We start from the raw sequence: 115,343 nt of genomic DNA on the forward strand, positions 1-115,343 counted from the left end.
ACATTAAAACCATCCAGATAAATCGTGTTTCCTTTTAAATCTGAAATTCTCAGTTCCTTCGATTTTCTATTCTGAATCTGATTTTCCGAGGCAGAAGCCCCACGCAAAGCCTGAATTTGTCGGATTTTCAAACGATAATGATTTCCTACCAACTCTGAAGAAGCTTTTTCTGCATAATTTCTACTCAACAAATACTGCATATCCCGCACTGCTAATTTCAGTTTATCAATTTGCTTTTGTGAAGAAAATAATGTGTCGTCGCCTGTATTTTTCCCGCGATTTCTGTTGTTCATATTCAAAAATAATATTTTCAGCGTGAATCCTGGAATTTATTTATAAAATATCATTTTGAGCAATCGATTAACCTGATTTATAGATTTACTCATCTTTTTCGGGAAATTCCTTAGAGTAAAAATTACGAAAAGCAAACAACCTTATCATAAAAAATAAGATAACTAAGTTTTGGAAAACATCTATAAAACAGGGATTTAAAACAGGTAATTATCATAAAAATTTACGAATTCAAAATAAAAAATCAATTTATATTATAAAATTATTACATTTAGCCACTAACAAATATTAAATCAAAAAAATGTTTATAGGATACGATGTTGGAAGTTCTTCACTGAAAGCTTCAATTGTTGATGAGCAGGGAAAAGTAATTGCTCATGCCAAATATCCGGAAACAGAAATGTCTATCGATTCACCAAAAATTGGTTGGGCAGAACAAGATCCGGAAGCTTGGTGGCAAAATCTCAGGATTCTGACTCAAAAAATAATTGCAGAAAGCCACATCGATAAAAACGAAATCAAAGGAATCGGAATTTCTTATCAGATGCACGGTTTGGTTTTGGTGGGCAAGGATAAAGAAGTTTTGCGTCCTTCAATCATTTGGTGCGACAGCCGTGCAGTGGAAACTGGTGACAAAGCTTTTGACGATTTGGGTGAAGAAGTCTGTATGAATAAACTTTTAAATTCCCCGGGAAATTTCACCGCTTCAAAACTAAAATGGGTCAAAGAAAATGAGCCGGAAGTCTATGAGAAAATCTGGAAATTTATGCTTCCGGGAGATTTTATTGCTTTAAAATTAAGCGGAGAAGCAACGACAACCGTAACCGGACTTTCTGAAGGAGTACTTTGGGATTTTCAGAAACATCAGGCTTCAAAAACTTTATTGAATCACTGGGGAATTGATGAATCTTTGGTTTCAAAGGTAGTTGATAATTTCAGTGTGCAATGTGTTGTTTCAAAACAGGGCGCAGAAGAAAGCAGCTTACCAGAAGGTATTCCAATTCTCTACAGAGCAGGAGATCAGCCAAATAATGCATTATCATTAAACGTGATGAATCCCGGAGAAATTGCTGCTACAGGCGGAACTTCTGGCGTTGTTTACGGTGTTACAGATAATATTCATTCTAAAGAATCTGTGCGAGTAAACAATTTTGCACACATTAATCATACAAAAGAACAACCGCGAATCGGGAAAATGCTTTGTTTAAATGGTGCCGGAATTCAGTACAGCTGGTTACGTCATCAGGTAGACCAGAAAAGACATTCTTACCAGGAACTGAATGACTTAGCTTCACAAATCCAAATTGGTTCTGACGGAATTATCGTTTTGCCATTCGGAAACGGTGCGGAAAGAGTTTTAAGAAATAAAGACATCGGTTCATCAACATATAATGTGAATTTTAACCGTCACAAAAGCGTTCATCTATTCAGAGCGGGACTGGAAGGTATCGCCTACTCATTCGTGTACGGAACCGAAATATTGATGAATGACGGACTTCAAAAAGGCATCATCAAAGCCGGTGGTGACAACCTATTCCGTTCTTCTTTGTTTGCGCAATCGATTGCAACATTATTGGATACGGAAATCAGAATATTTGACACCACAGGTTCAACGGGCGCAGCAAGAGCAGCGGCAATCGGAGCGGGAGCATTTGATACCTTAACTGATATTTTAACCGAAAAAGATATTACTACGACCTACATTCCTGATTTTAAAAATATGGATCAGTATAAAGAAAGTTATGGGAAATGGAAAAATAAATTAGAACAAGTTTTAATTAATTCTTAAAAAAATATCTCGCAGATCCAGCAGATCCAGCAGATTAACAGCTAAAATAAATCTGCAAAATTTGCTCAATCTGCGAGAAATTAATTCAAACATATTATTAAATAAATCAAAAAATAAAATCAAAATAATGGCAATTACAACAGGAAACAAAGAGTATTTTAAAGGGATAGATAAAATTCAGTTTGAAGGAAGAGAATCAGACAATCCGCTGGCATTCAAATTTTACGATGAGAATTTGGTTGTTCGTGGAAAAACGATGAAAGAATATTTCAAGTTTGCGTCTGCTTACTGGCACACATTTTGCGCAACTGGTGGAGATCCGTTTGGTGCAGGAACTCAGCAATTTGACTGGTTAATTGCTTCTGATGCAAAGCAAAGAGCAACAGAAAAAATGGATGCGGCTTTTGAATTTTTCACCAAACTGGGCGTTCCTTATTACTGTTTCCACGATTATGATTTGATTGACGAAGCAGATAACTTTTTAGAATCTACCAAAAGATTAGAATTCATCACCGATTACGCTAAAGAAAAGCAGGCTGCTTCAGGCGTGAAATTGCTTTGGGGAACTTCGAACTGTTTCTCAAACCCTAGATTTATGAACGGTGCAGCAACCAATCCTTCTTTTGACGTTTTGGCTTACGCTGGCGGACAGGTGAAAAATGCTTTGGATGCAACGATCAAGTTAGGTGGAGAAAATTACGTATTCTGGGGCGGCCGTGAAGGTTATATGTCTCTTCTTAACACGAACATGAAGCGTGAGCAGGAGCACATGGCGAAATTTTTACATTTGGCTAAAGATTATGCAAGAGCTCAGGGATTCAAAGGAACTTTCTTCATCGAGCCAAAACCGATGGAGCCGACAAAACACCAATATGATTTCGATGCCGCGACTTGCTTAAACTTCCTTCGTCAGTATGATTTATTGAATGATTTTAAATTAAATCTTGAAGTCAACCATGCTACTTTGGCTCAACATACTTTCGAGCACGAACTTCAAGTGGCTGCTGACAACAATGTTTTGGGAAGCATCGATGCAAACAGAGGAGATTACCAAAACGGTTGGGATACAGACCAATTCCCGGTTGATTTGTACGAAATGACTCAGGCGATGTTGGTGATCATCCAAGCTGGAGGTTTCCAAGGCGGAGGTGTCAATTTTGATGCAAAAATCAGAAGAAACTCTACAGATTTGGAAGATATTTTCATTGCACACATCAGTGGAATGGACAATTTTGCAAGATCTTTCTTAGCCGCTGATAAAATTTTAGAAAAATCAAAATATTCTGAAATAAGAACCAACAGATATTCTTCTTTCGATAGCGGAAAAGGTAAAGATTTCGAAAACGGAAGCTTATCTTTAACTGATCTTGCAACTTACGCTCAAGGATTGGGTGAAGTTGGTAGAGAAAGCGGAAAGCAGGAATATCTTGAGAGTATTATCAATCAGTATTTATAATTTAATGTGAATACATGATAACAATTGACTATTTTCTTTTACCGCAAAAGGTTCAAAAGAAATAATCGAAAAAAACAGCTATTCAAAAGTCTGCAAAATATTAGAAACTTTTAAAAAAATTCGTTTTGTCATCTTTTGAATAGCTAAAATGCCACAAATTCTTTTGATTCTTTTGCGGTTAAAAAAAATATCATGTTTCAAAAACTTTTAACAATTAAAACTAAATCAAACTATGCAAATAATAGATTCCGGTCCTAAATATTCTTCAGGAACAAAGGCGCAGATCAATATGCTGTACGTTACTGTACTTACGTTGGTCGCCACTTTGGGAGGACTTTTGTTTGGATACGACACGGCAGTGATTTCCGGAGCCGAAAAATCGATTCAGGAATATTTAATTATTCCTTTAGGTTTAAGTTCATTAGCTCACGGAGCGACCATTTCGAGCGCATTGATCGGATGCATCATCGGTGGCGCGATTTCCGGAATGATTTCCACAAAGCTGGGAAGAAAAAAATCATTGATGCTTTCGGCATTTTTGTTCTTCATCAGTGCTTTGGGAGCGGCGTATCCTGAGTTTTTATTCTTCAAACATGGCGAACATTCAATGGGTGTTTTGCTGGCATTTAATTTTTATAGGATCATCGGTGGAATCGGTGTGGGCTTGGCTTCGGCGGTCTGCCCGATGTACATTGGTGAGATTGCACCTGCCGAAATACGTGGTAAACTGGTTTCTCTGAATCAGTTTGCCATTATTTTCGGGATGCTCGTGGTTTACTTCGTGAACTGGGGAATTGCAAGCGGACAAACCGTAGAATGGATCAACGAAATCGGATGGAGATATATGTTTTTGTCTTTGACGATTCCTTCTGCCTTGTTCGGTATTCTTTTATTTTTCGTTCCTGAAACACCGCGTTATCTGACATTCGTAAACAAAGACGCAGAAGCGCTGAAAATTTTAACTAAAATCAATGGTGAAGCCCGTGGAAAAGAAATTTTCTCTGAGATAAAAAGCACTGTCGTAGAACATAAAAGTGAAATTTTCGCTTTCGGGAAAACCGTGATTGTGATTGGAATTTTGCTTTCTGTTTTCCAGCAGTTTGTGGGAATTAATGTTGCTTTATATTATGCTCCAAGAATCTTCGAAAGCATGGGTGTTCATAAAGATTCATCGATGCTGCAGACCGTTGTGATGGGATTGGTGAATGTAATCTTTACCGTTATCGCTATTTTCACAGTGGATAAATGGGGAAGAAAACCTTTGTTAATAGTTGGTTCTGTTGGGATGGCAATTGGTATGTTTGCGATTGCAATTTTATCGTATTATCAAATCATCGGAATTGCCACTTTGGTATTCATCATCGTTTATACGGCTTCATTTATGATGTCTTGGGGACCGATTTGCTGGGTTTTGATCTCAGAAATTTTCCCTAATAAAATCAGAGGAAGTGCGATTGCGATTGCAGTTGCAGCTCAATGGGCAGCCAACTATTTAATTTCATCAACTTATCCTTTTATGATGGAATTCAGTGGAGCATTTACTTATGGATTTTACGGAGTGATGAGTGTTCTGTCCTTGTTCTTCGTATGGAAATGGGTACCTGAAACGAAAGGCAAATCTCTCGAGGAAATCGAAAAGGTTTGGGAAAAATAAATATACTTTAGTTTTATAATTAGTTTGTAGGGCATCGAATTTTTTCGGTGCTCTTTTTTATAACTTTGGCAGATTGAAATCAAGTTTATGAATATTTTTAAATCCATCATTAATAATTTAAAAGCTATTAAAGCAAGTTATAATTTAGAAAAAATTAAAGATGATTTTATTGCAAAACAGATTCAAATATATCAGCTTCCAAAGGAGTTAAAATTATTTTTAGAGAATAAAACTGATTTTGATTTTATCGGAATCTATTCTAAAGGGTATGACTGTATTTATTTTGCTAAAAATGGAAATAATTTAAATATTGAATATGAAGCTACAGAAGAATTTCAAATTCCTTATTATGAAAAAGTGAAACAATTTGCATCAGAAAATAATTTTAAAATTGAAGAAGAAGCAAACAAAAATGTTCCATATCTAAAGATAAATACTAACACCTCTTTAGATGAAACATTTCGTCTGGCGAGAGAAATTCAACACAATATTTTCGGAAATAGTGATGATACGAAATATGATATTGTTCCTTAAATATTTGAAATTTTAGTCTTCATTTTTTCATAAATTTCTTTAGTTAAACCATTGTTTCAAAAAGACTTTTATAATAATAAATTTTAATTAAATTTATCGCTGTAATTTGTCATTTAAAAAAGCTTAGAAAATATTCATATCTAAAATATATTTCTACGTTAAATGATTAAATTCACATCAATAATGATGAAGAAACATTCATTGTTTTAAACAATAGAAAACGAGGTATGACAAAGAAAAACGCCACTATTTATGATATTTCCAGAAAGCTGAACGTAAGTGTGGCAACTGTTTCCAGAGCACTAAATAATCATCCGAGAATCAGCCAGGCAACCAAAGAACTTGTAGTAAAAACCGCAAAGGAAATGAACTATAAGCAAAATAATCTTGCCAAAGCCCTTAAAAGTGGGGAAACAAAAAACATTGGAATCATTGTTCCTTACATCAACACCAATTTTTTCTCGTCTGTCATCCGTGGAATTGAAGAAGAACTTTCTGTGCAGGGTTACCACGTTATTATTTGTCAAAGTCATGAAGATGTTAATATTGAAAAAAAGCATTTAAATACCTTATTAAACGCTCAGGTTGACGGAATTTTCATGTCGGTTTCTAGAACTACAATTGACACAGAGCACATTCAGCATATTTTAGATACTTCAAACACTCCGATTATATTCTTTGATAGAAAAAAAGATATTCCGGGAATCAGTACGGTAACGGTTGATGATTATCGTGGGGGTTATATGGCTACAGAACATTTGATTTCGGAAGGCTATAAAAACATCTGTCATTTTGCCGGAGATCTCAATCTTGAGATTTACCAGAATCGTCTTAACGGTTACAAACAGGCTCTAATTGACCACAAATTTCAGGTAAAAGAAGAAAATATAATCTCTACAGGAAGTTCAATTGATGCCGGAATTGAAGCCATCAAAACTTTGTGGGAGAGTAAATCTATTCCCGATGCAATATTTTCTGCCAGTGATTTTGCAGCTCTTGGTGCTTGTCAGGAACTTAAAAAACGTAAGATAAAAATTCCTCAGGAAGTTGCTGTAATTGGTTTCTCAAACGAACCTTTCACTCAATTTATGGAACTTCCGATGAGTTCGATGGATCAAACTCCAGTAATTATGGGAAATATGGCTGGACAAGTTTTTCTAGACCGAATTAAAGATAATTCTACAGGTGTTTCTATCGAGAAGAAAGTGGTTTTGACACCGCAGATTTGTATTAGAAAGTCTTCAAAGAGGAAGTAGTTTTTTCGATTTAAACACTTTGCTTTAGCACTTTTTTAACCACCCCGTCTTTTTCCTTCCGAATTTTCGCCACTCCTCCGAGTGAGGGGGATTGTAGTAGCGAATAAGTGTTGACTTGTAATCCAAATTTAGAAAATACTTACAAATTTTCAACAAAAAACTATGTGTGAAAATTCCCCCTCCCTTGGAGGGGTGTCTCAATTTTCATGAAAATTGAGACAGGGTGGTTTAATACGCATAATTCTCAACAATAAAATCCTCCAAGCTTTTCATTACAACCCCTAAATTATTCTTCACATCAAAATCAGTTACTCTAAAAATCTTCAATCCTAAAGATTCCAAATATTTCTGCCTAATTTCATCATAATCTTCTTTTGTACAATGACTCCAACCATCAATTTCAATAACCAATCCTAAATTTTTAATATAAAAATCAACGATGTAATTTCCTATAATTCTCTGTCTGTCAAAATCTATATTGTGAAAACTTTTTGCCCGAACTTGCTTCCAGAAAATTACTTCACTTAAAATTCCAGCTTTTCGTTTTCCATTTATTAAAGGTTTTAATTTAGGATTGTATGGGAGATTTTCCACGAAGTTTTCACGGATGGGAATTCCGTTGATTTGGGTTAAAACCTCTTTCATTGTGTTTTTGTTTTGTGTTGTTTCTAACCACCCCGTCTTTTTTCTTCGAAAAAATCCACCCCTCCAAGGGAGGGGAATTTTGCTCCGTATAAGGAGGTGAGTCCTAATTCAAATTTAGAAAATTTATTGATAATATTCAATCAAGTCAAGACTTGAGAAATTCCCCTCCTTTGGATGTATGGCGAAAATTCGTAAGAATTTTTGACGGGGTGGTTTAAAAGTTATATTTCTCTTTTTCAAAAAATCTTACAATTATTTTTTTCTTTTCTGTATTAATTTTTTTTCTACCTTAGTTTTCCCAAGATAAAAACACACGATTTTACATAAATAGTACTAACCTTTAAAATCAAAAATGATGGGATTAACAAATTTGAACTCTACCCATTTGAGCAGTGCAAAAATCACTGCAGCACAGGATGCCATTGCGGCATTGGAAAGCGCAATCGCTGAAATCACAATTAACCTTTCACCAGAAGACCGTAAGCGTTACGGAAGCATCAATGAGCAAAACAAGCTTTTCGTCAACAAAGTCTACGATTACAACCAGAGTCAAGCAAATTTGAGCTCTCCTGAAGTGGACTGGGAAGAATTTAATAAAGATCACAGCTCCCGTAACAAAATGGAAACCATGATCAGCAGACTTGAAAGCGTGATCACAAGATTGAATAATGCTAAAACACTTCATGATTACGACAATTATCAATCGGCATTAGTAGATTATTCTTACAGTACTTACAAAGCGGGTACAGCGTCACCGGGATTTGAAGACAAATACAAGGATCTGAAACAGTTCTTTGTGAAAAATTCAACCTCTACTGCTCCACCCGAGGAGAAAAAGTAAAACAGTAAAAACCCAAAAACCCCTCCATTAATACGGAGGGGTATTTTTATGCAAATCATCTTTTAATAGCTTTGATACGTTATTGAATATTCGGAAGACGTTGTGTACTACTTCCGATACGTTTCAGATAGGTTCAGAAACGTCATTCAGCCATCTGGAGACGTTTTTTAATGAGCGGGAGCGGTTGCTGACTCCTCGGGATACGTTCAGTATAGATCGGGAGTGGTATTTTACCTATCCGGACCTATCTTTTACCTGTTTGGATAGGTGGTATAACGTGTCTGGATGTATATACGACCCCATCGGAGGCGTGAACAACTTCGCCAGACTTCTGATGAACGTATCGGAACCTTTACTGAACGTGTTGCGACATCTTCTCAACGTATTGAGATAGGTTTGGAACGTGTCGGTTGGGGTTCGGAATGTGGAGCGAAGGAGATTTTTTAAATTAAAATTTGCTAAAATTTTTTATTTCATTAGTTTTAGAGAAATTATAGTTTGGATTGACATAATACGTAAAGCCAAACATCAGCAGAAATTTTAAACAAACACTCGTCACAAATGAAATTTATAATATTTTTTCTTGTTTTTTCTACCTTTTGCTTCTCGCAAAAAATAAGTTTTATTTACGAAACAAAATACAAACTGAATTCAGAAAATCCAGATGATGTTAATTCTGAGAATATGATTTTGGATTTAAAAAATAATATTTCAATTTTTAGAGATTCAGTAGAAAAAAAAGCAGATTCATTAAAGTTGAATAATGGAAGAGAAATATTTAAAATGGGCGTTGAAAACAAATTCTATGTCAAAAAGAATCTTGCTCAAAAAAGAATTGAAAAAGTAATAACTTATTTGGAAAGAGATTATCTTCTTCCAATTGAGGAAATATTAAACTGGAAAATAACTTCCGAACAAAAAATGATTGGAAAATATAAATCTCAAAAAGCAGAAACCAATTATGGAGGAAGAAACTGGATTGCTTGGTTTACAACAGAATTACCTTTCAGTGATGGTCCATATATTTTCAATGGTTTACCCGGATTGATTGTTTCTATTCAAGATTCAAACAACGAATATTTATTTAATTTGATAGAAGTCAAAAAAGGTGGGAATATTTTTGACGCACGGACAAAAACAATAAAAATTGATTGGAAAAAATATGAAACACTTGCAAAATCATATTTTAATGACCCATTTAATATAAATTCAAAAGGGTGGAAAACAGCTACATTTACCGATCCGAATGGTAAAACAGTGGATATTTCTGTAAAAAATAAAGAAATACAGAATGATATTTTACAAGAAAATAATCCAATTGAATTAAATCACAAAATAAACTACAAATAAACGCCTGATGTCGTGCATTTGCAATCCATGACTTTTTACAAACAAAATATTCTAAATAAGATTATGAAATATGACAACAGATTTGGAAAAGAGATTCCTAAAAGTTATTTAAGTTTTCTAAATGAAAACCCTGATGGTTGTTATTTAGATTTTAGAATTGATCCAGAATATAATTCGGAAACAAAGTTGTTTGGCGAATCTGAACTAATGAACAATATTGATATGAATTTTATAGGCAATGCATTTCAGTTTGAAAGTCTGAAATTAAATATTAAGTTTCAACGAGATTTTGGGTTTGCAGACCTCGATCAACCAAATCTAAATGAGGAAGAGATGAAGCGTGTTGAGAATGGATTTGTTATTGGATTTGGAGAAAATTTCGGAGGATATGGTTATCTTTATTTTGATGCATCGGAAAATCATTCGGTTTGGCTTTACTATGATAATGATGGACGTATATCAAAGATTGCAAATTCATTTGAAGAGTTCATAAATAATACAAAGATGTTATAATCAAATATTTTCCCAATATTGCGGATTTGCAATCCTGACACTTGCTATTATTTTTTATTTAATTTTTTTAACAAAATTAATATTTGGCTTTACAGATCACGTAAAAGCCAAATCTAGTGGTTATTGAAGAATAGACTAAAAGACCAGAAAATTATGAACGAAACAGTAACAGTTGACGAAGCAATTTCAAAAGGACATAGAATGATGAGTTATCCTGCATTAGCAATTGCGTTAGGAACTTTTGGACTTACTACCTATTTTGTTATACAAAAAATTATTCCGTCGTGGAGCATTCTTCCTGTTGGTTTTGTATTTACATTCCTTTTTGTCTGGCTTTGGTGTAGTTATATGATTACCAGATGGAAACTTTGGACTTATGAAAATGTAAGAAATGTTCACGAACTTAAAAAACGAGCACTTCAGGAAAAAGTAATCTGGCCTGACAGTAGCTTCTTAGCAGAGACGGAATTTCGCACAAAAAAGGATAAAGAAAAATTAAATTTCTTAGAAAATAAATTCAAAAAAGATGATGCTTTTCAAAATGATTTAATGGTTCCTTTTGAAACTATCATTTACTATTCAAAAGGTAAAAGTTTTTTACAAATGTTTATTATGCTCTGCGTTTTAGGTATTGGTATTAATTTCGTTTTTAATATGGATGATTATTTTTTTTCGTATTCTGGTTGCCACTCTTTCAATTATCGGAGCCTTTTTCTTTTATAAAAAATATAAAGAAGCGACTAGTAAAGAACCCCAAATAATAATTAATGACAAAGGAATTAAAACAATCACAACAGACTTTTACCTTTGGAAAGAAATTGAAAACGAAGAAGTAATTAGTGAGGGTACAGGAAAACATACTCATTATTATTTAATATATAACTATCCAAACGGAGCAGAACGTTTGCAAATTGACGGCTATAATATTAATAAAGGAAAGCTAAATAAATTGTTAATATTATATCGTGGAAGAAGTAAAACGAAAACAATGAACCGTTAAAATTTCTACTGACAAATAATAAAGAAAATGCTCCCTACCGAAGCAAGAAGCATTTTCAACCCTAATATTTAATATAATTAACCATTACAGAGAGACACCGCGTCTCCATGGAATGAAATCATTCTGATTAAGAACGTCCGCTTTGGTTTTTACTTCGCCGCTGGCTACGTTGATGATGAGTTCCAGAAGTTCGTCTGCGGCTTCGGGAATTGTTTTTTCTCCGCTGATTACGGTACCTGCATTGAAATCAATAATGTCTGACATTTTTTCTGCCAAAATAGTATTGGAAGAAATCTTCACAACCGGTGTAATTGGATTTCCCATCGGAGTTCCTAAACCTGTTGTAAAAAGAACAACTGTTGCACCTGAACCGACTAAAGCGGTTGTACATTCTGCATCATTTCCGGGAGTGCACAAAAGATTCAGACCTGGTTTTGTGGCGTATTCTGTAAAATCGAGAACTTCCACGATGGGGGCAGCTCCACCTTTTTTGGATGCTCCTGCAGATTTCATGGCATCGGTAATTAAACCGTCTTTGATGTTTCCGGGAGACGGATTCATATCAAATCCTGAACCTGCCGCAACCACAGAGGCTTCAAAATCTTTCATCAGTTTCAGGAATTTTACGCCGTCTTCATCGTTGATGCAACGGTTGACCAACTCCTGCTCTACTCCACACAATTCAGGAAATTCGGCAAGCATGGTTGTTCCGCCCACTGCCGCCATAATATCGGAAACTTCGCCCAAAACTGGGTTTGCAGAAATTCCTGAGAAACCGTCTGAGCCGCCACATTCCAAACCAATGTTCAGTTTGGTGATGGAAGCTGGTTTTCTTTCTATTTCGTTGGCTTTTTTAATACCTTCGTATGAATCTTTGATAACACCGGTCAGCATTTCATCGATGGTACCCGATTTTTGCTGTTCATAAACAACAATCGGTTTTTTGTTATCTGGAGCCAATGCATGCAGTGAATCCATGAAAATCTGTACCTGAAGATTCTGACAGCCTAAGCTGAGAACTGTAGCTCCCGCCACATTCGGGTTGTTGACATATCCTGCAAACAGTCTTCCCAACGCCTCAGCATCCTGACGGATTCCGCCACAACCACCCTGGTGCGTGATGAATCTTGCATCGATATTTTTAAATACTCTTGTATCCGCTTGTTCTTCTTCCTCCTCAACAGCTGCACCGCCGTTCAATAAAGAACGCAGTAATAACTGATGTTTGCTGGCTTTATCGTGAAGCAATTCCTTTTCAAAAATATCCTTCAGTGTTTCGATATTCTTGTTTTCGCAGAATACCAACGGGAAAAACAGCCAGATGTTTTCAGTACCTACCTGTCCGTCTTCACGGTGGTAGCCCATAAAAGTACGGTCTTTCCACTTGTCTACATTGGGTGGCGTCCATCCTAAAGTTTCGGTTTTCCCGACTACTTTTGCACTTTGGTGCTTTACGTTTTCGGTGGTAATCACTTCGCCCTGTCTGATGGATTGGTTGGCTTTTCCAACAATTACGCCATACATGATGATATGGTCGCCATCCTCAAAATCTACGGCAGCGAATTTATGTTTTGCTTTAATATCTTTAAGAATCGTATAATCTGTACCGTCTAAGTGCACCGATTCTCCGGCAGGCAAATCCAACAGCGCTACAATAACGTTGTCTTTGGGATTTACTTTCAGTACTTTCTTTTGCATGATTTCTAAGAATAAAATTGAATAAAATTTTTGTAAGCAGTTTCCATGTCATTGTGGTCGATTTCGTACAATGCTTTTGCTACTGCGGCTTTCAGGCCTTCCACCTGTGTAAGGTCGGTATCCCAGAACAGTTTTTCGCTCAATGCCTGTTCTGAAACTACTTTGTAATCTTCGTTTTTCCAGATTTCCCTGAATCTGTTTACAATGGCTTCTTCATCATTCAGAGGAAGAGATTTTTCGCCAAAACTTCCCTGATAGAATCTGATTAAACTTGCCAGAGAGAACGTTAAGTTCAACGGAAGTTTGTTATTTCTTTCAACATAAGTCAGCAAACTCGGAACGACTCTTACTTTAAATTTAGATACAAAATATAAAGCGATGCTCGCCAAATGATGCTTGATGAAAGGATTTCTGAATCTGTCGAACACTTCTTCCGCAAATTCCTTCAGTTCAGTTTCATCTAAACCTAAAGTCTGATTGACTTCATTAAATATCGATTCGCTTAAAAAAGTTCCGATAAACTGGTCGTCAATCGCCTCTTTTACCAATTCTTTTCCTGATAAAATTGCCGGAGCTAACATCAAAATATGTCCGCCATTCAGGATTCTCACTTTTCTCAAACGGTATGGCTGAATATCATCCACCACCAAAATCTGTTCGTTGATTTTATCGAAAGGAATTCTCTGTTTTAAATCTTCACCTCCCTGAATCACCCACAAAAGGAATGTTTCAGAAACCACCATCATCGGATCTTCATAATCCAACTGGTCTTCATACATCGCCGCATCATCTTTCGGATAACCCGGAACAATTCTGTCGACCAACGTATTGTGGAAGTGATTGCTCTGTTCAACCCATTGCGCAAAACCTTCTTCTAAATTCCAAAGTTTAGCATATTTGATGATGATGTCTCTTAAAACAAAAGCGTTTTCTTCGATCAATTCACAAGGGATAATTCTTAAACCTTTATCCGCTGCACCATTGAAGTGCTTATATCTTTCGTGAAGCAAAACCGCTACTTTCGCTGGGAAATTTTTGTGCGGACCTTCGTAGGTATTTTCAGTTTCGTCGTAGGCAATTCCGGTTTCGGTTGTATTTGAAAACACAAATTCAAGTTCTTCTTCTTTAGCCAACTCCAAAAAGCTGTTGTAATCTGCATAAGGATTAACCGATTTCTGAATCGCCGAAATCACACATTTTTCATCGATGATTTCGCCTTTTTTGATTCCTCTTGAAAATAAAGTGTACAAATTCCCCTGTTCTTCAAGTTTGTGAACTGAACCGTTGGGTGTCGGCTGAATGTTGACAATTCCTGCGTTGAAATTTGCTTCTTTGTTTAATTTATCAATCACATAATCTGTAAATCCACGCATGAAGTTTCCTCCCCCGAACTGTACGATTTTGATTGGTAATTTTGTATCTATACCGCTGTTTTGACGGTTTAACTGTTGTTTTGTCTGATTTTCCATTTTTCTAATTTGAATTAAATTGTGTTTTTAATTCTGTTAAATCTTGGAGCTTTTTAAACGCAAAGTCCGCAAAGATTTTTTTATAGCTTGATGTATATTTTTAAGTTCGCAAAGGCGTTCTACTTAGCTAAGAGCGCTGTAAAATTGCTTTGCTTCTTATTTATTTTGTTCCCAAAATTTCATCAAAATTAATTTACCCCAACCCTAAAGGGAGTTAATTCTGATGAAATTTTCAAGGCATTTTTCTTCCCTTTAGGGTCGGGGTAAAGAAAAATGTCTTGAAAATTTCTACTTACTAATCACTTTATATTTAGGAACCAACATTTTCATTACCGTCCATGCGATCAAATAAGCGACTGCGCAGATCGAGAAAATAATCATGTATCCTTTGTCGATTCCGTCTGAAACTACGGCTCCTGATTTTTCTAACTGCTCAAAGAATCCATCCGGTAAACGGTCGTTTACGTATTGAGGATATTTTTCCAATAAAGGAACTCCGTCAACAGTCGACCAGGCTTTGTGTGCGTGATCAAATAAAACTCCTGAAGATTTATTGATGATGAAAGATCCGATTCCTCCTGCCATTCCGCCAATTCCTGTGATGGTTGCGATGGCTTTTTTAGGGAACATATCGCCTACGGTTGAAAAAATGTTTGCTGACCAAGCCTGATGCGCTGCTCCTGCTACACCGATGATTAAAACCGGAATCCAGTAAGTTGCAGTTCCTAAAGGTTGTGCTAAAAGTGCCAACAGTGGGAAAAATGCGAAGATCAACATCGCTTTCATTCTTCCTGAATAGGCGTTCATTCCTTTCTTTTCAACAAAATATTTTGGAAGCCATCCGCCGATGATTGATAATAAAGTAATCATATAAAGTACGAATAGCGGCAAGGCACTTTCTGTGGAATCCATTCCGTAAACCGAACTTAAATAAGCCGGAGTCCAGAATAAAAAGAACCACCAAACGCCGTCTGTCATAAACTTTCCGAAAGCAAAAGCCCAGGTCTGTCTGTAGCTGAAACATTCTTTGAACGTGAATACTTTTTCCGGAACGGAAGTATCTTCATTCGGAAGATCATCCTGATCCTGATTGATATACGTTAATTCGTGCTCGTTAACTCTTTTGTGTAAATGTGGTTTTTTGTAAACAAATACCCAAAGTCCCATCCATACAAATCCTAAAGCACCAATGATGATGAATGCCCATTCCCAACCCATTGATTTTGCAATAAACGGAATTGTAAGCGGTGCTGCCAAAGCTCCAACTGTTGCTCCGGCATTCCAGATGCTTGTAGAAAATGCTCTGTCTTTTTTAGGGAAATATTCTGCCGTAGTTTTGATTGCTGCAGGGAAATTTCCTGCCTCACCAATTGCCAATACGAAACGTGCAAAAATAAATAACGTTACACTCGTACTGATGATCGCTGATGTATTTGAAACTGTTCCAATCAATTCTTTCGAACCATGAAAACCTGCAAACCAGTTCCCAGTAAGAATTCCCGAAGTAGCAATTCCACAGAATGCATGTAAAACTGCACCCACAGACCAAACTCCGATTGCCCAGAGGAAACCTTTTTTGGTATCCATAAAATCCACGAACTTTCCTGCGAAAAGCATTCCCACTGCATAAAATATGGAGAATAATGCGGTGATGTTTCCGTAGTCGTTGTTATTCCAGTGAAATTCCGGTGCTATAAAATCTTTCCACGTCAAAGATAAAACCTGACGATCCAGATAATTGATCGTGGTGGCGAGAAATAACAGCAGACAAATCGTCCATCTGTATTGCGTCGGCTTAAGAGATTTAACTGAACTCATAGTCATTTATTTATTTTAAAGTCTGAATAATATCCAGCACTTTTTTGGTTTCATTTTCTATCGTTGCGTAGTCTTTCGTAAGCATCAATTCTTTGCTTACCAGCTTGCTTCCCATTCCAACTGCGGAAACTCCTGCCTTGAACCAGCTTTCGATGCTTTCTTTTGTAGTATCAACTCCTCCGGTTGGCATAAACTTCAGATTTGGAAAAACATCTTTGATGGCACTCATAAATCCTGGCCCCAAAGCATTTCCTGGGAATAATTTAATGAAAGTTACACCAGCAGCTTCAGCTGCAATGATTTCGGTCGGAGTCATACAACCCGGACTGTATAACAAATCTTTTGGAATTAGAAATGCTGCAACTTCCGCTACAAAACCCGGACTGATAAAGAAATCAGCACCTGCCTTGTAATATTCTTCTGCTTGTTTTACATTTTTGATGGTTCCGATTCCGAGAAGCATTTCAGACATTTCTGCATTACGGACTTCCACCATTTTTGTGAAATTGCTCAACGCAGCTTCTCCACGGCTGGTATATTCTACCGCACGGATTCCTGCTTTGTAAAGCGATTTTAATATTTCTAAAGTTACCGTTTCATCAGCATTGTAATACAGAGGCAAAGCTCCCTGATTGATGATGGTATTTGTAACCAATTGAATTTTTGTCATTTTGTTTTAATTATTTTGTTAAAATAATCTTTGATGGGGTTTTATCCATCCTTTGGTATGCTGTCCCCTTTGAAGAGGTTATCAGCTTGAATTTTTGAACACAGAGTTCACAAAGTTTTTTTTTACTACTAACTGTTTTTTAGTTTCACAAAGCCGCTTCGCTTATATAAGACCAAAACTTATTAGTTATATTTCATTTGAAATGATGAACATTTTAAAGCCAATTGCCAAAAGCTAACAGCCAAAAGCAAGAATTACCTTTTGATTCTTCCTCCTGAATTTCCGGCCATTACTTCGAGGATATCTTCTGCGCTGCAGTAATTGATATCACCTAAAATGGTGTGTTTGATGGCGCAGGCTGCGTTGGCAAAATTTAAAGCTTTTTCGTCATCGAAATTCAATAAACCATAAATTAAACCTGCGGCAAAGGCATCTCCCGTTCCGATTCTGTCGACTACGTTGTCTATTTCTAAAAATTTAGTTTCAAAATAATTTCCGTTGATCAAAGCTCTTCCCTGTGTTTGCTGAGAACTCGCCGTAACGCCTATTCTTATTTTGTCGAAAATTTTATGAATGGAAGGACATTGCTTTTTTAATTCTTCACAAGCTTCCATGAAACCTTGTTGGTCTGATGAAAACTGAGTTCCCAATATTTCATTAATCTCATTTACACCACCGATGAAAATAGTCGAGTAAGAAACCAATTCTTTTAAAACTTCGTTTCCGTTTTTACCGTACTTCCAAAGGTTAGAACGGTAAGCAGGATCGGTTGTCACTTCAATTCCCATTTCACGGGCGGTGATCAAACCTTCTTTCAAAGTTTCGTAAGCACCTTCAGAAATTCCAGGACTGATGCCTGTCCAGTGGAAATAGTCGCAACCTTCCAAAGCTTTTTTCCAGTCAACCTGTTCGGGTTTAATGTTGGCGAAAGATCCGTTCAGTCTGTTGTACGCAATTCTGCTCGCACGAACGGATGCACCCACTTCAAGGAAATATAAACCTAAAGGATGTTCGTTTTTATTGATGAAAGTCGTATCGATCCCAAAACTTTTGATGAAAGACAGTGCAGATTCTCCCACAAAATCATCAGAAACATTGCTGATGTGCGTCACGTCGCAACCCATTGTTGCCAGTGAGGAAGCTACGTTGAGCTCAGTTCCGCCGAAAAAGAATTCCATTTCGTGGCTCTGTTTCATTGTTTTGTTCCCTGGAGGTGAAAGCCTCATGATTACTTCACCGAAAGTAAGTATTTTACTAGCCATATTAATTAACGCTCTTTATTTAACCACAAAAGGCACAAAAGTTTTTGATGCTTTATTTTTTGAAGTTTAAAATATTGAAAATATGAAGATCACATAAGTTTAAAAATCAAAGATTTTTGTTGACGTTTGACCTTTTAAATATTAAAAATTTACTTTTTTTTAAACCATTAAGATTTATTAAGAAGTTTAGAATAGTTAAGATGAGCTTAGCTTTCAGCGTTGTGCTTCTTAATAAAATCTTGGATTTTAAGCTTAACTTCTTAATTCTCCTTAATGGTTCAAATTTTATTCATTTAATTCGAATTTAAAAATCGAAATAATTTTTAGCATTATGATAACAGATATCGGAGATGGTTTTTCCGATCAGTTCCATATCATCCGGCAGTTCGCCGTTTTTCATTTCTTCTCCGAAAAGATTACACAATACTCTTCTGAAGTATTCGTGTCTCGGGTAAGATAAGAAACTTCTGGAATCTGTCAACATTCCAACGAAACAGCTAATCAACCCCATGTTTGAAAGGGCATTCATCTGCTTGATCATTCCGTCTTTCTGATCCAAAAACCACCAGCCCGAACCGAACTGTACCTTTCCTTTGATACTGCCGTCATTAAAATTCCCGATCATAGTCGCGAAAATTTCGTTGTCGGCAGGATTCAAGTTATATAGAATTGTTTTGGTCAGTTTATCTTTTCCGTCTAAAGCGTTTAACAATTTAGACAAAGTTTCAGCCTGCACGAAGTCACCGATAGAATCCCATCCTGTATCAGGACCTAAGATTCTGTGCATTCTTTCGTTGTTGTTTCTCAATGCTCCCAAGTGGAACTGCTGAACCCATCCGAATTTATGATACGTTTCGCCTAAGAAAAGTAAAATGGCAGTTTTAAACTGATTTACCTGCTTTTCAGCGATTACTTTTCCTGAAATTTTATCATTGAAGATTGCGCTCACTTCTGCTTCTGAAGCTTCTTCGAAAGAAATATTGTTTAATCCATGGTCGCATAATCTGCATCCGTTTTCGTGGAAATATTCTACTCTTTTTAATAAAGCATCGCACAAAGTCTGGTAAGAGTTGATTTCAATTCCAGCTGACTCGCCCAATTTAGAAATATAGTCTGCGAAGTTGTGGTTTTCAATCAAAATCGCTTTATCCGGACGGAAAGCTGTACTTACTTTAATGCTGAAATCGCTTTTCGCCAAATCCTGATGATAATTTAAAACATCAATTGGATCTTCTGTTGTACACAAAGATTCTACGTTCATCATTTTCAGCAAACCTCTTGTCGACTTTTCAGGAGTCTGAAGCTTTGCTGTGATGTTGTCGTAAATATCTGATGCGTTTTTTTCATTCAATAATTCATCAATTCCGAAATAACGCTTTAATTCTAAATGCGTCCAGTGGTACAGAGGATTTCTCAAAGTATAAGGAACCGTTTTTGCCCAAGCCTCGAATTTTTCTTTGTCTGAAGCGTCGCCCGTGATGAATCTTTCACTCACACCCATCGTACGCATTGCACGCCATTTGTAATGATCGCCAGCAATCCAGACTTTAGAAATATTTTCGAAAACCGTATCCTCAGCGATATCTTTTGGAATCAAATGATTGTGATAATCGATGATCGGCTGTTTTTCTGCGAAATTGAAGTATAATTCTTCCGCGTATTTATTTTGTAATAAAAAGTTATCTGTAATAAAAGATTTCATTTCTGTAAAATTCTTGTGTTATTCATTAGCAGGTTTCCCAATGGTCGCCAAAATACCTCCATCCACATAAATAATGTGTCCGTTGACAAATTTACTCGCGTCTGAAGCTAAGAAAATAGCCGTTCCTGCAAGATCTTCCGGGTTCCCCCATCTACCTTCCGGAGTTCTGCTGATGATAAAATCGTTAAACGGATGCCCGTCTACTCTGATTGGTTCTGTTTGGGTCGTCGCAAAATATCCGGGACCGATACCGTTCACCTGAATATTGTGTTTTGCCCATTCTGTTGCTAAATTTTTGGTCAGCATTTTAAGTCCGCCTTTCGCAGAAGCATACGCCACTACATTGTCACGGCCAAGCTCACTCATCATTGAGCAAATATTGATGATTTTACCGGACTGTCTTTTGATCATGTGTTTCCCAACCAGTTGAGACATGATGAAAGGACCGGTAAGATCTACATCGATTACTTTTCTAAAGTCTGCAACATCCATCTCTAAAGCCGGAACACGTTTGATGATTCCTGCATTATTGACTAAGATGTCTATTTTCCCATGTGTAGCAAGCATTAATGCTACTTTCTGAGCGGCTTCCAGTTCGTCTGTCACATCAAAAAGATAACCTGTAGCGTTATATCCTTTACTGCGATAATATTCTAAGGCTTCATCTAATTTTGAGGGAGTTGTACTTGTGATTGCCAGTTCAGCACCTGCAGAGGCAAGACCTTCAGCCATTGCCATTCCTAATCCGTGAGTACCGCCGGTTACAACGGCTACTTTTCCGGATAAATCGAATAAATTCATGTAGAAAAAATTACTTTAGTTCGTTAGTTTTAACAGCGTCCATGTCGCCATAATCCATATTTTCTCCTGCCATTCCCCAGATAAAAGTGTAGTTGGAAGTACCAACCCCTGAGTGAATAGACCATTCCGGAGACAAGACTGCTTCATTGTTTTTCATAAAGATATGACGGGTCTCATTCGGCTGGCCGAGAAAATGACTTACCGCCTGCCCTTCTTCAAGATCAAAATAAAAATAAGCTTCCATTCTACGGGTATGTGTATGAGAAGGCATTGTGTTCCAAACACTTCCTTCGTGCAACTCGGTCATTCCCATTTGTAATTGGCATGTTTCCAATACGCTGTTAACAATAAGTTTGTTGATTGTTCTTCTATTCGCATATTTTGCTTCACCCAATTCTACAATTTCGGCTTCATTTTTTGTTATTTTCTTCGTAGGGAAAGTACGATGAGCTGGTGCAGAATTGAAATAGAATAAAGTCTGACCTTCATTTCCGTTTTCAAAAACAACATCTTTTGCTCCTTTTCCGATGTATAATGCTTCCTTATTACCAAGTTCGAAAACCTCTCCGTCTACGGTTACTTTTCCGGCAGCGCCAACGTTGATAATTCCCAATTCTCTTCTCTCAAGGAAGCTCTCTGCCTTCAGATCATCAGTAGGCTCCAGTTTCAATGCACTTTTTACAGGCATTGCACCACCCACGATCATTCTGTCGTACATAGAATACACTACATTGATTTGATCTTCATTAAATAAATCATTGATTAGAAACTCCCTTCTCAGGTCTTCAGTTGTATATTTTTTTACATCTTCAGGATGATGGGCGTAACGAAATTCTGATTTTGTCATACTCTAGATTTTAATCTTAAAATTGTGGTTTTAAAAAACCTGTTAAACATTGCGTAATCGATTGCATTAAATTACACTAAAATTGTACAGAAATACTTGTGGTTAAATATATAAATTATATGTATTCGGTTAACAAAAAATTAATTTTAATTTATAATCAATTGATAAACAATGAAATAAAATTTAAAAATAAATTGTAAGTTGCCGATTTAATATTGAAAACAGTTAGTTTTTTTAACGAAATGCAAGACTAACTAGTATAAAAAATAAAAATCGTGCCATTAATTTAACACAAATCTATTCAAATGTGTTATATATAAGAATAAAAGCTATTCTATATATATATGATGTTAAATTAACCCAATTTTTTACTATTTATAAAATACTTAAAATTCAACAGTAAAAAAACTGATAAAAATCACTTTATTTTTTTGAAATTGGTCTCTGACTACCAAAAATGGGAATTTATTTTAACTGAAAATGTAATGAATTTGCTATATTTTCCTGCATTTCAAAACTTAAACAGTATAAAATTCAATATTTTTTAATTAACATAACCAACAAAGTTAATACGTTTCAATAAATTGATTTACAGATAATTAAATTAAATTAAATCGTACAAATTTTTCTATTATTAACAAATTAAACACTGAAATTAATAAAAAAATAACATTTTTTTCTTTGCATAATGAAAAATAATATTAGTTTAGAAGCCAAGATATTTTACTATAAAAAATTACGCAATCGATTGCACTCTAAATATGCGTAAGAATAAATAAAGTATTACTAAAAAACAGAAAACTTAAAAATCCAAAAAAACTTGAGAGGTTTTAATGCTTCTCAAACCACAATTAAACTATATAAGGATACAATAAATGGATAAAAAGGTACAATCAGTAAAGTGGTTATATTTAACTGTCTTCCTTCTTCCTGTACTGGCTATGGCTCAGGAAAAAGATAAAGAAACCAAAATTGACGAGGTCGTTTTGGTAGGATATAATAAAGTTTCTAAAAAAGATGTTACCAACGCTGTATCATCTATTAAAGGAGAAGCCTTGAAAGATATGCCCGTGAACTCTGCAGCTGAAGCAATTCAGGGTAGACTTGCCGGAGTACAGGTTCAGGCTAGTGAAGGAAAACCGGGAGGTGATGTAGACATTACCATCAGAGGTGGAACTTCAATTACAGGAAGTAATGCTCCATTATATATCGTTGATGGTATACAAATGGATAATGCAATGACGATTCTTTCGCCAAAAGAAATTGAATCTATTGAAGTTTTGAAAGATGCTTCATCTACATCAATTTACGGTTCTCGAGGTGCAAACGGGGTTGTTTTGATTACCACTAAAAGTGGACGTAAAAAAGCAATCACAACAATCAATTACAACGGTTTTACAGGGGTAAGAAAGATCATGAATACGCTTGATGTATTAGATCCTTATGAGTTTGTTCTTTACCAGTATGAATTATACAAAAAGAATGGTGTAATAGGTGATGCTGATGATATTGCTTTTAACACTAGATATGGTAGCACTTATCAGGAATTGGAGAAGTATAAATCTGTTCAGAAAAGAGATTGGCAGGACGAACTTTTCGGTAAAGAAGCGTTCAACTTCACTCATAACCTTAGTGTAAACGGAGGATCTGAAAAGTCTGCTTTTTCATTTACTTTAAATCATGTGGATGAGGATGGAATTATGCTTAATTCCGGATTTAAAAGAAGCATGGCAAACTTTAAGTATGATTACGACATCAGTAAAAAACTTAAATTCGGGGTCAACGCAAGATACGGTAGATCTTTAACTACCGGAGTAGGAACTTCAAGCACCGGTTCTCAAAGTAATAACAGATTGAGAAACTCAGTAAGATATCAACCTTTTGAAGGAGGTTCATCTGTTCCTGTTGATGATTTTGATCCAAGCTATGCAACTAATACCAACTTGGTAAATCCGTTACTTTTAAATGATAGCGAAATAAGAGATAATAGAGTTAATGACTTGTTATTGAATGCTTATATTAACTATAATATTACGAAAGATTTCACATTCCGAAGTGTTGTAGGTTATGTACAAAGAGATATTTCAACTAATCAGTTTTGGGGTACGGTAACTTCTCAGGCAAGAGCAAACGCAGATATGCCAATTGTACAGCTTGACAGATCACAGACGAGAAGAATTACCAATACAAACACTTTAAACTATACCAAGAAATTTGGTCAACATAAAGTAGATGTTTTATTGGGTCAGGAAATTATTCAAACAGATGGAGAATCAAGCAATAACTATGTAAAATGGTTCCCAAAATCCATCCTTCCTAATGAGGCATTTGCCAATATTGCAGCGGCAACTCCACCTGCAGGATTAATACAGGATGCAGCAAGAACGGCTGTAGTAGCACCGGATCGTTTAGCTTCATTCTTCGGACGTGTAAATTATATTTTTGCTAATAAATATATCCTTACTGCATCAGTAAGAGCCGATGGATCCAACGTTTTCATGAAAGGAAATCAGTGGGGATATTTCCCTGCTGCTTCATTAGCATGGAAAGTGAAAGAAGAAAAATTCTTGAAAGATGTTGATTGGTTAAATGAATTAAAACTTCGTGTAGGTTACGGTCTATCGGGGAACAACAGAATTACATCTTACCTTTGGGCAAACTTCTACAACATCAATGCAAACAACGGATATGTATTCGGAACTTCCGTTACACCGGGAGCTGCAGTTTCTACAACACAGGCAAATCCTAATGTAAAATGGGAAGCTACAGTATCTAAAAACGCAGGTATTGATTATGAATTTTTCAAAGGAAGACTTTACGGTAGTGTAGACGGATATATTACAGATACGAAAGATCTATTGGTATTGGCAAAAGTACCATTCCCAGGATATGCAAACCAATTCCAAAATTCAGGAAAAACAAGAAACAAAGGTCTTGAATTTACCGTAGGAGGAGTTATCGTAAACAACGAAAACTTCAACTGGAAAATGGATGCCAACATTTCTACCAATAAAAATACAATTTTAAGCTTAGGAAGCGGTACAGCGAGAGGTCAAGATTATTACTTGGTTCAGTCTGGAGGAATCGGAGGTTTCGATTTTATTGCTAAAGTAGGAAGCTCAGTAGGAACTTATTACGGATATGTAACTGAAGGAAGATACGAGATTTCAGACTTCGATTACAATGCAGCAACTAAGGTTTATACATTGAAAGCGGGAGTTCCAAGCAGTAGTGCAATTGCTTTAGGAGCAAAAGCTGTACAACCTGGAGATCTTAAACTAAGAGATTTGAATGGTGACGGACAAATTACCGACGCTGACAGACAAGAATTAGGAAGTGCACTTCCAAAATTCTACGGAGGTTTCAACCAAACATTTAGATATAAAAATTTCGATATGAGTTTATTCTTTAATTTCTCTGTAGGAAATAAAGTTTATAATGCTAACAAAATCGAAAATACAACTCAATATTTGTACAGAGACAACAACATGGATGCTGCTGTTGCTGACAGATGGAGATGGTTTGACAATGCTGGTGTGAAAGTTACAGACCCTACTCAATTAGCTGCTTTGAATGCTAATACAACAATGTGGACTCCACCAACAGGACAATATATTCTTCACTCTTACGGAATTGAAGACGGATCTTTCTTAAGATTAAACAACGTAACTTTAGGGTACACATTACCAAAAGGTTCTTTAGAAATGATTGGAGTGAAAAACTTCAGATTATATGCAACAGTAAACAACTTATTTGTAATTACTGGGTACTCAGGTTACGATCCTGAAGCAAGTACAAGAAGAAATCCTTTAACTCCGGGGGTAGATTACGCAGCTTATCCTAGAAGCCGTTTCTTTGTAACAGGAGTAGATATCACTTTCTAAAAAATTTAAAAATGAAAAAAAGCAAATCAATACTTATTTTATCTTGTCTTGCGGGAGCGTTATTCTTTACAAATTCCTGCAGTGATTTCCTTAATCCTGAAAACCTTTCAAGTATTTCTGAGGCTCAGCAATTCGACAGTACTGCAGATACATTCGCAGCGTTGGTTGGAGTTTATTCTCAACTTGGAGGTGACGACGGATATGGACAAAGATTATCTTTGATTATTCCTCAGTCTGGTGACGATTTCAGAACTTCTGGAAGCTATAACTGTAATGACAGAAGAGGTGTAGCAACTTTTGGAGCTTGTGCAACAAATACAGAACTGAACAATCCATTTGGAAAACTATATACAGGCATCGAACGTGCCAATTTAGTGATTAAAAACATCCCATTATCGCCTGTCTATCAGAGCGGTACTACAGATGATAAAAAACTAATGGACAGATATTTAGGAGAAGCATTAACTCTTAGAGCTCAATATTATTATGAATTAATCAGAAACTGGGGTGACGTTCCTTTCTATCTTGTACCCGCTTCTGATGTTCCAGATCAAAATGTACCAAAAACAGATCGTGATATAATCTATGATCAGATGATTGATGATTTAGCAAAAGCTGCAACTTTGGTTCCATGGAGATCTGAAGGGGGAACTACCAGCAACAGAATTTCTAAAGGTTTTGTGAAAGGTCTTAGAGCAAGAATTGCATTGGCAAGAGCTGGATATTCTTTAAGAAGAAACCCTCAAGTGATGGCTCAAGGATCAAATCCTCAGAAATATTATCAAATTGCTTTCGACGAGTGTAAAGATATCATGAACCATGCCGGAGAGCATTCATTAAATCCAAGCTACGAAAACGTTTTCAGAGCTCTTCATACTAATGCTCAAGATGCAACTAATGAAGTTATTTTCTCAGTTGGAGCTTTCGGAGGTGGTACAAGAACCGACTCTAAAATTGGATATTACAACGGTCTTAAACATCACGATAACTCAAACTGGAAAGGTGGTGGCGGTATTAATGCATTACCAACTTACTTCTACGAGTTTACAAAATATGATTTGAGAAGAGATATGAATGTTGGAATTTTCACAGTTAATGCTGCAAATCAGGCAGAATTAGTTGCTGCGAACTCATTTACCGATTCAAAATACAGAAAGTCTTGGACAAGTATTACAGGACCTTCTCAAACATTAGCGGTTGATTGGCCATTATTGAGAGTTTCTGATGTAATGTTGATGTTTGCTGAAGCTGATAACGAACTTCACGGTGCCCCTTCTGCAGATGCTATTAATGCTGTGAAAGCTGTAAGAAACAGAGCTTATACAGGTAACCTTACTCAAGTGGGAACAATTCCTACAGACAAAGTTGGTTTCTTTAATTATATCGTTAAAGAAAGAATGTTAGAACTAGGTTCTGAAGGAATCAGAAAATATGACTTAATCAGATGGAATCTTTTAGCAACAAAAATTGCTGAAACAAAGCAGAAGTTAACAGACTTCATCAACGGAGTTGGTGCTTATGCAAACGTTCCTTTAGATATTTACTATAAAGTTTCTGCGTTTGATCCTACAAAAACAGCTCAGCAAAATATTACTACAATTGATGTCTTTACAAATACCGGAGTAGCCAAAGCAGACGTATTTTATTTACCAAGTCAATCAACTACAATTCCTACAGGATATAAGAAAATTGCTTGGAGATCTGGAGTTTTACCAACATATGTAAATGACCCTTCAGCCGGATATGCACAATATTTCCAGGTGAATAAAAGAGAGCTTTTACCAATCTATTTCGAATTTATTCAAAATAATCCTGCTCTTACCCAAGATTATGGTTATTAGTAAAAATATACATTCATATTAATTAATTTTCAGTACAGACTTCCTCCTTTACGGGAGAAGGTCTGTACTTTTCTTCAAGAAAAATTCGGCAATATGCAGATTTCAGGTTTAAAAAATAGTATCAAATTCTTATTAATTTTTTCAGCAGTCATTATCAGTCTTCTTTCTTTCAAAATTAATGATGATAAAACCATCATAGTTTCGAAAGACGGAAAAGGTAACTTTACGACTATTCAACAGGCAATTGATGCAGTTGAAGAAGGAAAAACAGTAAGAACAAAAATTATTGTAAAACCGGGAACTTACAGAGAAAAAATAACTGTTTCTGAAACAAAAAGCCCGATAATTTTAATAGGAGAAAATCCTGAAAACACCATTTTGGTTTATGGAGATCATGCTTCAAAGCAAAACGCAGAAGGTAAAAATATAGGAACAACAGGTTCATCTTCAATTTTTATTTTTTCTAATGATTTTTCAGCTAAAAACATCACTTTTCAAAATGATGCAGGACCAGTCGGACAAGCTGTTGCCGTTTTAACAACAGGCGACAGAATCGCTTTTGAAAATTGCAAATTCTTAGGATTTCAGGATACTTTATATACTAAAGGAGCACAGGACGCTTTAGATAAAACCAAAATTTCAAGAAACTATTTTAAAAACTGCTACATCGAAGGAACTACCGATTATATTTTCGGAGCCGGAACAGCTGTTTTTGAAGACTGTACGATTTACTCCAAAAAAAATGCTTCTTATGTGACAGCAGCTTCCACAATTGAAGGAAACGAATTCGGTTATGTATTTATTAACTGTAATTTAACAGGCGATGCAGATGCAAATTCTGTATATTTGGGTCGTCCGTGGAGACCATTTGCTAAAACTGTCTACATCAGTTGTGCAATCGATTCCACAATAAAAAAAGAAGGATGGCACAATTGGTCTAAACCTGATGCTGAAAAAACAACTTTCTACGCAGAATATAATTCTAAAGGTTCAGGAGCAGATATTTCAAAAAGAGTTTTCTGGTCGCATCAATTAACAAAAGAACAAAGCAAAAAATATACTGCCAAAAATGTACTTTCCGGAAAAGATCAATGGAATTACAAAAAAGCACTTAAATAATACATCGGATTATGAAAAATACTTTTTTTGCAGCTTCAATACTCGGAATTTTCACTTTACAAAACTGTACTTCTCAGTCTAAAGTTTTAAGTGAAAACGAAACCGTGATTTCAGGAAAAACAATCAGTTTTCCCGGAGCAGAAGGTTTCGGAAGATTCACAACGGGAGGAAGAGGCGGAAAAGTTTTATTTGTCACCAAATTGACGGACGACGGCTCAGAAGGAACTTTAAGATATGTTTTGGAACAAAAAGGAGCGAGATATATTGTTTTTAAAACAGCAGGAACCATTTATTTGGAATCTCCTTTAAGAATAAAAGAAGGCGATGTGACAATTGCCGGACAAACCGCTCCCGGAGATGGAATCACAGTGGCAAACTACGAAACTTTCGTAGCAGCAGATAATGTGATTATCCGTTACATGAGGTTCAGAATGGGAGATCAGAAAAAAGTGGAAGGTGACGCTTTAGGCGCAAGATTCATCAAAAATCTGATAGTCGATCACTGTTCGATGAGTTGGTCTACCGACGAAACGGTTTCTATCTATGTGAATGAAAATACAACGCTTCAATGGTGTGTGATTGCAGAAAGTTTAAGAAATTCTGCCCATCAAAAAGGAGCTCATGGTTATGGTGGAATTGCAGGTGGAAAATTCGCATCTTTCCATCATAATATTTACGCAAATCACGACAGCAGAAATCCTAGATTGGGAGAATATGCAGGAAGTAAATTTGCGTTGACCGATTTGACGGATATGCGAAACAATGTCGTGTACAATTGGGGACATAATAACGTTTACGGCGGCGAAGGAATGAATGTAAACATCGTTAATTCATACTACAAACCCGGTCCTGCAACATTGACAAAGAAAAGAATTGTGGCTATTGATAAAAACGAAAAACCAACAACTGAAGTTTACAATATTTGGGGAAAGTATTATATCAGCGGAAACGTGGTTGAAGGAAGTCCTGAAGTAACAGAAGATAACTGGAACTTCGGAGTTTTCAATCAAATGAAACCTGCTTATAATTTAACGGAAGCTGATAAAAATTCAATTAAAATTAATCAGCCTCACGATATTCAGAACAATGTAAGAAAACATACAGCCAAAGAAGCTTATGAAAAAATCTTACAAATTGGTGGGGCAAGTTTGGTGAGAGATGCTGTAGATTTACGAGTTTTGAAAGATGTAAAAAACGGAAATTTCACTTACGAAGGCTCTCTAGGAAGCAAAAACGGAATCATCGATTCTCAAAATGATGTAGGCGGTTTTCCAAATTTAAAAATGGGAAAAATCCCTTTGGATTCAGACAACGACGGAATGCCCGATGAATGGGAAATCAAACATCATCTCAATCCTAATAAATACGACGCAAACGGAAGAGATTTAGATAAAAACTACGACAACATAGAGGTTTATACTCACAGTATTGTGCAGGATATTACTAAAAAACAATAATAGTATTTTTACTAAAATTAAATTTAAAAACAGAAAAATCAACTTTAAAACTATATATAAAATGAATTTCATTAATCATAAAATTAAAGTTTGGGCATTCGCCGCTCTAGGTTCGGGAATGTTTCTGGCTTGTGCACAGACTAAAACTGCAGCAGTTTCAAAGCCTTCAAAAGTAGCATCTCAATCAGGAAAAGTAGTTCCTACAAATCTGAAATGGTCTGAAAGAATGATGCTTTCAGAAATGCAGCGTTTCCCTGAAGCATGGATGCTTGATTTCAGCAAAAGCCCAAAATGGACGTATCCTTCAGCAATTGTTTTAGATGGTGCAGAGCAGCTTTACATTAAAACAGGTAAAAAAGAATATTACGATTACATAAGCAATTTTGGTAAAGATTTGATTCAAGAAGATGGAACGATTCTTACTTATGACCTTTCAAAATACAATATCGACCTTTTGAATAGCGGAAACGTATTACTTTATCTTTACGAAAAAGAGAAAAATGAAAAATATCTAAAAGCTCTTCAAACTTTACGCTTGCAAATTGACGGGCAACCGAGAACAAATGAAGGTTCTTTCTGGCACAAAAAAATCTATCCTTACCAAGTCTGGTTAGATGGTTTGTATATGGGAATGCCTTTTTATACGCACTACACAAAAGATTTCGTGAAAGGAGCAGATGCTACAAAAGCGTATGACGATATTGTTTTCCAGTTCGATTCGGTTCAAAAAAATCTTTTAGATAAAAAAACTGGTTTATTGTATCATGCTTGGGATGAAAGTAAAAAAGAAGCTTGGGCAAATAAAGAAACCGGACTTTCTCCAAATTTCTGGGGAAGAGCCATGGGTTGGTACGGAATGGCGATGGTAGACGTTTTGGATTATTTACCGAAAGACCATCCGGGAAGAGCGAGAATTATTTCTTACATCAAATCCTATTCTGACGCAGTTATCAAATATCAGGATAAAAAATCAGGACTTTGGTATCAGGTTTTAGATAAGCCTTTGGCGAACAAAAATTATGAAGAAGCAACGGCTTCAGCGATGTTTGTTTACACGATGATTAAATCTGTGAACAAAGGTTACCTGCCAAAATCTTATAAAGCTGCAGCAAAAAAAGGCTATGACGGAATCATCAAAAATTTAATTACAGTTGATGAAAACGGTGTAGTGAATCTAAATAAATGTTGTGCTGTTGCCGGTTTGGGAGGAAAACCTTACAGAGACGGTTCTTACGAATATTACGTAAATGAAGAAATCCGTTCGAATGACGGAAAAGGAACAGGACCATTTATTTTGGCGAGTTTGGAATTTGAAAAATAATTTTTAAAACCATTAAACCATTAAGGAGATTTAAGAAATTAAGATTTATTAAGGCTAAAATCTGAGATTTTATTAAGCTACTTGCTTAAAGCGAAGCTCAGCTTAATTTTTCTAAACTTCTTAATAAAAACTTAATGGTTAAAATATTATTTTAAAACATAAAGCCTTTGCTAAGCAGAACGCTTTTGCGAACTAAAAATATGCAGAGCAACTTTAAAAAAATCTTTGTCCCAAAATTTCGGGATTAAAAATCTAAACAGATCAAAAATCTGATTTTATGACAAACAAAATTTTTAATATACTTTCGATCACCGCATTTTCCGTTGCATCTTCTTATCTGAATGCACAGGAAAAACCATACGTTTCAGAAGTCTGGACTGCCGATCAGGGTAAAAATTACAGAAACCCAATTTTGTACGCAGATTACTCAGATCCGGACGTTACTCGTGTTGGTGATGATTATTATATGACTGCTTCAAGTTTCAACGAAGCTCCTGGATTGCCGATCTTGCATTCAAAAGATATGGTCAACTGGAAATTGGTGAACTACGCTATTCAGGATGTTTTGCCTAAAGAACATTTCTCCGTTCCAAGAAGAGGTGACGCCGTTTGGGCTCCCGCAATCCGTTTCCACAAAGGTGAATTTTACATTTACTGGGGCGATCCTGATTTCGGAATTTATATGGTAAAAACCAAAGATCCGCTTGGAAAATGGGACGAACCAGTTATGGTAATGGAAGGAAAAGGCTTGATCGATTCTTGTCCATTCTGGGACGAGGACGGACAGGCCTATTTGGTTCACGGTTGGGCAGGAAGCCGAGCCGGAGTGAAAAGTATTTTGTCATTAAATAAGATGAATCCTGATGGAACAAAAGTTTTGGATAAAGGAGTTCATATTTTCGATGGTCACGATGCACATCCTACCGTTGAAGGTCCAAAAATGTACAAAAGAAACGGTTACTACTATATTTTTGCTCCGGCGGGAGGTGTGGCTACAGGTTGGCAATTGGTTTTAAGATCAAAAAATATTTACGGTCCTTACGAAGAAAAAATTGTTCTCGAGCAGGGAAAAACAAAAATCAACGGTCCGCATCAGGGAGCGTGGGTGGATACGCCTTCGGGAGAAGATTGGTTTTATCATTTCCAGGATGTGGATGCAGGAGGAAGAATCGTGCATTTGCAACCAATGAAATGGGAAAAAGACTGGCCTGTAATGGGGATCGACAACGATAAAAATGGTATTGGCGAGCCGGTACTTACTTATAAAAAACCAAACGTCGGGAAAACTTATCCTGTCGTAACTCCAGCTGAAACAGATGAATTTGATGGTGAAAAATTAGGTTTGCAGTGGCAATGGAGTGCCAACGAAAACATCGTTTGGTCTTCCAAACTTCCCGGACAAAAATTCCTGAGATTATTCTCCATGAAAATGGCTGAAAACGATAAAAACCTTTGGAACGTTCCTAATCTTTTGACTCAAAAATTTCCCGCTCCGAATTTTGTAGCTTCCACGAAAGTTAAATTAACTCCCGAAGATGCAAAAGAAGGAAAAACTGCCGGACTTTTGGTCATGGGAATGGATCACGCATCGATTGTCATCACCAATAAAACTGACGGATATTATGTTCAGTTGAGAAAAGCGGAAAAGTCTGAAAAAGGCGGCGAAGAAAAAGTTTTATTTGAAACAAAATTAAAAGGAAACGAAGCTTATTTTAAAGTCAACGTCAGCGAACCGAACGGAATTTGCACGTTCAGTTACAGCGAAAACGGTAAAAATTTCATCAAAGCAGGTGAACCGTTTCAGGCAAAACCCGGAAAATGGATTGGTGCCAAAGTGGGACTATATTCCGTAAGCACACAGAAGGCAAACCGCGGTGGCTACGCAGATTTTGAATATTTTAGAGTAACAAAAAATTAAATATTTCACACAGATTTCATAGATTTTCACAGATGATTGCACATCAATTGAAATTTAAATTTCAATAAAATTTTTGAAAGTCGCTGAAATCGTTGGGAAACAAAAAATAAAATACCAAATCAAACGGGTTTTCGAACACGTTAGGTTTAAACACAATCATCAACAGAAAAATAAATAAGAATATATATAATGAAGAAATCAATAAAAATAATAGGTCTTGTCGCGGCAATGATGTTTTCGGGACAATTCTACGCTCAAAATACAGATATTTACAAAGGCATTGAGTTTAAAATGCCAAAGGTTGTGGAAACTTCTTTCGCAGCAAATACCGTATCGATCAAGGATTTTGGAGGTGTTGCGGGCGGAAGTGTAAAAAACACAGAAGCTTTCAAAAAAGCAATCGACGCTTTGGTAAAAAAAGGTGGCGGTAAACTGGTTGTACCGAGAGGGCTTTGGTTGACCGGACCCATCGTTTTACAAAGCAACATCAACCTTCATGTGGAAGACGGTGCCATGATTATTTTCAGCACAGACAAAAGCGATTATCCTTTGGTAGACGTAAGTTTTGAAGGTTTAAATACCATCCGTTGCCAATCCCCAATTTCTGCAAGAAATGCTAAAAACGTTGCCATTACCGGAAAAGGAGTAATCGACGGAAGTGGCGACGCTTGGAGAGCCGTAAAAAAATCAAAATTATCTGAAGTGGAATGGAAAAAATTCGTTGCTTCAGGCGGAATTGTTTCCAAAGATGGAAAAACCTGGTACCCTTCAGAAAGCTATAAAAAAGGATTTGAAGGCAGTTCAAGCTTCAACGTTCCCGATAAAATCAACAAATCTGAACTGGAATCTGTGAAAGATTTCCTTCGTCCAGTAATGGTGAGCATCGTTGGTTGTGATCAGGTTCTTTTGGACGGACCGACTTTCCAGAATTCTCCGGCATGGAACCTTCATCCATTGATGACTTCCAATTTAATTTTAAGAAATCTAACCGTTAGAAACCCTTGGTATTCTCAAAACGGTGACGGTGTAGATTTGGAATCATGCAAAAATGTTCTGATCTACGATAATACTTTTGACGTTGGTGATGATGCGATCTGCATTAAATCAGGGAAAAATGAAGACGGAAGAAAAAGAGGAATGCCGACTGAAAACGTCATCATCAAAAATAATATGGTGTACCACGGTCACGGAGGATTCGTAATCGGAAGTGAAATGTCTGGTGGAGCAAGAAATATGCACGTTTCAGACTGTACTTTCATCGGGACGGATATTGGTCTCCGTTTCAAAACTACCCGTGGAAGAGGTGGTGTAGTTGAAAATATTTATATCAAAAACATCGACATGATCAACATTCCAACGCAGACAATTGGTTTCAATATGTTCTACGAAGGTGCTTCTCCGGTTTTGGAAGACGGACAAAAAGCGGAAGGAAACAAAGCTCCGGAAAAAACATATCCGGTGACTGAAGAAACGCCTGTTTTCAGAAATATCTACTTTAAAAATATCACTGCAACCAATTCTGATGAAGCGATTACTTTATTCGGTCTGGCAGAAATGAATCTTAAAAATATCGTGATTGAAGATTCTCAGTTTGAAACTAAAAAAGGTCTAACCATCGTTGACGCAGACGGAATTCAGCTGAAGAATGTAAAATTAAAATACTCTGAAGGAACCGGTACAACGATTTTAAACAGTAAAAATATTGACCTTTCCACTTTAAAACTGGAATCAGATCAAAAACCAACCATCAAAGTTCTGGGAGCAAAAACCACATCGGTAAAACTTCCGAAAGATGTAAAAGGTGAGCAACTGAGCATTTCGAAAGAGATTGCGAAGAATGCAGTGAAGTAATTTGAGATTTGACGTTTGAGATTTGAGATGCGGGATTCACCATTCAAGATTCAAAATTTAAGATCTAAGATTTAAGATTGATAATTTAGTGCACGGGAAAAATTTTAATTTTCAACTTATGTGTTCTAAAATATTCTCAAACTTGTAAACTTTAAGTTAACTAATGTGTCAAAAAACTTTTGTGGTTAGATCAAAACTTTTTTGAACTTGTATTTTCAAAGTTTTAAACTTAAAAACTGCAAGAATCTTTTGTGACTTTTGACTTCGTCGAATCTGGCGATTTGTGGTTAAAAATTAATTTAAAAATGAGTTTTTACAAACTATATTTTCTTTTTGTTTTTTTTGTAGGAGCAACAGCATTCGGTCAGACAAAGCCGAATGCTACTCCTTACACAAACGAAGCAACTTATGAAAAACTAAAGAAAAAACATCCGTTCATCACTCCGCTGAACAGACCTGTTCCGGATAATATTATTGTTGAAAAAGATGTAGAATATTCCAACGTCAAAGGAATTTCTCTGAAAGCCGATATTTATTATCCCAAAGATCAATCCAAAAAACATCCGGCAATCGCACTGGTTCACGGTGGCGGCTGGATTTCGGGGAGCAAGGAAAATGAGAAGTACATGGCTCAGGAATTGGCTTCCAAAGGTTATGTTGCTATAGCTGTCGGTTATCGTTTAAGTGAAGTCGCAAAATATCCTGCTGCAATAGATGATGTCAACAATGCGATTGAATATTTAAAGAAAAACAGAAAAAAATATGCTGTGGATACCAAAAAGATTGCTGTTTTAGGTGAATCTGCAGGAGCTCAAATCGCCACTTTGGTTGGAGTTCAGCAAAAAAATAAAATCAAAGCTATCGTAAATGTAGACGGAATTGTTTCCTTCATCCATCCCGAAGCTGAGGAAAGCACTTATGCAGCATTTTGGTTGGGTGGCGACAGAAATGTCAATCTAAAAAACTGGAAAGAAGCTTCCCCATTGGAATACGTTGACAAAAACACAGCTCCTACCCTGTTCATCAATTCTTCTCAACCCCGCTTCCATGCAGGACGGGATGACATGATGAAAAAATTAAAAAGCTACGGAACTTTCACAGAATATCACGAAATCAAAGACACACCGCACTCCTTCTGGTCTGCTGAACCTTGGTTCACAGAAACTTTGAATTTAACAGTGGATTTTTTAGATAAAACGTTGAAGTAAATTTAGGTTAAGGTTTAGGCTAAGTGCAACCTTAAATCGGCTTAGGAGTTTGGAACGTTAAGAAAATTTAAAATAAAGCCGTTAAGAAATTCCCACTGTTTGAGTGCGGCAAAAATCATCTTAACAAATGAAATTTTCAATCCGCACGAGTTTTGGGAATTTTAGGATTTATTTTAAATTTTTAGTGGAAAAATCCAGCCTTGAATTTTTGGTTCTTTTGTTTTAAGACAAAAGAACATTAAATCAAATAATTTTTATGAAAAAACTACTTTTAATTCTCATCATTTCAGCAACCAATTTTGTATTGGCTCAAAGCAATCCTTACATCACCGTAACCGTGGCGCAGGACGGCAGCGGCCAGTTCAAATCCATTCAACAGGCCATTACATCCATCAGAGATTTCGGGCCCGCTGAAGCTTTGGTTAAAATTAAAGCAGGAACGTATCACGAGAAGATCGTTATTCCATCCTCAAAACATAAAATCACTTTACAGGGTGAGAGTAAAGAAAACACAATCATCACCAACGATGATTATTCAGGCAAAATGGATCCTTTAAACCAGAAAATGACGACCTTCAACTCGTACACGCTTTTGGTAATGTCTGATGATGTGAAAATTTCAAACCTCACCATAAAAAATTCTTCATGCAATCAGGGACAGGCTGTTGCACTTCATGTGGAAGGTGACCGTTTTATCGTCAAAAATTCTAATATTCTGGGATGTCAGGACACAGTTTATACCTGCGGAAATCACAGCAGACAATACTATGAAAACTGCTTTATTGAAGGAACAACCGACTTTATTTTTGGTTCGGCAACGGTAGTTTTCAAAAACTGTACGATAAAAAGTTTGGCCAATTCTTACATTACAGCGGCATCAACAGACAAAAGCAAAGAATTTGGTTATGTCTTTTTTGACTGTAAATTAATTGCAAAAGAGGGTATCGACAAAGTATTTTTAGGCAGACCTTGGAGACCGTATGCAAGAACCGTTTTCATCAACACCGAAATGGGCAGCCACATCCTTCCCGAAGGCTGGAACCCGTGGAAAGGCGACAAAATGTTCCCCGATAAAGACAAAACCGCTTATTACGCAGAATACAACAGCAAAGGTGAAGGCGGAAAAATTGAAAACCGTGTAGCTTGGTCACATCAGCTGACAAAAAAAGAAGCAAAAAAATACAGCATCAAAAATATTTTCGGAGACTGGAAACCGAATATGGGTAATAAGTAATTGGTAATGTGTAATCTCAAAGCTATTTAAATATAACTGCTAGTATTAGCGCTGTCATGCTGAGCTTGTCGAAGCATTTTCAGAAAAAATAAAACCATACAATGAAAAGTTATTTACCGCAAAAGAAACAAAAGACGTTCGAGAATGATAGATAATCAAAAGTCTGCAAAATGGAACTTTTACATTTTGTAAACTTTTGAAATTCTTTTTTTTTAATTATTTCTTTTGATTCTTTTGCGGTTTAAAATTTTCCACATTAAATAAAAAATTAAAATGAAAAAAATACTTTTAATTCTAAGCATTGTAATTTCAACATTCACATTTGCTCAAAAGAAACCGACTTTATTCCTTATTGGCGATTCTACAATGTCTAACAAAGACAATCCCGAAAAAAATCCGGAACACGGTTGGGGACAGGTGTTGGGACAGTTTTTAACTCCAAATATCGAGCTTCAAAATCATGCGATGAACGGACGAAGTTCAAAAAGTTTCAGAACAGAAGGAAGATGGGACAAGGTTGAAAAACAATTGAAAAAAGGTGATTTTGTAATCATCCAGTTCGGCCACAATGATCAGAAACTGAAAGATTCAACGAAATTCACCAATCCACACACACAGTACAGAGCCAATCTGGAAAGATATGTAAATGAGACCAGAGCAAAAGGTGCAACACCCATTCTGATGACCTCGATTGCCAGAAGAAATTTTAACGAAAACGGAGTTCTCATCGACACCCATACCGATTATCCTTTGGTAGTAAGAATGGTGGCAAATGACATGAAAGTTGCTTTCGTCGATATGCAGTTATTGACCGAACAAATGGAAATTGCAGCAGGTCCGGAAAAATCGAAATTACTGCATCTGCATTTTAAGGCTGGAGAAAATCCGTATTACGATAAAGAGAAAGCAGATGACACACACTTATCAAGATTAGGTGCCGAAACTGTTGCTAAACTTGCAGTAAAATCTTTGAAAGATTTGAAAACAGGTTTGGAAAAATATATTAAGTAAATCTCCCACAGATTGCACAGATTTTCACAGATTTGATACAAAAATGATCTGTTCAATCTGGAAAATCTGCGAGGGAAAGTTTCCTCTTAGTTTGTCATCCTGAAACCTTTAGGCTCGAAGAAGTCAAAGGATATATGCTTGCTTTTCGAAGTTTAGATGCTTACAGCATGACAAAGCGAGAATAACATTGATTAAAAAAATAAAAAATGAATTTCAAAAAAGAACCTTTTTTCGACGGCAATTCCGAATGGGAAGATTTAGGAAACGGTGTTTCCAGACAATTTGTAGGATACAATTCTCAGGTCATGATGGTCATCGTTCAATTTGAGAAAGATGCGATTGGAACATTGCACCAACATTTTCATTCGCAAATCACCTACGTTGCCGAAGGAAAGTTTGAAGTAACCGTCGACGGCGAAACCAAAATTTTACAAAAAGGCGACGGTTTCTTTGCCCAGCCTAATATTTTCCACGGTGTAAAATGTTTGGAAGCAGGAAAACTGATTGATGCTTTCACACCGTTTAGAGAAGATTTTCTGAAAGATTAAATTTTATAAAATCAAATCTCATAGGTTTCGAAAACCTATGAAGTTTCTTATTTTAACACCAATGAAAAAAGTATTTTTTTTAACCATTATTTTGTTTTTCACTCAGTTTTCAGCTCAGGAAAAAATATCGTTTTGGCCAAAAGGCGAAATGCCCAATTCTAAAATTCTGGCTTCAAAAACCAAGAAAAAGAAAATCCTTGCAGAACTGAAAGAACCCGCACTTTTTGCTTTTCTTCCTCCCGAAAAAGAGAGAAACCAAAAGTCGGTCATCATCATTCCTGGCGGCGGTTATTCCAAGCTGACTTACGATGAAGGTGCCTTTCAGATTGCAAAATGGATGAACACTTTGGGAATTTCCTCATTTGTTTTAAACTACAGATTGCCTACCTCAACCGATTTAATTCGGAGAGAAATTGCTCCGTTGCAGGACATTCAGGCTTCCATAAAATACATCAGAAAAAATGCAGACCAATGGGGAATTTCTGCCGATCAGGTAGGCGTTGTGGGAACTTCAGCAGGTGGACATCTGGCGACAATGGCAAGCAATATTTCTAAAGATTATACCGAATTAAAAGGCGATTGGTCAACCATTTCCACCATCCCGAATTTTGCGGTTCTTTTTTGTCCGGTCATCGACTTTGGGGAATTTGCCCATAAAGGAAGTCGGGAAAGTCTGCTCGGAGAAAACGCTTCTTCAGATAAAATTGCAGAATTTTCGATGCAAAATAGAGTAACAGAAAAGACGCCACCCACAATTTTATTTCACAATCAGGATGATACTGCCGTTCCGCCGATGAACAGTATTTTGTATTTCAAGGCAATGACAAAAAATAAACTGAAAGGTGCTATGTTTATTTTTCCGAAAGGTGGGCACCGTTTTTTTGTGACTGATAAAGATCCGATGAACGAAAACTGGAAAAAACTGTGTGCAGACTGGCTTTTTAGTATGGGTAATAAGTGATGGGTAATGAGTAATTTAAAAATTGATTTGTGAAGAGTTTGTTTGGGCAGCTATTCCGCCTTCCACTCCCGCTTTTTTGCTCGTCGTTCCTCCTCGCAAAAAGAGCTCCGTTCAAGTCGGGCTGCGGGTTTGTCATCAAAACAAATTTTTCATTAACTAAAAAAGTGTCAGTAATTCAGATTTAAATAAATTTTACCAATGAAAAACTTCATCCTTACATTCAGCATTTTTATTGGAATTCAAATTTCAGCTCAACAGAAAATTGCAGTTTGGGAAAAAGGTACAATGCCCAATTCCAAAGGTTTAAAATTAAGCATTGTGGAAGAAAAAGAAGGCAGAATTACCCAGATTCAGGAGGCTGAACTGTTTGCCTTTCTCCCTGCAAAAGAAGAACGAAAAAAGATGGCCATCATCGTCATTCCTGGCGGTGGTTACAGACATTTAACTTACGATTTAGGCGGATATTCCTATGCAAAATGGCTGAACACTTTAGGCATTTCAGCATTTGTTTTAAATTATAGATTACCAACTTCTCCGGATTTAAAACAAAGAGAAATCGGGCCTTTACAGGATATTCAGGCTGCGATCAAATTAATCAGAAAAAATGCCGCTCAATATGGAATTTCTCCCGACCAAATAGGAGTTTTGGGAACTTCCGCAGGTGGTCATTTAGCTGCAATGGCAAGCAATATTTCAACCGATTATACAGAATTGAAAGGTGATTGGGCAACAATTTCCACAGTACCAAATTTTGCTATTTTAGTTTCTCCCGTTATCGATTTAGGTGAATTTGCACATAAAGGAAGTCGCGACAATTTGTTGGGATTGAATGCTTCAGCAGAAATAATTAAAGAATACTCTATGCAGAACCGTGTGACAGAGAAAACGCCTCCAACGATTCTGTTTCATGCTCAAAACGACAATGCCGTGCCTGTCATCAACTCTATTTTATACTACGAATCGATGATTAAAAATAAAGTGAAAGGTGCGATGTTTATTTTCCCCGAAGGCGAACACAACATCGGGATTTCCAACAAAACTGTGCTGACGGATAACTGGAAAAAAGTTTGTGCAGACTGGCTGGGGAATATGGGTAATAAGTGATGGGTAATGAGTAATCAATGTAGAAGTATTATAAACGCAAAGATTTATTTTAAACATTTTGAATTTAAGGTGCAAAGGTTGCGATAGATCGCTGATGAAGCTTGAAACATATTCTTTGCAAAACTTTTTCATTTTAATTAAAAGAAATTATACATAAGCTTAAAATCAATTTATTGATTATTTTTTGCTCCTTAAAATAATGCCCACTAAAACAAAATCTTTGCGTTTAAAAACATAAAATAAATCACATCATCAAAATAATAAAATGCTAAAAATCATTCAACATAAAATTTTTTTACTGGCTTGCGGAACGGTTATTTCGGTTTCGGCATTTGCGCAACAAAATTTAAAATTAACCTATAATAAACCCGCGGAAAACTGGAACGAAGCTTTACCCATCGGAAACGGAAGATTGGGAGCCATGGTTTTTGGGGGCGCGATTCAGGAACATCTTCAGCTGAATGAAGAAACAATTTGGGCAGGCGAGCCGGGGAATAATGTTCCGAAAAATACGTTTGACAGCATTCAGAAAGTCCGTCGTTTGATCAATGAAGGTCAGTTTGAAAAAGCACAGGATTTAACCAACAAAACCTATCCGAGACAGGCTCCAAAAGATTTGAACTACGGAATGCCGTACCAGACGATGGGTGATTTGTTTCTGGATTTTAAAGGTCATGACAATTTTAAGAATTACAACCGTACTTTAGATATTGATAAAGCAATCAGCACGGTTTCTTATGAAGTAAACGGCGTGACTTTCAAGCGTGAAATATTCTCTTCTTTTGCCGATAACGTGATTATGATTAAGTTGACTTCCAGCAAAAAAGGAAGTTTAAATTTCAATATCAACGCTTCTACTCCACATCTCATCAATTCAATTTTTACAGAGAAAAACCAATTGGTAATCAACGGAACAAGCGGTTCTGTAGACAATAAAGCCGGAAAAATTAAATTTAAAACTGTTGCTTTTCCTGTTTTAAAAGGCGGAAAACTAACCTCAACAAAAGACAAACTTGAAATTGTAAATGCCGATGAAGTCATAATTTATGTTTCCATTGCTACGAATTTTAAAAAGTACAATGACCTTTCCGGAAATCCCGATACAAGAATTTCGGAATATTTAAATAAAGCTTTAAGCAAAAAATACAATGATGAATTAAAAGCTCACGTTGCGAAATATCAGAAATATTTCAAGCGTGTCAGTTTAGATTTAGGAACAACCGATCAGGCGAAGAAACCAACGGACATCAGAATTAAAGAGTTCGGAAATTCGCAGGAACCGGATTTGGTGGCTTTGTATTTCCAGTTTGGACGTTATCTTTTGATTTCTTCGTCACAACAGGGAACTCAGCCTGCCAATCTTCAGGGAATCTGGAATTATCAGCTGAATCCGGCCTGGGACAGCAAATACACGGTGAACATCAATACCGAAATGAATTACTGGCCAGCAGAAAATACCAACCTCAGCGAAATGCACGAGCCTTTGTTTGATATGATTCAGGATCTCTCGGTGACCGGACAGGAATCTGCCAAGGAAATGTATAAAGCACGCGGCTGGAACATGCATCACAACACCGATTTGTGGCGAATCACAGGAATCGTTGACGGCGGTTTCTACGGGATGTGGCCGATGGGTGGAGCATGGCTGACGCAGCACGTTTGGAATCATTATTTATACACCGGAGACAAAGAATTTCTAAAGAAAAATTATGAAGCTTTAAAAGGTTGCGCTTTGTTTTATCTGGATGTTCTTCAACAGGATCCTTCCAAAAAATATCTCGTGGTGTCGCCATCGATGTCACCAGAAAACAAATATTTTAAAAATGTAAGCATTACCGCGGGAACCACGATGGATAATCAGTTGGTTTTTGATGTGTTTAATAATTTTATTAATGCTTCAAAAATTTTAGATAAGGATAAAAATCTTTCCGATGAAGTGAAATCGGCTTTGTCAAAACTTCCTCCAATGCAGATTGGGCAACACGCTCAGCTGCAGGAATGGCTCACCGATATGGACAAAACTGATGATAAACACAGACATATTTCGCATCTGTACGGTTTATTTCCTTCGGGACAGATTTCGCCTTTCAGAAATCCTGATTTAACGGAAGCCGCAAAAAATTCAATGATTTTCAGAGGCGATAAATCCACAGGCTGGTCGATGGGCTGGAAAGTGAACTGGTGGGCAAGATTGCTGGATGGAAACCGTGCTTTTAAACTCATTTCAGACCAGTTAACTCCTGCTCCACTCGAAACAAAAGGCCAGTCGGGAGGAACTTATCCGAATCTTCTGGATGCACATCCGCCGTTTCAGATTGATGGAAATTTTGGCTGTACTTCGGGAATTGCTGAAATGCTGTTGCAAAGTTATGATGGATACATTTACCTGTTGCCCGCACTTCCCGACGCATTGCCAAACGGCTCTGTGAAAGGTCTGAAAGCAAGAGGCGGTTTTGAAATCGATATGGACTGGAAAAATTCCAAGCTGACGAAACTGGTTGTAAAATCGGCTTTGGGTGGAAATGCAAGAATCAGAGTGGAAAAAGGTTTAAATTTAAAATCCAAAACAAATTTAACCTCAGCAAAAGAATCAAATTCCAACGAATATTATCAGGTGGATGTGATTAAAACGCCTTTAAAATCGGCTAAAGCAGAGCTGAAAGGTTTTGCAGTTCCGGAAACGGAAACGTTTGATTTTAAAACTGAAAAAGGCGGAGTTTATAGTTTTGAAGTGAAGTAGTTTTGCCACGAATGCACGAATCTATGATCTTTTAATTTTTTTCAATGCAAACTGCAGAAACTAAATGATTTTTTATTTTATCTCCAACAGATCGAGGGAAACAAAATAACTTTTACTTTAGTCTTAAAACAAGTCTGGGGAACAAAATAACTTTTTATTTAATCTCAAACAAAGTGTGGGAAATAAAATAAATTTTCCTTTAGTCACAAAACAAGTGTGGGAAACAAAACTACTTTTTTATTCATCCAAATCTTAGGGACACTATTACAAAAAAAATCCTGAAACAATTATGCTTCAGGATTTTTGTTATATCACACCTTCAATTTTATATTAAACCTCATAGGTTTTCAAAACCTGTGAGGTTTCTTTAATTATTTCGAAATTTTGTTTTTCTTCAGCCACTTCGGGAAATCGTTCTCAATGAGTTTTGTTCCCGCTTCATTGTACCAGCTGTAGCCCATTCTACGCTCTTCGGAAACCTCTTCGTAATTGAATTTTACACTTCCGTCACGGTCACCGAAAACAGGTTTGTTTGTTGGAATGTCATAAAATCTTGCCCAAACCGATGATCCTTCTTTCTTGCTTAAAGTACGGATTGCTTTCTCGCCTTCTCTTGAAACCTGATACGTGTAATCTTTGATTCTGCTTTCATCAAACCACTGAATGGCGAAACGGATTGATTTTTCAATTTCCGGAGTTACGGGTTGCATCATTAGAAATTTCAAAATTCCGACTGATTCACCTGTCGCAAGAGACATCGGTTCAAAAGCTCTCGCTTTTTCAGGAACTAAAGTCACTTCGTTGTACTGGTCTGCCCAGATGGAAAGTTTTCCGTTTTGCATGACCTGAGTTTTTAGAATACAGTCAAGCCCTTTCTGAACGGCAATTTTTGATTTTTCTTTTAATTTTTGACCTACCGCATCAAAACCCTCTTTTCCTTCAGCAACATTGTACAAAATAGTTAAGGCGTTGATCATCGCATTATCATTGTACGTCACCTGCTTTCTGTAAATCGCCGAGTTTGGAAAATACTGCGGAAATCCACCGTTTTCATACTGCATCGACAGCAAATACTCAATTCCTTTTTCAGCAGATTTCAGGTATGCCGGATTTTTTGTAGTACCGTAAGCTTTTACCAAACCATTAATCTCCTTCGAAGTCGCATTGTTGTCAATCGTCGCAAGATCATTATCGTTGGCTTTGATTATTTTTAAAAGTTTCGCATCTATCTTTTTTGTGTAGTCTACATTTTTTTTATCGCTGTTATGTTTTCCCCAACCGCCGTTCGGAAGCTGATACACCATCATTTTTTCGGCTAAAGTATCTTTTACCTGCGCAGAAAATGCTGATGTTATCAGACAAAATGAAGCTACAGTCAGTTTTAAATTGATCATTTTTTTAAATTATTTAAGAGTAATAATAAGCGGATTGGCAACAATTTTCGCCTGCTTCTGCAGCAGATTTTCCCAATCTTTCTGGGTCTGAATCTGTCCGCTTTTCTGCCATGCAAATCCTGCGTAATAAGTCAGTTTTTTCTGAGGTTTCGTTACAACCAACAAATTGCTCTGGTCAGGAATTTCAGATTTGTGAGCCATAGATTTCTGAACAATTTTAGGATCTATAACAATTCCCTCGCCTACAAAAGCATCATCGATTTTTTCCCAGTGCAGATAATATCCAGCCTGATCATTGAGTTTAGATTCGCCTTCATTTTTATGTAAAGTAATTCCTACCGTGTAATTGGGAACTTGTTTTTCAGTTTCGAAAGTAGATTCAAACTTAGAGAAATTAGAACCTAAATCAAGAGAAATTCTTTTTGTTTCTTTCACTCCAAATTCGCTCCACGGTGCATACGTCAGTTCAAAAACCGTTCTCAACGGACCTTCAGCAATCGTTTTTGACGTTACAAAGTTTTGGGAAACCTGAAGCTTTTCATCTTTCCAGATTCCAATTCCTCCCGTTCCGCGGCTGTCTCCGACGTGATAAGGATCATAACCTTCACCTCTCGTGTCTTTGTGATAATACATTGGATCCGTCAGATACCCTTTGTACCATTCGTTGATAACCGATTTTTCAGTTCTTTTAAACCAAATATCGACACCGCTGGAAAGTGTGCTTCCTTTCACTTTTGCCAACGCTTCAGCCTGACCTTTCGGGCCATACACTCTGAACGCAATTTTATCATTTTCCCACGTGTAATCGTCGACTCTTTCCGGAACCAGTCTGGAATACGTTGTCACCGGACTCTCAGGAATTGGTGTATTTGCATCTGCAATGATTGTGTACGAATTTGTTTTTTTCGCATCCAGTTTTGCCTGAAAAAGAAGTTCATCATTCTTCCCATCGCCGTCATTATCGATCCACTGAATCGGCAAATACTGGTTTTGGGCATCTTTTATTCTTAAATCTTCCCCTTTATTTTTCCCTAAAAATGCTTTCAATTGCTTGATTGAAACAGAAACGACTTCATTTCTTGCAAAATCCTGAGTATTTTTGACCTGAACTGAAGTCTGCGCATTCATAAAATCCGCAGCAATGCAAACGATTGCACAACTCAAACCCAGTTTCAATATTTTTTGTCTGAACATAAAATGTAGTTTTATCAAAAGTAAAAATATTCTGAATATAATCTGATTTTTAAACCTTAAATGTTTCTTAAAAACCGTTTTGAGGTAAAAATGGTTAATCGCTAAAACGCAATTTTAATTTTACAATCTCAAACTCTAAGGCACAAGGATTTTATCTTTGAAAAAATTTAAAAACTTTTTGCTGATTTTGTTGATCACTTAGGAAATGGAGGCGTGAAGAAATTTTAAATTATTTTAGTTAAAAAATTTCCACTGTTTGAGTGGCGAAAACAATATTCCTTTGAGATTTCAAGTCGTTCTTTCCGCCGAGTTTGGAAATTTTAGAAAATCATTTGAAATTTTAGCCAGAATTTCCAGTCTTTATTTTTTGTTTCTTTTGCAGCAAGGCAAAAGAAAAATATTTACCTTTATAATAAATTAATCCAATGGCCGAGAAAACCGAATTCTACGAAATACAGCGCTTCAGACAATGGTGGCTTTGGCTGATTATCCTATTTGTCGTAGGTTTTTCTTTCTATAATTTAATCGAAAATACTGCGTATTTTTCCACCACAGAATTGATTATCACTTCATCAGTATCTGTATTCATTTTCCTGCTCTTTTACTTCACTAAATTAGAAACAAAAATCGACGAATTGGGGATAAGAGTTCGCTTATTTCCGTTCCATTTACAGTTCAAATATTTCCCATGGAAAAATATTGATAAAGCTTACATAAGAGAATATTCTCCGTTAATGGATTACGGCGGTTGGGGCTTAAGATTTGGATTTTTCGGACGCGGTAGAGCCTATAATATTTCAGGAAATTTAGGACTTCAACTCGTTTTTAAAGATGGTAAAAAACTGTTGATTGGTACGCAGAAGTCGGATGAAATAAAGCAATTTTTAAAGCAGCTTAATAAGGTTTAAATTGAAATTCTTAAATGAAATACTTACAAAAATACTTTCTTGTTTGGTGGATTCCCATTGTTGCTTATTTAATTCCTTACACGATTTTCGAATTGGGAATGCTTCTGAAAAAAGACGATATTGTTGATCTTTCATTAGCCATTTTCTATCTCAATGTTTTGGGTAACATAATTTCTGCAATTGTTCAAATCGTTATTAATAAATGGTATCTGCTGTTTCCTCAAATTATTGTTTCTGCTTTTTTGTTCTTTTCCGTTTCTCTATATTTTACGTTTTCTCCGCCCGATTTTTATGGCGCAGACAAAACAATTCCAAAAAATATAAAATTTGAAACACCTGTTGACAAAGAAATTACTGCACAAGATTTAAAGCAAAACGATTTTAGATTAGCGGAAATTTCTCAGCCTGGAATTTATCATTTTTACACAAATCATCAACCAAAAGTTGCAGGATACTTTTTCATCAAAGCATTTGAAATAACTTCAAACGAGAGGTTGTCAGCAGAACAGATAAACGAACGTTCGAAAATTGTTGTGGGGAAACCTTCAGAAACGATTTACACCGGACAATTTACAATTTATGAAGGTTCCTGGGGAGATAAATACGGTGCGAGAATTGAACTTTGGTACACGCCAAATAACGATAAAGAATATAAAGTGAATCAGAAAAATTACATTGTTGAAGGCTGGATGAGATAAGGTTTGAGTTTAATTCTAAATTCCCAACTCTTTCCAGAATCATTCTCTACATTTGTTGCATGAAAATCCTTGTTGTTGAAGACGAAAAAGAGCTTTTAAAATCGATTTGTGATTCGCTGGTTCAGGAGCAGTATCTTATTGAAACTGCCGAAGATTTTGATACCGCAAGTGAAAAAATAGGTTTGTATAATTACGACTGTATCCTTCTAGACATCATGCTTCCCGGTGGAAACGGACTTCAGCTTTTACAGCAATTGAAAGATTTAGGGAAATCTGAAAACGTCATTATTATTTCTGCAAAAGATTCTTTGGATGATAAGTTGAAAGGTCTTGAACTCGGAGCTGATGATTATTTAACCAAACCTTTCCACAATGCCGAACTCAACGCAAGAATAAAAGCCGTTCTGCGCAGAAAAAACCTCGATGGCAAAGATTCAATCGTAATTTCCAATCTTGAAATGGATCTTACAGAACGGACGTTGACGGTAAAAGGAGAAAATCTTGCACTCAACAGAAAAGAATTTGATATTCTGAATTATTTCCTGCTCAATAAAAACCGTTTGGTAACGAAAACTGCTTTGGCAGAGCACGTTTGGGGCGACAATATCGATCAGGCAGATAATTTTGATTTTATTTATTATCAGATTAAAAATTTAAGAAAAAAACTTCAGCAAAGCGACGCTGAAATAGAAATCGAAGCCATCTACGGAATCGGCTACAAACTGAAAGAAAAATGAAACTCCTCAACCGATCTCTTCTCCACCTCATGTCTTGGCTATTGCTTATCATAAGTCTTTGGTCGGTCGTGTTTTATTTTAATATGCTCGACGAAATTAAAGACAGTGTAGATGAAGAGCTAGAAAATTACAAACGACAGATTGTTTCCAGAGCCGAAAAAGACTCTACGATTTTGCATCAGAAAACGTTTGATGAAGGTTTTTTTTCGGTAAATCCTATCAGTAAAAAAGAAGCGCTGCATTTTAAAGATACCTACGAAGACACAGAAATTTACGCCCAGGATGCCGATGACGAAGCTCCTGAACTGGAACCTGTGCGGGTTTTAACGACAGTTTTTGAACAGAATGAAAATTTTTATGAGCTGAAAATTTTCAACAATATGGTGGAAGAAGATGACCTTGTAAAAGAGTTGCTTTGGGATGCCGCAGGTTTGTATGTACTTTTGATTTTCAGCATTTTAGTCATCAACAATTTGGTGCTTCAAAAATTGTGGAAACCATTCTACGATTTACTTTATGACTTAAAAAATTACCGTCTTGGAGCTGGAAAAAACTTCCCGAAAGCAGAGACAAAAACCAAAGAATTTTCAGATTTGCAGGATGCCGTGACCACGCTTTTGGATTACAGTGAAAAAACGTACGAGCAACAAAAAGAATTCATCGGAAACGCTTCTCACGAACTTCAAACACCTTTAGCAATTGCCATCAGTAAGCTCGAACTGTTGATGGAAAGGGAAAATTTCACCGACAATCAGGCAGAAAAAATTGCGGAAATTTTAGAAATTATAGAAAGACTGGTTCGTCTCAATAAATCACTTTTACTATTAACAAAAATTGAAAATAAACAGTTTTTTGACAATAAAGAAGTTTCAGTAAACGAAATCGTCACTAAAAACATCACCGATCTTGAAGATATTGCCGATTTCAAAGAGGTTAAAATTTCATCTAAAGAAAATGCAAAACTTTCAGTAAATGCCGATTCAGCTTTGATTAATATCATAGTTTCCAATCTTCTGCGAAACGCTATTTTCCACAACATCAAAAACGGAAAAGTGGAAGTTGAAATTTCTGAACATTATTTAATAGTAAGAAACACAGGAGTTCCGAAAACTTTAGAGCAGGAAAAAATCTTCACAAGATTCCAGAAAAATCAACAAAATCAATCAGGAACAGGTTTGGGATTGGCGATTGTAAAAGCGATTGCTGAGTTGTATGGATTTTCTGTTTCATATGAATTTAAAAATGAAATGCACGAATTTAAAGTGAAGTTTTAGAAGTTGGAAGCTAGAAGCTAGAAGCTAGAAGCTAGAAGCTAGAAGCTAGAAGCTAGTAGCTAGAAGCTAGAAGCTAGAAGCTAGTAGCTAGAAGCTAGAAGCTAGAAGCTAGAAGCTAGAAGCTAGAAGCTAGGCAAAATTACTTTTTACTTTTTACTTTTTACCAAAAAATCCAAATTCCCACTTCTTTCCAGATTTCTTCCCAAAATTTTCCCGATTCGTGCTGTTGATTTGCAGTATGAAAACACTGAAACAGATTTTAATACTCGGAACTATTCAATTTTTGGGATGCTTTTTAGCAATGTCACAAACTTCATCTAAACCCGTAAAGGTTTCTCATGCAGAACCCATTTTTCAGGATTTGGTGAGAGATCTCGGAGCCAGAAAAGGTGAAAAAGAATTCAACATAGGAGCCGATTTTTCAAACACAAAAAATTACAGAGAAAACGGATATTTGGCGGAATACGAATTTGCTCCCATCAACCGATTAGGTCTTGAAGTAGAAACCGATTTTTCATTTTTCAGTCCAAAAAACGGAACAGCAAAAGAACAAATTCCCGGAAACCGTTTAGATGGAATCCGGTTTTCTGCGCAGTATTCTTTTTTTGTTTCAGAAAAGGCTAAAACTTCTCTAGCAATTGGTTATACACAGGTTTTAGAATTTAATGATTTTAAAAATTATGGTAAAGGAAAATTCATTACGGGATTAACGTACAGTCCGTTTTTTGTGGCGGCGAAAAGATGGGGTTCAAGTATTCATACTTTGGTTTATACTTATCCTGCCATTCAGCACGAGTTTGGAGAAAATGGAACTTCGGTAGATTGGGAAATCAACAGTTCTGTGATGTATACACTTCCTAATACAAGTCATTTTATTGGCGTGGAAGTGAATAAGGAAATCAGTCACGGAAAAATGGCTGTGACTTTACGACCACAGGTTAAAATCAAGCTGGATTCTCATTTTGCGGTAGGCGTTGTCACATGAATTCCTTTGAATCATGATCATGAGAACAATTCTTCTTTTTTTAGATTGGTGTATGAGCCTTGATTTTTTTAATACATTTTTGGTTAGACGCAAGGGCGCAAGTGTTTTTTTTATCACATCAAAATTTAAGTCGCAAGGATTTTATCAGAGATAAAATTTGAACTCTCGCAGATTTTGTTGATAAAGCTGATCTAAATAATTTGCTAAATCTGTATTATGATTGTCAGAATGTAAAATAAGCAGCCACTTTGTCATTCCGTAGGAATCTATACGGTTTTATTCTCAGTGTGTTGAGATTCCTACGGAATGACAAACAAACTGTAAAACAAGGTTATTTTAAGTAAGGAAATTCATTAATTGTTTAATCAGTATGAAAAATTACTTTAAGTCTTTTTTTATCACCAAATATTTCAAATCAGTTGTTCCTGCATTACTGATTCCATGCTCTGAGTTGGGCGGACAATACAAACTTGTATTCGGACCGACTGTTTTTGTTTTTCCATCAAGATAAAAAGTTGCTTTTCCTTCCAGAATGTAAAAAAATTCTTCTTCGGGATGACGGTGTGGAGCGTGTGTAGATTTTCCGGGCTCTACAATACTCATTTTCAAAGTGTTTTCTTCGGTAAAATTTTTATCTCCAAAATAATATTGATATCCAACTTTTGTCTTTGTGGCTTTTGAAACATCAAATTCATTGACACAATTTTCAATGGTGTAATTGATTGGTTCTTTGGTTTTCTGTGCATTTATCATCTGTTGAAACAGAATGCATATTAGTATTGCGGTAATTAATTTTAGTCTTTCCATAGTATGTAATGATATGAAAAATATTGGTTAAACGCAATGGCGCAAAATTTTTCTTTATAACTTCAAACTGTAAGGCGCAAGGATTTTATCAGAGATAAAATTTATACTCTCGCTTATTTTATTAATCTGCTAAATCTGTCTGATCAGCGAGAGACAAATTCTGAAGAAATTTATTTCTCTTAATTAAAATTCACAACTTAATAAATCTTAATGGTTTAAAAATACAAATGCTCGATTTAAAATCCTGTTCCCAAATGTTTCCAGAATCATGTCGGAAATTAGCTGTATAAAATTTACATTATGAAAAATTTAATTGTAGCCATCAGCATTTTAGGTTTAAGTTTTAACCAGCTTTCAGCACAGGATATTCATCAGAATGAAGTTCCGTCGGTTATTTTAAACCATTTTCAAAAGTCCTTCCCAAAAGCTTCAGACATTGATTGGGAAATTAAAGGTAATCTTTATGAAGTGGAATTTGAAACCGGATTTTTAGGAGATGATCATAAAATTCTTTATTCAAGAGATGGGAAAATGGTCTTTCATGAAGAAGAGATTGCCAAAAACAATCTTCCGAAATCGGTTTTAGCCACCATCAATAAGTATTATTCAGGATACAGAGTGGATGATGTAAAACGAATTTCCGACAATGGAAAAATAATGTACAAAGCCGAACTGAAAAATTATTCTACAGAATGGAAAGTTGTTTTTGACGCTCAGGGAAGAATTCTGCAGAAAAAAGAAGATTAAGATGAGGAGATTTTCCAGTGTTTTAGTATTACTTTTTTTAGGGTTAAATCTTTCTGCACAGATCAGTCCGCCGGGTTTGGGACATTCCAAAACGGCGAGCTGGTTTGCTGCGGGATTTAAACAAAAACAGAATAAAAAATAGCAGTCGATGACGTATTTGGGAATGGGAAGAACGAGTGGAAATTCTTTAAACCCAATTGAAAAACCAGCCATTTTTGCTCTCAATCAGGAATTTTACCATCAGTTGAAGAACAATCTTAAATATTCTTTTGCTTTAAGTTTGAGAGATCAAAAAGAAATAATTCCTTCCAACGGAAAAACGGTTGATCAACAGGAAATCAGGTTGTACGGAAGATTATCTTATGCTTTTAAAAGTAAAAAATTCAAAATAACACCGACTTTCAGACAGGAATTCAGAAAATTTTTCGCTCCAAAAAGTCTCGAAGATGCAGAATCTTTTGCCTTAAGAACCCGACTTCGGTTGCAGTTAAGTATCGGTTTAAACCAAGATGCTTCCAAAAAACTGATTTTAAGTTCTGAACAATTATTTTCAACAGAAAAAGACGCGCTTTCAAAAGAATGGAGTGATTTGCAATATCATGAAAGCCGGTTTTAGCCTATTATTCTGTAACGCCAAAAAATTCTTCAGTGACTTTTGATATTGGTTATATGAATAATCTTGTGGGAGGAAATCATCCGTATGATGTGAACTATCTTGCGCTTGATTTGATGTTTAATGGGAGGAGAAGGGAATGAAATTTTGTATATTTGGAATAATTGAAGATTCTAAAAAAAATTACCATGAAAGAAATATTAATTGCTATTTCACTTTTAGCTATAAAAAACGGGGAGCAAAATCACTTTCTCACAAAAATACAGATTCAAAACCAATGGCTAGGATTTGATTCTGCGAATAGCGAGAATATTACTGAAGCGGAGAAAAAACTAAATATAATTCTGCCAGAAGACTATAAAAATTTTCTTAAAATTACAAATGGATTTTCTGCTCCGGATTCCGTCGAGCCGACCTTTATGAAGATTGAAGAGATCGACTATTTAAAAAACGTAGATGAAGGGGCTATTAATGCATATCAGCTACCCGAACTTAAAAATAGTATCCTAGTTGGAGGAAAAGATGAAGAACAATATTTTCTTTTAATCCCACCCAAAGATAAGGATGCCAAATGGAAATACTGGAAATTTGCAAATTGGATGGCAGGCGAACATGAATTTGAAAATCTTGAGAGTTATTTCAAAAATGTTTTAGATTTTTGTACTAATAATGAATAATTTATGTCGGACAAAACCATTTTGTCAATATCTGTTTTATTTCTAAATTGCATTATCTCCCAAAAAAGAGAGTGACAATCACAAAAAACATTTATGAATCAGATTATTCCCTTTGACTTACAGATACAGCACAGCCCATATTTCAACTATACTTTTTGTTTAAACCAATATCCTTTTCTTCAAAGCATTGCTTTCAGAGACGTGACTGAAGATTTTGAAAATCTCAATCTTCAGATCACTTCATCTTTAGGTTTATTTGAAAAATACGATGTTTATATCGATAAAATCAAGGCAAATGCACTGTACAAAATCTCGCTTTTCAATTTTGTCTTTGATAATGCTTTGCTGAAAAGACTAACGGAAAAAGATTTAGATCAGATAAAAATTCAGGTTTTTAAAGACGGTGAATCGATTTATGAAAAAACTTTCAGCATCGAAGTGCTGCCGATGGATTATTTCGGTGGATTACAGTCGTATCCTCAACTTCTGGCTTCGTATGTTCTTTCAAATAATACTTCGCTGTACAAACTGAAAGCCGATGCGATTGATATTTTAGCGAGAAATAAACTCACGCCGTCGTTTGAAGGCTATCAGCAAAAAAGCAAGGAAAGGGTTTTGCAGATGGTTTCGGCGATTTACAAATCCATTCAGAATCTGGATTTAATTTATAGTGCGATGCCGCCAAGTTTTGAGAAGAACGGACAAAGAATCAGACTTGTAGACACTGTTTTGGAAACAAAATTCGGAAACTGTATTGATATTTCCCTTTTGTTTGCAGCTTGTCTGGAAGCGATTGATCTCAACCCCATTATCGTGGTAACGGAAGGTCACGCCTTTGTCGGAGTATGGTTGGATGATCAGCGGTTTGACGGAATGGTTAACTTTGATCAGGCAGCAATCTCCAAAAGAATTGCTTCGGGAATAAAGGAAATTGCTTTAATTGAATCAACAAGTCTTTGCAGAGGAAGCAACATTTCGTTCAAAGATGCGATGAATTCTGCTGAAACCCAACTGATGGATTCTTCAAGATTTCTGTTGTCTTTAGATATTAAAAACGCACGGTCGGCGGGAATTTCTCCGCTCCCACTTCTGAAAAATGAAACGGTAAATACTCAGGATTTCAGTTCAATTCAACACTCAACGAAACTCGATCAGGATTTTGATTTGGGAACGCAGTACGATGACCTCGAACTGACGGATTTTTCAAATTTAACCAAACAAAAAGTCTGGGAAAGAAAACTGCTCGATCTTTCGCTCAGAAACAACCTTCTGAATCTGCGCTTTACCAAAAGCATGCTCCAGTTGATCGATACGAAAATCAATGTGCTCGAAGACAGCCTCGCCGACGGAAAATCTTTCACCATTCATCCCGACAACAATCAGGCGGTTTTGAGAAAATACAGTTTGTACAGCGAACCTTTACATCAGTCGCAGCCGCTTTTTAAACTCGCTGAAGATGAGTTTAAATACAACCGACTTTTAACGTATTATCATCAGGATGACCTCGACAATATTCTCACCAACCTTTACAGAAGCGCAAAACTTGCCGAAGAAGAGAATGGAAAAAGTACGCTGTATTTAGGAATTGGATTATTAAAATGGTTTGAACCTAAAAATAAAGACGTTCCACGATTGGCTCCGATCTTATTGATTCCTGTGGAGCTGTCGAGAAAATCGGTAAATTCTAAATTTACGCTTCGAAGCCGTGAGGAGGAAACCATGATCAATATTACGCTGCTGGAATATTTAAAACAGGAATTTAAACTCAATATCAACAGCCTCGAAAATCTTCCGATGGACGAATCGGGCGTTGATGTTCCGAAAGTTCTGGCGATTATCAGAAATGCCGTTCTGAACCTAGAAGGTTGGGATGTTTTGGAGCAGTTGGTTTTGGGAATTTTCTCTTTCAATAAATTGATTCTTTGGCAGGATATTTCAAAATATTCCGAAGAAATTCAGAAATCTTCGATTGTGAAAAGTCTGATTGACGGACGTTTGACGGGAACTTTGGAAAGCGTGGAAAATGACGCAGAAAGTCTTGAAAATATATCAGCGTCTGAATTGGTTTTGCCAATTTCGTCCGATAATTCTCAGTTGAATGCCGTAAAAAATGCCAATCTTAACAAAAGTTTCATCCTTCACGGACCTCCGGGAACGGGAAAATCGCAGACGATTACCAACATCATTGCCGATGCTTTGTCGAATGATAAAAAAGTGCTTTTTGTGGCTGCTAAAAAGGCCGCTTTGGATGTGGTTCACCACCGTCTGGAAAACATTGGTTTGGGAGCATTTTGTCTCGAACTGCATTCCAATAAATCTAAAAAGTCGGATGTTCTGAAGCAGTTTGAAAGAACGTTGGAAGTTCCGAAATATAAAATCAATGCCGATTACAACGAAGAAGCAAAACGGCTCGACGAGCGCAGAAAAGAACTTGGAAAATATGTGAATGACCTTCATCAGAAATTCCCTATTGGCTGGAGTTTATTTGATACGATTGCCTTTCTGGAAACCAATCACGTACAGGCCGATGAACGTTTCCACATCAATTTTCCTTTGGAAAGTGCCGATGTGTTCAACTGGAATCAGTGGAAAGACTGGCTCATTCCCTTTGCATCGATTGTGCAGAAAATCGGTCAACCTTCGCTTCATGCTTTACGGCCGATAAAAACTTCAAATCATCAGTTTGAAAATAAAAACCTGATTCTCTCGGCGATTTCTCAGTTTAATGAAAAGAAAAATGCAGCGGAACAGATTAAAAAGCAGTTCCAGCTCGAGGAAGTTTCCAATGCGGACAGTGTGGAAATCCTTGAGTTTTTAAAAGATAATCCTGTAAAATCCGGTTTGGTTGATTTGGTTTTTAACGAAGGTCAATTGAATTTATTTAAGAATTGGATGACGCAGCAAACGCAGTTTCAGCAAATTGAAAGTCAGATAACATCGAATTTTAATTCGTCCATTTTAAATATTGATTTTGCTTCATTAAAATTGTTGTGGAATCAGGCTAAACACACTTGGTTTATTCCGAAATGGCTTAAACAAAGGAAAGTAAAGCAGCAACTGAACGGTTATGCGAAATCAGGAATAGAATCTGATGTGCAGATTGACGGACTTTTTGAGAAGCTTGAAAATTACCAGCATCTTAAAAATCAACTTTCAAATCTTCATTACAACGCAGTTTCACCGGTGACGAATCTTTATTTTAACGGAAATTCGTTTGACGTTTCTGCGATTGAGAAAGATTTAAAAACCATTGAAAATGCGAAAGATTTAGCCCAAAAAATAGCCATCAGAAATTTTCCTGAATGGCTGAAAGATTTTTCATTAAAACAAAACAACAGTCTGAATATTTCTGATCATGTTGATAAGCTGAAAGAACTTTACGCTGCAGAAAATAATTTATTGAAATATGTAGACGAAATCCCTAATGAAGCCGATTTGCAGACGGTTGTACAGAATATTCATCAGCTGGAAGACTGGATTAATTTTAATGGTTTAAAGGAAAAAGCACAGGATTTAAACTTAAACTGGTTCATCGGTTTCCTTGAAAAAGGCTGGCTCGATACAGAATCTCTCGAACTTGAATTTGAAAAAATCATTCATCTGAATTTATTTATAAAAACCATTTACAGCTCCGGAACTTTGAATGGTTTTGATGCCAATATTTACGAATCCCAGATTCAACAATATAAAAATCTACATAAAGAATTTACGGAACTCACGAAAAATCAGCTGACGATGAGACTCAGCGACCGAATCCCGAATTTTTCTCAGGAAGCGGTTCAAAGCTCTGAAATTGGGATTTTGCAGAAAGCGATTCGAAATAGAGGTCGAGGTTTGTCCATCAGAAAATTATTTGATCAGATTCCGACTTTGATTCCGAGGCTGAAACCGTGTATGCTGATGAGTCCGATTTCGGTGGCGCAGTATTTTGATGTGAATGAAGAGCATTTTGACTTGGTGATTTTCGATGAAGCTTCGCAGTTGCCGACTTCTGAGGCGGTCAGTGCTTTGGCGAGGGCAAAGCAGGCAATTATTGTAGGCGATCCGAAACAGATGCCGCCGACGAGTTTCTTTGCTTCCCAAAAAGTGGATGAAGAAAATTTTGAACTGGAAGATCTGGAAAGTATTCTGGATGACTGTTTAGCGCTTTCAATTCCATCGAATTATTTGCTGCGACACTACCGAAGCAAGCATGAAAGTTTAATTTCTTTCTCCAATGCTCATTTTTACGATAATAAATTGCTCACTTTCCCATCTCCGGATGATTTAAACCGAAAGGTGACGTTTGAATTTATCGACGGATTTTATGACAAAGGAAAAACACGAACCAACAAAAATGAGGCGGAAGCGATTATTGAATACATTAAAAATCATCTCGAAAATCAGAATAAAAAATCGATTGGTGTGGTGACATTCAGCCAGACTCAGCAAAGTTTAATTGAAGATTTGCTGCAGAAATTATATCAGGAAAATCCGCATCTGGAAGAATTTGCAATCAATTCTGAAGAACCTATTTTCATTAAAAATCTTGAAAATGTACAGGGTGACGAACGCGATATTATTCTCTTTTCGATTGGCTACGGACCCGATGAAGAGGGAAAAGTTTCAATGAATTTTGGTCCGCTCAACCGTGATGGTGGCTGGAGACGACTGAATGTTGCTGTGACGAGAGCACGTTATGAAATGAAAGTATTTTCTTCGTTAAAAGGCGATCAGATTGACATGAACAGAACCAGCTCGGAAGGTGTTTTAGGATTGAAAAACTTCCTGAACTTTTCTGAAAAAGGATTGGTGTATCAAAACTCAAATCAAACCGTCAGTCAGCAGAAACTGATGGTGAATGCTGTTGCGAAAACGCTTGAAGAACACGGTCTGAAAATCAAAACCAACATCGGAACTTCTGAATATAAAATCGATATCGGAATTATTGATCCTGAAAACGAAAGCGAATATCTTCTGGCGATTTTGCTTGACAGTGAAAATTATTTTAACATCCACACGACCAATGACCGTGAACTGCTCGTTCCGAATGTTCTGAAAGGTCTTGGCTGGAATGTTTTCAGAATATGGACGCTGGACTGGATTAAAAATAAAGAGAAAATTGTTGAAAAAATTCAGGTCGAATTAGAAAAAATCAAAACTCAGGTTAAAGAAAAAAAGGAAGAGATTACCGAACTGAAAACTTCTGAAAAAATCTATCTGAGTGAGGTTTCGGAGGAAGAAAAACCTTCGAAAATGATTTCTTATGTTGCGGCAAATTTGACTCCGAAAGTCAATGCCAATTCAGAATCGATTTATCATTTTGAAAACAGGCAGGCGCTTTTAAGTCAGTTAAAAACCATCATCGATACGGAATCGCCGATCAGTCAGAATGCTTTGTTCAGGAAGATTCTCAAGCTTTGGAATACTTCAAGAGCCGGCGGAAAACTGAATACCTATCTTTTGGAAACTTTAGCAACGATTCCAAATATTCAAACCACGGAAAGTTACCAGAAATTTTATTGGAGTGAAAATTCTCAGCCTGAAAATCTAGATTTTCACAGAGACAATTCCGCAGAAAAAAGGCTGATCGATGAGATTGCACCTGAAGAAATTTCGGTGGCGATGATGGAATTGATGCATTCGAGTTTAAGTCTGAATAAAGAGGAATTGATCCGCGCGGTTTGCAAGACTTTTGGTTTTTCTAAAGTAGGTTCGCAGATTGATGCGGTGGTGAAGTTTTGTGTGGAGGATTTGATTGGGAAAGGTATGCTGAAGGAGGTTGAGGGGAGGATTGTTTTGGGGTGAAACTTCTTTTAATATACTATTAAGTAATATAAAAAATGAATAATATAAATATCGAATTACGTTCTAAAATTTTAGAACTTGCTTTGAATCTTGAGAATAACATAAGTCAGCTCATAATTACTTGTTTAGTAATTGAAAATGAAGAGAGAAAAGCTATATCTAATAAGAGTGGTAATTTATCTTTTAAAAATAAGATTGATTTGCTTTTTGACTTAGAAATTTTAAATAAAGAAGAACACAAATTATTTCTTTTATTAATGGAATATAGAAATCAATTTCTTCACAATATTGATTGCAATAGTTTTGAAAAAGCTTTTGAATTTTTAGGAAATGATAAAAAAAATCAACTAATAAAATATTTAGATGTTGAATCACCTGAAAACTATTATTTGGCTTATCTAAATATTTATGGAAAGGGAATTGATATTATTCTTTCGAAACATAAAGATATTCAGGAAAAAATTGAATTTAAAAAAGATTTTGTAAAAAGCCCACTAAATACAATTTCCTTCTTGGTAGATTCTATATTTGATTTATATCTTACACTAACTGAAAATGATTTTGTCCCTAAAGATGATGATTCCCCAGAAACTATCGAACTAAAAAATAAAATATTTGAGACCCTCAATTCTCATAAAGAACAAACATTTTATTCTGAAAAATATCAAGAATTATCAAATTTCGCAAAAACTACAGAAGAGGATATTAAAAAAATATTTAAGTAGTTTCATATTTTTGAAATTCAGTAATTACATCAGATAAAATACTTGTAAAACATTAATAATGAAAAACTACGACGAATTTGCAGAAGCTGAACTTCAAAAATTAATTCCGCTTCAAGAAAAATTTAAACAAGAATATGACCTTGACTCTTTTGCCAATTGGTTTTATGAAAGTGATGCTTCTATACTCAGATTGTACAACGATGACGAAGATGAAATATTTTTCAAATACATTCCGATAGGATCTTATTCGTTAAGTTCTGAAACGTGGATGTGGAGCTGGTTTAATAATTCTTCAGCTGAGTCTAATAAAAGTGAAACGTTAAAAATCAAACAATTTGGTAAGGAACATAACTACAAAAAACTGATAGACGGAACTTTTGCAAGTGACAAATATGATGGTTGGGAATTTTTAGCTACTGGTTTATCGATTCTCGGTGGAATTGGAGTTTATAAAGTTAATTCAGAAAATCTTGAGAATTATTTTTTATTAACCGAAATTATAGAAGATAAAAGTTCCGAAGAAATTAGAAAGATAAAACAGAAAATTGTTGATTGTGAGAATCACGGGCTTGGAAGACCTGCTTTTGTTTGCCAACATTTAAATAGAGAAACTCCGAATGGTTTTAAGGAAGCTTTTGAAACTTCTCTCGGAATGGAACTTGATGAAGATGATGATTTTCAGGCATGGTGCGATGATTGTGAAAAAGTAAGATCAGAAAACAAAGGCTGGAATGATGAAACAATGGAATTTGCAAAAATCAAATTGGTTTGTGAAGAATGTTATTTTGATTTGAAAGAATTTAATCAAAAATAAAACAATGAAAAAAATACTTTTACTCCCAACTCTCTTACTATTCACAATAGGTTTTTCACAAAAAATAGCAGACCGCTACCAATCTTCCCAACCGCAGGATCAGTCTGTACCGCCACCGCCAAGAGTAGCTTTTCCGGCTCAGTTTCCCAATGGAAATAAAACGTTTTTGAAAATGATTCACCAAAACATCAACAAAAATAATTTGAAAAATTTGGGAAGCACTTTGAATACTGAAATCATTTTAAAGATAGACCAACAGGGAAATGTTCTCAATATTTCTACTTATGGAAAAAATGAAATTTTCAACAAAGAAGTAAAAGCCGCCGCCACAAAATCAATTCAAGATGCAAAATGGACTGCCGGAAAAAATAACAAGGGAGAGAAAGTAATTGATATTGTTAAAATACCTTATCGATTTAAGAACCTCTAATTTATTTTAAATTCAAGTCATCATTGTTGCAACCATGTCTAAGAACGTCATGAAAAATACAATTATCCTAATTTTAGTTTTTCTTTCAATTTCTGTTTTTTCTCAGAGCAAAAATCAGCAAGAAAACTTTATAGATGCCGCAGAATCAAAATGTCTTGATAAAAAGGATATTTCTAATGCTGAAATCCGAAACTGCACCATAAAAGCAACCCAATCCTGGGATAACGAACTGAATAAATATTATAATCTTTTAAAAAGTAAACTCCCTAAAGAAACTTTTGAAGCCTTAAAAGAATCTCAAAAACAATGGATGATTTACAGAGATAAAGAATATTTGTTGATTTCTAAATTTTACTTTGAATTGAAACAAGGAACCATGTGGTACACGATTGCAGAAAATAAGAAAAAAGAAATCGTAAAAAGCAGAGCTTTGGAACTGCAAATGTATTTTGAAAATTTAGAATATTAGTTTTCAAATTTATTTAGCAAAAGCTATAAATTCTATATCTCATGAAAAAAGCAGCAATTATAGTTCTCATTATTCTGATTCTTCTGCCCATGTTATTTTATTTGAATCCTTTTACATGGGGAATGCGAAGAGTTCCTCATTACGAGGCTTCAAGAAAAACCAATGGTTTGCTTTATGATTTAAATAAAAAATACAAATATCAAATAGAAATTGGTGACGTAACCGATACACTTTGGTATTTCAGGGATTTAAAACATAAAAAAGTTACAAAACTTGAAAATTTCAAGCTTATTCTAAATACAAAAAATGACTCTCTTCCTGATTTGAAGAATCTCAAAAATTATGTGACTGATTTCAATTCAAATTTTGAACATAAAAAGTATTTTGATTCTTTAAAAGTTGTTGTCAATTACGATTCAATTATCTATAAAACGAAAATGCAATGAGATTAGAAAATATCTATAAATATCAGCTGATCCTGTTAATCTTCATTATTGTTTTTGGAATTCAGCACTATTATTTTCAAAACTTTAATTTTGAATGGGTGTTTTATGAAAAAATATTGAATTCAGTTTTTCTTCTTTCGATTTTCACGGTTCTCTTTTCTTTAATTTTTTTGATTTTCGGGAGCATAAAAACCATCAACAGAAAAAAGACAATCGAAATTGAGAAAACGTATCTGATTACCAATATTATTCTTTACTATTTTGCTGTCTGGATAAGTTTGTATCTTTTAAGTCAGATAAGAGGTTAAAATTATTTTTTAGTTTATGAAAACAAAATCGTTGCTATTTTTAGAAAGACTGATAATAATTTTTGACCTTACAATTTAAATCATCAAAATGCCTGACAAAACCGAAAAAGAAAGACGCAAACAAATTCAAAAAGAATTGCAGAAAAAAGCTCAGATAGAGTTTGAAAAAAGTCTGCCGATTTCCAAAGAATTATTTCAAAATCTATTCGATTTTTTGGATGAAGGATTAGAGAAAAATGGTTGCGATGACGGTTTAAAATTAACGAAACAGTTTTTAGAAGCAAATCAAATTCAAAATATTGATGAAGTTGAAAATTGGTTAAAAGAAAACGGAGGTTTCTGCGATTGCGAAGTGCTTTATAATGTGGAAGAACTTTTTGAAGACTAAATCAAACTTATAAAATTCTTTAGATACAACACTTTTTCGTAGTTTAGTTCAATTGAAAATGAATTAATCGTTTTGTTTTAATAAAAACTCTTTTAATTCTCATAAAAACAATTGAATGAAAAATATCCAACGTGAAGATATCAAACTGATCTGCCGTCACAGCAATATGACTGAGCTGGAAGTTGAGCGGCTTCTGAAAGAAAATGTGTACAACGATAAAGAAATGTGGCAGAAATTTCTGCGCCTTTTTTTTATCACTCTTGGAGTGGGTTTTGCCACCGCCGGAATTATTTTCTTCTTTGCTTACAACTGGGCAGATTTGCACAAATTTGCTAAAATTGGAATGACTGAAGCACTCGTCATTGCCACAACAATCGTTGCTTTACTTCCGAAAATCAATCAAAATACCCGAAATATTATTCTCACAGGAGCTTCATTTTTAGTTGGAGTTTTATTTGCTGTTTTCGGGCAGATTTATCAAACGGGAGCCAATGCATATGACTTCTTTTTGGCATGGACACTTTTTATTGCGTTGTGGGTTGTCATCTCAAATTTTCCTCCGCTGTGGTTGCTTTTTATTGTTTTAATCAACACTACTTTTATTCTTTATACGCAGCAAGTGGCGAAAGACTGGGACGAAATATTCATTGTAACGATCATTTTCTGCATCAATGCGATTGCGCTTATTTCTTCACTATTATTAAAAAATTCAAAGAAAATCTCTACAATTCCTATTTGGTTGAGTCATATTTTAGCTTTGGGATGCGCAGTTATCGCAACTTTTGGAATGATCATCGTGATTTTTGATAATCATGAAACATTTTCATTGCTGTTTACGATTCTTGTTTTAACAACTTATGCACTCGGAATCTGGCATGGCTTAAACTCAAAAAGCGTCTTTTATCTTTCGATTATATCGCTCAGTATTATTTCTATCATAACATCCCTGTTTATTAATTTTTCGAATGATAGCGGAATATTCCTTCTTGTAAGTCTTTTCGTGATTGCAAGCGTTACTGTGGTTATTATGACTCTTATTAATCTTCAAAAAAAATGGAAAAATGAGAACTAAAGAAGACATAAAACAACTCTTGAATACTCTTCAAGATGCAAGTGCTAAAGATTTAAAATTTAACGAAGAAGAAATTTACAAAGATTACGAAAAAGGTAATAATCATCAGTCTTTACCTATAAAAATCTTGTCTATTTTTGGTGGAATTTTGGCAAGTCTTTTCTTCATGGGATTTCTTTTTATTACCGGAATTTACGACTCAGAACTGGGATTATTAGCACTCGGAATTCCCTTGATTATTTTTGGAGCATTCATTACCAAAGTAACCGACAGTATACTTCTAGACACACTTAGTATTTCGGCATATATCATTGGTTTTGTTCTCTTAGGAGTGGGATTATCGCAAATGGAAACACACGTAAATGTAATAAGTCTCATTTTTATTGCAATTGCTGCTTCAACATTATTTATCGTGCGATCTTATCTCATTTCTTTTGTTTCGGTACTGATTGTTTGCGGAGGATTTTTATTTTTAATTATTTCAAATCATACTTTTGATTCAATTCACGTTTATATTTCTCTTTTAGCTATAGTTTTAACTCTTTTATATCTGAAAGAGGCAAAATTAATAACTTACAGTAAGGCATTTTCACAGCTTTATGATTCAGTTCGTATTGCTCTCGTTTTTTCATTTTTAGCAGGATTATTTTTCTTGGGAAGAAATGATATGGGTGAACATTCCATCGAATATATTTGGATTTCGTCTTTGGTTATTGTTGCGGCAATTTTATACGTCATTTCTTACCTTTTTGAAATGCTGAATATCAAAAAGAACGAACAGAAATATGGAATTTACGCTTTATCAGTGTTGATTTTATTACCGACAATATTTTCACCAGCGATTTCGGGAGCGATTTTAATTATTCTGCTGAGTTTTTTGGTCAACTACAAAACCTCTTTAGTTATCGGCGTGGTGGCTTTCATTTACTTTGTTTCACAATATTATTACGACCTTCATTATACTCTGCTTACCAAATCGATCGTCCTTTTTTGTTCGGGCATTTTGTTTCTTGGTCTGTACTTTTTAACCCATAAAAAACTGTCATCTGATGAAAAAATATAAGTGGTTGATTATCGTCATAAATCTCGTTATACTATTAGTTTATTTTAATTTTTCTGTTGCTAAAAAAGAGACGCTTTTAAAAGACGGAAAACTAATTTTACTATCATTGGCTCCTGTAGATCCGCGTTCTTTGATCCAGGGAGATTACATGACTTTGCGGTACCGTATTTCAGAAGATTTAAACGTAGAATCTCTTCCAAAAAGAGGATATTGTGTGGTAAAATTAGATAAAAACGGCGTCGCAGAAAGACAGAGATTTCAGAAAAATACGACTCCTTTAAAAGAGGGAGAATATTTAATAAATTACACCTCATCCGATAACTGGAACGTAAATATCGGGGCGGAATCTTTCTTTTTCCAGGAAGGACAAGGGGAAAAGTATGAGAAAGCAAAATATGGAGCCGTGAAAGTTGATGACAATGGAAATAGCCTATTGGTAGGACTTTACGATGAAAATCTGAAAAATATTAAGTAATCAAAAAAATTTAATGAAAACAAAACTTTCTTCAATACTCTTTCTGATGATTTTCAATTCAGCTTACACTCAAAACTGTCTTGAAAAAATAAACATTTTACCAATGTATGGCGGAGTTAAAAAATGCAAAGAGCAACTTGATAGTGATAAAGAGTTTTTAAAAGAAATGGATAAACTATTTCCTAACCGCCAAAAAGCGATGCAGGAAAGAATAAAATCTGCTTGGAAATATTTTTATGAAAACGACTTAGATACTGCAATGAAACGATTTAATCAAGCTTGGCTTTTAGATCCTAAATCATATGAAATTTATTGGGGTTTTGGAAATATCGTAGCTATGAAAGGAAATCCAAAACAAGCTGTAAAATATTTTGACGATGCGAAAAAATTGATTCCGTCAAATTCAGATTTTTATGTATCAAGTGCTTTGGCATATTCTCAAATGTTTTTGAATGAAAAAAACAGTAGCTTTCTGAAAATCGCAATAAAAGATCTAGAGGCAGGATTAAAGTTAAATCCAAAAAACGGAAAATTATACTCCATGCTTTCAACATCATATTTTTATCTAAACAATATAAAGGAAGCAAAAAAGTATTTAAAAGAAGCTGAAAAACTTGAACCTTCATCGATAAATCCAGAGTTTAAGAAAATTTTAGATAGTAAATAATTAAGCGGGAAAAATATAGTGTATAAATGCCATTTGAAATAAAAATGAAGAAGATTTTAAGTATTGTATTTTTGTTATTTAGCATTTGTCAACTCTGCGCTCAAGTTCCCGACATCGAAAAAGCAAAGCGAAAGTATTTCAAGGCGAATGTAATAAGTTACAAAACAACCGCTTACTATCCCAATCCGGAAACCAACGCGACTTCTGTTTTTAATATTTTATATACAGTTTATAAACCTCAAAACAAGGATTTTGAGTTCTACAGCAAAAATGAAACTTCAGAAGAATTCTACAAAAACAATTCCTATTACCAGGTAAATCACAGCGAAAAAACAATTTACGAATACGAAAATAAAGACAATCAAAACGCTGCAATTTCATCTTCAAGACTTAGACAATTTGGTCCCACAACGTTGCTAAAAAAGAAATGGAGTTATATTGACGACACCCAAATTGACGGGAAAATTCACAGTCATTATTCAAATGTCGAAAGTGTTAATCATTACGAAGGAAAAGAAATAAAAGTGGAGTTTCATATTTACATTTCTGGAAATTTTACAATCTCAAAATTCGAAAGAAAAAGTTTTGTGGATGGCAAACTTGGGCAAACCGTAACTTATGTATTCAGCAATTATATTTTCTTAGATAAAACCACCAATTTCAAAGTTCTTCTTCCAAAAGATTTTGCTTTAAAATATTACGAAAGACAAGATTCTCTGAAGATTTTAACAAAAAACACAGCAGTTCCAAGTTTCAAAGCAATTGATTTTAATGGAAAATCGGTTTCGTTCGATTCAAAAAAAGAAAAGCAAACGCTTTTCCTCTTCTCTTCGACAAACTGTGGTTATTCAAAAATTATTTCAGATTATATTCTGAGCTCGAGTTTTAAATTAAATCCGCAGATTGAACTCATCAATATTTTTGGTTCAGATTCCAAAGCAAATGTCACCAAATATTTTGTCAATAAAGAAATGAATTTCCCGGTTATTCCTGACGTAAAAGATATTGAGCAACAATTTGGTATTAATGGTTATCCAATTCTTTATTTAGTCAATGAAAACGGAATTATTATCGAAACGCTGGATGGTACGGATCAAATTTTACCTTTTTTGAAAAATTTAAGCAAAAAATAAAATTTTAAAAAATCATATTTGAATTTTCACTAAATTGAGATACATTTTTTCAACTCATGAAATTACATCTAACTCTTCTTTTTATTTTTAGTTTTGCTTTATTTTCTGCGCAGAATAAAGAACTTAACCATGAAAAACAAATCATTTCAGATTCTGTTTCGTTAAAAGATAAAGCTATTTTAGAACGAAATATGAAAGATTTAGAAAATATAAAATCAAATTCCAAAGTAAAATCAGAAACTCAAGAATCTGTAGCGAAAGGAATTACTATCGTTCAAGGAATTGACAGAATATTGAATTACAAAGTCAACCGGGTTTGGCGAGAAGATTTATATTGTTTGGTTTGTTTAAAGAATTTTAGATCAGGAAGAATGGCTTAAATTCTGCAACAGTAAGATAAAATGAATAACTATTTTAAATGTACATTTCTCTGCATTCCATTATTCTTTTTTTTACAGAGTTGTTCAAATCATAAACTGAGATAATTGATTTTGAAAACTTTAAAATTGCAATCCCTAAACAATGGAAAAAAATTCAACTTCAAAACATTGATAGTAATGTTGGTGGATTTATGACAGAAAATAATGATACTATTAGTTTCGATTATGGTTCTTATTCAAATTCTTTAGAAGAAGACATCGTTATTTTTGAAAGAAAATTTTTGAAAGAAATCATAAAAGAACATCCTAAAACCGATACTTCACAAATGATTATTGTTTCAGATATGAGCAAAATAAATCAAGAGGATTTTAAAATCAACAAAAAACATTTTGAAAAAATTTCGGGTTATAATGCCAAAATTATAAGCCCAAAGAAACCAGGGAATGGTATTACAGGAATATACATCGATAGTTTAGGAACTTCATCTTTAGGGAAAATTAAATTTAATCTCTATGCAAAAAACCTAAACATTAAAAATCAAAAAGAGCTTTTAATTGCAATTAAAACAATACAATTTAAAAAATAATCACTTCAATTTCACAATTTCTCCTTTCTTAAAATCAATTTTAAAATGATCTGAAGTATCTCCTGAAGACAATTTTTCTAAGATTGTAAAGAAAGTTTTAAGCTGATTTAAAAACTCATCTTTTGTTTCTAAACTATCAAAATTCTTGATTAAAACTTCATATTGCTCAAGCCGTTTTTTAGAAATATCATTTTTTGCCAATTCATCTGCAGATTGAAATTGATAAAGATTTAAAAGTGCATCTTCAAAACTCCATTTGGCAAATTTCTTTCTGATTTTATTAGATAATTTTTGATTTCCTGAACTCAACTCTAACAAATCTTTTCCAGAAAGTTTTAAAGCTTTTTCAATAAAATCTTTTGGCCAATCAGACGGAATAAACCGTAGTCTTACCAATTCTTTCAGATGAAACAAAGTAAAATCCTGGTAGTTTTTTGTTTTTAAAATCTCCTTATTCCAAATTTCTTTTGAATCTTTAGATCTCAAATTTTCAAATTCCTTTTTATACAACGGAAACAATTCATTAAATCCCGGAACATTTTTAATAGAAACAGTTTCCACTTCAAATTCATCCTGCGATTTCACCGTCAGAATTTTATATCCCGGAATATACGCTGCCAAAGACGGAACCTGAATATTGACAAGCATTTTTCCATTTTCAAACTTTTTTATTCCGATATCATTGATGTGCATATGACCTGCAAAATGTAATTGTAGACCGGCTTTTACAAACAATTCTGCAACCTCATCATTCGGAACTCTGTCCATTTGCCACTTGTCATTTCCTAAAAGTTGTTTGATTTCAGAATTGGCATTATCATTAAAATCAAGAATCGGATAATGGGTAAAAGCAATCAGTATTTTATGATGCTTTTTGGCTTCATTTACCACTTTTTCAACCCAGGAAAATAAATGTTTTTTATTCGTTAAAACATTGTTATAACCGATTGACGCGCCGTGAAAATTATTTTCATCATTCGGATTTCCATTGTTATTTTTCGGTATATAAGTATTTCCATCGATTGCCATCATCCAAATTCCTTCAGTAGGTTCGACCACGTAAGAAAGATCAGGAACCGAAAAACCGGCACTCACTTCATACATTCTGTTGGAATATTCTGAATTTTTTAAAGCATTTTTAAAATTAAATTCTTCATAAGAATCTTTACTGAAGGGTGTTTGCCAAAAAATATCTTTTTCAGAAGGTGTAAATCCGAAATTTTTCATGCTGTTTAAAATTTGCAAATATCCCGACATTGCAATATCTTTTGTGACAACAGCTTTTTCACCCTTTTTAATTAAATTTTGGTCACTGACAATTGAAAGTTCACCTCCATTTTCATCCATAAAATCGGATTTCCCGCCCTGTTTCAAAAACGGACCGACTGGATCGTGATTTCCTGTGGTAATGAAAAATCGCATCTGATATTTATTCTGATATTCGTCTAAAATTTTCTTTAAACCACGAAGATTGTAGGCTTGTCCGTCATCCGTATAATCTCCCGGAAGTGCAACAATTTTGATATTTTTTTTCGCAATATCATCCAAAGCTGCTAGAAAAGCGAAATAATTTTCATTAAAAATTCTGGTAGAATGCAGTTGAGAATCCATCGTTCTGAGAATGGTTTTCTTTCCGGTTTTCGTGTTTTCAATTCCTTTAAAATCGGAATCTGAAAACCCTCCATACAAATCCTGAAAGTGTACATCAGCCAAAAAAGCAATTTCCAAAGGTTTTTGCTGACTTTTTAGATTCAATGAAAAGAAAAAAAGAATGAAAAATAAAATAGAAAATGGTTTATTCAAAGCGAAAAATTTAATTTTGAAAGGTAGATTTTTAGTTTAAATTGAATGTAGATTGTATTTTAAGTTTGATTTAAATTTAAAAATATTAAAGCAATTTTTTGCATTGTCATTCTGAACGGAACAAAGTTTAGTGAAGAATCTAAAATAGATTCCTCCTTTCGTCGGAATGACAAATCCAACGAAAGCATCAAAAAAAGCACCTTCATAAAGAAAGTGCTCAATTTTTAGATAAAATAAATCTGTTGAATTTGCAAAATCTGCGAGAGCAAAAATTAAAATCTATTTCAAATAAGTCTCATACAAATCAGTTCGTCTGTCTTTCAGAATCTGAACGGAGCCGTTGTAATGAAGATCTTTTAACAAGTTTAAATCAACATCAACAATTAAAGTCATTTCAGTATTCGGAGTTGCTTCACCTTTTACAGCATTCGACGGAAATGCAAAATCTGAAGGCGTGAAAACCGCAGCCTGACCAAACTGAATATCCATATTATTGACACCCGGTAAATTTCCTACGCAACCAGCAATCGCTACATAACATTCGTTTTCAATCGCTCTTGCTGCTGCGCAATGACGAACTCTCATATAAGCATTTTGGGTATCAGTCAAATAAGGAACGAATAGAATTTTCATCCCTTGATCGGCAAGAATTCTTGGTAATTCCGGAAATTCTACATCGTAGCAAATCACTAAACCAATTTTTCCACAGTCTGTATCAAAAACTTTGATTTCACTACCGCCTTTCATCCCATAATATTTCCTTTCGTTTGGCGTGATATGAATTTTTCTGTATTCATCAATTCTTCCGTCACGATGAAGAAGATAACTGATATTGTACAACTCGTTATTTTCAAAAATAGGCATACTTCCGGAGATTATATTTACATTATAACTAATCGCCAACTCAGAAATTTTGGTTCTAATTTCTTCCGTAATTTTTGCCAGTTCAATCATACTGTCACGCTCCGAAAGATTATTGAAAGGAGCCAATAAAGGTGTATTAAATAATTCCGGAAATAACACAAAATCTGATTTGTAATCACCCATTACATTCACAAAAAATTCCACCTGCTCGTAAAAAGCATGAATATCTTTGAAATGTCTCATTTGCCACTGTACCAAACCTAAACGTACAACACTATCCTGCATTGTATTTGGTTTTTTGCTGTAATAAATATTGTTCCACTGAAGCAAAACGGCATTTTCACGGGAAGCTTCGTCTTCGGGAAGATATTTTTTAAGGATTTTTATCGGTAAAAAATTATTTGAAAGTTGGAAAGAAAGCACCGGATCGTACATTTCTTTATCTCTTACTTTCCGAATATAATCTCTTGCTGAAAGTTCGTGGCTGTATTTATGATAATGAGGAATTCTTCCGCCTAAAATAATTGATTTCAAGTTTAATAATTCACAAAGCTCTTTTCTTGCATCGTACAATCTTCTTCCCAATCGCAATTCACGATATTCCGGATCAACGAAAATTTCGATTCCATACAGTACATTACCTGTTGAAATATGAGTGTTAAAAGTATAATTTCCAGTAATATCGCTGTAGGTATGATCGTCACCAAATTCTTCATAATTTACGATAATTGAAAGTGCAACTGCGGCTATCACTCCGTCTACAGTGATGCAGATTTGTCCGGCTTCGAAAATTTTATTCAGTTTGGCGATGCTCTTTTTTGACCAGACGTATTCTGACATTTGAGGATACGCTCGGCGCATTGTTTCTACCAATTCGTCGTAATCGTCTACTTTCAGGGTACGTGTTTCTATCTGCATAAGTTTATTTTTACTAAAGTTAAGCATTTATTCAACAAACCTTTTGCCGTTTTTCGTTATGAAAAAATTATTTATTGTTATTATTTAAGTTTTGGCTAAAGCCAATTATTTAGATTATTGCTTTAGAGCGGACTAAAGTCCGCCCCCATTGATTGCTTTCATTAAAATATTCCCACAGATTGCACAGATTTTCATTCTTAGTTATTTGTGAATTCGTGGCATAAACTATTTTACAGGAATTTAAATCAGCCTTTATTGAGATAACCACTTTTAGCATTAAAATATTCTCAATCATCTGTGAAAATCTGTGAAATCCGTGGGAAGCTAAAAAAGCAGCCCTTTTCAGAAACTGCTTTGCATCAAATATAAATCTAATAAGTAAAAGTAATTTTCTATTTCAGTTTTACGGCTTTTAAAATTTTGTGAAAAATCTCATTGTTTTCATATACGCCAGTAAAGTTTTCAGAGCCAGAACCGTAAGAAAAAACGGGAATTAAAGTAGCTGAATGATCATCGGTTGTAAAATCACCTTCAATGTTACTCGTTTTCATATCTCCGTGCGGAATGCTGAAACCTCCCGTTTCATGGTCTGCCGTAATTACCACCAATGTTCCGGGATTCTGATCTGCAAATTGGATTGCTTTTGTAATCGCTCTGTCAAAATCTATCCCTTCAGTAACGATGGTTCCAACATTATTGCTGTGACCTCCGCTGTCGATTTGTGCACCTTCAATCATCATAAAAAATGGTTTTTTCTTATTTTTCAGGAAATTAAGTCCATTTTCAACTACATTTGACAAAAGATTATCACGACCTTTTAAAACTTGCGGAACACCATTTTCAGACATAAAATAAACTAATTTATCCGCTTTGTTTATTCCGATTTCTTCCAGTTGATTGACTACTGAAAACTGATGATTCGTAGAAATTTTAGATTTTCCTCCTGAAGCAAAAAAGGTAAGTTTACTTGTTAATAGATCTTCGGCAATTTCCTTTTCCATTCCACGGTCTTTTTGATGGGCATAAAATGCGGAAGGTGTAGCTCCTACAATTTCATCTGTTGTGATAACTCCTGTGTTGAAGCCTTTTTCAGAAAGAATCTCTGTTATGTTTTGTGTTTTTTTACCTTCAGCATCAACTCCTATAAATCTGTTTTTTGTTTTCTTTCCGGTTGCGAAAGCAGTTGCTCCGGCTGCAGAGTCGGTCGTAAAATTATCTGCTGCAGTAGTTTTAATTAAACCAATATTTTTCAATTGCGTTAAAGTTAATTGCCCTTTATTCGCCAAAACCGATGAGGAGATTTGCGAAAGTCCGTTTCCGTCACCGATCAACAGAATAACGTTTTTAACAGGACTTTTTTTCTTCAGATAAGAAAATTTAGGCTGATAAATTTCTGAAAATATATTGTTTTTAAAAGTTCTTTTTTCCAAAGAATTTACATATTCTACACATTCTTTTGGGTGGTCTGTATTAATAAAATCAACGCCGTTGTGTGCGAAAAATTCCCATGAAGTTTTTCCGTCCGGAATTGCCCAGAATCTGAAAGGTTTTCCCAATGATTTAGCTTTTTTGATGACCTCTGTAACTTTTGGCAAATCATCTTCTGTTAAACCACCTTTTCCGTTCCATTTAGAGTATTGTGGAAAACTTAGACTCAATAAAGCCACTTTTTTCCATTGATCTTCTGTTAGATTTTCTAATTTTTGATAATCAAAAGAAATAAAGTCAGGATATGAATTGTAATCTTCCGGTTTGGGCTGATTTCCGGAAATCACAAAACTTATCTTTTTCTGTGCAGTAATTTTAGGGTATTTCTGAATTGATTTTACAATCTGGTTTAAAGTTGTTTTAGCGTCTGTTTTAATATCAATTAGAATCTGCAGAGACTCTTGATTGATCATATTCATTTCTAAAGCCTTTTCGATTGGATTTAAATATAAATTTTCAAACGTTCTTTCCTTAGTAATATCTTTTTGATTGTGTGCGACGAACAGTTTTTTGTTCTCCAAAAAAACATCAGCTTCAATCGAATTTGCACCTGAACCTAACGCATACCAAAACGGAACTTTTTGTTCGTAATCGTTATGAGAGTGTATCATTGGTTTTTGTGAAAAGGCGAGGCTTGCCACTGAAAAAACGATGGCAAAACTTATTTTTTTTATTGTTGAAATCATTCTTGTTGAGATTAAGATTAAAAAATTAAACAGTTGTAAAAAATGATGATTTTTTGACTGTAAGTTGGTTTGTAATCCCTTCGTCGTCGCTCCGTCATCCCTCCGTCGAAGTAAATTTTCTGTTTTGGATTAAAAAAAACTAAACAGTATTTTTTTCTGTTATTGATTAAGAGAGAACCTTGACAAGGTTGTGTAGCAGAATTTATTTTATACTAACACCAGATTTTTTCAAAGCTTCAACCAATTTGTGATAAATAGCATTGTTGGGATAAACTCCAGAAAAAAGTTCTTGGCCTTTTCCCATCGCAAAAACAGGAACCAGAGCCGCTGAATGTTGATTATCGATAAAATTTACCTGAACTTTATTTCCGATTTCTTTTTCCTTTCCTGTTGCCACATCTTTTTCTGAATATTTTCCGATACTTGCGCCACCAGTTTCGTGGTCTGCTGTAACAACTAATAATGTGTTTGGATTTTTCTTGATAAAATCGATAACTACGCCAATGGTTTTATCGAAATCAAGAACTTCTTTGGTCATCATTTCAGCATCTTTTGCGTGACCTCCCCAATCGATGAAAGAGCCTTCAACCATCAGAAAAAATGGTTTTTTATCTTTAGAAAAATAGTCTAAAGCAGTTTGTGTAGCTTCTGGTAAAAAATCACCTCTTCCCTGAACTTTATTCGGTAATTCATCCTGAGCCAATAAGTACAAATTTTTCTTTCTAGAAATTGGTTTTGATAATGAAATCGTGTCAATTCTGTAGTTTTTATTTAATTGTTCTAATAAATTTTTTCCGTCTTTTCTTTTATTGAAGAACTTTAAACCTCCTCCAGCTGCAAAATCAACATTAGACTTTAAAAATTCCAAAGCAATATCTTCATGAAGGTCGCGGTCTTTCACATGAGCATAATAAGAAGCCGGTGTTGCGTGAGTAATTGAAGTAAGACTTACCAAACCAGTTTGATAATCATTTTTCTGAAGCTGTTCTAAAATTGTAGGAATTGCAATGGAATCTTTATCAACTCCGATTGCTCTTTTATAGGTTTTCTTTCCGGTCGATAACGCCGTTGCTCCTGCTGCAGAATCGGTAATCAAATTACTCGTTGAAGATGTTTCTGAAAGACCGACAACTTTAAATTTGGCAAAATTAGGTTCTGAATTTCCAAAATAAAAAGCCGAAGTTACTTGAGAAACTCCCATCCCATCTCCTATCATAAAAATGACATTAAGAGGTTTTTGTTTTTTTTGAGCCGACAATAATGCCGTAAAAAGAAGCAAAGAAAAAGCCGCAACAGTCCTTAAATTAACGTTTTTGTAACTATAATTCATAATCATTGGATTTTTAATAAATTAATAAATACGAAATAAGGGCACAAAATTAGATATTTTAACTACTCGAAATTCTCATTTAAAAACCACAAACCCAATGTTAACAGGGAAATAATTGAGTTTAAGAACTTTAAAAACATTTGTTTACATAAAGTTTTCACAAATTTAATTTCCGGCAAAAATATTCACGTTTTATTAATTTTAAAAAGCTGTTACTTAATATTAAATTAACAGTTTTCGGCGTTTTACCGACCTAATTTTGCACCAAAATAAAAAAGGAATGAAACGTATTTATCTCGTGCCGACTGTTTTGATGAGTTGTGTCAGCTTAACATTTGCGCAAAAAAAAGAATCCGACACGCTCAAAGATGATAGCAAATTGAAAGATATTGAAGAAGTGGTGATGGTAGGATACGGAAGTCAGAAAAAATCTGATGTAACCGGAGCTGTAGGATCGGTAAAAAGCGAAGATTTTAATAAAGGTATGGTTGCCAATGTTGGACAATTACTTCAGGGAAAAGTTGCCGGAGTAAATGTTTCTAATGTAAGTGGTGAACCCGGAGCCAATCAAAATATTATCATCAGAGGAGTTGGAAGTTTACGTTCAGGAACCACTCCATTGTATGTAGTTGACGGTTTTGTAATCGATAACAGCAATACTGGAACTGCAAACAACCCAATGAATTTCATCAATCCTAATGATATTGAATCACTGGATATTTTGAAAGATGCTTCAGCAGCTGCAATCTACGGAGCAAGAGGAGCCAATGGAGTTATTGTAATTACCACTAAAAAAGGAAAAAAAGGAAGAACTCAGATGAATCTGTCTTCAAATCTTACGATTTCAAATCTTGCTAATAAAATGAATGTCTTCAGTGCAGACGAATTTAGGAGACAGGTAACCGCAGCAGGAGGAAAGTTGGATGATATGGGTGGAAATACAGATTGGCAGGATGAATTAACAAGAACAGGGATTTCTGAAAACGTAAATTTCTCAGCGTCTGGAGCAACAGAAAATTCTAATTACTATGCCGCTTTAGGATACGAAGATCAGGAAGGTATTCTTTACAACAGTAACCTGAAAAGATATTCGGGACGTGTGAATGTTTCGCAGAAAGCTTTTGACGGAAGAGTAAATATCGACTTTAATTTAAACGGAATAAGAACCGAAAACAACAGACCCAACGCAACCAGTGTGGTATCTGAGATGTTGACATGGAACCCTACATTTCCAGCTTATACAAACGGTGCACCAACAACAGTATTTAACAATGGTGGTTTCAACCCGCTGATTCGTCGTCAGATTTACAAAGATTACACAACCAATAACAGGATTTTGGCGAATGTCTCTCCTTCCATAGAAATTATTAAAGGATTAACTTATAAGCTAAATTTAGGGATTGATTATTCTACAGCAGAAAGAATCATTCAAAATATTCCACATGCTATCCCTTTAGAAAACGGCAGCTTAAATCTAAGCAATTACTCAAATAACAATACGCTTGTAGAAAATACATTAACTTATAAGTTTAAAATCAACAGTCATGATTTTAATGTAATGGCGGGGCATTCTTACCAAAAATTACTATTAACTTCAAGAGGATCATATTATCAGAATTTCCCAAACAACGGAATTGAGCCTCAATATCAAATTCCTGCATTATTACCTGCAGATTTACAGAAAGTAACCTCAACAATTATTGCTAATAAAAATGAGCTGCAATCTTGGTTTGGGAGAGTAAACTATGGTTATCAGGATAAATATCTTTTAACTGCAACTTTAAGAGCAGATGGGTCTTCAAAATTTGGAGCGAACAACCGCTACGGGGTTTTCCCTTCTGTTGCTGCAGGATGGAATATCAGCAAAGAGAGTTTTCTTGAAAATGTAGACCCAATCAACAACTTAAAACTAAGAGCAAGCTGGGGTAAAACAGGAAATCAGGAAATTCCGAGTAAAATTACAAAAAGAAGTTATCAGGCAGATTCCAATGGAAGTGCACAGGCAACTTATCCTTTAAATGACAGTGGAAATTATCCTGTCGGAATATATTTGGTAAGAGCAAACAACCCAGATCTTCAATGGGAAGTTACTACCCAAACCAATATCGGTTTAGATTTCGGAATTCTAAACAACAGATTAACGGGTACTATTGATTTTTTTAATAAAGTTTCTGATAATATTCTTTTGGAAATCAATCCTGTAGATCCAATCGAACCAGCTCCAAAAGTTTGGAAGAATATTCCGAATATGAAGATCAACAATACTGGTTTAGAATTATCATTAAACTATAACAGTAATCCGAACAAAGCATTTACTTACAGCGTTGGTTCAAATACTTCATTTATTAAAAACAAAGTAAAAGATTCTCCTTATAAAGTACTTACAACAGGAGAAGCACAAGGACCTGGAACAACGAATGCCGTTATCAATGGTTATGTGAATGGCGAACCAATAGGAACGTTCTACGTAAGAGAATTTTTAGGTTTAGATGAAAAGGGCACCAATATTTTCAGAGATGTAAACGGAGACGGAATTATTACAGACAACGACAGAGTAGCATCTGGGAGTGCATTACCAGATTTCACTTATAATATTTCCCTGAAAGCAGCTTATAAAAATTTCGATTTAGGATTAAATTTTAACGGAGTTGCAGGAAATATGATTTATAACAATACTGCTTCCACACTATTTTCAAGAGGAAGATTAGGAATATCACAAAATACCACAGATGCAGCAACACAGTTCCCTAACGAAAGTTTAAACAATACCAATGTAATTTCTACAAGATATCTTGAAAAAGGAGATTTCTTCAGATTAAACAACGCAACATTAGGATATAGTTTAGACCCTAAAATATTAGGAATTGGAGAACATGTAAGAAACATCAGATTCTCTGTGACAGCTCAAAACTTATTTGTCATCACAAAATATTCAGGTTTCGATCCGGAAATCAATACAGGTTTGTCTCAAGGCGGAATTCAGTCTTTCGGGATTGATTACGCTACCTATCCAAAAGCAAGAAGCTTTGTATTCGGTGTAAACGTAGCATTTTAATTAATTATTTAAAAAGAAAACAATGAAAAATAAATTTTTAATCTCTATTCTTAGTGTAAGCGCTTTAGCACTTGTAGGATGTACAGATCTTGAAGAATTGGTTATTGATGAATCACTGGAAGCACAAACGACGACTCCGGTCGAGTCTTTCATCGCTCCGGCTTACGGTCCGCTTCCCGATGCATTTACCCATGTAAAAAACTATGGACTTCAGCTTATAAGCTCAGATCAGGCAATTCTTCCACCAAGAGGAAGTGGAAATGACTGGTATGACGGCGGAAAATATATAGAACTTCATCAGCATACAACCACAACTACAAATGTTGTTGTACAGCAGACTTGGGATGCCATGAGATTAATGCTTTCAAGAACCGTTACTGCTATCGAAAAACTACAACCACTTGCTGCGACAGATCCAAATGCTGCGAAAGCTGTTGCCGAAATGCGTGCATTGAGAGCTTATTACAACATGTTGATGCTTGATTATTGGGGAATTGCCTTTAAAAAAGACAGCACCGGTCAGAATTCTGAAATTCTAAGAAGACAGGAAGCTATCTCTTACATAGAAAGTGAATTTCTAGCTGTGGTAAATAATCTTGACAATACAAAAGGCCCGGGAAGAATGTCTCAGGCTTCAGTAAACGGATTTTTAGCACAACTTTATCTAAATGCAGCAGTTTATAGAAATCCTTACGGAACTCCGAATTTCGCAGCCGGAGATATGGATAAAGTCATTGAATACACAGACAAAGTTATTAACAGTGGTCTATTTAATTTATCGCCTGAATATTTTGCGATATTTGACGACAATAACCACTCAAACAAAGAATTAATTTTTGCGATTGATCAGCGTCAGGATCTTGCTACATCTCATAACAGATTGGGCTACTGGTCGCTTTCAGGGAGTCAATATCCTTTAGCAGCTTTCCCAAAAGCTAATGGAACAGATGGTCCTGCAATTACTTCAGATTTTTATCAAACTTGGGTTCAAGCTTACGGAAGTACAGATCCTGCGCAAGCCGATGCGAGATTTTACAAAGAAAATTTTACTGTACCTGCAGCTTTAAAGAATTTAACGGGAGTAACTCCTGCCAATGATTCTGATCATTATTTTCTTGTGAATGGTGCAACTTATGAAATCAACAGAGGAATTCAGAGAGGAATTCAATGGGGATTGAGAAATGCGTCAAACGGACAGCCTTTCCAACCTGGAACCATAAGCGGACAGTACAGAATCTACCCGATAATCGAACAGAGAAACGGTTTTGTAAACTATGTAAATCATACCTTAGAAATCGATCTTGAAAATCCAAATAATAAAGATTATACAGACGGCTACAGAGTTTCAAAATACCAATTCAGCAGAACTTCAGATTCTGGAAGAAACAGAGGAAATGCAGATATTGTGCTTTTACGTTTAGCCGATATTTACCTGATGAGAGCAGAAGCACAATTGAGAAAAGGAAATGCAGGAGCAGCTTTACTTGACGTAAACTTAGTAAGGGCTTCAAGAACAGCAAGACCTGCCGTAACTCCACCAGCTTTATCTTCAATCGATTTAAATACTTTATACAGAGAAAGAGGTTTTGAGTTTTACTGGGAATATTCAAGAAGAACAGATATGATCAGATTTGGTCATTACGAAGATCCTTATACCTCAAAAACCAATAGCGATGTAAGAAAAAGACTGTTCCCGATTCCACAATCAGCAATCGACGGAGCATCTGCAGAACCGGGATATTTGGTTCAGAACGAAGGTTACTAATTTTTTTACTATTATATATTACTTTCAAGAAAACTGCCGGCAAATTTTGTCGGCAGTTTTTGATTTTAGAAGTTTTATTTTCTAATTTTTTATCAAGTTAAATTATTTAGACGTCTAAGTTTTAATTATGACCTCTTATCTTTTAAACTTAAATTAACCTATCTCTAAAACTTATTAAGTTCAATCAAATTATTTCAAAAAGAAACACCAACATTTTTGTCGGTGTTTCAAGAGTACGAAAAAAATAATTTATTGTCTTTGAATTTTATATAATCTTCCGCCATCGGTAACTGCGTAAAGCGCACCATCAGTTCCTTGCGTAATATCTCTAAAACGTTGTGACAACCCTGTAAGTAAACGCTCTTCACCCACTACTTTGTTATCTTTAATAACGAGTCTTACAATATGTTCGCCACTTAAAGCACCGATAAACAAACAGTTTTGCCATTCCGGAATACTGTTTCCTCTGTAGAACGTCATTCCACTTGGTGAAATTACAGGATCCCAATAATAAACAGGTTGTTCCATCCCACTTTGCTGCTGAATTCCACCGCCGATTGGTGCACCACCATATTCAATTCCATAAGTAATTGTTGGCCAACCATAATTTTTTGCGGGTTGAACTCTATTGATTTCATCTCCGCCACGAGGTCCGTGTTCACTTTGCCATAATTCTCCTGTTGTAGGATGAATTGCAATTCCTTGTGGATTTCTGTGGCCGATACTATATAATTCCGGTAGAGCTCCCGCTTGGCTGAAAGTAGGATTTCCGGGAGCCGGAGCTCCATCTTTTGTAATTCTCAAAATTTTCCCAATTGCTGCAGTAACCGATTGCGCCAAAGGTCTTGTGGATAAATCTGAACGCTCGCCTACGCTTACCATCAAATTTCCTGTAGAATCAAATAAAATTCTTCCTCCATAATGTAGATTTCCGGCAGATGCAGAAGGATTTGCTCTGTAAATAACCGTTGCGTTTTCAATTGTAGTTTCTGAAGTTGAAAGTTTTCCTTTTGCCACAGAAGTTTGAGTTCCACCTGCAACATTTTCAGAAAAAACCCAATAAACCATCCTGTTTGTAGAAAACTGAGGATCTACACAAATACCCAATAAACCGCCCTGTCCGTTTGAATTTACAGCAGGAATTCCGGTAATAGGATTTCCAACCGATCCTGTATTGGTTACAATTCTCATTGTTCCGCCTTTTTGAGTGATTAATAACCTTCCATCGGGTAAACTTGTAATTCCCCAAGGCGCGCTCAATGCAGATGTTAAAACAGTATTTGTAAAAGGCGTCTGTGTTTTTACACCATTCACTCTTGTTTGCCCTGCAAAAGCGGGTGGATAATTGGTATTGGCTTGTCCGTTTTCAACTGGTGGATAAATGGCTTCATTTCCCGGCTCTTCAGTAATTGTTTCATCGATATTGTCTGAGCAATTGACTAAAAACATAGCAGAAGCAATCAAAAAGTAATGTGCTTTAAATTTCATATTGTTAAAATTTGGTGTTTGAATTTTGAAAATAACAATTTTCAGTTTCCAAAGCATCAAAGTTTAAGCCAATAATCGGTTATTTTTCAAAATAATTCACTTTTAACACATTCAATTTATAAGAAATATCAAAATACATTCATTGTGTATAATTCACAAAAAAACCTTCCGGCAATCTGAAAGGTTTAATAATTTATGCAAAAACAAAATTTTATTTAATTTAAAATCTCATTCATCTGCGTTAAAATAATTGGTTTTCCGTCGGTAATTAAAATGGTATGTTCATGTTGAGCCATATAACCGCCTTTATTTCCCACCATCGTCCAACCGTCTTTCAATTCAACGGCCATCGTAGAATCTGTAGAAATAAATGTTTCAATCGCTACAACAGAATTTTTCTTAAATCTTCTCGTATCAAAACGGTTTCTGTAGTTCATCAATTCATCCGGTTCCTCGTGAAGACTTCTTCCAACACCGTGACCTCCTAAGTTTTTGATGACTTTAAAGCCTTTTTTCTTTGCTTCAGTTTCCATTAAAAAACCTATGTCTGCAATTCTTACCCCGCCTTTTATATTATTAATAGCTTTTTCTAAAATTGCTTTGGAAGCATCAACCAATTTCTGATGTTGATTGATGTCTTTTCCTACAATAAAAGAACCTCCGTTATCTGCCCAATAACCGTTGAGCTCTGCAGAAACATCAATATTAATTAAATCTCCTTCTTTTAAAACTCTTTCTGAAGTAGGAATTCCGTGGCAGAATTCGTTGTCAACGCTTATGCACGTCCAACCTGGAAATCCATACGTAAGATAAGGCGCCGATTTTGCCCCGAAATCTGAAAGAATTTTCGCTCCATACTCATCAAGATCTTTTGTTGTCATCCCGACTTTAGCATAATTCATCATCTCTTTCAAAGTATAAGCAACTGCTTCGCTCACTTTTTGCATTCCGATTAATTCAGATTCGTTTGTAATAGACATAATTTCTGTTTTGAAAATACAAAGTTAGGGAATAAAATTTTCTATTTTAAACTGGAAATTTTTATGCTTAAATTTTATTTAATAAATTGGTTTATTAGGAACGTCAAAAACATCAGAAGGATTTGAGCAATTGAGATAAACCTTACAATTTGGAATTCTACTTTTTAAAATATTCTCTTTTGCCGAAATCTCATCTTCATTTTCATCTGAATCTATGAAAATTTCTCTCAGACTCTGATTATCTAAACACTCACAAAGATCAGCTAAAGTTATAGCTGTACCGGTAATATTCAACATTTTCAAATTCTCCATTTGATTGAAATATAAAACACTTTCACTTGTAAGAAATCTATTTTTCCTCAAAAAAAGCGATTGTAAATTTTTAAAATTCAGCATATATTTCACGCCCAGATCTGTAATCTGTGAATCTTTTAAATAAATATTTTCAAGAGACAAGAGCCTTAAACTCAGAAAATAAAAAAACTCATCATCGCAATCTGAATCGGCAGAATGAAATCTATACCATTCGGCAGGAATTCTGTCTGCTTTTTCAATCCGATAATGACGTTGCCAGAATTTCTGTTCTTCTTTGGTAAATTTTGGAGGCTTTATCATGTCTTTTTAATGAAAATAATTTAAAATTTTTAGTAATCACAAGGAATTGTATCTTCAGTATCTCTCGCAATGGGAATTCCATCAGGATCAAGAATCATCGCTTCCTGAATATGAGTTTTATGCAAAGTTGCTCCGCTTGCAATCATTTTATACCCATTTTCGTACTCTGTAAAATATCCACTCGGATAAGCAGAATATCCATTAGGCAAAAGCATCTTTTTTTCATGCTGAAAACCCCAACCAATCACTTTTTGATTAAGAATATATTTTTCAAATGCTTCGTAGAAGTTTTCTGTCATTTTTTTTCTTTTTAAAGTTGATTTTTTGTTCTGAATGAATTAAGTCCAACTAAAAACCGGTATTTAAATTTGATTATTTAATTGTTCCAAAACCTGAATAATCTCGACAACTTGGTTTACTTCGATATTTAAATTAGCATTTCCAATAGATTTTATTTTTATTATGCCTTTTTCGTCATACTTAATTAAAAGTTGTGAATCTTCGATTTCCCATACATAAAACCCTTCTTCAGTAATTTTATACAGTCGATCAGTGTAAGGTTTTCGTAAGTAATCAGAATTTTCCCAAATCTGTTTTGCAATCATGGTAAGAATATCAATCACCTCATCGGTATCAGATTTTGTCAACCAGCAAAAGTCTTCGTTTTCACCGTTAAGTTGAAACGTGATATAATTTTCATTTCTATGAATCAGAATATTTCCTTTTTTGACAAACCAACTGTATATCTTTTCTTCCATTATTAAATATTTTGTGGTGACCACATTTTTAAAAATTTAAATTTCTTCGGATATTCTTCTCTCGGACAAAACGCAATACAAACTTCATTATTATCAAGTGAAGATTCAGTTAAAACTATATTATTCTCATCATTTTTTAAGCTTTCAAATTCAGTTTCATTAACTACGCAAACTACTTTTTTAAATATTCCGTTGATCCATCTTATCATATTTTCATTCGTCTCATATTTTTTATAACAAGCCAATGAAGCATGCGCTGTAATGACCGGAACCAGCTTATCGGGAACGTTGTTTTTTACGATGATGTACATTTTCATACTATTGGTCAGTTTGCATATTTTTTAAATTCTCTTCAGCTTCTTTCGCCACTTTTATTTTATCAGGATTTGGTAGATCACACCTAAAATGTTCTCTAATAGCATTTTCACGTTGAATTTTTCTATTAAGATCTTCATCAGGTTCAAAATCTAAGTGATATAATTGTCCGTCATTTTTTGAGATTAACCAAATATTTCTGCCGTCTAAAATAAATTGATGAGGTTGCCAATTATTTAAATAAACATTTCGCAACATTTTTTCTTTTTTTACATCGTAATGAATCAAGTGATTTTGATAAACGAACCATATTTTTTCATTTTCAGAACTCAGAATATCCAACAAAGATTCGTTTTCGTATTCTTCGGGCGAAACTAAGGTTTCAAGATCCAATTGTAGTTTTTTATTACCTTTTTTGCCTAAAACCGTTAAATATCTTTCACTCAGTAAAAATGTATAATTCTGATTTTTTTCAATTTTAAATTCTGAATTTGCGAGTTTATTTTTCTTCAGCCATTCTTTTGTAATGGGTGTTCCGTCGTGACTTAGAAATTGAAACTTTTTCACCGTAGCTTTTTTATCATCTATGGTTGTTATGGTTTCAGACGGATTAATAACGAAATTTCCGTTATAATCGATTTCAAACCACAAATCATCTTCTGCATTGGTTATAATCTTATCCTTTAAATAAACCGGCTCTACATCTGCTCCATGATTGATGTTTTGTTGCCACAAAATTTTATCATTTTCTATATCATAAGCCAATAATTTTCCGCCGTCTGCAATTGCTGTAGCATATAATATTGAATTTTTAAAGTAAGGCTTTGTACTAATCGACTGCAGTTCTAATATTCGAATCGTTTTTCCGGAATTGATGTCGTACTGATGTACTTTCCGACTTTCACCATCATAATTTCCGTAGAAAAAAGAATCATTATATGTAAAAGGAGCTTGATTGGAACGCCATCCTATTTTTCTTTCCCAAAGAATCTTATGATTTCCTTTTTCCAGACAACTCAATAAATAGTTATTAGAATTAAATAAGATTTTACCATCAACCATCACAATTGAACCTAAAGTCGATTGATTTTTAATATCATCTAAACTTAATTCAGACTTATACATCTGAGTCTGTGAAAATAAAGACACAGAAAAAAACACAAAAAAATATCTTAAATAGACAAGAGGTTTCATTACTTTAGTTTTGGATAAAATTAGCTTATAAATAGCTGACTAAAGTAATTAATAAATGATTTGATAAAAATAGCACAAAAGAGGTATTTTACAGAATTTTATTTGAGTTTAAAACCAACAAAAAGCACCTACATTAATGTAAGTGCTTGATTTAAAATGTGGTCCCACTTGGGCTCGAACCAAGGACAACCTGATTATGAGTCAGGGACTCTAACCAACTGAGCTATAGGACCTCAAAAATTTGGTTAAATTTTGTGATTGCAAAAATAGTAAAATTTCTTTGTCTACAAAATTTTTTATTTCTTTTCTTGGCAAAGTTCTACCAAAACACCATTGGTAGATTTTGGGTGTAGAAAGACAACTAATTTATTATCAGCGCCTTCTTTAGGTTCTTCTGAGATAAAAATAAATCCTTCTTTTTTCAGTCTTTGCACTTCCTCAACAATATTTTCTACACCAAAAGCTAAATGATGAATGCCTTCTCCTTTTTTATCGATAAATTTTGAGATGGGGCTTTCGGGATTACTTGCCTCCAAAAGTTCAATTTTACTTTCTCCGGTTTCGTAGAATGAAGTAACTACTCCTTCCCTTTCTACGGTTTCTTTTTTGTAGGACTCTTTTCCTAATAGTTTTGTAAAAAGTTCGTCAGAAAAACCTAAAGATTTTACGGCAATACCGATATGTTCTAATTTCATAAATGTAAAATATAATTTATTTGACCTTTCAATCAAATTTTCAAATTAGCAATTCAAACAAAAGTAGTAAATTTGCATAAATTATGGAAAGTAACAGACAAAGAAAAGTAGCACAGATTATACAGGAAGATTTCGCAGAACTTTTCCGTAAACAGTCATCAGAAAGCAAACAAAACTTTTTGGTTTCGGTATCGGATGTAAAAGTAACACCGGATTTGGGGATTGCAAAAATTTATTTAAGCATTTTTCCTCAAGAATTCCGTTCTTCAATTATGAAAGAAATCGAGATTAATAAAGCTCAATACAGAAATTTCATCGGTCAGAAAATGGCAAAACAGGTTCGTATTATTCCACAATTAAGTTTTTATTTGGATACAACCTTGGATGATGTTGAAAAAATTGAAAAAGAACTAAGAGGCGAAGGCGACAATCCTGTATTGTAAAAAATCTTGAAGAACATTGCATTTTACATAGCTTCACGCTATCTTTTATCTAAAAAAGGAAGTACGGCGGTAACTTTCATCACTTGGCTTGCTGCCGTTGCGATGAGTGTTGCTGTTGCTGCAATGTTTGTCATTATTTCTGTTTTTTCCGGGCTCGAAGATTTTAATAAATCACTTATTTCTAATCTTCATGCAGATTTAACGATAAAAAGCACTTCGGGAAAGACCATCAAAAATTTCGGAAAGATTAATGAAATTTTAAAAAGAAATAAAGAGATTTCAAATTTTTCAAGGTTAATCGAGGAAAAAACGTACATCAATTACAACGGAAAAGGTGATATTGCCTATTTAAGAGGCGTAGATTCTGCTTATACAAAGGTAAATCCTGTTGATAAAACTATCTTTTACGGAACTTATCCTACATTTCAGTACACTAATGAAGTGATTATGGAGCACTCGCTTCAAAACAGATTAGGAATTCCCGTAGATTCAGATAAGGATTTTTCGACGATTTTCATGCCTAAACCAGGAACAGGAATTATCAATAAAGAAGAAGATATTTATAACAAAAAAGAAATTATTGTTACGGGTATTTTCCCTGGAAACGACCAACTCAATGGTTACATTATTGCTCCGATAGAATTGATAGAAGAATTATTAAATCTTCCAAAAAATTCAGCTTATGAAATTGTTATTAAGCTTAAAAATCCTGACAACACAGAATCAGTAAAACAAAATTTACTGAAAACTTTAGGAAAAGATATCGAAATTAAAACCAAAGAAGAAGAAAATGCAGCTTTCTGGAAGATGATTAATACAGAAAAACTATTTATTTATCTGATTTTCGCTTTGGTTATTTTTATTACAACCTTCAATTTGGCAGGCGCAATTATTATTTTACAACTTGATAAAAAACAACAGGCAAAATCTTTAATTTCTTTAGGCTTTCCATTAGCACATTTAAGGATGACCTATTTTTATACAGGAATCTTAATTGTTTTATTAGGCGTAATTGCGGGACTTCTTTTAGGAACAGCATTATGCTATTTCCAGCTTTATACCGAATTATTTAAAGCAGTGGAAGATTTACCGTTTCCTGTGAAAATAGTTGGTAAAAATTATTTAATTGTTGCCACCATCGCTTCAGTCTTTGGTATAACCATTTCTTGGTTCTTCTCAAAAATCAGTAAAGACTACATTACTAAAAATTAATATTTTATATCTTTAATTATTTGTAAATTTGCCGTCCAATTTAGAAAAAATGAGACGAATTTTACATTCATTTTTGCTGACTCTGATTACAATCAGTGCTTTAGCTCAAGTTCCTGCGGGTTATTACAATAATGCTACGGGAACAGGCGCCACTTTAAAATCCCAATTGAAAACCATTATCACAAATGGGCATCAAGATCATGGTTATGATGGTCTTTGGACAGGCTACCAAACTACCGATAGAGATTACTACTATGAAAATGATGGTACTATTTTAGACATTTACTCTGAAAAACCTACAACAGCAGACCCTTACAACTTTATTTACAACACCAACCGATGTGGAAATTACAGCAATGAAGGTGATTGTTATAACAGAGAACATATTGTTCCGCAAAGTCTCTTCAACGAAGCTTCACCGATGAAAAATGACATCCATTTCATCAGAGCGACTGATGGAAAAGTAAATGGAATGAGATCAAATTATCCTTTTGGTAAAGTAGGAACAGCTTCTTTCACATCATTAAACGGTTCAAAACTAGGAAACTCTGTTTCGTCTGGATATTCCGGAACTGTTTTCGAACCAATTGACGAATTCAAAGGTGACGTTGCAAGAATGATTTTCTATTTTGTTACAAGATATGAAACACAACTATCTGGATTTAGTTCAGGAGATATGTTGGGAGGTTCTGCTTATCCGGGGCTTCAGTCTTGGGAGCTTAATCAACTTATTGCTTGGCACAATGCAGATCCCGTTTCTCCAGCCGAAATTGGAAGAAACAACGCTTCATACATTTATCAGGGAAACAGAAATCCTTACATTGATAATCCCGGTTATGTAAATCAAGTTTGGGGAACTCCAACAACAGACACACAACCTCCGACTGTTCCAACAAATTTAGTGGCAAACAATCCTACTTCAAGCACTGTTGCATTAAGCTGGACTGCTTCTACAGACAACGTCGGAGTTACAGGATATGATGTTTATGCAAATAATGTTTTAAAAGCTACCGTTACAGGAACTTCTACAACAGTACAGGCTTTAGCATCTTCTACATTGTATAATTTTTATGTTGTTGCGAAAGATGCAGCAGGAAACTTATCTGCTCAAAGCAATATCGCTACCGAAACTACACTTGCAGGAACAGGTGGCGGAACCGGAACTTGTGGAACTGAAGATTTCTCAAACATTCCGGCATCTTCTTCAAGCTATTCAACAAGAACATGGACAAATAATGGTATTACATGGTCTGCAACTGATGCAAGAACGGATGATACTGTTAATGGTAAGGCAATTACTTTAAGAATTGGAAATTTAACAAGTTCTACTCTTTCAGGAGGAATTCAGGATTTAACTGTTAAAACTTCTCTAAAATACGGAAGCGGAGCAGGTGTTTTAAATGTAGAAATAAACGGAGTTCAGGTAGGCACGATTCCTTATACTGCAACAACTAATGCAATAACGACAACAACTCTCAGCAATATTAATGTGAGCGGAGATATTGTTATCAAAATAACCAACCCTATTACAGCTACGAACGGACAAAGAGTTGCCATTGATGACCTATCATGGACTTGTGCAACTTCACTATCAACAGTTGAAAATTTAAAAAACAAAGCATTCAGTATTTACCCGAATCCAGTTAAAAATCACGAGCTATTTGTAAAAGGTGAAAACTTAAACAAAATTGTGAAAGCTGAAATCTATGATCTTGCTGGGAAATTGATTAAAAACATTGTTAATCCTTTCAAAAGTTCAAATAAAATAGATCTACACGGATTGGCAAAAGGTGTTTATATCTTAAAAACAGATAATAACTCTGCAAAATTCATTGTAGATTAAGACTAAAAATATTTTCAATACTAAAGACCGGTTTTTATCGGTCTTTTTTTTATTTTTGATATATGGATTCCAGCAACAAATTAGGATTAATTGGTAAAAATATCTCCTACTCTTTTTCGAAAAAATATTTTGAAGATAAATTCAAAAAGAAGAAACTCAATGATTTTTCTTACGAAATTTTTGATCTTCAGGAAATTAATGAAGTTGAAAATATTTTTTCAAAACCCAATCTTTTAGGTTTTAATGTAACAATTCCTTTTAAAGAAAAAATTATTGATTATCTGGATGAATTGAGTGACGAAGCGCAAAAAATTGGAGCCGTAAATTGTGTTTTAATTGAAAACGGAAAGAAAACAGGCTATAATACAGATGCTTTCGGTTTTGAAAAAACTTTGAAGGCTCATAAAAAACCACATCACGAATCGGCTTTGGTTTTAGGAAACGGTGGAGCTGCAAAAGCAGTGCAATATGTCTTAGATAAAAATCAAATCCCTTACAAAACCATTTCAAGAAAATCTGATTTGAATTTTAACAATTTAGATATAAAAACAGTTGCAGAAAACAAATTAATCATTCAATGTACTCCAGTTGGAACTTTTCCGAATACTGAAGATTGTCTGAACTTCCCTTTTGAAGCACTTTCCGATCAACATCTGGTCATCGATTTGATTTATAATCCGGATTATAGTAAATTCATTTTAAATTCATCACAAAACGGTGCAAAAACTGTCAATGGATATTATATGCTCGAACAACAGGCAGAAAAAGCTTGGGAAATTTGGTCGTTTAAAAAAAAATAACATAAATTAGTAACTTAATTGGCTTACATTAGCACGTTTTAAGAAATTAACGCCAATATATCATAAATGATTTGCTATGACAACAGAAAATAATCTTTCTGAAAACGAAGAAAACAAACCTTCTACAGAACATCAGGAAACAGTTGAAACTATCGAAAACAAAGAAGAAAATCATCAGGAAGAAGATTCTGATGCTTCTCATCATGACACGATTGCCGACCTTTCGCTTGCGGATGTTTTGAAAGAAATGGAAAAAATCATCAATTCTAATAATGCAGGTGAAAGATTCCGAGAATTTAATGCATTAAAGGAAAAAGCAAATCATTCAATTCATGACGAAATTGAAGATAAAAAGCACGAATATACTGATGCAGGAAATGATTTAGAAAATTTCAGCTATGAACATCCTTCTCAGTCTAAACTTTCAGGATTGATTCATATTTTCAGAGAAAAGCATGATCATTTCCAGAAAAATCAGGAAGAAGAGCAGAAAAAAAACCTGGATCAACGTCAGAATATTATTGACAGACTTAAAAATCTTTACACCAATTCTGAGCCTGGAGTTAATCTTTTCAAATCGATCAGAGAAATCAAGGAAGAATGGTCTCATGCAGGTCAGGTCGCAAAATCTGAGTTCAAAATTTTAAATAATAATTATTTCCATCATTTGAATCAGTTTTATCAGATGTTGGATCTTAATAAAGAATTTCTTGAGCAGGAATACAGCCACAACTTAGAAAAAAGACAGCACATTATTGCAAGAGCAAAAGAGCTGGAAAATGAGCCGGTTGTACAAAAAGCTTTGAACGAACTTCAATATCTTCACAAACTTTGGAAAGAAGAAGCTGAACCGGTTTCTGAAGAATTCCGCGAAAAAACCTGGGAAGAATTTAAAGAAATTTCAAATAAAATTCACGAAAGAAAAACCGAACTTTCTGCTGCAATCGAGACAGAACAGAACGCTAATCTTGAGAAGAAAAATGAAATCATCGAAGAAATCAAGAAACTTTCTGAGCCAAAAGACAATCCTAATCACACGTATTGGCAAAACTCAATCAAAAGAGTTGAAGAATTGCGTACGGAGTTTTTGAAAACAGGAAGCGTTCCTAGAAAATTATCCAACAACAACTGGAATGATTTTAAAACGATTCTAAGAACTTTCAACACAACAAAAAACAATTATTATAAATCTCTGAAAGGTTCTCAACAGCAGAATTTGGACGAGAAAATGAAATTGATTCAGACTGCAAAAGACAATATGCATTCTGAAGATTGGGATATTGCCGTTGCACTTTTCAAAAAACTTCAGGAAGACTGGAAAAAAATCGGTCACGTTCCAAAAAGTATGACCAATAAGATTTGGGATGAATTCCGTGAAGCCTGTAACACTTTCTTCAACAATTACAGAGAAAAAAGCAGCGCATCTACCGATAACTGGAAAGAAAACTATAAGCTTAAAAAAGAGATTCTTGAAGAATTGAAAGAAATTTCAAACGACGAAGGAAGCATAGAAAAAATTGAAGCGATTAAAAGTTCTTGGAATAACATTGGAAAAGTCCCTAGAGATAAAATGGCAATCAATTCTGAGTTTAACCGAACGTTGAGAGAAAAATTAAAGCTTAATAAAATCAACGAACTTGAGTTAAAAGAAGAAGGTTTATCTGAAAATCAGTTAACAGACAAAGCAAGAAAAATCAAGAGCCAGATTTCTGATCTTGAAGGCGAAATAGTAAAACTAGAAAACAATTTGGCATTCTTCAAAAATCCAACAAGAGAAAATCTGCTTCTGCGAGATACTTACAATACGATTGATGATAAAAAAGCTCATCTTGAGACTTTAAAACAGAATCTTCACAGTATTATCGCTGGAGAATAAATAAAAATTAAAGTAAAATATAGAGCGAAGCAAAGAAATTTGTATTCGCTTTTTTTATCTTATGCAAGACGAATTTTACATCAGAAGATGCATTGAGCTCGCTCAGAAAGCCATCGGAAACACTTATCCAAACCCTTTGGTGGGAAGCGTGATTGTTCACAACGGAAAAATAATCGGTGAAGGTTATCATCACAAAGCTGGAGAAAATCACGCTGAAATTAACGCTATCAATTCCGTTGAAGATAAAAGTTTGATTCCGGAATCCACCATTTACGTTTCTTTGGAACCTTGTGCCCATTACGGAAAAACTCCGCCTTGCGCTTTAAAAATAGTAGAATTAGGCTTTAAAAAAGTCGTTATCGGGGCCATGGATTCTCATGATAAAGTTAACGGGAAAGGCAAAAAAATAATTCAGGATGCAGGAATTGAAGTCATTTCCGGAGTTTTGGAGAAAGAATGTATTGATTTAAATAAAAGATTTTTCACGTATCACGAAAAGAAAAGACCTTTTATTGTTCTAAAATGGGCAGAATCGGGCGACCGTTTCATGGATAAAGATTTCAAGCCTACTCAAATAAGCAATTCTTTAACGAAACAATTCGTTCATCAACTGAGAAACAACGAACATTCGATTTTAATCGGAACAATGACCGCTTTACGGGATAACCCAAGTCTTACAACGAGGGAAATTGCCGGCAGAAACCCAATCCGCATTTTAATTGATATTGATTTAAAAGTTCCAACTGATTTTAATATTTACAATAACGAAGCTGAAACTTTGGTTTTCAACTCTGTAAAAGAAAGCGAAGAAGGAAATATTAAATTCATTAAAACCTCAAGAGAAAATTTCATTGAGAATATGTTGAAAAAACTATACGAATTTCAAATCCAATCTATCATTGTGGAAGGAGGAAGTTTGGTTTTACAACAGTTTATTGACGCAAATCTGTGGGATGAAACAATTGTAATTAAAAATAAAAATCTGACTTTACAAAACGGAACAAAAGCTCCAAGATTTGAACATACGCCTTTTGAAACTCAAAATTTCAGAGATAATTTGATTGAATTTCACAAAAACTCAAATTAAGGAGTTAAAAAAAAATGCTGCACGAATATAAAACCATAGAAAAGCCAATCGAAAACACTTTGCTTAAAGAGAAAGGAAGTAAGTTCATCGGTTTTGCTTTTCCGGTGAATAATGAAAAGGAACTCAAGAACGCTTTAGATAAAATCAGAACCGAGCATCCGAAAGCAACGCATCATTGTTACGCTTTCAGAATGGGCTTAAATGGTGAAAATTACCGTGCAAATGACGACGGAGAACCTTCCGGAAGTGCAGGTTTGCCAATTTACAACCAACTTTTAGCCAATGAAATTACGAATGTTTTGGTAATAAGCGTTCGTTATTATGGCGGAACAAAACTGGGTGTTTCAGGTTTGGTAAAAGCTTATAAAGAATCTGCAAAACTGACTTTAGAGGAAGCTAATATTATTACCAAAGAATTGGAAACAGAGATTGAAATTCAGTTTCAGTTTAACCAGCAAAATATCATTTTCACTTTGCTCTCAAAGTTTGATGCAAAAGTTTTGAATTTTGATGCGAACGAAAATTGTATCCTTACCGCTGCACTAAAAACTGCACAAAAAGAAAACATCTCAGAAAAACTATCTGAGATGCAAAATATTTCTTTCAATTTTCAAGACTAAATTATCTTCGACTTCCCATTAATAAAGAAGCCCAGTATAAGAGTTGAGCCAAAGATCCGATTGCAGCAACGAGATAAGTTCTTGCAGCCCATTTCAAACTATCCTGTACTCCAACAAATTCTTCAGCAGTTACAGTTCCTGTATCTTTCAGCCATTTCATTGCACGATTACTTGCATCATATTCTACCGGTAAAGTTATAAAAGCAAAAAGCGTAGTTAACGCAAACATAATTACGCCAATTAATAAAATCAATGTATTTCCGTTTGGATTTTCAATAGATCTTGTCGCATACATCACCCCGATGCCTGCAATAATCACAAACTGCATTAAATTTGAACTTATGTTGACAACTGGAACCAATTTCGATCTCAGTTGTAACATTGAATATCCGACAGCATGTTGAACAGCGTGACCACATTCGTGAGCAGCAACTGCGGCAGCTGCAGCATTTCTTTGCATATACACACCTTCTGAAAGATTTACTGTTTTATCTGCAGGATTATAGTGATCTGTTAATTGGCCGGGAACTGAAATAACCTGTACATCGTGAATATTGTTGTCTCTCAACATTTTTTCGGCAACTTCTTTACCAGACATTCCGTTGCTGAGATGTAGATTGGAATAGTACTCGAATTTAGATTTTAATCTTGAGGAAACGAGCCAGCTTATCAGCATCGAAATCCCAATAATAAGATAATAACCTGTCATTTTATTTATAATTTAGATATAATAATTCTATAATATGCTGTAAAAATTGTGCCAAAGTTTACGCTTAAATTAATTATATTTGTGGTTCTATTTACCCGAAAACTATGTCTAAAGTTTCCATTTTTGAAGTAAAAACTCCCGAAGATTTAAAGCAATTTGTGAAGTTCCCGATGGACTTGTACAAAAACAATCCTTATTACGTTCCTTCTTTTATCAAAGATGAATTAAATGTCTGGAATCCGAAAGAAAATCCTGCATTAAGTTATTCGGAAGCGAAACAGTTTTTAGCTAAAAAAGAAGGTAAAATAGTGGGCAGAATTGCTGTTATTATCAATCATAAGGAAGAAAAAGAACTCGACATCAAAAAAGTACGTTTCGGGTGGATTGATTTTATAGATGATAGAGAAGTTTCAAAAGCTTTGATTGACACTGTGATTGATTATGCTAAATCAAATAAGATCGACAAAATTGAAGGACCAATGGGTTTCACCAATCTTGACAAAGCAGGAATGCTGACTTTTGGTTTCGAAAAAATTGCAACCATGATTGGAATTTATAATCATGAATACTATCATCAGCATATTGAAGATTTAGGCCTTGTAAAAGAAAAAGAATGGGTAGAATTTGAGATGAATTTCCCAAAAGTACTGCCTCCGAAAGTTGAAAAATTCAGTTCGCTTATTGCTGAAAAATACAATTTACGAGTTTTAAATTTCCAAAACAAAGAAGAGATTTTACCTTATGTAAAGCCTATGTTTAAATTGCTTGATGAAACTTACAAACATCTTTCAACCTACACTCCTATTTCTGAAGAACAAATTAAAACCTACAAAGAAAAATTCTTCCCGATGATTGCAAAAAATTATGTAATCTGTGTGGTTGATGAGCATGATGAGTTGGTTTCTTTTGCTGTAACAATGCCTTCTTATTCTAAGGCTTTACAAAAATCAAAAGGAAAACTTTTTCCATTTGGATGGTGGCATTTCATGCAGGCTCAAAAGAAAAATGACCGTGCAAATTTCTACCTTATCGGAATTCATCCTGAATATCAAAGACGTGGTGTGACTGCTATTATTTTCAAGGAAATTTTCGTACGTTTCAACAATATGGGAATCGATTTCGCAGAAACTAATCCCGAATTGGAAGAAAACAAAAGTGTACAGGTTTTATGGCAAGACTACAACCCTACCAATCACAAAAGAAGAAGAACCTATTCTTTAAAATTCTAATATGAAAATACACCTTATTATTTTCGCTATTTTAATTGCAGGTTTTGCTGTTTACAATTTCTTTTTTGCTTTAGAAGATGACAGAATGAATACTTTAATAAACATTGTTTATGCAAGTGTACTTTTTGGTTATATTTCTTTTATGGCGTTTACAGTGTTAAAAAAAATGAAAAATTAATATAAACCAATTAATATTAATCATATTTTTGTGAATAAATATCAGAAATTTTTGAGCCACATTGATATGAAAGAAATTTTAAAATTAACCCTTATTAGCTTATTATTTAGTTCAATACACATTTACTGTCAGGAATTTTATGTGAATACCATCGCAGGTCCTCCTTCGACCAATCAAGTATATAAATTTAATATTAGTAATTCTATCGAAGTATCTCAAAACGTCTGCATTCCATCTGCTAGTATGAATTCTTTTACAGATATTGCTATTGACAGCTCTAACAATATATATTACATATCAAACGCTGGTCTATTATACAAAGAAAGTACTACAACTTCCAATTATTGTACTTATCTGGGTGATTTTTCTACAAATCAAGGAGTAACGTATGGTTCTAACTCACTTACAGCTGATTCCGGGAATTTTTTATACGCTTTGGCCGGGAGTAATATGTTGGTCAGATATGACACTAACACAGGTGTTTTCTCTAATTTAGGAACAATACCTAATTCACAAACTGCAGGAGGAGATCTTTTCTTCTATAAAAACAGACTTTTTCTCCTTACTACAACTGGAATACTTGAAATTAATATGGCCAACCCTGCACAAAGTTGCCCTTTCATGGACATAAACTTACCCCAATTATATGCCGGTTTTTCCATCAATTATGGAACACATTCAAAGGCTTATATTTTGAGCAATAGCTTAAATTCCTCTTTTCAAGTAATTTCGACACTTTATGAAGTTGATATGATTAATAAGCAACTAGGAAACGCCATAAGAATCTACAATCACAGTATTTATGGCGCAGCTGCATCTTATAATTTAACTTCCACAAACTCTAGTTGTATACCCATTCTCAGCACGGAGGAAAACAATTTTAACAATGATTATTTAAATGTAATTAATCCCGCAAAAAGTAAAATTATTTGTCAGACAAATTTAAAGAGAAGTGAAATAATTTCAATTCGGCTATATGATAATTTAGGAAGGTTGATAAAAGATTTCTCAAACCACAAAAATATTGAGAGTTTAGACATTTTAGGAATTCCATCAGGTAACTATTTATTAACCCTCAGTACCAAAAACGGAAAGACATACACAAAAAAAATAATTATCGAAAGCTAATTTTTATTAATCGGAATTCACCCTGAATATCAAAGACGTGGTGTGACTGCGATTATTTTCAAAGAAATTTTCGTACGTTTCAATAATATGGGAATCAATTTCGCAGAAACCAATCCTGAATTGGAAGAAAACAAAAGCGTGCAGGTTCTATGGCAAGACTACAACCCTACCAATCATAAAACAAGAAGAACCTATTCTTTAAAATTCTAATATGAAAATACACCTTATTATTTTCGCTATTTTAATTGCAGGTTTTGCTGTTTACAATTTCTTTTTTGCTTTAGAAGATGACAGAATGAATACTTTAATAAACATTGTTTATGCAAGTGTACTTTTTGGTTATATTTCTTTTATGGCATTTACAGTGTTAAAAAAAATGAAAAATTAATATAATCCAATTGATTTTAATCATATTTTTGTGAATAAATAATTAGAAATTTTTGAGCCACATTGATATGAAAGAAATTTTAAAATCAACCCTTATTAGCTTATTATTTAATTCAACACACATTTACTGTCAGGAATTTTATGTGAATACCATCGCAGGTTCTCCTTCAACCAATCAAGTATATAAATTTAATATTAGTAATTCTACTGAAGTATCTCAAAACGTCTGCACTCCAACTGCTAATATGGATTCTTATACAGATATTGCTATTGACAGCTCTAACAATATATATTACATATCACAAGTTGGTCTATTATACAAAGAAAGTACTGCAATTTCCAATTGTACTTATCTGGGTCATTTTTCTACAAATCCAGGAGTAGAATATGGCATTATAAACTCACTTACAGCTGATTCCGGGAATTTTTTATACGCTTTGGGCGGGAATAATATATTGTTCAGATATGACATTAACACAGGTGTTTTCTCTAATTTAGGAACAATACCTAATTCACAAACTGCAGGAGGAGATCTTTTCTTCTATGAAAACAGACTTTTTCTCCTAACTACAACTGGAATACTTGAAATTAATATGGCCAACCCTTCACAAAGCTGCCCTTTCATGGATATATACTTACCCAAATTATATGCCGGCTTTTCTATTAATTATGGGACGCATTCAAAGGCTTATATTTTGAGCAATAGTATAAATTCATCTTTTCAATATATTTCGACACTTTATGAAGTTGACATGGTTAATAAACAACTAGGAAACGCCATAAGAACCTATAATCACAATATTTATGGCGCAGCTGCATCTTATAATTTAACTTCCACAAACTCTAGTTGTATACCTATTCTCAGCACCGAGGAAAACAATTTTGACAATGATTATTTAAATGTAATTAATCCCGCAAAAAGTAAAATTATTTGTCAGACAAATTTAAAGAGAAGTGAAATAATTTCAATTCGGCTATATGATAATTTAGGAAGGTTGATAAAAGATTTCTCAAACCACAAAAATATTGAGAGTTTAGACATTTTAGGAATTCCATCAGGTAACTATTTATTAACCCTCAGTACCAAAAACGGAAAGACATACACAAAAAAAATAATTATCAATCACTAATTTTTATTGATTCTAAATTACCACTTTTCCCTATTTTAAAGAGACTTTTAAGTTGATTAATTTCACCCTTTATTCTTTATTGTCTAAATTTGCAACTTGAGATAATAATGTAAAAATGAATTTACCTGAAAGTTATATTCCGATTCTTATCCAAGCTGGTGTTGCAGTAGGTTTTGTTGCCATTTCTTTGCTTGGAGCTCATTTTTTAGGTCCAAAACAGAAAAAAGGAAATTCTGTAAAAAACCAAAGTTGGGAATGTGGTGTACCTGTTGAAGGGAACGCGAGAACACCATTCTCAATTAAATATTTCTTAACTGCAGTACTTTTTGTACTCTTCGATATCGAAATCGTATTTTTTTATCCCTACGCTGTAAACTTCAGAGAATTTGGTCTTGAAGGCTTCTTTGCTGTACTTACATTCGTTGCAATTTTCTTCCTTGCATTTTTCTATGTTTGGAAACGTGGCGCATTAGACTGGGATAAATAAATCAATCATAATTTTAAATAAGAAATTTAGATTAATACAATTACATCAAAGTTAACATTAACAGCGATTTAGAATCTAAATTAAAATCTTAAAATCAAAAAAATGTCAGATCAAAAACCAATTATAAGAACAGATGCACCAGCTCCGGAAGGATTTGAAGGAGAAGGATTTTTCGCAACGAAATTGAGCAGTGTAATCGGGATGGCGAGAAAGTTTTCACTTTGGCCACTTCCATTCGCTACTTCTTGTTGTGGTATCGAGTTCATGGCTACCCTAAACCCTACGTACGATGCATCAAGATTTGGTATGGAAAGAAACTCTTTCTCGCCAAGACAAGCAGATATGTTGATGGTTTGTGGAACTATTTCTAAAAAATTAGGTCCTGTTTTAAAAGAAGTTTATACGCAAATGGCAGAACCAAAATGGGTTGTTGCTGTTGGAGCTTGTGCTTCGAGCGGTGGTATTTTTGATACGTACTCAGTTTTGCAGGGAATAGACAAAATTATTCCTGTAGACGTTTATGTTCCTGGATGTCCTCCAAGACCGGAACAAATTATTGAAGGCGTAATGCAGGTTCAGGCTTTGGCAGAAAGCGAAAGCATCAGAAGAAGAGATATGCCTGAATATCAGCATTTATTAGATTCTTACAACATCGACAACTAAGGAAAAATGACGAACGAATTTGTACTAGAAGCTATAACTAGAGAGTTTCCAGAATCTGTAATTTCCAATTCAGAGCCTTATGGAATGCTGACTGTTGAAATTAAAAAAGATGATATCAAAAAAGTAATTCATTATCTGAAAGATTCATCATTGGAAATTAATTTCCTTACGGATGTTTGTGGAATCCATTACCCTGAATTTCCAGAGAAGGAAATTGGCGTTGTTTATCACTTACAGAACATGATGACCAACTTCAGATTGCGTTTGAAGATTTTCATGTCAAGAGAAAATATCGAGGTAGATTCTTTGACGGAATTATATGCGGGAGCCAACTGGATGGAAAGAGAAACTTTTGATTTCTTTGGAATTAAATTTAAAGGTCACCCAGATTTAAGACCAATTCTGAATATGGAAGATCTTGGTTATCATCCAATGTTGAAAGAATATCGTCTGGAAGATGGAACAAGAACAGACAAAGACGACGCAATGTTCGGAAGATAAAAATATAAATGATTAATGATGATTGATGAATGATCAATTATCGCTTATCAATTATCAATTATATATTATGAAAGACAACTCATTATCTAATATACTTAACCAGCACAATAGTAACGAACAAATCGACGGGCAATTATACACCCTGAATTTGGGACCTACTCACCCTGCAACGCACGGAATCTTCCAAAACGTTCTTACGATGGACGGTGAGAGAATACTTCATGCAGAGCAAACCGTGGGTTATATCCACAGAGCATTCGAAAAAATTTCTGAAAGAAGAAATTATGCTCAAATCACTACGCTTACTGACCGTATGAACTATTGTTCAGCTCCGATTAACAACATAGGATGGCATATGACCGTAGAAAAGCTGATTGGAGTAAAAGTTCCGAAACGTGTAGATTATATGCGTGTTATACTAATGGAATTGGCAAGAATTGGTGATCACCTGATTTGTAATGGAGTAACCGGAATGGATGCAGGTGCAATTACAGGTCTTACTTATATGTTCATCGAAAGAGAACGTATTTATGATATGTACGAGCAGATTTGTGGAGCTAGAATGACGACAAATATGGGAAGAATAGGAGGTTTTGAAAGAGATTTCACACCAAAATTCCATGAGTTGTTGAAAGATTTCCTTAAAACATTCCCAGCGAGATTCCAGGAATTCTGTAATCTGTTAGAGAGAAACAGAATCTTTATGGACAGAACCATCGGTGCAGGAGCAATTTCAGCAGAAAGAGCTTTAAGCTATGGTTTTACAGGTCCTAATTTACGTGCAACAGGAGTAGATTATGATGTAAGAGTTGCTGAGCCTTATTGTTCCTATGAAGATTTCGATTTCATCATTCCGGTAGGAACTTCAGGCGATACTTACGACCGTTTTATGGTTCGTCAGCAAGAAGTTTGGGAATCCATTAAAATCATCAAACAGGCTTATGAAAATCTTCCTGAAGGACCTTTCCATGCGGATGTTCCAGATTTTTATCTTCCTGAAAAAGCTGATGTTTACAAAAAAATGGAAGCTTTAATTTACCATTTCAAAATTGTAATGGGGGAAACAGATGTTCCTAAAGGAGAAGTTTATCATGCAGTAGAAGGTGGAAACGGAGAATTAGGTTTCTACTTAGTAAGTGATGGAGGAAGAAGCCCTTACAGACTTCACTTCAGAAGACCATGTTTTATCTACTATCAAGCATATCCTGAGATGATTACAGGTTCTGTAATTTCAGATGCGATTGTAACGATGTGTAGTATGAACGTAATTGCGGGAGAATTAGACGCATAAAAGAAATTATAGATTTTGGATTATAAATTTTTAAATTAATCTAAACTCTTTAAATATAAATTAATATCAAAATTGATAGGATTTTTAGAACCAAGATTTTCATCTAAAATCTAAAATCTAAAATCTAAAATCTTTAAATATGAGCGAAACAATAGCTTTTAAACCGGAAAGTTTACAGCAGGTACACAAAATCATGGCAAGATATCCTGAAGGAAGACAAAAGTCTGCCCTTCTTCCTGTGCTTCACATTGCGCAGAAAGAATTTGGAGGATGGCTTGATGTCCCTGTGATGGATTATGTTGCTGAATTATTGAGTATTAAACCAATTGAAGTATATGAAGTTGCTACTTTTTATACCATGTTTAATATGAAACCGGTGGGTAAATATGTTTTGGAAGTTTGCAGAACCGGACCTTGTATGGTTTGTGGAAGCGAAAAAATTCTTGATCATATCAGAACTAAACTAAATATAAAAGACGGACAAACTACCGAAGATGGTATGTTTACTTTAAAACCTGCTGAGTGTCTTGGAGCTTGCGGATACGCACCCATGATGCAGTTAGGAAAGTTCTTTCACGAAAATTTAACGATAGAAAAAGTTGACGAAATTCTTGATCTTTGCAGAGAAGGACAGGTTGATTTGGGCTAAATAAATTTTAAACTAATTAAAAAAGGCGCAAAGCAAATAGCCAAAAGCTAGGAGCCACTCGCTAAAAGCATATAAAAATGAGTAAAAAACTTTTACTTAAAGACGCACACGTAGAAGGAATACGCTACTTCGAAACTTACCGCAAACAAGGAGGTTACGGAGCAGCAGAAAAGGCCTTTAAAATGACACCAGAAGAAATCCTTGAAGAAGTAAAAGTTTCAGGTCTTCGTGGTCGTGGTGGTGCAGGTTTCCCAACAGGGATGAAGTGGAGCTTTCTGGCAAAACCGGAAGGCGTACCAAGACACTTGGTAGTGAATGCGGATGAATCTGAACCGGGAACTTTCAAAGACAGATATTTGATGGAATTCATTCCTCATCTTTTGATCGAGGGAATGTTGATTTCATCTTTTGTTTTAGGTTCAAACGTTTCTTATATCTATATCCGTGGAGAATATTCATGGATTCCTGATATTTTAGAAGAAGCGATTGAAGAAGCTAAAGCTGCAGGATTTTTAGGTAAAAACATTTTAGGAACTGGTTTCGATTGTGAAATTTATGTTCAAAGAGGTGGTGGAGCTTATATCTGTGGTGAAGAAACTGCTTTGCTTGAATCTCTTGAAGGAAAAAGAGGAAACCCAAGATTGAAACCACCTTTCCCTGCTGTAAAAGGACTTTGGGAAAGACCAACGGTTGTAAATAACGTTGAATCTATCGCAGCAATTGTTCCGATCATCGATATTACCGGTGCAGAATATGCAAAAATCGGTGTTGGTAGATCGACTGGTACAAAATTGATTTCTGCTTGCGGAAATATCAATAAGCCCGGAGTTTACGAGATCGATATGACCATTACAGTTGAAGAATTTATTTATTCTGATGAATATTGTGGTGGAATTCCAAACGGTAAAAAGTTGAAAGCTTGTATTCCTGGAGGAAGTTCAGTTCCGATTGTTCCGGCAAATTTATTATTGAAAACGGTAAACGGTGAACCAAGATATATGAATTATGAATCTCTTGCTGACGGTGGTTTTGCTACCGGAACTATGATGGGTTCAGGTGGATTTATCGTTTTGGATGAAGACCAGTGTATCGTAGAACATACCATGACTTTGGCGAGATTTTATAATCACGAAAGTTGCGGACAATGTACTCCTTGCCGTGAAGGAACGGGATGGATGTACAAAATTTTGAAAAAAATTGAGAAAGGAGAAGGAAAAATGGAAGACATCGATTTGCTTTGGGATATCCAGAGAAAAATCGAAGGAAACACTATTTGTCCTTTAGGTGATGCGGCAGCTTGGCCTGTTGCAGCAGCGATCCGTCATTTCAGAGATGAATTCGAATGGCATATTAAAAACCCTGAATTGTGTTTAACACAAAACTATGGTTTAGCTCATTATGCAGATCCTATTCCGGCTGCAGCAAGTAATTAATAGAGATTGAAATTTTGAAGAAGTTTATTGCTGTAGGCCTTTTGTTGTCGAATTTTGTTTTTGGACAGGCTACTACGGAAAAAAAAGAAGTTAATCCCTTCAAAAAAGGATCTGTAATGATATTCTGGGGTTGGAATAATGCAAAATATTCAAAATCAGATATTCACTTTAAAGGGGATGGCTATGATTTTCAGCTTGATAAAGTTGTAGCTCATGACAGACAGACAAAATTCGACTGGGGAACGTATTTTAACCCTGGAAGTATTACCATTCCACAGGTAAATTATAGAATTACCTATTTCCCGAAAGATAATTTCGGAATTACCATCGGAATGGATCACATGAAATATGTGATGGATCAGGATCAGGTTGTAGATTTCAAAGGACACATTAGTGATCCGAAATATGCAGGAATGGTTAATAATGGTAAAGTAGACTTAAGTGGAAACGATTTTTTAACGTTCGAGCACACTGACGGTCTTAATTATATCAACATTGGAGCACAGAAATATCACAATGTTTTAGACAAAAAAAATATTGATGTTTTTGTAAGTTACGGAGCAGGTTTAGGCGCATTATTGCCGAAATCTAATGTTCAGTTGATGGGAAATGAAAGAAGCGACAGATTCCATCTTGCAGGTTTTGGCTTGGATGCAAGAGCTGCAGTAAGTGTTGTTGCCCTAAGACACATTGTTCTTCAGGCAGAAGGAAAATTGGGTTATATTAATATGCCCGACATAAAAACTACACTGAACAACAAACCTGACAAAGCTTCACAGGATTTTGTGTACGCGCAGTTCAATTTCGGAATCGGCTACACATTTAATACAAAAAAGTATAATTAATATAGAGCTTAAAAGCTTTTTAACAGCATAAGCGAAAAGCATAGAATATGAGCGAAGAGGTTAAAAAATTCAAAATAACGATAGACGGACAAACTGCTGAAGTTTTGCCCGGGACTTCTATTTTGGAAGCTGCAAGACAAATCGGTGGAAAATCTGTTCCTCCAGCAATGTGTTACTACAGCAAATTGGAAACCAGCGGTGGAAGATGTAGAACATGTTTGGTAGAAGTTTCAAAAGGTTCAGAAGCAGATCCGCGTCCTATGCCAAAGTTGGTAGCAAGCTGCAGAACCAATGTAATGGACGGAATGGAAGTGAAAAACCTTTCTTCTGAAAAAGCTCAGGAAGGTAGAAAAGCGGTTACTGAATTCTTGTTGGTAAATCACCCATTAGATTGCCCGGTTTGTGATCAGGCAGGTGAATGTCACCTTCAGGATCTAGGTTACGAGCACGGAAATCTTGAAACCAGAACTGAATTTGAAAGAAATACGTACGAAGCAGATGATTTAGGTCCACATATCAAATTGAATATGAACCGTTGTATCTTGTGTGCAAGATGCGTTTTGGCGGCAAATCAATTGACAGGTGAACGTGAGCACGGAATTCTTTTCAGAGGAGATCATGCTGAAATTTCTACTTATTTAAATAAAGCTTTAGATAATGACTTCATCGGAAACGTAATTGACGTTTGTCCGGTTGGAGCATTAACAGACAGAACAGCTCGTTTTACAAGCAGAGTTTGGTTTACAAAACCAATGAACGGTTCTTGCAAATGTGATAAGTGTTCTGGAAAAGCAACAGTTTACTTGAAAGGTGACGAAGTTGTAAGAGTAACTGCTAGAAAAGATCAGTGGGGAGAAGTTGAAGAATTTATCTGTGATACTTGTCGTTTCGAAAGAAAATCTCTTTCAGAATGGAACATTGAAGGACCAAGACACATCGACAGACATTCGGTTATTTCATTAAACCATTATGAGAAACCTAAAGACGAATTGAGAGTTTTAGACAATCCGATGGCTAAAGAAATCAGCGAAAAAGACGAAAAATAATTAATAAGATTTCAGATTTCAGACATTAGATAACAGACTTTTGTAATTCTAATTTCTAAGTTCTAATTTCTAACATCTATAAAAATAAAAATGGATTTAATTACATTTAAATTAATACTTGTACTTGCACTTTTCCTGCTTTCATTAACGATTGCAGCCTACTCAACCTGGGCAGAAAGAAAAGTTGCAGCCATTATGCAGGACAGAATTGGGCCAAACAGATCAGGGCCTTTCGGTTTGCTACAGCCTCTTGCGGATGGTGGTAAATTTTTCTTTAAAGAAGACTTTACTCCTGCCAATGCAGAAAAGTTTCTTTTCGTATTGGGACCCGCATTGGTGATGTTTATTTCATTAATTACCGGAGCAGTTATTCCTTGGGGTAAAACTTTGAACTTGGGAGGAATTTCTTATGATTTGCAGGTTGCTAACATTGATGTTGGTGTACTTTTCATTATCGGAATGGCTTCTATCGGAGTTTACGGAATTATGATCGGAGGTTGGGCTTCAAACAACAAGTATTCATTATTAGGTGCAATCCGTGCTTCTTCGCAGATGATCTCTTACGAATTGGCGATGGGTCTTGCATTACTTTCTATCATTATGATGACAGGAAGTTTAGATTTAAAAGTAATTACTGAAAATCAGACTGAAGGAAAACTTTGGGGAATTATCCCTATCGGTTCTGGGATGAACTGGAATATTTTTTACCAACCATTGGCATTCTTAATTTTCTTTGTTGCAGCTTTAGCAGAAACCAATCGTCACCCTTTTGATTTACCTGAATGTGAATCTGAACTGGTAACAGGTTATACAACTGAATATTCTTCAATGAAGTTAGGTTTATACATGTTCGGTGAATACGTGAATATGTTTATTTCTAATGCTTTCATGGTGGTGCTTTTCTTCGGAGGTTATAATTATCCGGGAATTGAATGGGTAACTGATAATTGGGGAGAAAATACAGCAGGCATATTGAGTATCATAGCATTTTTAACTAAAACGGTAATCGGAATCTTGATCTTTATGTGGATCAGATGGACATTACCAAGATTCAGATATGACCAGTTAATGCACTTAGGATGGAAAACTTTAATTCCTATGGCATTGGTAAACTTAATGATTACAGGAGCTGTGATTTTAGCTTTTGGAAATTAAAAAAATTGAATATAAATGAAGATAACAGACAAGATTGGTCTAAAATCTAATGTCTAACATCTAATATCTATAAAAGAATGAAACTTACAAACAGATCAAAAGTTGTTTCAAATAAAGAGATGACCTTTTCTGAGAAAATCTACTTACCGGCGATTTTCAAAGGAATGGGGATTACTTTTAAACATGCTGTGAGAACCGTTGTAAAACGTGCTCCCAATGTTTATTCTTATCCGGAAGTACAAAAGCCTAGAGCCGATATCTGGAGAGGTCAACATGTTTTGAAAAGAGATGAAGAAGGCAGAGAAAGATGTACAGCTTGTGGATTGTGCGCAGTAGCATGTCCTGCAGAAGCGATTACAATGACGGCTTCTGAAAGAACAAGAGAAGAAAAAGATCTTTACAGAGAAGAAAAATATGCATCGGTATATGAAATCAATATGCTAAGATGTATTTTTTGCGGTATGTGTGAAGAGGCTTGTCCGAAATCTGCAATTTATCTTACAGACAGATTGGTTGATGTTGAGACCAACAGAGGATCTTTCATTTACGGTAAAGATAAATTAGTTGAAAAAATAAACGAAAGGATTGATATCACAGAAAGACAATCCGAGAAACAAAAAAATGCGGTAAAATAATGGATCAGTTTTTATTTTTCTTGGTGGCGTTTTTAGCAGTGGCAAGTGCGGTTTACTTCGTATTTGCAAAAAATCCTTTATATGCTATTTTGTCATTAATTGTTACAATGTTTTCGATTGCGGGAATGTACGTTCTTCTGAATGCACAGTTTCTTGCCATCATCCAGATTATTGTTTACGCCGGAGCCATCATGGTTTTATTCCTTTATATTTTAATGATGCTTAATCTTAATAAAGAAGACGAAAGTAAGAAGAACAATACTTTAAAGTTTGTTGGAGTTTTTACAGCAGGTCTTCTTTTAATTGGAGTTTTAGGTGTTTTCAGAGGAGTACAGGATAACCATGTAGTTGTTGAAAACGTAGACAGAGGTGTAGGTCTTACAAAAAATCTGGGAAGACTTTTATTTAATGAATATGTTTTGCCGTTTGAGCTTGCTTCCATCCTGATTTTGGCAGGTATTGTAGGTGCGGTATTAATCGGTAAAAAAGATTTATAAAATTATGGGAGAAGTAAATACATTTATGCAAAGCATCCCTCTGGAATATTTCATTACTCTTTGTTCAGTTTTATTCTGTCTTGGAGTTTTGGGAGTATTGCTCAGAAAAAATGCGATTGTAATTTTAGGTTGTGTAGAGCTTATGCTTAATTCTGTAAACCTTTTATTGGCTGCATTTGCGGCGTACAACGGGAACAGCGACGGACAGCTTTTGGTATTTTTCATCATGGTAGTTGCAGCAGCCGAAGTAGCGGTTGGTTTGGCAATTATTGCGATGTTATATAGAAACACCCGTTCTGTAGATGTAGGTATATTTAATAAATTAAAAGGATAAGAATGGAGAATTTAATATATGCAATAGTACTTTTACCACTTATAGGCTTTCTTATCAACGGACTTTTCGGAAAAAATCTTCCTAAGATTGTAGTCGGAAGTTTGGCAACAGCTGCAGTTTTTGCATCTTTTTGTATTGCGGTAAGCTTATTTTTAAATTTTGACTCTGAAAGTCCTGCGGTTGTTGTAAAAGCATTCGAATGGTTCAGAGTAAACGGCGTTCAGATCAATTTCGGATTCCAGATCGATCAGCTTTCATTAATGATGGTAATGATTATCACAGGAATCGGATCTTTAATTCACCTCTACTCTATCGGATATATGAGCCACGATAAAGGTTTCTATAAGTTTTTTACTTATTTAAATCTTTTCATCTTCTCGATGTTACTTTTGGTAATGGGAAGCAACTATATGATTTTATTCATAGGTTGGGAAGGTGTAGGTCTTTGTTCTTATCTATTGATCGGATTCTGGTACACCAACGAAGAATACGGTAAAGCAGCAAGAAAAGCCTTCATCATGAACAGAATCGGTGACCTTGGTTTATTGATCGGTATTTTCATGATTGCGTCTCAGACTAACTCTGTAGATTATATTTCAGTAGCACAAAATGCTTCTAAATTTGAATTAGACGGAACCATCATCATCTTTATCACAGCGAGTTTATTTATCGGTGCTGTTGGTAAATCTGCTCAGGTTCCTTTATATACTTGGTTACCCGATGCGATGGCAGGTCCAACTCCTGTTTCAGCATTAATTCACGCAGCAACGATGGTTACTGCAGGTATTTATTTGGTGGTAAGATCAAACTTCTTATTCACTTTAGCTCCAACTGTTCAGGGAGGAATTTTATTGATTGGATTCTTAACTGCTGCTTTGGCTGGTTTCTACGCACTGCGTCAAAACGACATCAAAAAAGTTTTGGCATATTCTACAGTTTCACAGCTTGGTTTTATGTTCATCGCTTTAGGTTTGGGAGCTTATTCTACCGCAATGTTCCACGTAATGACACACGCTTTCTTCAAAGCATTATTATTCTTGGGAGCAGGTTCAGTAATTCACGCAATGAGCAACGAACAAGATATGCGTTTTATGGGAGGTTTAAAAAAATACATTCCTATTACTCATATTACTTTCCTGATTGGAACATTGGCGATTTCAGGTTTCCCTTTACTTTCAGGGATGATCTCTAAAGACGAAATTTTGGTTGCAGCATTTGCTAAAAACCCTATTTACTGGGTAATGTTATTTATTTTAGCAGCAACAACCGCAGCATATATGTTCAGACTGTATTATCTTACTTTCCACGGAGAGTTCAGAGGTACAGATGAGCAAAAACACCATTTACATGAAAGCCCGATGAACATGACGTTACCGTTAATCGTTCTGGCAATTCTTTCAGTAATCGGAGGTTTTATTAATTTACCACACTTTATCGGTCACGGTCATTATGCTAAATTAATGGAATGGCTGAAACCAGTATTGACCCCGGAAAGCTTCAAGCAAATGGAAATGACTCTTTCGGGAGTAGATTTCAATACAGAAATGATTCTTTTGGGAGCAACTATTCTAATGTTCTTCACAGTTTGGTTCATTGTTAAAAACATGTACGTAAACAAGAAGAAAATGGCGAAAGCTGAAGAAGATTATACAGGTTGGGAAAAACTTTCTGCTAAAAAATTATATGTAGACGAACTTTACAATGCTTTAATTGTAAAAACTTTTGAAGGACTTGGACGTGGCGGAAAAATGTTTGACAAAGGCGTTTTAGACCGTTTTGTAGACTACATAGGTGAAGGTGCTGAAGACAGCGGAAAATCTATGAAGCGTATTCAAAACGGAAACGTTGAAAGTTATGTTTTAATCATGACTTTAGCTGTGGGAATTATACTGATTGTTAACTTTATATTACAATAATGTCTTATTTACTATTAACATTATTACTTTTACCTCTTGTAGGTTCGGGATTAGTTTTTGCGTGGAAGAATGCTTCCAGTAAATACTTGGCATTAGGAATTGCTTTGATTCAAATGTTGCTTACATTTTACATCCTTTCGGATTTCAATTTTGAACCGACGGTTGACAGTGTTTTGCAATACGAGATCAATTATCCTTGGTCGCAGTTTATAAAAAGTAACCTTCATTTCGGAATTGACGGGATGAGTTTGCTTCTTTTATTGCTGACCAATATTCTGTCGCCTCTAATTATTTTATCATCATTTAACGAAAACGTAAGCTACAAAAACTCGTTTTACGGACTTATTTTGCTGATGCAGTTTGGTCTTGTAGGAGTATTTACAGCTTTAGACGGTTTGTTATTCTATATTTTCTGGGAAGTAACGCTTATTCCAATCTGGTTTATTGCTGCTCTTTGGGGACAGGAAAACAAAAGAATGGAGTTCACAACAAAATTCTTCGTTTACACTTTCGTAGGATCTTTGTTTATGTTGGCGGGTTTAATCTATGTTTACACGCATTCAGCATCTTTCGCTCTTACAGATTTGTATAATGCAGATTTAGGTGAAACGCAGCAGACTGTTGTATTCTGGTTTATTTTCTTTGCATTTGCAGTGAAACTTCCGGTTTTCCCATTCCATACTTGGCAACCGGATACTTATACCTACTCTCCTACTCAGGGATCGATGCTTTTATCAGGTATTATGCTGAAAATGGCAATCTACGGAGTAATCAGATATTTATTACCAATTACACCAAGCGCTATTCTAGGAATTTCAGGACAGATTGTAATCATCCTTGCTATTATCGGAATTGTTCACGGTGCTTTAATTGCGATTATCCAGACTGATATGAAGAGAATCATCGCTTACTCTTCTTTCTCACACGTTGGATTAATGGTTGCAGGTATTTTCTCATCAGCAGTTCTTACTTTAAATGGAACTTTTACTACTGAAGGAGCTGAAGGAGCTTTAGTTCAAACTTTCGCTCACGGTATCAACGTGGCAGGTTTGTTTTACTGTGCAGATATTTTATACAAAAGATTCAAAACAAGAGATATCAGACAAATGGGCGGTTTGGCAAAAGTAGCGCCTAAGTTTGCGGTACTATTTCTATTGATTGTTTTAGGCTCAATGGGAGTTCCGTTGACGAATGGTTTCATTGGTGAATTTATCCTGATTAAATCTATTTTTGACTTTAACGTACTGGCTTCAATTATTGCTGGTTTAACGATCATTCTTTGTGCGGTTTATCTATTAAGATTTTACGGTAAAGCAATGTTTGGTGAAGGTAATACAGCAGTTTTGAGTACAGCTAAAGATTTATCAGCAGTAGAATTTTCGGTATTGGCAAGTATTGCAGTTTTTGTAATTCTATTGGGAGTTTTCCCTCAACCGATTATCGATATGGTAGGAAGTTCATTGAAGTTTGTTTATTCATCAATGAGTAATTAAAAGATTAAAAAAATTAAAAAATTAAGAGATTAAGAGACAACAGACAAGGATATAAGAGACCAAGAAAATAAGATTATAAAATCCCAACCTTGAATCTCAAATCTCAAATCTCAAATCTCGAATCTCAAAATCTATACTATGAGTGTTTTAATTATTGTTTTCCTGACGGCAGTTGCTGCATTATTCACGGGAGTTTTTGAAAAAGGAAAATTCGCAAGATACATTGGGATTTTCGGGTTAATCGTTGCATTGTATGTAAGCTTTTTACCTGAAGCATCTTTCTTCGAAAAGTACAGATTAATGTATGAGTACGGAGCAAATACGGCTTTGTTTACAAAAATCTCTATTGTAACGACTTTGCTTTTGTTCTTCCTGGGAGGTTTTGCATTCAGCAATCACAGAAACCATCAGTCAGAATTATATGCATTAATGCTTTTTGCATTGTGCGGCGGTTTTGTATTGTTCGGATACCAAAACTTGGTGACTTTGTTCTTAGGAGTTGAGATTTTGTCTATTCCGTTGTATGTAATGGCAGGTTCCAACAAAACTGATCTTAGATCAAACGAAGCTTCATTAAAATATTTCCTGATGGGAGCATTTGCAACAGGTTTCTTATTATTAGGAATTGCATTTATCTATGGAAGCACAGGAACATTTGATTTATACAGAATTCATGATTTCAGCACAGTAAACCCAACCAACGGAATGTTTATTCTTGGAGTGGTGTTAATGCTTTGTGCAATGGCATTTAAAGTTGCTTTAGCGCCTTTCCACATGTGGAGTCCGGATGTTTACCAAGGTTCACCTTCATTAATCACTGCTTTCATGGCGAGCGTGGTGAAAATCTCAGGATTTTATGCACTATTCAGATTAATGACGATTGGATTCTCTGGTGTTACTCACGAATGGATCAATATTTTAGGGGTATTCTTAATCATTACTTTATTGTTGGCAAATGCAATGGGTCTTGCTCAGACAAATGCTAAAAGAATGTTGGCATACTCATCAGTTTCACACGCAGGATATATCGGATTGGTGTTCTTCGGAATGAACGCTCTTTCTACTTATACATTGGCGTTTTACTTATTCGCTTATTCATTGTCTACAGTGGGAGTATTTATGTGTTTAATCTGGGTTGAAAAACTGAAAAGAGAAACTTCTTACGGAGCTTTCAAAGGGTTGGCTAAATCTGAACCGTTATTGGCAGTTTTAGCAACCATCTCTTTATTGTCAATGGCGGGAATTCCTTTAACGGCAGGTTTCATGGGTAAATTCTCATTATTTGCTCAGGCGTTAAGCAAAGATAACAATGCGTTCTTAGTAATTGTAGCAGTGTTAGGTTCAGCAGTATCAATTGCATATTATTTAAGACTGATTATTGCGATGTTCTTCTTTAAAGAAACAACCTTTAAAACATCAGAAAGAGTAACAATTACTTATAATATTGTTGCGGTATTTATTATCATTTCACTTGTTGCATTGGGAGTTTTCCCAGATTTGTTTGCAAAGCAATTCGGATTGTAATCTGAATCACATATAAAAAGTAAAACCTTCCAAAATCTGGAAGGTTTTTTTGTGAAGGATTAGTTCTTTTTGAAATTTTTTGTCATTTTGACATATTATTTTGAGAGGTTATCGCTCCGTCATGTCTCCGTCGTTCCTCCGTCAAAAACAGATTTGCTACATTATAACGTTTCAGACTTTTCTGTCATATTGGCAGGGTAATCAGAAGCAGTAATTGTGATTTTATCTCCTGACAAATCTAAGTTTAAAACTATAGCAGTATAAACCCATTCTGCGCCATTGTTTATCGCATTACCCTCTTCTACAAGAGAACCGTCTGCATTTTCTATTTTCACATTTACTGATACCACTTCAAAATCATCTGTTGCAATGATTCGGATTGTATCACCGGGGTTTCCAGTGTAAGCAGAAAGGTTGATTTCCTGAATTTTAGGTGCATTTAGTAAATCTGCTACCGCTACATTATAGGCACTGATTCCTTTGGAGTCATCAGACATCGTTTCATACATATGCTTTTTATCAGCATCATTCATTACCGTTTTTGCATACAAAACGGCCCGTTGAAATTTAAGCTTCTGAACTTCCTGTTTATCCGAAAGTTCACCAGTTCGTTCTTTCGGAGCTTTTGAAACGATGGTTTTGCCGTTTCTTTGGCTGAATACCAATAAGTCTCCTACTTTTCCACTCAATCCGTGGGTTACAATGTTGTTTTTACTTTCTGCCATTTTTATGTTTTTTAATTGTGAATAATCAAATATAAAAAAATTAAATAATATATAGGTAGGGATATAATACAGTAATTAAAATGTATTCTTATTACTGTATTATTACACTTATTCAACTAAACATAAATTAATCATAATTATTGTTTAATTAAATCACATTATTAAAATTACCGTATTTATACGGTAATTCTCTTTTAAAAAAATTTACTACTTTTGACTCATTATTTTTACGATAACACAGCGTAAGCTATCAACTTGGACAAAGAAAACTGCGAATCTTCATATGTATCCAAAATTGATAGACTTACGCCCGTGTACCTATATGGGCGCGGGCTAAGTCTTTCTGGATACAGGGTTCTTCGCAGTACCTCTTTGTCGGATTGGCTTTAGTTCTGCGCCTTTCGTTTTTTATAATCAACAAAAATCAGTTAATAAAAGTTTAGAATTAAAAATACTACGTCATAGTTTGTCGTATTTGCAATTGATATTTGCATTAAAGAAGTTTAAGACATAAAACAAACAGATGAAATGAGAAAAGAATATTTAAAGTTAAAAAATCATCAATTTTTAATCAACCTTATGGTTTTCCTCATAGAAGGAAATAAATATAGTTTTATATTAGCAAAAATTTAATAATCATAAAAACTCAAATTATGAAAAAGCTCTACATGAGTACATTACTACTATGTACTACCGCTGTATTGTATGCTCAGAATGTGATGTGGCAGAAAGACATTAAATCCTCTACTCAGGATTTTCTTTCGCAGGTTACCACAACAATAGATCAGCAATACCTGATTACAGGAAGCAGCATTCAGGCAAACAACAATCAACCATCAACAAACAACCAAAAACAGAACAACGGCTACGATTTCCATTTGGTAAAACTTGACCAACAAGGGAAGGAAGTTTGGGAAAAATATTTCTCGGGACAGAATCATGATTTTTTATCGGCAACTGTGGCTACGCAGGAAGGAGGTTT

Annotated in this window: 104 protein-coding genes, 1 tRNA gene and 1 pseudogene (2 of these 106 cut by a window edge); 78 read left to right on the forward strand and 28 right to left on the reverse strand. The window is 35.0% G+C overall.

The genetic code is table 11. From position 1 onward, the window contains the following. Positions 1-293: the 5' portion of a DUF434 domain-containing protein gene (locus OF897_RS09985; protein WP_267265542.1), read on the reverse strand. 421 nt of this gene lie to the left of the window's left edge; 293 of the gene's 714 nt are visible here — the first part of the coding sequence; its start codon is at positions 291-293; its stop codon lies off the left edge, out of view. A gap of 299 nt (positions 294-592) precedes the next feature. On the opposite strand from OF897_RS09985, the gene OF897_RS09990 reads away from it, so the two are divergent. The 5 genes from OF897_RS09990 (at position 593) to OF897_RS10010 (ending at position 6,980) form a co-directional block, all read left to right on the forward strand. Continuing rightward, complete coding sequence (locus OF897_RS09990) at positions 593-2,080, forward strand: xylulokinase (RefSeq protein ID WP_267265543.1); 1,488 nt, start codon at positions 593-595, stop codon at positions 2,078-2,080. 127 nt (positions 2,081-2,207) lie between these two features. Further along, the gene (xylA, locus tag OF897_RS09995) at positions 2,208-3,536 is read left to right on the forward strand and encodes a xylose isomerase (RefSeq protein WP_267265544.1); all 1,329 of its coding nucleotides are present in this window, start codon (positions 2,208-2,210) and stop codon (positions 3,534-3,536) included. Positions 3,537-3,768: 232 nt separating this feature from the next. Next, positions 3,769-5,190, forward strand: coding sequence for a D-xylose transporter XylE (xylE, locus tag OF897_RS10000; RefSeq protein ID WP_267265545.1), 1,422 nt, complete (start codon positions 3,769-3,771; stop codon positions 5,188-5,190). Positions 5,191-5,277: 87 nt separating this feature from the next. Then, complete coding sequence (locus tag OF897_RS10005; RefSeq protein ID WP_267265546.1) at positions 5,278-5,724, forward strand: hypothetical protein; 447 nt, start codon at positions 5,278-5,280, stop codon at positions 5,722-5,724. A gap of 227 nt (positions 5,725-5,951) precedes the next feature. Beyond that, positions 5,952-6,980, forward strand: coding sequence for a LacI family DNA-binding transcriptional regulator (locus OF897_RS10010; protein ID WP_267265547.1), 1,029 nt, complete (start codon positions 5,952-5,954; stop codon positions 6,978-6,980). Between the two features lie 228 nt (positions 6,981-7,208). Here OF897_RS10010 and OF897_RS10015 read toward each other — a convergent pair whose 3' ends face one another. Beyond that, the gene (locus OF897_RS10015; protein WP_267265548.1) at positions 7,209-7,625 is read right to left on the reverse strand and encodes an endonuclease domain-containing protein; all 417 of its coding nucleotides are present in this window, start codon (positions 7,623-7,625) and stop codon (positions 7,209-7,211) included. Positions 7,626-7,980: 355 nt separating this feature from the next. On the opposite strand from OF897_RS10015, the gene OF897_RS10020 reads away from it, so the two are divergent. The 5 genes from OF897_RS10020 to OF897_RS10040 all read left to right on the forward strand — a co-directional run bounded on the left by OF897_RS10020 (position 7,981) and on the right by OF897_RS10040 (position 11,329). Beyond that, on the forward strand, positions 7,981-8,466 hold the full coding sequence (locus tag OF897_RS10020; protein ID WP_267265642.1) for a hypothetical protein: 486 nt from the start codon (positions 7,981-7,983) through the stop codon (positions 8,464-8,466). A gap of 561 nt (positions 8,467-9,027) precedes the next feature. Beyond that, positions 9,028-9,816, forward strand: a complete 789-nt coding sequence (locus OF897_RS10025; protein ID WP_267265549.1) for a GLPGLI family protein — start codon at positions 9,028-9,030, stop codon at positions 9,814-9,816. A gap of 63 nt (positions 9,817-9,879) precedes the next feature. Further along, positions 9,880-10,329: an SMI1/KNR4 family protein gene (locus tag OF897_RS10030; RefSeq protein ID WP_267265550.1), complete on the forward strand. Its 450-nt coding sequence runs from the start codon at positions 9,880-9,882 to the stop codon at positions 10,327-10,329. 153 nt (positions 10,330-10,482) lie between these two features. Beyond that, a complete protein-coding gene (locus tag OF897_RS10035) occupies positions 10,483-11,052 on the forward strand; it encodes a hypothetical protein (protein WP_267265551.1) in 570 nt (189 codons plus the stop codon). After that, positions 10,988-11,329 (forward strand): hypothetical protein, encoded by a 342-nt coding sequence (locus OF897_RS10040; RefSeq protein ID WP_267265552.1) that lies wholly within the window; start codon positions 10,988-10,990, stop codon positions 11,327-11,329. Before OF897_RS10035 ends, OF897_RS10040 begins: the two co-directional genes overlap by 65 nt. Before the next feature lie 84 nt (positions 11,330-11,413). On the opposite strand, the gene OF897_RS10045 is transcribed toward OF897_RS10040, so the two are convergent. From OF897_RS10045 to kduI, 8 genes are all read right to left on the reverse strand, one after another. Next, positions 11,414-13,027, reverse strand: coding sequence for a UxaA family hydrolase (locus OF897_RS10045; protein ID WP_267265553.1), 1,614 nt, complete (start codon positions 13,025-13,027; stop codon positions 11,414-11,416). Positions 13,028-13,032: 5 nt separating this feature from the next. Further along, on the reverse strand, positions 13,033-14,496 hold the full coding sequence (locus OF897_RS10050; RefSeq protein WP_267265554.1) for a tagaturonate reductase: 1,464 nt from the start codon (positions 14,494-14,496) through the stop codon (positions 13,033-13,035). 288 nt (positions 14,497-14,784) lie between these two features. Continuing rightward, positions 14,785-16,314 (reverse strand): MFS transporter, encoded by a 1,530-nt coding sequence (locus OF897_RS10055; protein WP_267265555.1) that lies wholly within the window; start codon positions 16,312-16,314, stop codon positions 14,785-14,787. Between the two features lie 10 nt (positions 16,315-16,324). Continuing rightward, entirely contained in the window at positions 16,325-16,984 is a 660-nt protein-coding gene (locus OF897_RS10060) for a beta/alpha barrel domain-containing protein (protein WP_267265556.1), read from the reverse strand. Positions 16,985-17,238: 254 nt separating this feature from the next. After that, entirely contained in the window at positions 17,239-18,246 is a 1,008-nt protein-coding gene (locus tag OF897_RS10065; protein WP_267265557.1) for a sugar kinase, read from the reverse strand. A 304-nt stretch (positions 18,247-18,550) separates the two neighbouring features. Beyond that, positions 18,551-19,948 carry a glucuronate isomerase gene (gene uxaC, locus OF897_RS10070; protein WP_267265558.1) on the reverse strand — a complete coding sequence of 466 codons (1,398 nt, stop codon included), beginning with the start codon at positions 19,946-19,948 and terminating at the stop codon, positions 18,551-18,553. Between the two features lie 18 nt (positions 19,949-19,966). After that, positions 19,967-20,749, reverse strand: a complete 783-nt coding sequence (locus OF897_RS10075; RefSeq protein WP_056075317.1) for a gluconate 5-dehydrogenase — start codon at positions 20,747-20,749, stop codon at positions 19,967-19,969. Positions 20,750-20,759: 10 nt separating this feature from the next. Continuing rightward, positions 20,760-21,596, reverse strand: coding sequence for a 5-dehydro-4-deoxy-D-glucuronate isomerase (gene kduI / locus OF897_RS10080; protein ID WP_267265559.1), 837 nt, complete (start codon positions 21,594-21,596; stop codon positions 20,760-20,762). A gap of 875 nt (positions 21,597-22,471) precedes the next feature. On the opposite strand from kduI, the gene OF897_RS10085 reads away from it, so the two are divergent. From OF897_RS10085 to OF897_RS10150, 14 genes are all read left to right on the forward strand, one after another. Continuing rightward, complete coding sequence (locus tag OF897_RS10085; protein ID WP_267265560.1) at positions 22,472-25,480, forward strand: SusC/RagA family TonB-linked outer membrane protein; 3,009 nt, start codon at positions 22,472-22,474, stop codon at positions 25,478-25,480. Between the two features lie 11 nt (positions 25,481-25,491). Then, positions 25,492-27,321 carry a RagB/SusD family nutrient uptake outer membrane protein gene (locus OF897_RS10090; RefSeq protein ID WP_267265561.1) on the forward strand — a complete coding sequence of 610 codons (1,830 nt, stop codon included), beginning with the start codon at positions 25,492-25,494 and terminating at the stop codon, positions 27,319-27,321. A gap of 93 nt (positions 27,322-27,414) precedes the next feature. After that, positions 27,415-28,440, forward strand: coding sequence for a pectinesterase family protein (locus OF897_RS10095; protein WP_267265562.1), 1,026 nt, complete (start codon positions 27,415-27,417; stop codon positions 28,438-28,440). Positions 28,441-28,451: 11 nt separating this feature from the next. Continuing rightward, entirely contained in the window at positions 28,452-29,897 is a 1,446-nt protein-coding gene (locus tag OF897_RS10100) for a pectate lyase (RefSeq protein WP_267265563.1), read from the forward strand. Between the two features lie 61 nt (positions 29,898-29,958). Further along, entirely contained in the window at positions 29,959-31,218 is a 1,260-nt protein-coding gene (locus tag OF897_RS10105; protein WP_267265564.1) for a glycoside hydrolase family 88/105 protein, read from the forward strand. Positions 31,219-31,495: 277 nt separating this feature from the next. After that, the gene (locus tag OF897_RS10110) at positions 31,496-33,136 is read left to right on the forward strand and encodes a glycoside hydrolase family 43 protein (protein ID WP_267265565.1); all 1,641 of its coding nucleotides are present in this window, start codon (positions 31,496-31,498) and stop codon (positions 33,134-33,136) included. 189 nt (positions 33,137-33,325) lie between these two features. Beyond that, a complete protein-coding gene (locus tag OF897_RS10115; protein WP_267265566.1) occupies positions 33,326-34,987 on the forward strand; it encodes a glycoside hydrolase family 28 protein in 1,662 nt (553 codons plus the stop codon). A 305-nt stretch (positions 34,988-35,292) separates the two neighbouring features. After that, complete coding sequence (locus OF897_RS10120) at positions 35,293-36,195, forward strand: alpha/beta hydrolase (protein WP_267265567.1); 903 nt, start codon at positions 35,293-35,295, stop codon at positions 36,193-36,195. Positions 36,196-36,451: 256 nt separating this feature from the next. Beyond that, positions 36,452-37,429: a pectinesterase family protein gene (locus OF897_RS10125; RefSeq protein WP_267265568.1), complete on the forward strand. Its 978-nt coding sequence runs from the start codon at positions 36,452-36,454 to the stop codon at positions 37,427-37,429. A gap of 273 nt (positions 37,430-37,702) precedes the next feature. After that, a complete protein-coding gene (locus OF897_RS10130; RefSeq protein ID WP_267265569.1) occupies positions 37,703-38,440 on the forward strand; it encodes a rhamnogalacturonan acetylesterase in 738 nt (245 codons plus the stop codon). Between the two features lie 206 nt (positions 38,441-38,646). Next, the gene (locus OF897_RS10135; protein WP_267265570.1) at positions 38,647-38,988 is read left to right on the forward strand and encodes a cupin domain-containing protein; all 342 of its coding nucleotides are present in this window, start codon (positions 38,647-38,649) and stop codon (positions 38,986-38,988) included. 61 nt (positions 38,989-39,049) lie between these two features. Beyond that, a complete protein-coding gene (locus OF897_RS10140) occupies positions 39,050-39,949 on the forward strand; it encodes an alpha/beta hydrolase (RefSeq protein ID WP_267265571.1) in 900 nt (299 codons plus the stop codon). A 198-nt stretch (positions 39,950-40,147) separates the two neighbouring features. Then, the gene (locus tag OF897_RS10145; RefSeq protein WP_267265572.1) at positions 40,148-41,053 is read left to right on the forward strand and encodes an alpha/beta hydrolase; all 906 of its coding nucleotides are present in this window, start codon (positions 40,148-40,150) and stop codon (positions 41,051-41,053) included. Between the two features lie 265 nt (positions 41,054-41,318). Then, positions 41,319-43,793, forward strand: coding sequence for a glycoside hydrolase family 95 protein (locus OF897_RS10150; protein WP_267265573.1), 2,475 nt, complete (start codon positions 41,319-41,321; stop codon positions 43,791-43,793). Between the two features lie 371 nt (positions 43,794-44,164). Here the strand turns inward: OF897_RS10150 and pelA are convergent, their stop codons facing one another. Together pelA and OF897_RS10160 are read right to left on the reverse strand one after the other, a co-directional pair. Next, on the reverse strand, positions 44,165-45,187 hold the full coding sequence (gene pelA / locus OF897_RS10155; RefSeq protein WP_267265574.1) for a pectate lyase: 1,023 nt from the start codon (positions 45,185-45,187) through the stop codon (positions 44,165-44,167). Between the two features lie 9 nt (positions 45,188-45,196). Beyond that, positions 45,197-46,381: a DUF4861 domain-containing protein gene (locus OF897_RS10160; protein ID WP_267265575.1), complete on the reverse strand. Its 1,185-nt coding sequence runs from the start codon at positions 46,379-46,381 to the stop codon at positions 45,197-45,199. A 425-nt stretch (positions 46,382-46,806) separates the two neighbouring features. On the opposite strand from OF897_RS10160, the gene OF897_RS10165 reads away from it, so the two are divergent. The 5 genes from OF897_RS10165 (at position 46,807) to OF897_RS10185 (ending at position 50,983) form a co-directional block, all read left to right on the forward strand. Next, positions 46,807-47,289 carry a hypothetical protein gene (locus OF897_RS10165; protein ID WP_267265576.1) on the forward strand — a complete coding sequence of 161 codons (483 nt, stop codon included), beginning with the start codon at positions 46,807-46,809 and terminating at the stop codon, positions 47,287-47,289. A gap of 14 nt (positions 47,290-47,303) precedes the next feature. Further along, positions 47,304-47,987 carry a hypothetical protein gene (locus OF897_RS10170; RefSeq protein ID WP_267265577.1) on the forward strand — a complete coding sequence of 228 codons (684 nt, stop codon included), beginning with the start codon at positions 47,304-47,306 and terminating at the stop codon, positions 47,985-47,987. A 59-nt stretch (positions 47,988-48,046) separates the two neighbouring features. Continuing rightward, positions 48,047-48,724 carry a response regulator transcription factor gene (locus tag OF897_RS10175; RefSeq protein WP_267265578.1) on the forward strand — a complete coding sequence of 226 codons (678 nt, stop codon included), beginning with the start codon at positions 48,047-48,049 and terminating at the stop codon, positions 48,722-48,724. Then, the gene (locus tag OF897_RS10180) at positions 48,721-49,998 is read left to right on the forward strand and encodes a sensor histidine kinase (RefSeq protein WP_267265579.1); all 1,278 of its coding nucleotides are present in this window, start codon (positions 48,721-48,723) and stop codon (positions 49,996-49,998) included. Before OF897_RS10175 ends, OF897_RS10180 begins: the two co-directional genes overlap by 4 nt. Before the next feature lie 238 nt (positions 49,999-50,236). Beyond that, positions 50,237-50,983 (forward strand): HAEPLYID family protein, encoded by a 747-nt coding sequence (locus tag OF897_RS10185; protein ID WP_267265580.1) that lies wholly within the window; start codon positions 50,237-50,239, stop codon positions 50,981-50,983. A 378-nt stretch (positions 50,984-51,361) separates the two neighbouring features. Here the strand turns inward: OF897_RS10185 and OF897_RS10190 are convergent, their stop codons facing one another. After that, positions 51,362-51,790 (reverse strand): cupin domain-containing protein, encoded by a 429-nt coding sequence (locus tag OF897_RS10190; protein ID WP_267265581.1) that lies wholly within the window; start codon positions 51,788-51,790, stop codon positions 51,362-51,364. A 300-nt stretch (positions 51,791-52,090) separates the two neighbouring features. Here OF897_RS10190 and OF897_RS10195 point away from each other — a divergent pair, with 300 nt between their 5' ends. From OF897_RS10195 to OF897_RS10280, 18 genes are all read left to right on the forward strand, one after another. Continuing rightward, positions 52,091-52,537, forward strand: a complete 447-nt coding sequence (locus OF897_RS10195; RefSeq protein ID WP_267265582.1) for a PepSY-like domain-containing protein — start codon at positions 52,091-52,093, stop codon at positions 52,535-52,537. A 148-nt stretch (positions 52,538-52,685) separates the two neighbouring features. Continuing rightward, entirely contained in the window at positions 52,686-53,153 is a 468-nt protein-coding gene (locus OF897_RS10200; protein ID WP_267265583.1) for a DUF2490 domain-containing protein, read from the forward strand. Positions 53,154-53,338: 185 nt separating this feature from the next. Further along, a complete protein-coding gene (locus tag OF897_RS10205) occupies positions 53,339-53,827 on the forward strand; it encodes an SMI1/KNR4 family protein (protein ID WP_267265584.1) in 489 nt (162 codons plus the stop codon). 93 nt (positions 53,828-53,920) lie between these two features. Next, positions 53,921-59,614, forward strand: coding sequence for a DUF3320 domain-containing protein (locus OF897_RS10210; RefSeq protein WP_267265585.1), 5,694 nt, complete (start codon positions 53,921-53,923; stop codon positions 59,612-59,614). 35 nt (positions 59,615-59,649) lie between these two features. Beyond that, complete coding sequence (locus OF897_RS10215) at positions 59,650-60,339, forward strand: hypothetical protein (protein ID WP_267265586.1); 690 nt, start codon at positions 59,650-59,652, stop codon at positions 60,337-60,339. A gap of 58 nt (positions 60,340-60,397) precedes the next feature. Then, a complete protein-coding gene (locus tag OF897_RS10220; RefSeq protein WP_267265587.1) occupies positions 60,398-61,153 on the forward strand; it encodes a DUF6882 domain-containing protein in 756 nt (251 codons plus the stop codon). Between the two features lie 4 nt (positions 61,154-61,157). Next, positions 61,158-61,583, forward strand: coding sequence for a hypothetical protein (locus tag OF897_RS10225; protein WP_267265588.1), 426 nt, complete (start codon positions 61,158-61,160; stop codon positions 61,581-61,583). 34 nt (positions 61,584-61,617) lie between these two features. Next, a complete protein-coding gene (locus tag OF897_RS10230) occupies positions 61,618-62,052 on the forward strand; it encodes a lysozyme inhibitor LprI family protein (protein ID WP_267265589.1) in 435 nt (144 codons plus the stop codon). Between the two features lie 41 nt (positions 62,053-62,093). Further along, positions 62,094-62,498, forward strand: a complete 405-nt coding sequence (locus OF897_RS10235) for a hypothetical protein (RefSeq protein ID WP_267265590.1) — start codon at positions 62,094-62,096, stop codon at positions 62,496-62,498. Beyond that, the gene (locus OF897_RS10240) at positions 62,495-62,806 is read left to right on the forward strand and encodes a hypothetical protein (protein ID WP_267265591.1); all 312 of its coding nucleotides are present in this window, start codon (positions 62,495-62,497) and stop codon (positions 62,804-62,806) included. The genes OF897_RS10235 and OF897_RS10240 overlap by 4 nt, the downstream gene beginning before the upstream one ends. A gap of 88 nt (positions 62,807-62,894) precedes the next feature. Continuing rightward, positions 62,895-63,194: a DUF2695 domain-containing protein gene (locus OF897_RS10245; protein ID WP_267265592.1), complete on the forward strand. Its 300-nt coding sequence runs from the start codon at positions 62,895-62,897 to the stop codon at positions 63,192-63,194. 115 nt (positions 63,195-63,309) lie between these two features. After that, on the forward strand, positions 63,310-64,266 hold the full coding sequence (locus OF897_RS10250; protein ID WP_267265593.1) for a DUF2157 domain-containing protein: 957 nt from the start codon (positions 63,310-63,312) through the stop codon (positions 64,264-64,266). Continuing rightward, positions 64,256-65,329, forward strand: coding sequence for a DUF4401 domain-containing protein (locus tag OF897_RS10255; protein WP_267265594.1), 1,074 nt, complete (start codon positions 64,256-64,258; stop codon positions 65,327-65,329). The genes OF897_RS10250 and OF897_RS10255 overlap by 11 nt, the downstream gene beginning before the upstream one ends. Beyond that, entirely contained in the window at positions 65,316-65,804 is a 489-nt protein-coding gene (locus tag OF897_RS10260; protein WP_267265595.1) for a GDYXXLXY domain-containing protein, read from the forward strand. The genes OF897_RS10255 and OF897_RS10260 overlap by 14 nt, the downstream gene beginning before the upstream one ends. 13 nt (positions 65,805-65,817) lie before the next feature. Further along, entirely contained in the window at positions 65,818-66,471 is a 654-nt protein-coding gene (locus tag OF897_RS10265) for a tetratricopeptide repeat protein (protein ID WP_267265596.1), read from the forward strand. 44 nt (positions 66,472-66,515) lie between these two features. After that, positions 66,516-67,604, forward strand: a complete 1,089-nt coding sequence (locus tag OF897_RS10270) for a TlpA family protein disulfide reductase (RefSeq protein ID WP_267265597.1) — start codon at positions 66,516-66,518, stop codon at positions 67,602-67,604. 56 nt (positions 67,605-67,660) lie between these two features. Further along, positions 67,661-67,984 carry a hypothetical protein gene (locus tag OF897_RS10275; RefSeq protein WP_267265598.1) on the forward strand — a complete coding sequence of 108 codons (324 nt, stop codon included), beginning with the start codon at positions 67,661-67,663 and terminating at the stop codon, positions 67,982-67,984. Positions 67,985-68,175: 191 nt separating this feature from the next. Continuing rightward, the gene (locus OF897_RS10280; protein WP_267265599.1) at positions 68,176-68,571 is read left to right on the forward strand and encodes a hypothetical protein; all 396 of its coding nucleotides are present in this window, start codon (positions 68,176-68,178) and stop codon (positions 68,569-68,571) included. Here the strand turns inward: OF897_RS10280 and OF897_RS10285 are convergent, their stop codons facing one another. The 4 genes from OF897_RS10285 to OF897_RS10300 all read right to left on the reverse strand — a co-directional run bounded on the left by OF897_RS10285 (position 68,572) and on the right by OF897_RS10300 (position 75,660). Beyond that, positions 68,572-70,374: a metallophosphoesterase gene (locus OF897_RS10285; RefSeq protein WP_267265600.1), complete on the reverse strand. Its 1,803-nt coding sequence runs from the start codon at positions 70,372-70,374 to the stop codon at positions 68,572-68,574. Positions 70,375-70,653: 279 nt separating this feature from the next. Next, positions 70,654-72,156 (reverse strand): carbon-nitrogen hydrolase family protein, encoded by a 1,503-nt coding sequence (locus OF897_RS10290; protein ID WP_267265601.1) that lies wholly within the window; start codon positions 72,154-72,156, stop codon positions 70,654-70,656. A gap of 392 nt (positions 72,157-72,548) precedes the next feature. Continuing rightward, entirely contained in the window at positions 72,549-74,255 is a 1,707-nt protein-coding gene (locus tag OF897_RS10295) for an alkaline phosphatase (RefSeq protein ID WP_267265602.1), read from the reverse strand. Positions 74,256-74,532: 277 nt separating this feature from the next. Next, positions 74,533-75,660 (reverse strand): alkaline phosphatase, encoded by a 1,128-nt coding sequence (locus OF897_RS10300; RefSeq protein ID WP_267265603.1) that lies wholly within the window; start codon positions 75,658-75,660, stop codon positions 74,533-74,535. Between the two features lie 280 nt (positions 75,661-75,940). On the opposite strand from OF897_RS10300, the gene OF897_RS10305 reads away from it, so the two are divergent. Then, positions 75,941-78,715: a SusC/RagA family TonB-linked outer membrane protein gene (locus tag OF897_RS10305; protein ID WP_267265604.1), complete on the forward strand. Its 2,775-nt coding sequence runs from the start codon at positions 75,941-75,943 to the stop codon at positions 78,713-78,715. Between the two features lie 22 nt (positions 78,716-78,737). Next, positions 78,738-80,480: a RagB/SusD family nutrient uptake outer membrane protein gene (locus OF897_RS10310; RefSeq protein WP_267265605.1), complete on the forward strand. Its 1,743-nt coding sequence runs from the start codon at positions 78,738-78,740 to the stop codon at positions 80,478-80,480. Positions 80,481-80,729: 249 nt separating this feature from the next. Here the strand turns inward: OF897_RS10310 and OF897_RS10315 are convergent, their stop codons facing one another. The 9 genes from OF897_RS10315 to mce form a co-directional block, all read right to left on the reverse strand. Further along, positions 80,730-81,968, reverse strand: coding sequence for a PQQ-dependent sugar dehydrogenase (locus tag OF897_RS10315; RefSeq protein WP_267265606.1), 1,239 nt, complete (start codon positions 81,966-81,968; stop codon positions 80,730-80,732). 215 nt (positions 81,969-82,183) lie between these two features. Beyond that, the gene (gene map / locus OF897_RS10320; protein ID WP_267265607.1) at positions 82,184-82,948 is read right to left on the reverse strand and encodes a type I methionyl aminopeptidase; all 765 of its coding nucleotides are present in this window, start codon (positions 82,946-82,948) and stop codon (positions 82,184-82,186) included. Positions 82,949-83,026: 78 nt separating this feature from the next. After that, on the reverse strand, positions 83,027-83,563 hold the full coding sequence (locus tag OF897_RS10325) for a hypothetical protein (protein ID WP_267265608.1): 537 nt from the start codon (positions 83,561-83,563) through the stop codon (positions 83,027-83,029). A gap of 29 nt (positions 83,564-83,592) precedes the next feature. After that, positions 83,593-83,862, reverse strand: coding sequence for a hypothetical protein (locus tag OF897_RS10330; RefSeq protein WP_267265609.1), 270 nt, complete (start codon positions 83,860-83,862; stop codon positions 83,593-83,595). 63 nt (positions 83,863-83,925) lie between these two features. Next, entirely contained in the window at positions 83,926-84,321 is a 396-nt protein-coding gene (locus tag OF897_RS10335) for a hypothetical protein (RefSeq protein ID WP_267265610.1), read from the reverse strand. 2 nt (positions 84,322-84,323) lie between these two features. Beyond that, a complete protein-coding gene (locus OF897_RS10340) occupies positions 84,324-84,638 on the reverse strand; it encodes an aminoacyl-tRNA hydrolase (protein WP_267265611.1) in 315 nt (104 codons plus the stop codon). 1 nt (position 84,639) lies between these two features. Next, complete coding sequence (locus OF897_RS10345) at positions 84,640-85,830, reverse strand: PQQ-binding-like beta-propeller repeat protein (protein ID WP_267265612.1); 1,191 nt, start codon at positions 85,828-85,830, stop codon at positions 84,640-84,642. 159 nt (positions 85,831-85,989) lie between these two features. Beyond that, a tRNA-Ile gene (locus OF897_RS10350) sits at positions 85,990-86,063 on the reverse strand. A gap of 63 nt (positions 86,064-86,126) precedes the next feature. Further along, the gene (gene mce, locus OF897_RS10355) at positions 86,127-86,525 is read right to left on the reverse strand and encodes a methylmalonyl-CoA epimerase (protein WP_267265613.1); all 399 of its coding nucleotides are present in this window, start codon (positions 86,523-86,525) and stop codon (positions 86,127-86,129) included. A gap of 83 nt (positions 86,526-86,608) precedes the next feature. On the opposite strand from mce, the gene rbfA reads away from it, so the two are divergent. The 7 genes from rbfA (at position 86,609) to OF897_RS10390 (ending at position 94,406) form a co-directional block, all read left to right on the forward strand. Continuing rightward, entirely contained in the window at positions 86,609-86,968 is a 360-nt protein-coding gene (gene rbfA / locus OF897_RS10360) for a 30S ribosome-binding factor RbfA (protein ID WP_267265614.1), read from the forward strand. A gap of 6 nt (positions 86,969-86,974) precedes the next feature. Continuing rightward, complete coding sequence (locus tag OF897_RS10365) at positions 86,975-88,180, forward strand: ABC transporter permease (RefSeq protein ID WP_267265615.1); 1,206 nt, start codon at positions 86,975-86,977, stop codon at positions 88,178-88,180. A 49-nt stretch (positions 88,181-88,229) separates the two neighbouring features. Beyond that, positions 88,230-90,023: an endonuclease gene (locus OF897_RS10370; RefSeq protein ID WP_267265616.1), complete on the forward strand. Its 1,794-nt coding sequence runs from the start codon at positions 88,230-88,232 to the stop codon at positions 90,021-90,023. A 62-nt stretch (positions 90,024-90,085) separates the two neighbouring features. Next, positions 90,086-90,823 carry a shikimate dehydrogenase family protein gene (locus OF897_RS10375; protein ID WP_267265617.1) on the forward strand — a complete coding sequence of 246 codons (738 nt, stop codon included), beginning with the start codon at positions 90,086-90,088 and terminating at the stop codon, positions 90,821-90,823. Between the two features lie 76 nt (positions 90,824-90,899). Continuing rightward, positions 90,900-92,699: a DUF349 domain-containing protein gene (locus OF897_RS10380; RefSeq protein ID WP_267265618.1), complete on the forward strand. Its 1,800-nt coding sequence runs from the start codon at positions 90,900-90,902 to the stop codon at positions 92,697-92,699. Positions 92,700-92,760: 61 nt separating this feature from the next. Continuing rightward, positions 92,761-93,786: a bifunctional diaminohydroxyphosphoribosylaminopyrimidine deaminase/5-amino-6-(5-phosphoribosylamino)uracil reductase RibD gene (ribD, locus tag OF897_RS10385; RefSeq protein WP_267265619.1), complete on the forward strand. Its 1,026-nt coding sequence runs from the start codon at positions 92,761-92,763 to the stop codon at positions 93,784-93,786. Positions 93,787-93,800: 14 nt separating this feature from the next. After that, positions 93,801-94,406 carry a YigZ family protein gene (locus OF897_RS10390; RefSeq protein WP_267265620.1) on the forward strand — a complete coding sequence of 202 codons (606 nt, stop codon included), beginning with the start codon at positions 93,801-93,803 and terminating at the stop codon, positions 94,404-94,406. A gap of 1 nt (position 94,407) precedes the next feature. Here OF897_RS10390 and OF897_RS10395 read toward each other — a convergent pair whose 3' ends face one another. Then, on the reverse strand, positions 94,408-95,115 hold the full coding sequence (locus tag OF897_RS10395; protein ID WP_267265621.1) for a zinc metallopeptidase: 708 nt from the start codon (positions 95,113-95,115) through the stop codon (positions 94,408-94,410). Positions 95,116-95,219: 104 nt separating this feature from the next. Here OF897_RS10395 and OF897_RS10400 point away from each other — a divergent pair, with 104 nt between their 5' ends. From OF897_RS10400 to OF897_RS10500, 21 genes and pseudogenes are all read left to right on the forward strand, one after another. Beyond that, the gene (locus OF897_RS10400) at positions 95,220-96,344 is read left to right on the forward strand and encodes a GTP cyclohydrolase (protein ID WP_267265622.1); all 1,125 of its coding nucleotides are present in this window, start codon (positions 95,220-95,222) and stop codon (positions 96,342-96,344) included. A gap of 1 nt (position 96,345) precedes the next feature. Then, positions 96,346-96,522, forward strand: a complete 177-nt coding sequence (locus OF897_RS10405; RefSeq protein ID WP_267265623.1) for a hypothetical protein — start codon at positions 96,346-96,348, stop codon at positions 96,520-96,522. 243 nt (positions 96,523-96,765) lie between these two features. Then, the gene (locus tag OF897_RS21680) at positions 96,766-97,650 is read left to right on the forward strand and encodes a T9SS type A sorting domain-containing protein (RefSeq protein WP_407648303.1); all 885 of its coding nucleotides are present in this window, start codon (positions 96,766-96,768) and stop codon (positions 97,648-97,650) included. After that, positions 97,651-97,860 (forward strand): annotated as a pseudogene (locus OF897_RS10415) (GTP cyclohydrolase); the annotation flags it as partial. Between the two features lies 1 nt (position 97,861). Further along, positions 97,862-98,038, forward strand: coding sequence for a hypothetical protein (locus OF897_RS10420; RefSeq protein ID WP_267265623.1), 177 nt, complete (start codon positions 97,862-97,864; stop codon positions 98,036-98,038). A gap of 67 nt (positions 98,039-98,105) precedes the next feature. Further along, a complete protein-coding gene (locus tag OF897_RS10425; RefSeq protein ID WP_267265624.1) occupies positions 98,106-99,167 on the forward strand; it encodes a T9SS type A sorting domain-containing protein in 1,062 nt (353 codons plus the stop codon). A 115-nt stretch (positions 99,168-99,282) separates the two neighbouring features. Beyond that, positions 99,283-99,654 (forward strand): NADH-quinone oxidoreductase subunit A, encoded by a 372-nt coding sequence (locus OF897_RS10430; protein ID WP_047482647.1) that lies wholly within the window; start codon positions 99,283-99,285, stop codon positions 99,652-99,654. 102 nt (positions 99,655-99,756) lie between these two features. Beyond that, positions 99,757-100,317 (forward strand): NADH-quinone oxidoreductase subunit B, encoded by a 561-nt coding sequence (locus tag OF897_RS10435; protein WP_267265625.1) that lies wholly within the window; start codon positions 99,757-99,759, stop codon positions 100,315-100,317. Between the two features lie 6 nt (positions 100,318-100,323). Beyond that, complete coding sequence (locus tag OF897_RS10440) at positions 100,324-100,818, forward strand: NADH-quinone oxidoreductase subunit C (protein ID WP_267265626.1); 495 nt, start codon at positions 100,324-100,326, stop codon at positions 100,816-100,818. 67 nt (positions 100,819-100,885) lie between these two features. After that, the gene (gene nuoD, locus OF897_RS10445) at positions 100,886-102,109 is read left to right on the forward strand and encodes an NADH dehydrogenase (quinone) subunit D (protein ID WP_267265627.1); all 1,224 of its coding nucleotides are present in this window, start codon (positions 100,886-100,888) and stop codon (positions 102,107-102,109) included. A gap of 139 nt (positions 102,110-102,248) precedes the next feature. Next, complete coding sequence (locus tag OF897_RS10450) at positions 102,249-102,758, forward strand: NADH-quinone oxidoreductase subunit NuoE family protein (protein WP_267265628.1); 510 nt, start codon at positions 102,249-102,251, stop codon at positions 102,756-102,758. Positions 102,759-102,835: 77 nt separating this feature from the next. Further along, the gene (nuoF, locus tag OF897_RS10455) at positions 102,836-104,191 is read left to right on the forward strand and encodes an NADH-quinone oxidoreductase subunit NuoF (protein WP_102979322.1); all 1,356 of its coding nucleotides are present in this window, start codon (positions 102,836-102,838) and stop codon (positions 104,189-104,191) included. 14 nt (positions 104,192-104,205) lie between these two features. Further along, positions 104,206-105,036: a hypothetical protein gene (locus OF897_RS10460; RefSeq protein WP_267265629.1), complete on the forward strand. Its 831-nt coding sequence runs from the start codon at positions 104,206-104,208 to the stop codon at positions 105,034-105,036. 47 nt (positions 105,037-105,083) lie between these two features. Continuing rightward, positions 105,084-106,082 carry a 2Fe-2S iron-sulfur cluster-binding protein gene (locus tag OF897_RS10465; RefSeq protein WP_267265630.1) on the forward strand — a complete coding sequence of 333 codons (999 nt, stop codon included), beginning with the start codon at positions 105,084-105,086 and terminating at the stop codon, positions 106,080-106,082. Positions 106,083-106,172: 90 nt separating this feature from the next. Next, positions 106,173-107,237: an NADH-quinone oxidoreductase subunit NuoH gene (gene nuoH / locus OF897_RS10470; protein WP_267265631.1), complete on the forward strand. Its 1,065-nt coding sequence runs from the start codon at positions 106,173-106,175 to the stop codon at positions 107,235-107,237. Between the two features lie 77 nt (positions 107,238-107,314). Continuing rightward, the gene (locus tag OF897_RS10475; protein WP_076452809.1) at positions 107,315-107,872 is read left to right on the forward strand and encodes a NuoI/complex I 23 kDa subunit family protein; all 558 of its coding nucleotides are present in this window, start codon (positions 107,315-107,317) and stop codon (positions 107,870-107,872) included. Continuing rightward, a complete protein-coding gene (locus OF897_RS10480) occupies positions 107,872-108,369 on the forward strand; it encodes an NADH-quinone oxidoreductase subunit J family protein (protein WP_267265632.1) in 498 nt (165 codons plus the stop codon). Before OF897_RS10475 ends, OF897_RS10480 begins: the two co-directional genes overlap by 1 nt. Positions 108,370-108,373: 4 nt before the next feature. Next, entirely contained in the window at positions 108,374-108,703 is a 330-nt protein-coding gene (gene nuoK / locus OF897_RS10485) for an NADH-quinone oxidoreductase subunit NuoK (RefSeq protein WP_047482656.1), read from the forward strand. 2 nt (positions 108,704-108,705) lie between these two features. Further along, positions 108,706-110,619 carry an NADH-quinone oxidoreductase subunit L gene (nuoL, locus tag OF897_RS10490; protein WP_267265633.1) on the forward strand — a complete coding sequence of 638 codons (1,914 nt, stop codon included), beginning with the start codon at positions 108,706-108,708 and terminating at the stop codon, positions 110,617-110,619. After that, positions 110,619-112,112: a complex I subunit 4 family protein gene (locus OF897_RS10495; protein ID WP_267265634.1), complete on the forward strand. Its 1,494-nt coding sequence runs from the start codon at positions 110,619-110,621 to the stop codon at positions 112,110-112,112. Before nuoL ends, OF897_RS10495 begins: the two co-directional genes overlap by 1 nt. A 138-nt stretch (positions 112,113-112,250) precedes the next feature. Then, positions 112,251-113,636 (forward strand): NADH-quinone oxidoreductase subunit N, encoded by a 1,386-nt coding sequence (locus OF897_RS10500; RefSeq protein WP_267265635.1) that lies wholly within the window; start codon positions 112,251-112,253, stop codon positions 113,634-113,636. 161 nt (positions 113,637-113,797) lie between these two features. Here OF897_RS10500 and OF897_RS10505 read toward each other — a convergent pair whose 3' ends face one another. Beyond that, positions 113,798-114,361, reverse strand: a complete 564-nt coding sequence (locus OF897_RS10505; RefSeq protein ID WP_267265636.1) for a hypothetical protein — start codon at positions 114,359-114,361, stop codon at positions 113,798-113,800. Between the two features lie 653 nt (positions 114,362-115,014). Here OF897_RS10505 and OF897_RS10510 point away from each other — a divergent pair. Continuing rightward, positions 115,015-115,343, forward strand: the beginning of a protein-coding gene (locus tag OF897_RS10510) for a T9SS type A sorting domain-containing protein (protein WP_267265637.1). The gene runs 1,258 nt beyond the window's last position; only the first 329 of its 1,587 coding nucleotides appear in the window; its start codon is at positions 115,015-115,017; its stop codon lies off the right edge, out of view.

The sequence above is a fragment of the Chryseobacterium formosum genome (genome assembly GCF_026460885.1).
Classification (GTDB): Bacteria; Bacteroidota; Bacteroidia; order Flavobacteriales; family Weeksellaceae; genus Chryseobacterium; species Chryseobacterium formosus.

What these genes read in the sequence shown, in the direction of transcription:
- OF897_RS09990 (WP_267265543.1), top strand. Translation starts at nt 593, where the DNA reads ATGTTTATAGGATACGATGTTGGAAGTTCTTCACTGAAAGCTTCAATT.
- xylA (WP_267265544.1), top strand. Translation starts at nt 2,208, where the DNA reads ATGGCAATTACAACAGGAAACAAAGAGTATTTTAAAGGGATAGATAAA.
- xylE (WP_267265545.1), top strand. Translation starts at nt 3,769, where the DNA reads ATGCAAATAATAGATTCCGGTCCTAAATATTCTTCAGGAACAAAGGCG.
- OF897_RS10005 (WP_267265546.1), top strand. Translation starts at nt 5,278, where the DNA reads ATGAATATTTTTAAATCCATCATTAATAATTTAAAAGCTATTAAAGCA.
- OF897_RS10010 (WP_267265547.1), top strand. Translation starts at nt 5,952, where the DNA reads ATGACAAAGAAAAACGCCACTATTTATGATATTTCCAGAAAGCTGAAC.
- OF897_RS10015 (WP_267265548.1), bottom strand. Translation starts at nt 7,625, where the DNA reads ATGAAAGAGGTTTTAACCCAAATCAACGGAATTCCCATCCGTGAAAAC.
- OF897_RS10020 (WP_267265642.1), top strand. Translation starts at nt 7,981, where the DNA reads ATGGGATTAACAAATTTGAACTCTACCCATTTGAGCAGTGCAAAAATC.
- OF897_RS10025 (WP_267265549.1), top strand. Translation starts at nt 9,028, where the DNA reads ATGAAATTTATAATATTTTTTCTTGTTTTTTCTACCTTTTGCTTCTCG.
- OF897_RS10030 (WP_267265550.1), top strand. Translation starts at nt 9,880, where the DNA reads ATGAAATATGACAACAGATTTGGAAAAGAGATTCCTAAAAGTTATTTA.
- OF897_RS10035 (WP_267265551.1), top strand. Translation starts at nt 10,483, where the DNA reads ATGAACGAAACAGTAACAGTTGACGAAGCAATTTCAAAAGGACATAGA.
- OF897_RS10040 (WP_267265552.1), top strand. Translation starts at nt 10,988, where the DNA reads ATGATTATTTTTTTTCGTATTCTGGTTGCCACTCTTTCAATTATCGGA.
- OF897_RS10045 (WP_267265553.1), bottom strand. Translation starts at nt 13,027, where the DNA reads ATGCAAAAGAAAGTACTGAAAGTAAATCCCAAAGACAACGTTATTGTA.
- OF897_RS10050 (WP_267265554.1), bottom strand. Translation starts at nt 14,496, where the DNA reads ATGGAAAATCAGACAAAACAACAGTTAAACCGTCAAAACAGCGGTATA.
- OF897_RS10055 (WP_267265555.1), bottom strand. Translation starts at nt 16,314, where the DNA reads ATGAGTTCAGTTAAATCTCTTAAGCCGACGCAATACAGATGGACGATT.
- OF897_RS10060 (WP_267265556.1), bottom strand. Translation starts at nt 16,984, where the DNA reads ATGACAAAAATTCAATTGGTTACAAATACCATCATCAATCAGGGAGCT.
- OF897_RS10065 (WP_267265557.1), bottom strand. Translation starts at nt 18,246, where the DNA reads ATGGCTAGTAAAATACTTACTTTCGGTGAAGTAATCATGAGGCTTTCA.
- uxaC (WP_267265558.1), bottom strand. Translation starts at nt 19,948, where the DNA reads ATGAAATCTTTTATTACAGATAACTTTTTATTACAAAATAAATACGCG.
- OF897_RS10075 (WP_056075317.1), bottom strand. Translation starts at nt 20,749, where the DNA reads ATGAATTTATTCGATTTATCCGGAAAAGTAGCCGTTGTAACCGGCGGT.
- kduI (WP_267265559.1), bottom strand. Translation starts at nt 21,596, where the DNA reads ATGACAAAATCAGAATTTCGTTACGCCCATCATCCTGAAGATGTAAAA.
- OF897_RS10085 (WP_267265560.1), top strand. Translation starts at nt 22,472, where the DNA reads ATGGATAAAAAGGTACAATCAGTAAAGTGGTTATATTTAACTGTCTTC.
- OF897_RS10090 (WP_267265561.1), top strand. Translation starts at nt 25,492, where the DNA reads ATGAAAAAAAGCAAATCAATACTTATTTTATCTTGTCTTGCGGGAGCG.
- OF897_RS10095 (WP_267265562.1), top strand. Translation starts at nt 27,415, where the DNA reads ATGCAGATTTCAGGTTTAAAAAATAGTATCAAATTCTTATTAATTTTT.
- OF897_RS10100 (WP_267265563.1), top strand. Translation starts at nt 28,452, where the DNA reads ATGAAAAATACTTTTTTTGCAGCTTCAATACTCGGAATTTTCACTTTA.
- OF897_RS10105 (WP_267265564.1), top strand. Translation starts at nt 29,959, where the DNA reads ATGAATTTCATTAATCATAAAATTAAAGTTTGGGCATTCGCCGCTCTA.
- OF897_RS10110 (WP_267265565.1), top strand. Translation starts at nt 31,496, where the DNA reads ATGACAAACAAAATTTTTAATATACTTTCGATCACCGCATTTTCCGTT.
- OF897_RS10115 (WP_267265566.1), top strand. Translation starts at nt 33,326, where the DNA reads ATGAAGAAATCAATAAAAATAATAGGTCTTGTCGCGGCAATGATGTTT.
- OF897_RS10120 (WP_267265567.1), top strand. Translation starts at nt 35,293, where the DNA reads ATGAGTTTTTACAAACTATATTTTCTTTTTGTTTTTTTTGTAGGAGCA.
- OF897_RS10125 (WP_267265568.1), top strand. Translation starts at nt 36,452, where the DNA reads ATGAAAAAACTACTTTTAATTCTCATCATTTCAGCAACCAATTTTGTA.
- OF897_RS10130 (WP_267265569.1), top strand. Translation starts at nt 37,703, where the DNA reads ATGAAAAAAATACTTTTAATTCTAAGCATTGTAATTTCAACATTCACA.
- OF897_RS10135 (WP_267265570.1), top strand. Translation starts at nt 38,647, where the DNA reads ATGAATTTCAAAAAAGAACCTTTTTTCGACGGCAATTCCGAATGGGAA.
- OF897_RS10140 (WP_267265571.1), top strand. Translation starts at nt 39,050, where the DNA reads ATGAAAAAAGTATTTTTTTTAACCATTATTTTGTTTTTCACTCAGTTT.
- OF897_RS10145 (WP_267265572.1), top strand. Translation starts at nt 40,148, where the DNA reads ATGAAAAACTTCATCCTTACATTCAGCATTTTTATTGGAATTCAAATT.
- OF897_RS10150 (WP_267265573.1), top strand. Translation starts at nt 41,319, where the DNA reads ATGCTAAAAATCATTCAACATAAAATTTTTTTACTGGCTTGCGGAACG.
- pelA (WP_267265574.1), bottom strand. Translation starts at nt 45,187, where the DNA reads ATGATCAATTTAAAACTGACTGTAGCTTCATTTTGTCTGATAACATCA.
- OF897_RS10160 (WP_267265575.1), bottom strand. Translation starts at nt 46,381, where the DNA reads ATGTTCAGACAAAAAATATTGAAACTGGGTTTGAGTTGTGCAATCGTT.
- OF897_RS10165 (WP_267265576.1), top strand. Translation starts at nt 46,807, where the DNA reads ATGGCCGAGAAAACCGAATTCTACGAAATACAGCGCTTCAGACAATGG.
- OF897_RS10170 (WP_267265577.1), top strand. Translation starts at nt 47,304, where the DNA reads ATGAAATACTTACAAAAATACTTTCTTGTTTGGTGGATTCCCATTGTT.
- OF897_RS10175 (WP_267265578.1), top strand. Translation starts at nt 48,047, where the DNA reads ATGAAAATCCTTGTTGTTGAAGACGAAAAAGAGCTTTTAAAATCGATT.
- OF897_RS10180 (WP_267265579.1), top strand. Translation starts at nt 48,721, where the DNA reads ATGAAACTCCTCAACCGATCTCTTCTCCACCTCATGTCTTGGCTATTG.
- OF897_RS10185 (WP_267265580.1), top strand. Translation starts at nt 50,237, where the DNA reads ATGAAAACACTGAAACAGATTTTAATACTCGGAACTATTCAATTTTTG.
- OF897_RS10190 (WP_267265581.1), bottom strand. Translation starts at nt 51,790, where the DNA reads ATGGAAAGACTAAAATTAATTACCGCAATACTAATATGCATTCTGTTT.
- OF897_RS10195 (WP_267265582.1), top strand. Translation starts at nt 52,091, where the DNA reads ATGAAAAATTTAATTGTAGCCATCAGCATTTTAGGTTTAAGTTTTAAC.
- OF897_RS10200 (WP_267265583.1), top strand. Translation starts at nt 52,686, where the DNA reads ATGACGTATTTGGGAATGGGAAGAACGAGTGGAAATTCTTTAAACCCA.
- OF897_RS10205 (WP_267265584.1), top strand. Translation starts at nt 53,339, where the DNA reads ATGAAAGAAATATTAATTGCTATTTCACTTTTAGCTATAAAAAACGGG.
- OF897_RS10210 (WP_267265585.1), top strand. Translation starts at nt 53,921, where the DNA reads ATGAATCAGATTATTCCCTTTGACTTACAGATACAGCACAGCCCATAT.
- OF897_RS10215 (WP_267265586.1), top strand. Translation starts at nt 59,650, where the DNA reads ATGAATAATATAAATATCGAATTACGTTCTAAAATTTTAGAACTTGCT.
- OF897_RS10220 (WP_267265587.1), top strand. Translation starts at nt 60,398, where the DNA reads ATGAAAAACTACGACGAATTTGCAGAAGCTGAACTTCAAAAATTAATT.
- OF897_RS10225 (WP_267265588.1), top strand. Translation starts at nt 61,158, where the DNA reads ATGAAAAAAATACTTTTACTCCCAACTCTCTTACTATTCACAATAGGT.
- OF897_RS10230 (WP_267265589.1), top strand. Translation starts at nt 61,618, where the DNA reads ATGTCTAAGAACGTCATGAAAAATACAATTATCCTAATTTTAGTTTTT.
- OF897_RS10235 (WP_267265590.1), top strand. Translation starts at nt 62,094, where the DNA reads ATGAAAAAAGCAGCAATTATAGTTCTCATTATTCTGATTCTTCTGCCC.
- OF897_RS10240 (WP_267265591.1), top strand. Translation starts at nt 62,495, where the DNA reads ATGAGATTAGAAAATATCTATAAATATCAGCTGATCCTGTTAATCTTC.
- OF897_RS10245 (WP_267265592.1), top strand. Translation starts at nt 62,895, where the DNA reads ATGCCTGACAAAACCGAAAAAGAAAGACGCAAACAAATTCAAAAAGAA.
- OF897_RS10250 (WP_267265593.1), top strand. Translation starts at nt 63,310, where the DNA reads ATGAAAAATATCCAACGTGAAGATATCAAACTGATCTGCCGTCACAGC.
- OF897_RS10255 (WP_267265594.1), top strand. Translation starts at nt 64,256, where the DNA reads ATGAGAACTAAAGAAGACATAAAACAACTCTTGAATACTCTTCAAGAT.
- OF897_RS10260 (WP_267265595.1), top strand. Translation starts at nt 65,316, where the DNA reads ATGAAAAAATATAAGTGGTTGATTATCGTCATAAATCTCGTTATACTA.
- OF897_RS10265 (WP_267265596.1), top strand. Translation starts at nt 65,818, where the DNA reads ATGAAAACAAAACTTTCTTCAATACTCTTTCTGATGATTTTCAATTCA.
- OF897_RS10270 (WP_267265597.1), top strand. Translation starts at nt 66,516, where the DNA reads ATGAAGAAGATTTTAAGTATTGTATTTTTGTTATTTAGCATTTGTCAA.
- OF897_RS10275 (WP_267265598.1), top strand. Translation starts at nt 67,661, where the DNA reads ATGAAATTACATCTAACTCTTCTTTTTATTTTTAGTTTTGCTTTATTT.
- OF897_RS10280 (WP_267265599.1), top strand. Translation starts at nt 68,176, where the DNA reads ATGACAGAAAATAATGATACTATTAGTTTCGATTATGGTTCTTATTCA.
- OF897_RS10290 (WP_267265601.1), bottom strand. Translation starts at nt 72,156, where the DNA reads ATGCAGATAGAAACACGTACCCTGAAAGTAGACGATTACGACGAATTG.
- OF897_RS10295 (WP_267265602.1), bottom strand. Translation starts at nt 74,255, where the DNA reads ATGATACACTCTCATAACGATTACGAACAAAAAGTTCCGTTTTGGTAT.
- OF897_RS10300 (WP_267265603.1), bottom strand. Translation starts at nt 75,660, where the DNA reads ATGAATTATAGTTACAAAAACGTTAATTTAAGGACTGTTGCGGCTTTT.
- OF897_RS10305 (WP_267265604.1), top strand. Translation starts at nt 75,941, where the DNA reads ATGAAACGTATTTATCTCGTGCCGACTGTTTTGATGAGTTGTGTCAGC.
- OF897_RS10310 (WP_267265605.1), top strand. Translation starts at nt 78,738, where the DNA reads ATGAAAAATAAATTTTTAATCTCTATTCTTAGTGTAAGCGCTTTAGCA.
- OF897_RS10315 (WP_267265606.1), bottom strand. Translation starts at nt 81,968, where the DNA reads ATGAAATTTAAAGCACATTACTTTTTGATTGCTTCTGCTATGTTTTTA.
- map (WP_267265607.1), bottom strand. Translation starts at nt 82,948, where the DNA reads ATGTCTATTACAAACGAATCTGAATTAATCGGAATGCAAAAAGTGAGC.
- OF897_RS10325 (WP_267265608.1), bottom strand. Translation starts at nt 83,563, where the DNA reads ATGATAAAGCCTCCAAAATTTACCAAAGAAGAACAGAAATTCTGGCAA.
- OF897_RS10330 (WP_267265609.1), bottom strand. Translation starts at nt 83,862, where the DNA reads ATGACAGAAAACTTCTACGAAGCATTTGAAAAATATATTCTTAATCAA.
- OF897_RS10335 (WP_267265610.1), bottom strand. Translation starts at nt 84,321, where the DNA reads ATGGAAGAAAAGATATACAGTTGGTTTGTCAAAAAAGGAAATATTCTG.
- OF897_RS10340 (WP_267265611.1), bottom strand. Translation starts at nt 84,638, where the DNA reads ATGAAAATGTACATCATCGTAAAAAACAACGTTCCCGATAAGCTGGTT.
- OF897_RS10345 (WP_267265612.1), bottom strand. Translation starts at nt 85,830, where the DNA reads ATGAAACCTCTTGTCTATTTAAGATATTTTTTTGTGTTTTTTTCTGTG.
- mce (WP_267265613.1), bottom strand. Translation starts at nt 86,525, where the DNA reads ATGAAATTAGAACATATCGGTATTGCCGTAAAATCTTTAGGTTTTTCT.
- rbfA (WP_267265614.1), top strand. Translation starts at nt 86,609, where the DNA reads ATGGAAAGTAACAGACAAAGAAAAGTAGCACAGATTATACAGGAAGAT.
- OF897_RS10370 (WP_267265616.1), top strand. Translation starts at nt 88,230, where the DNA reads ATGAGACGAATTTTACATTCATTTTTGCTGACTCTGATTACAATCAGT.
- OF897_RS10375 (WP_267265617.1), top strand. Translation starts at nt 90,086, where the DNA reads ATGGATTCCAGCAACAAATTAGGATTAATTGGTAAAAATATCTCCTAC.
- OF897_RS10380 (WP_267265618.1), top strand. Translation starts at nt 90,900, where the DNA reads ATGACAACAGAAAATAATCTTTCTGAAAACGAAGAAAACAAACCTTCT.
- ribD (WP_267265619.1), top strand. Translation starts at nt 92,761, where the DNA reads ATGCAAGACGAATTTTACATCAGAAGATGCATTGAGCTCGCTCAGAAA.
- OF897_RS10390 (WP_267265620.1), top strand. Translation starts at nt 93,801, where the DNA reads ATGCTGCACGAATATAAAACCATAGAAAAGCCAATCGAAAACACTTTG.
- OF897_RS10395 (WP_267265621.1), bottom strand. Translation starts at nt 95,115, where the DNA reads ATGACAGGTTATTATCTTATTATTGGGATTTCGATGCTGATAAGCTGG.
- OF897_RS10400 (WP_267265622.1), top strand. Translation starts at nt 95,220, where the DNA reads ATGTCTAAAGTTTCCATTTTTGAAGTAAAAACTCCCGAAGATTTAAAG.
- OF897_RS10405 (WP_267265623.1), top strand. Translation starts at nt 96,346, where the DNA reads ATGAAAATACACCTTATTATTTTCGCTATTTTAATTGCAGGTTTTGCT.
- OF897_RS21680 (WP_407648303.1), top strand. Translation starts at nt 96,766, where the DNA reads ATGAATTCTTTTACAGATATTGCTATTGACAGCTCTAACAATATATAT.
- OF897_RS10420 (WP_267265623.1), top strand. Translation starts at nt 97,862, where the DNA reads ATGAAAATACACCTTATTATTTTCGCTATTTTAATTGCAGGTTTTGCT.
- OF897_RS10425 (WP_267265624.1), top strand. Translation starts at nt 98,106, where the DNA reads ATGAAAGAAATTTTAAAATCAACCCTTATTAGCTTATTATTTAATTCA.
- OF897_RS10430 (WP_047482647.1), top strand. Translation starts at nt 99,283, where the DNA reads ATGAATTTACCTGAAAGTTATATTCCGATTCTTATCCAAGCTGGTGTT.
- OF897_RS10435 (WP_267265625.1), top strand. Translation starts at nt 99,757, where the DNA reads ATGTCAGATCAAAAACCAATTATAAGAACAGATGCACCAGCTCCGGAA.
- OF897_RS10440 (WP_267265626.1), top strand. Translation starts at nt 100,324, where the DNA reads ATGACGAACGAATTTGTACTAGAAGCTATAACTAGAGAGTTTCCAGAA.
- nuoD (WP_267265627.1), top strand. Translation starts at nt 100,886, where the DNA reads ATGAAAGACAACTCATTATCTAATATACTTAACCAGCACAATAGTAAC.
- OF897_RS10450 (WP_267265628.1), top strand. Translation starts at nt 102,249, where the DNA reads ATGAGCGAAACAATAGCTTTTAAACCGGAAAGTTTACAGCAGGTACAC.
- nuoF (WP_102979322.1), top strand. Translation starts at nt 102,836, where the DNA reads ATGAGTAAAAAACTTTTACTTAAAGACGCACACGTAGAAGGAATACGC.
- OF897_RS10465 (WP_267265630.1), top strand. Translation starts at nt 105,084, where the DNA reads ATGAGCGAAGAGGTTAAAAAATTCAAAATAACGATAGACGGACAAACT.
- nuoH (WP_267265631.1), top strand. Translation starts at nt 106,173, where the DNA reads ATGGATTTAATTACATTTAAATTAATACTTGTACTTGCACTTTTCCTG.
- OF897_RS10475 (WP_076452809.1), top strand. Translation starts at nt 107,315, where the DNA reads ATGAAACTTACAAACAGATCAAAAGTTGTTTCAAATAAAGAGATGACC.
- OF897_RS10480 (WP_267265632.1), top strand. Translation starts at nt 107,872, where the DNA reads ATGGATCAGTTTTTATTTTTCTTGGTGGCGTTTTTAGCAGTGGCAAGT.
- nuoK (WP_047482656.1), top strand. Translation starts at nt 108,374, where the DNA reads ATGGGAGAAGTAAATACATTTATGCAAAGCATCCCTCTGGAATATTTC.
- nuoL (WP_267265633.1), top strand. Translation starts at nt 108,706, where the DNA reads ATGGAGAATTTAATATATGCAATAGTACTTTTACCACTTATAGGCTTT.
- OF897_RS10495 (WP_267265634.1), top strand. Translation starts at nt 110,619, where the DNA reads ATGTCTTATTTACTATTAACATTATTACTTTTACCTCTTGTAGGTTCG.
- OF897_RS10500 (WP_267265635.1), top strand. Translation starts at nt 112,251, where the DNA reads ATGAGTGTTTTAATTATTGTTTTCCTGACGGCAGTTGCTGCATTATTC.
- OF897_RS10505 (WP_267265636.1), bottom strand. Translation starts at nt 114,361, where the DNA reads ATGGCAGAAAGTAAAAACAACATTGTAACCCACGGATTGAGTGGAAAA.